This window comes from Shewanella gelidimarina (genome assembly GCF_023283945.1).
Taxonomy (GTDB): domain Bacteria; phylum Pseudomonadota; class Gammaproteobacteria; order Enterobacterales; family Shewanellaceae; genus Shewanella; species Shewanella gelidimarina.
The window spans coordinates 1-115343 of sequence record NZ_JAKIKW010000016.1; the positions used below are offsets into that span (position 1 = coordinate 1).

Annotated in this window: 106 protein-coding genes and 2 tRNA genes; 80 read left to right on the forward strand and 28 right to left on the reverse strand. The window is 43.0% G+C overall.

Going from position 1 to position 115343, the window contains the following annotated elements; all coding sequences use genetic code 11:
• Positions 1 to 35 precede the first annotated feature (35 nt).
• Together L2729_RS13815 and L2729_RS13820 are read left to right on the forward strand one after the other, a co-directional pair.
• Positions 36 to 111 (forward strand) — tRNA-Glu (locus tag L2729_RS13815).
• A 32-nt stretch (positions 112 to 143) separates the two neighbouring features.
• Positions 144 to 219, forward strand: a tRNA-Ala gene (locus L2729_RS13820).
• 334 nt (positions 220 to 553) lie between these two features.
• On the opposite strand, the gene L2729_RS13825 is transcribed toward L2729_RS13820, so the two are convergent.
• Positions 554 to 2383 (reverse strand): ABC transporter ATP-binding protein, encoded by a 1830-nt coding sequence (locus L2729_RS13825; protein WP_248988790.1) that lies wholly within the window; start codon positions 2381 to 2383, stop codon positions 554 to 556.
• A gap of 178 nt (positions 2384 to 2561) precedes the next feature.
• On the opposite strand from L2729_RS13825, the gene L2729_RS13830 reads away from it, so the two are divergent.
• From L2729_RS13830 to sstT, 7 genes are all read left to right on the forward strand, one after another.
• Positions 2562 to 4079 (forward strand): AlkA N-terminal domain-containing protein, encoded by a 1518-nt coding sequence (locus tag L2729_RS13830; RefSeq protein ID WP_248988791.1) that lies wholly within the window; start codon positions 2562 to 2564, stop codon positions 4077 to 4079.
• Positions 4076 to 4606 carry a methylated-DNA--[protein]-cysteine S-methyltransferase gene (locus L2729_RS13835; RefSeq protein WP_248988792.1) on the forward strand — a complete coding sequence of 177 codons (531 nt, stop codon included), beginning with the start codon at positions 4076 to 4078 and terminating at the stop codon, positions 4604 to 4606. Before L2729_RS13830 ends, L2729_RS13835 begins: the two co-directional genes overlap by 4 nt.
• A 125-nt stretch (positions 4607 to 4731) precedes the next feature.
• Positions 4732 to 6054 carry a DEAD/DEAH box helicase gene (locus L2729_RS13840; protein ID WP_248988793.1) on the forward strand — a complete coding sequence of 441 codons (1323 nt, stop codon included), beginning with the start codon at positions 4732 to 4734 and terminating at the stop codon, positions 6052 to 6054.
• A gap of 55 nt (positions 6055 to 6109) precedes the next feature.
• Entirely contained in the window at positions 6110 to 6580 is a 471-nt protein-coding gene (locus tag L2729_RS13845) for a phosphatase domain-containing protein (protein WP_248988794.1), read from the forward strand.
• Positions 6581 to 6762: 182 nt separating this feature from the next.
• On the forward strand, positions 6763 to 8148 hold the full coding sequence (locus L2729_RS13850; RefSeq protein ID WP_248988795.1) for a phospholipase D family protein: 1386 nt from the start codon (positions 6763 to 6765) through the stop codon (positions 8146 to 8148).
• A gap of 90 nt (positions 8149 to 8238) precedes the next feature.
• Entirely contained in the window at positions 8239 to 9141 is a 903-nt protein-coding gene (locus L2729_RS13855) for a chemotaxis protein (protein ID WP_248988796.1), read from the forward strand.
• 189 nt (positions 9142 to 9330) lie between these two features.
• Positions 9331 to 10545: a serine/threonine transporter SstT gene (gene sstT, locus L2729_RS13860; RefSeq protein WP_248988797.1), complete on the forward strand. Its 1215-nt coding sequence runs from the start codon at positions 9331 to 9333 to the stop codon at positions 10543 to 10545.
• 128 nt (positions 10546 to 10673) lie between these two features.
• Here sstT and L2729_RS13865 read toward each other — a convergent pair whose 3' ends face one another.
• Complete coding sequence (locus L2729_RS13865; protein ID WP_248988888.1) at positions 10674 to 12044, reverse strand: Gfo/Idh/MocA family protein; 1371 nt, start codon at positions 12042 to 12044, stop codon at positions 10674 to 10676.
• 381 nt (positions 12045 to 12425) lie between these two features.
• Here L2729_RS13865 and L2729_RS13870 point away from each other — a divergent pair, with 381 nt between their 5' ends.
• Positions 12426 to 12761, forward strand: a complete 336-nt coding sequence (locus tag L2729_RS13870; RefSeq protein WP_308303198.1) for a hypothetical protein — start codon at positions 12426 to 12428, stop codon at positions 12759 to 12761.
• A gap of 110 nt (positions 12762 to 12871) precedes the next feature.
• On the opposite strand, the gene L2729_RS13875 is transcribed toward L2729_RS13870, so the two are convergent.
• Positions 12872 to 13525: a pseudouridine synthase gene (locus L2729_RS13875; RefSeq protein ID WP_248988799.1), complete on the reverse strand. Its 654-nt coding sequence runs from the start codon at positions 13523 to 13525 to the stop codon at positions 12872 to 12874.
• Positions 13526 to 13911: 386 nt separating this feature from the next.
• Positions 13912 to 14505 carry an acyl carrier protein phosphodiesterase gene (locus L2729_RS13880; protein ID WP_248988800.1) on the reverse strand — a complete coding sequence of 198 codons (594 nt, stop codon included), beginning with the start codon at positions 14503 to 14505 and terminating at the stop codon, positions 13912 to 13914.
• A 154-nt stretch (positions 14506 to 14659) separates the two neighbouring features.
• Between L2729_RS13880 and L2729_RS13885 the strand changes: the two genes are divergently transcribed.
• The 11 genes from L2729_RS13885 to L2729_RS13935 all read left to right on the forward strand — a co-directional run bounded on the left by L2729_RS13885 (position 14660) and on the right by L2729_RS13935 (position 23573).
• A complete protein-coding gene (locus tag L2729_RS13885) occupies positions 14660 to 14821 on the forward strand; it encodes a hypothetical protein (RefSeq protein WP_248988801.1) in 162 nt (53 codons plus the stop codon).
• A gap of 141 nt (positions 14822 to 14962) precedes the next feature.
• Positions 14963 to 16000: a tRNA preQ1(34) S-adenosylmethionine ribosyltransferase-isomerase QueA gene (queA, locus tag L2729_RS13890; protein ID WP_248988802.1), complete on the forward strand. Its 1038-nt coding sequence runs from the start codon at positions 14963 to 14965 to the stop codon at positions 15998 to 16000.
• Between the two features lie 183 nt (positions 16001 to 16183).
• Positions 16184 to 17317 (forward strand): tRNA guanosine(34) transglycosylase Tgt, encoded by a 1134-nt coding sequence (gene tgt, locus L2729_RS13895; protein ID WP_248988803.1) that lies wholly within the window; start codon positions 16184 to 16186, stop codon positions 17315 to 17317.
• A gap of 30 nt (positions 17318 to 17347) precedes the next feature.
• Positions 17348 to 17680, forward strand: a complete 333-nt coding sequence (yajC, locus tag L2729_RS13900) for a preprotein translocase subunit YajC (RefSeq protein ID WP_101089060.1) — start codon at positions 17348 to 17350, stop codon at positions 17678 to 17680.
• Between the two features lie 17 nt (positions 17681 to 17697).
• Positions 17698 to 19548 (forward strand): protein translocase subunit SecD, encoded by a 1851-nt coding sequence (secD, locus tag L2729_RS13905; RefSeq protein ID WP_248988804.1) that lies wholly within the window; start codon positions 17698 to 17700, stop codon positions 19546 to 19548.
• Positions 19549 to 19560: 12 nt separating this feature from the next.
• Complete coding sequence (secF, locus tag L2729_RS13910) at positions 19561 to 20508, forward strand: protein translocase subunit SecF (RefSeq protein ID WP_248988805.1); 948 nt, start codon at positions 19561 to 19563, stop codon at positions 20506 to 20508.
• 288 nt (positions 20509 to 20796) lie between these two features.
• A complete protein-coding gene (locus tag L2729_RS13915) occupies positions 20797 to 21114 on the forward strand; it encodes a putative signal transducing protein (protein ID WP_101089057.1) in 318 nt (105 codons plus the stop codon).
• Entirely contained in the window at positions 21114 to 21473 is a 360-nt protein-coding gene (locus L2729_RS13920; protein WP_248988806.1) for a rhodanese-like domain-containing protein, read from the forward strand. Before L2729_RS13915 ends, L2729_RS13920 begins: the two co-directional genes overlap by 1 nt.
• 34 nt (positions 21474 to 21507) lie before the next feature.
• On the forward strand, positions 21508 to 22419 hold the full coding sequence (locus tag L2729_RS13925; RefSeq protein ID WP_248988807.1) for a precorrin-2 dehydrogenase/sirohydrochlorin ferrochelatase family protein: 912 nt from the start codon (positions 21508 to 21510) through the stop codon (positions 22417 to 22419).
• Between the two features lie 126 nt (positions 22420 to 22545).
• Complete coding sequence (locus tag L2729_RS13930) at positions 22546 to 23088, forward strand: YaeQ family protein (protein WP_248988808.1); 543 nt, start codon at positions 22546 to 22548, stop codon at positions 23086 to 23088.
• A 242-nt stretch (positions 23089 to 23330) separates the two neighbouring features.
• A complete protein-coding gene (locus L2729_RS13935; RefSeq protein WP_248988809.1) occupies positions 23331 to 23573 on the forward strand; it encodes a YecH family metal-binding protein in 243 nt (80 codons plus the stop codon).
• Positions 23574 to 23677: 104 nt separating this feature from the next.
• On the opposite strand, the gene L2729_RS13940 is transcribed toward L2729_RS13935, so the two are convergent.
• On the reverse strand, positions 23678 to 24082 hold the full coding sequence (locus L2729_RS13940; protein ID WP_101089052.1) for a phosphate-starvation-inducible protein PsiE: 405 nt from the start codon (positions 24080 to 24082) through the stop codon (positions 23678 to 23680).
• 582 nt (positions 24083 to 24664) lie between these two features.
• Positions 24665 to 25468, reverse strand: a complete 804-nt coding sequence (gene suhB / locus L2729_RS13945; protein WP_101089051.1) for an inositol-1-monophosphatase — start codon at positions 25466 to 25468, stop codon at positions 24665 to 24667.
• 158 nt (positions 25469 to 25626) lie between these two features.
• On the opposite strand from suhB, the gene trmJ reads away from it, so the two are divergent.
• The 13 genes from trmJ (at position 25627) to L2729_RS14010 (ending at position 38248) form a co-directional block, all read left to right on the forward strand.
• Positions 25627 to 26391 carry a tRNA (cytosine(32)/uridine(32)-2'-O)-methyltransferase TrmJ gene (gene trmJ / locus L2729_RS13950; protein WP_102039700.1) on the forward strand — a complete coding sequence of 255 codons (765 nt, stop codon included), beginning with the start codon at positions 25627 to 25629 and terminating at the stop codon, positions 26389 to 26391.
• 15 nt (positions 26392 to 26406) lie between these two features.
• Complete coding sequence (gene cysE, locus L2729_RS13955; RefSeq protein WP_248988810.1) at positions 26407 to 27228, forward strand: serine O-acetyltransferase; 822 nt, start codon at positions 26407 to 26409, stop codon at positions 27226 to 27228.
• Between the two features lie 197 nt (positions 27229 to 27425).
• Positions 27426 to 27887, forward strand: a complete 462-nt coding sequence (gene iscR, locus L2729_RS13960) for a Fe-S cluster assembly transcriptional regulator IscR (protein WP_248988811.1) — start codon at positions 27426 to 27428, stop codon at positions 27885 to 27887.
• 82 nt (positions 27888 to 27969) lie between these two features.
• On the forward strand, positions 27970 to 29184 hold the full coding sequence (locus L2729_RS13965; protein ID WP_248988812.1) for an IscS subfamily cysteine desulfurase: 1215 nt from the start codon (positions 27970 to 27972) through the stop codon (positions 29182 to 29184).
• Positions 29185 to 29224: 40 nt separating this feature from the next.
• Positions 29225 to 29608, forward strand: coding sequence for a Fe-S cluster assembly scaffold IscU (iscU, locus tag L2729_RS13970; protein ID WP_248988813.1), 384 nt, complete (start codon positions 29225 to 29227; stop codon positions 29606 to 29608).
• Positions 29609 to 29622: 14 nt separating this feature from the next.
• Positions 29623 to 29946, forward strand: coding sequence for an iron-sulfur cluster assembly protein IscA (gene iscA, locus L2729_RS13975; RefSeq protein ID WP_101089045.1), 324 nt, complete (start codon positions 29623 to 29625; stop codon positions 29944 to 29946).
• Positions 29947 to 29963: 17 nt separating this feature from the next.
• Positions 29964 to 30488, forward strand: coding sequence for a co-chaperone HscB (hscB, locus tag L2729_RS13980; protein ID WP_101089044.1), 525 nt, complete (start codon positions 29964 to 29966; stop codon positions 30486 to 30488).
• A 72-nt stretch (positions 30489 to 30560) separates the two neighbouring features.
• Positions 30561 to 32423 carry a Fe-S protein assembly chaperone HscA gene (gene hscA / locus L2729_RS13985; RefSeq protein WP_248988814.1) on the forward strand — a complete coding sequence of 621 codons (1863 nt, stop codon included), beginning with the start codon at positions 30561 to 30563 and terminating at the stop codon, positions 32421 to 32423.
• Positions 32424 to 32431: 8 nt separating this feature from the next.
• Positions 32432 to 32770, forward strand: a complete 339-nt coding sequence (gene fdx / locus L2729_RS13990; protein ID WP_248988815.1) for an ISC system 2Fe-2S type ferredoxin — start codon at positions 32432 to 32434, stop codon at positions 32768 to 32770.
• Between the two features lie 426 nt (positions 32771 to 33196).
• Positions 33197 to 33394, forward strand: a complete 198-nt coding sequence (gene iscX / locus L2729_RS13995; protein WP_248988816.1) for a Fe-S cluster assembly protein IscX — start codon at positions 33197 to 33199, stop codon at positions 33392 to 33394.
• A gap of 198 nt (positions 33395 to 33592) precedes the next feature.
• A complete protein-coding gene (locus L2729_RS14000; protein WP_248988817.1) occupies positions 33593 to 33763 on the forward strand; it encodes a hypothetical protein in 171 nt (56 codons plus the stop codon).
• 216 nt (positions 33764 to 33979) lie between these two features.
• Positions 33980 to 34411, forward strand: coding sequence for a nucleoside-diphosphate kinase (gene ndk / locus L2729_RS14005; protein ID WP_101089040.1), 432 nt, complete (start codon positions 33980 to 33982; stop codon positions 34409 to 34411).
• A gap of 1068 nt (positions 34412 to 35479) precedes the next feature.
• A complete protein-coding gene (locus L2729_RS14010; protein WP_248988818.1) occupies positions 35480 to 38248 on the forward strand; it encodes a TonB-dependent receptor plug domain-containing protein in 2769 nt (922 codons plus the stop codon).
• A gap of 99 nt (positions 38249 to 38347) precedes the next feature.
• Here the strand turns inward: L2729_RS14010 and L2729_RS14015 are convergent, their stop codons facing one another.
• Together L2729_RS14015 and dusC are read right to left on the reverse strand one after the other, a co-directional pair.
• Positions 38348 to 38704, reverse strand: coding sequence for a TraR/DksA C4-type zinc finger protein (locus L2729_RS14015; protein ID WP_248988819.1), 357 nt, complete (start codon positions 38702 to 38704; stop codon positions 38348 to 38350).
• A 115-nt stretch (positions 38705 to 38819) separates the two neighbouring features.
• Positions 38820 to 39776, reverse strand: a complete 957-nt coding sequence (dusC, locus tag L2729_RS14020) for a tRNA dihydrouridine(16) synthase DusC (protein ID WP_248988820.1) — start codon at positions 39774 to 39776, stop codon at positions 38820 to 38822.
• 374 nt (positions 39777 to 40150) lie between these two features.
• On the opposite strand from dusC, the gene L2729_RS14025 reads away from it, so the two are divergent.
• The 13 genes from L2729_RS14025 (at position 40151) to L2729_RS14085 (ending at position 54632) form a co-directional block, all read left to right on the forward strand.
• Positions 40151 to 40609, forward strand: a complete 459-nt coding sequence (locus L2729_RS14025; protein WP_248988821.1) for an HvfA family oxazolone/thioamide-modified RiPP metallophore — start codon at positions 40151 to 40153, stop codon at positions 40607 to 40609.
• Positions 40610 to 40708: 99 nt separating this feature from the next.
• On the forward strand, positions 40709 to 41545 hold the full coding sequence (locus L2729_RS14030) for an HvfB family MNIO-type RiPP peptide maturase (RefSeq protein WP_248988822.1): 837 nt from the start codon (positions 40709 to 40711) through the stop codon (positions 41543 to 41545).
• Positions 41545 to 42309 (forward strand): HvfC family RiPP maturation protein, encoded by a 765-nt coding sequence (locus L2729_RS14035; protein ID WP_248988823.1) that lies wholly within the window; start codon positions 41545 to 41547, stop codon positions 42307 to 42309. The genes L2729_RS14030 and L2729_RS14035 overlap by 1 nt, the downstream gene beginning before the upstream one ends.
• A 280-nt stretch (positions 42310 to 42589) precedes the next feature.
• The gene (locus tag L2729_RS14040) at positions 42590 to 42958 is read left to right on the forward strand and encodes a YbaN family protein (RefSeq protein ID WP_248988824.1); all 369 of its coding nucleotides are present in this window, start codon (positions 42590 to 42592) and stop codon (positions 42956 to 42958) included.
• A gap of 251 nt (positions 42959 to 43209) precedes the next feature.
• On the forward strand, positions 43210 to 43761 hold the full coding sequence (apt, locus tag L2729_RS14045; RefSeq protein WP_248988825.1) for an adenine phosphoribosyltransferase: 552 nt from the start codon (positions 43210 to 43212) through the stop codon (positions 43759 to 43761).
• Positions 43762 to 43912: 151 nt separating this feature from the next.
• A complete protein-coding gene (gene dnaX, locus L2729_RS14050) occupies positions 43913 to 46792 on the forward strand; it encodes a DNA polymerase III subunit gamma/tau (RefSeq protein ID WP_248988826.1) in 2880 nt (959 codons plus the stop codon).
• A gap of 100 nt (positions 46793 to 46892) precedes the next feature.
• Complete coding sequence (locus L2729_RS14055) at positions 46893 to 47222, forward strand: YbaB/EbfC family nucleoid-associated protein (protein ID WP_102039696.1); 330 nt, start codon at positions 46893 to 46895, stop codon at positions 47220 to 47222.
• 288 nt (positions 47223 to 47510) lie between these two features.
• Positions 47511 to 48110 (forward strand): recombination mediator RecR, encoded by a 600-nt coding sequence (gene recR / locus L2729_RS14060; RefSeq protein ID WP_101089615.1) that lies wholly within the window; start codon positions 47511 to 47513, stop codon positions 48108 to 48110.
• 173 nt (positions 48111 to 48283) lie between these two features.
• Positions 48284 to 50203, forward strand: a complete 1920-nt coding sequence (gene htpG, locus L2729_RS14065; RefSeq protein ID WP_248988827.1) for a molecular chaperone HtpG — start codon at positions 48284 to 48286, stop codon at positions 50201 to 50203.
• 73 nt (positions 50204 to 50276) lie between these two features.
• On the forward strand, positions 50277 to 51122 hold the full coding sequence (locus tag L2729_RS14070; protein WP_248988828.1) for a tetratricopeptide repeat protein: 846 nt from the start codon (positions 50277 to 50279) through the stop codon (positions 51120 to 51122).
• A 188-nt stretch (positions 51123 to 51310) separates the two neighbouring features.
• Complete coding sequence (gene adk / locus L2729_RS14075; protein ID WP_248988829.1) at positions 51311 to 51955, forward strand: adenylate kinase; 645 nt, start codon at positions 51311 to 51313, stop codon at positions 51953 to 51955.
• Positions 51956 to 52084: 129 nt separating this feature from the next.
• Positions 52085 to 53080: a ferrochelatase gene (gene hemH / locus L2729_RS14080; protein WP_248988830.1), complete on the forward strand. Its 996-nt coding sequence runs from the start codon at positions 52085 to 52087 to the stop codon at positions 53078 to 53080.
• Positions 53081 to 53327: 247 nt separating this feature from the next.
• The gene (locus L2729_RS14085; RefSeq protein ID WP_248988831.1) at positions 53328 to 54632 is read left to right on the forward strand and encodes an inosine/guanosine kinase; all 1305 of its coding nucleotides are present in this window, start codon (positions 53328 to 53330) and stop codon (positions 54630 to 54632) included.
• 264 nt (positions 54633 to 54896) lie between these two features.
• Here L2729_RS14085 and L2729_RS14090 read toward each other — a convergent pair whose 3' ends face one another.
• On the reverse strand, positions 54897 to 56213 hold the full coding sequence (locus L2729_RS14090; protein ID WP_248988832.1) for a dicarboxylate/amino acid:cation symporter: 1317 nt from the start codon (positions 56211 to 56213) through the stop codon (positions 54897 to 54899).
• A 217-nt stretch (positions 56214 to 56430) separates the two neighbouring features.
• Between L2729_RS14090 and L2729_RS14095 the strand changes: the two genes are divergently transcribed.
• The gene (locus L2729_RS14095) at positions 56431 to 58905 is read left to right on the forward strand and encodes an Ig-like domain-containing protein (RefSeq protein WP_248988833.1); all 2475 of its coding nucleotides are present in this window, start codon (positions 56431 to 56433) and stop codon (positions 58903 to 58905) included.
• An 89-nt stretch (positions 58906 to 58994) separates the two neighbouring features.
• On the opposite strand, the gene astB is transcribed toward L2729_RS14095, so the two are convergent.
• Positions 58995 to 60332 (reverse strand): N-succinylarginine dihydrolase, encoded by a 1338-nt coding sequence (gene astB, locus L2729_RS14100; RefSeq protein ID WP_248988834.1) that lies wholly within the window; start codon positions 60330 to 60332, stop codon positions 58995 to 58997.
• Positions 60333 to 60665: 333 nt separating this feature from the next.
• On the opposite strand from astB, the gene topA reads away from it, so the two are divergent.
• The gene (gene topA, locus L2729_RS14105; protein WP_248988835.1) at positions 60666 to 63377 is read left to right on the forward strand and encodes a type I DNA topoisomerase; all 2712 of its coding nucleotides are present in this window, start codon (positions 60666 to 60668) and stop codon (positions 63375 to 63377) included.
• A gap of 127 nt (positions 63378 to 63504) precedes the next feature.
• Here the strand turns inward: topA and L2729_RS14110 are convergent, their stop codons facing one another.
• A complete protein-coding gene (locus L2729_RS14110; RefSeq protein WP_101089625.1) occupies positions 63505 to 64281 on the reverse strand; it encodes a hypothetical protein in 777 nt (258 codons plus the stop codon).
• Positions 64282 to 64506: 225 nt separating this feature from the next.
• Between L2729_RS14110 and cysB the strand changes: the two genes are divergently transcribed.
• Positions 64507 to 65481, forward strand: coding sequence for an HTH-type transcriptional regulator CysB (gene cysB / locus L2729_RS14115; protein ID WP_101089626.1), 975 nt, complete (start codon positions 64507 to 64509; stop codon positions 65479 to 65481).
• A gap of 96 nt (positions 65482 to 65577) precedes the next feature.
• Here the strand turns inward: cysB and L2729_RS14120 are convergent, their stop codons facing one another.
• The gene (locus tag L2729_RS14120; protein ID WP_248988836.1) at positions 65578 to 66954 is read right to left on the reverse strand and encodes an L-serine ammonia-lyase; all 1377 of its coding nucleotides are present in this window, start codon (positions 66952 to 66954) and stop codon (positions 65578 to 65580) included.
• Positions 66955 to 67342: 388 nt separating this feature from the next.
• Here L2729_RS14120 and nagZ point away from each other — a divergent pair, with 388 nt between their 5' ends.
• The 3 genes from nagZ (at position 67343) to L2729_RS14135 (ending at position 69449) form a co-directional block, all read left to right on the forward strand.
• Positions 67343 to 68356, forward strand: coding sequence for a beta-N-acetylhexosaminidase (nagZ, locus tag L2729_RS14125; protein ID WP_248988837.1), 1014 nt, complete (start codon positions 67343 to 67345; stop codon positions 68354 to 68356).
• Between the two features lie 78 nt (positions 68357 to 68434).
• Positions 68435 to 68974, forward strand: coding sequence for an alpha/beta hydrolase YcfP (ycfP, locus tag L2729_RS14130; protein WP_248988838.1), 540 nt, complete (start codon positions 68435 to 68437; stop codon positions 68972 to 68974).
• Positions 68975 to 69173: 199 nt separating this feature from the next.
• Positions 69174 to 69449, forward strand: coding sequence for an acylphosphatase (locus L2729_RS14135; protein WP_248988839.1), 276 nt, complete (start codon positions 69174 to 69176; stop codon positions 69447 to 69449).
• 36 nt (positions 69450 to 69485) lie between these two features.
• Here the strand turns inward: L2729_RS14135 and L2729_RS14140 are convergent, their stop codons facing one another.
• The 3 genes from L2729_RS14140 to L2729_RS14150 form a co-directional block, all read right to left on the reverse strand.
• Entirely contained in the window at positions 69486 to 70493 is a 1008-nt protein-coding gene (locus L2729_RS14140; protein ID WP_248988840.1) for a peptidoglycan binding protein CsiV, read from the reverse strand.
• 2 nt (positions 70494 to 70495) lie between these two features.
• Positions 70496 to 73969, reverse strand: a complete 3474-nt coding sequence (gene mfd, locus L2729_RS14145) for a transcription-repair coupling factor (protein WP_248988841.1) — start codon at positions 73967 to 73969, stop codon at positions 70496 to 70498.
• A 90-nt stretch (positions 73970 to 74059) separates the two neighbouring features.
• Entirely contained in the window at positions 74060 to 74644 is a 585-nt protein-coding gene (locus L2729_RS14150) for a hypothetical protein (RefSeq protein WP_248988842.1), read from the reverse strand.
• Between the two features lie 206 nt (positions 74645 to 74850).
• Here L2729_RS14150 and L2729_RS14155 point away from each other — a divergent pair, with 206 nt between their 5' ends.
• The 8 genes from L2729_RS14155 (at position 74851) to L2729_RS14190 (ending at position 82101) form a co-directional block, all read left to right on the forward strand.
• Positions 74851 to 76074 (forward strand): lipoprotein-releasing ABC transporter permease subunit, encoded by a 1224-nt coding sequence (locus L2729_RS14155; RefSeq protein WP_248988843.1) that lies wholly within the window; start codon positions 74851 to 74853, stop codon positions 76072 to 76074.
• A gap of 10 nt (positions 76075 to 76084) precedes the next feature.
• Positions 76085 to 76783: a lipoprotein-releasing ABC transporter ATP-binding protein LolD gene (gene lolD / locus L2729_RS14160; RefSeq protein WP_248988844.1), complete on the forward strand. Its 699-nt coding sequence runs from the start codon at positions 76085 to 76087 to the stop codon at positions 76781 to 76783.
• A complete protein-coding gene (lolE, locus tag L2729_RS14165; RefSeq protein ID WP_248988845.1) occupies positions 76780 to 78033 on the forward strand; it encodes a lipoprotein-releasing ABC transporter permease subunit LolE in 1254 nt (417 codons plus the stop codon). Before lolD ends, lolE begins: the two co-directional genes overlap by 4 nt.
• Positions 78034 to 78609: 576 nt before the next feature.
• Positions 78610 to 78879 carry a hypothetical protein gene (locus tag L2729_RS14170; protein ID WP_248988846.1) on the forward strand — a complete coding sequence of 90 codons (270 nt, stop codon included), beginning with the start codon at positions 78610 to 78612 and terminating at the stop codon, positions 78877 to 78879.
• Positions 78880 to 78994: 115 nt separating this feature from the next.
• Positions 78995 to 80182, forward strand: a complete 1188-nt coding sequence (locus L2729_RS14175) for a hypothetical protein (RefSeq protein ID WP_248988847.1) — start codon at positions 78995 to 78997, stop codon at positions 80180 to 80182.
• 93 nt (positions 80183 to 80275) lie between these two features.
• Positions 80276 to 80413, forward strand: coding sequence for a hypothetical protein (locus tag L2729_RS14180; RefSeq protein ID WP_248988848.1), 138 nt, complete (start codon positions 80276 to 80278; stop codon positions 80411 to 80413).
• Between the two features lie 362 nt (positions 80414 to 80775).
• Complete coding sequence (locus tag L2729_RS14185; RefSeq protein WP_248988849.1) at positions 80776 to 81693, forward strand: M14 family metallopeptidase; 918 nt, start codon at positions 80776 to 80778, stop codon at positions 81691 to 81693.
• Between the two features lie 9 nt (positions 81694 to 81702).
• Complete coding sequence (locus L2729_RS14190) at positions 81703 to 82101, forward strand: GNAT family N-acetyltransferase (RefSeq protein ID WP_248988850.1); 399 nt, start codon at positions 81703 to 81705, stop codon at positions 82099 to 82101.
• A gap of 12 nt (positions 82102 to 82113) precedes the next feature.
• Here L2729_RS14190 and L2729_RS14195 read toward each other — a convergent pair whose 3' ends face one another.
• On the reverse strand, positions 82114 to 82995 hold the full coding sequence (locus L2729_RS14195) for a LysR family transcriptional regulator (protein ID WP_248988851.1): 882 nt from the start codon (positions 82993 to 82995) through the stop codon (positions 82114 to 82116).
• 172 nt (positions 82996 to 83167) lie between these two features.
• Here L2729_RS14195 and L2729_RS14200 point away from each other — a divergent pair, with 172 nt between their 5' ends.
• Complete coding sequence (locus tag L2729_RS14200) at positions 83168 to 83473, forward strand: monooxygenase (protein WP_248988852.1); 306 nt, start codon at positions 83168 to 83170, stop codon at positions 83471 to 83473.
• An 18-nt stretch (positions 83474 to 83491) separates the two neighbouring features.
• On the forward strand, positions 83492 to 83875 hold the full coding sequence (locus L2729_RS14205) for a hypothetical protein (RefSeq protein WP_248988853.1): 384 nt from the start codon (positions 83492 to 83494) through the stop codon (positions 83873 to 83875).
• A gap of 48 nt (positions 83876 to 83923) precedes the next feature.
• On the opposite strand, the gene L2729_RS14210 is transcribed toward L2729_RS14205, so the two are convergent.
• Both L2729_RS14210 and L2729_RS14215 read right to left on the reverse strand, forming a co-directional pair.
• Positions 83924 to 84481, reverse strand: a complete 558-nt coding sequence (locus L2729_RS14210; RefSeq protein WP_248988854.1) for a VOC family protein — start codon at positions 84479 to 84481, stop codon at positions 83924 to 83926.
• Between the two features lie 78 nt (positions 84482 to 84559).
• Positions 84560 to 85042, reverse strand: a complete 483-nt coding sequence (locus L2729_RS14215) for a L,D-transpeptidase family protein (protein WP_232775184.1) — start codon at positions 85040 to 85042, stop codon at positions 84560 to 84562.
• Positions 85043 to 85272: 230 nt separating this feature from the next.
• On the opposite strand from L2729_RS14215, the gene L2729_RS14220 reads away from it, so the two are divergent.
• The gene (locus tag L2729_RS14220; RefSeq protein ID WP_248988855.1) at positions 85273 to 86106 is read left to right on the forward strand and encodes an ion transporter; all 834 of its coding nucleotides are present in this window, start codon (positions 85273 to 85275) and stop codon (positions 86104 to 86106) included.
• 96 nt (positions 86107 to 86202) lie between these two features.
• Positions 86203 to 87738 (forward strand): MATE family efflux transporter, encoded by a 1536-nt coding sequence (locus L2729_RS14225; RefSeq protein ID WP_248988856.1) that lies wholly within the window; start codon positions 86203 to 86205, stop codon positions 87736 to 87738.
• Positions 87739 to 87758: 20 nt separating this feature from the next.
• Here the strand turns inward: L2729_RS14225 and L2729_RS14230 are convergent, their stop codons facing one another.
• Positions 87759 to 87974, reverse strand: coding sequence for a DUF2986 domain-containing protein (locus L2729_RS14230; RefSeq protein ID WP_248988857.1), 216 nt, complete (start codon positions 87972 to 87974; stop codon positions 87759 to 87761).
• Between the two features lie 530 nt (positions 87975 to 88504).
• Here L2729_RS14230 and yqfB point away from each other — a divergent pair.
• From yqfB to L2729_RS14250, 4 genes are all read left to right on the forward strand, one after another.
• A complete protein-coding gene (yqfB, locus tag L2729_RS14235) occupies positions 88505 to 88810 on the forward strand; it encodes a N(4)-acetylcytidine aminohydrolase (protein WP_248988858.1) in 306 nt (101 codons plus the stop codon).
• Between the two features lie 156 nt (positions 88811 to 88966).
• Positions 88967 to 89578 (forward strand): TetR/AcrR family transcriptional regulator, encoded by a 612-nt coding sequence (locus L2729_RS14240; RefSeq protein WP_248988859.1) that lies wholly within the window; start codon positions 88967 to 88969, stop codon positions 89576 to 89578.
• Positions 89578 to 90918, forward strand: coding sequence for an efflux RND transporter periplasmic adaptor subunit (locus L2729_RS14245; RefSeq protein ID WP_248988860.1), 1341 nt, complete (start codon positions 89578 to 89580; stop codon positions 90916 to 90918). The genes L2729_RS14240 and L2729_RS14245 overlap by 1 nt, the downstream gene beginning before the upstream one ends.
• Positions 90915 to 94025 (forward strand): efflux RND transporter permease subunit, encoded by a 3111-nt coding sequence (locus tag L2729_RS14250; protein ID WP_248988861.1) that lies wholly within the window; start codon positions 90915 to 90917, stop codon positions 94023 to 94025. The genes L2729_RS14245 and L2729_RS14250 overlap by 4 nt, the downstream gene beginning before the upstream one ends.
• Before the next feature lie 44 nt (positions 94026 to 94069).
• Here L2729_RS14250 and L2729_RS14255 read toward each other — a convergent pair whose 3' ends face one another.
• On the reverse strand, positions 94070 to 94495 hold the full coding sequence (locus tag L2729_RS14255) for a hypothetical protein (RefSeq protein ID WP_248988862.1): 426 nt from the start codon (positions 94493 to 94495) through the stop codon (positions 94070 to 94072).
• A gap of 373 nt (positions 94496 to 94868) precedes the next feature.
• Positions 94869 to 95276, reverse strand: coding sequence for a GFA family protein (locus tag L2729_RS14260; protein WP_248988863.1), 408 nt, complete (start codon positions 95274 to 95276; stop codon positions 94869 to 94871).
• A 311-nt stretch (positions 95277 to 95587) separates the two neighbouring features.
• On the opposite strand from L2729_RS14260, the gene L2729_RS14265 reads away from it, so the two are divergent.
• From L2729_RS14265 to L2729_RS14290, 6 genes are all read left to right on the forward strand, one after another.
• Positions 95588 to 96322, forward strand: coding sequence for a DUF1538 domain-containing protein (locus tag L2729_RS14265; protein WP_248988864.1), 735 nt, complete (start codon positions 95588 to 95590; stop codon positions 96320 to 96322).
• On the forward strand, positions 96322 to 97107 hold the full coding sequence (locus L2729_RS14270; protein ID WP_248988865.1) for a DUF1538 domain-containing protein: 786 nt from the start codon (positions 96322 to 96324) through the stop codon (positions 97105 to 97107). Before L2729_RS14265 ends, L2729_RS14270 begins: the two co-directional genes overlap by 1 nt.
• On the forward strand, positions 97097 to 97447 hold the full coding sequence (locus L2729_RS14275; RefSeq protein WP_248988866.1) for a P-II family nitrogen regulator: 351 nt from the start codon (positions 97097 to 97099) through the stop codon (positions 97445 to 97447). Before L2729_RS14270 ends, L2729_RS14275 begins: the two co-directional genes overlap by 11 nt.
• On the forward strand, positions 97444 to 97848 hold the full coding sequence (locus L2729_RS14280) for a CBS domain-containing protein (protein WP_248988867.1): 405 nt from the start codon (positions 97444 to 97446) through the stop codon (positions 97846 to 97848). Before L2729_RS14275 ends, L2729_RS14280 begins: the two co-directional genes overlap by 4 nt.
• A 305-nt stretch (positions 97849 to 98153) precedes the next feature.
• Entirely contained in the window at positions 98154 to 98867 is a 714-nt protein-coding gene (locus L2729_RS14285) for a DUF6090 family protein (RefSeq protein WP_248988868.1), read from the forward strand.
• A gap of 470 nt (positions 98868 to 99337) precedes the next feature.
• Positions 99338 to 99934 carry a DUF6624 domain-containing protein gene (locus tag L2729_RS14290; RefSeq protein WP_248988869.1) on the forward strand — a complete coding sequence of 199 codons (597 nt, stop codon included), beginning with the start codon at positions 99338 to 99340 and terminating at the stop codon, positions 99932 to 99934.
• 171 nt (positions 99935 to 100105) lie between these two features.
• Here L2729_RS14290 and L2729_RS14295 read toward each other — a convergent pair whose 3' ends face one another.
• From L2729_RS14295 to L2729_RS14305, 3 genes are all read right to left on the reverse strand, one after another.
• A complete protein-coding gene (locus L2729_RS14295) occupies positions 100106 to 100462 on the reverse strand; it encodes a glutathione S-transferase N-terminal domain-containing protein (protein ID WP_248988870.1) in 357 nt (118 codons plus the stop codon).
• 79 nt (positions 100463 to 100541) lie between these two features.
• The gene (locus tag L2729_RS14300; RefSeq protein WP_346347762.1) at positions 100542 to 101189 is read right to left on the reverse strand and encodes a Type 1 glutamine amidotransferase-like domain-containing protein; all 648 of its coding nucleotides are present in this window, start codon (positions 101187 to 101189) and stop codon (positions 100542 to 100544) included.
• A 226-nt stretch (positions 101190 to 101415) separates the two neighbouring features.
• Positions 101416 to 104568: a DUF748 domain-containing protein gene (locus tag L2729_RS14305; RefSeq protein WP_248988871.1), complete on the reverse strand. Its 3153-nt coding sequence runs from the start codon at positions 104566 to 104568 to the stop codon at positions 101416 to 101418.
• Between the two features lie 144 nt (positions 104569 to 104712).
• On the opposite strand from L2729_RS14305, the gene L2729_RS14310 reads away from it, so the two are divergent.
• The gene (locus tag L2729_RS14310) at positions 104713 to 105711 is read left to right on the forward strand and encodes a 2Fe-2S iron-sulfur cluster-binding protein (protein WP_248988872.1); all 999 of its coding nucleotides are present in this window, start codon (positions 104713 to 104715) and stop codon (positions 105709 to 105711) included.
• A 17-nt stretch (positions 105712 to 105728) separates the two neighbouring features.
• Here the strand turns inward: L2729_RS14310 and L2729_RS14315 are convergent, their stop codons facing one another.
• Positions 105729 to 106115, reverse strand: a complete 387-nt coding sequence (locus L2729_RS14315; RefSeq protein ID WP_248988873.1) for a VOC family protein — start codon at positions 106113 to 106115, stop codon at positions 105729 to 105731.
• Positions 106116 to 106448: 333 nt separating this feature from the next.
• Here L2729_RS14315 and L2729_RS14320 point away from each other — a divergent pair, with 333 nt between their 5' ends.
• The 3 genes from L2729_RS14320 (at position 106449) to L2729_RS14330 (ending at position 108023) form a co-directional block, all read left to right on the forward strand.
• Complete coding sequence (locus tag L2729_RS14320; protein ID WP_248988874.1) at positions 106449 to 107156, forward strand: DUF445 family protein; 708 nt, start codon at positions 106449 to 106451, stop codon at positions 107154 to 107156.
• A gap of 140 nt (positions 107157 to 107296) precedes the next feature.
• Complete coding sequence (locus L2729_RS14325) at positions 107297 to 107647, forward strand: VOC family protein (RefSeq protein WP_248988875.1); 351 nt, start codon at positions 107297 to 107299, stop codon at positions 107645 to 107647.
• Positions 107648 to 107678: 31 nt separating this feature from the next.
• Positions 107679 to 108023 carry a 5-carboxymethyl-2-hydroxymuconate Delta-isomerase gene (locus L2729_RS14330; protein ID WP_248988876.1) on the forward strand — a complete coding sequence of 115 codons (345 nt, stop codon included), beginning with the start codon at positions 107679 to 107681 and terminating at the stop codon, positions 108021 to 108023.
• Positions 108024 to 108102: 79 nt separating this feature from the next.
• Here L2729_RS14330 and asnB read toward each other — a convergent pair whose 3' ends face one another.
• The 3 genes from asnB to L2729_RS14345 form a co-directional block, all read right to left on the reverse strand.
• The gene (gene asnB / locus L2729_RS14335) at positions 108103 to 109767 is read right to left on the reverse strand and encodes an asparagine synthase B (RefSeq protein WP_248988877.1); all 1665 of its coding nucleotides are present in this window, start codon (positions 109765 to 109767) and stop codon (positions 108103 to 108105) included.
• A 420-nt stretch (positions 109768 to 110187) separates the two neighbouring features.
• On the reverse strand, positions 110188 to 111834 hold the full coding sequence (locus tag L2729_RS14340) for a M28 family metallopeptidase (RefSeq protein ID WP_248988878.1): 1647 nt from the start codon (positions 111832 to 111834) through the stop codon (positions 110188 to 110190).
• A gap of 250 nt (positions 111835 to 112084) precedes the next feature.
• Entirely contained in the window at positions 112085 to 112831 is a 747-nt protein-coding gene (locus L2729_RS14345; protein WP_248988879.1) for an HAD-IIA family hydrolase, read from the reverse strand.
• A 333-nt stretch (positions 112832 to 113164) separates the two neighbouring features.
• On the opposite strand from L2729_RS14345, the gene L2729_RS14350 reads away from it, so the two are divergent.
• Positions 113165 to 115306 carry a TonB-dependent receptor gene (locus L2729_RS14350; RefSeq protein WP_248988880.1) on the forward strand — a complete coding sequence of 714 codons (2142 nt, stop codon included), beginning with the start codon at positions 113165 to 113167 and terminating at the stop codon, positions 115304 to 115306.
• Positions 115307 to 115343: the final 37 nt, after the last annotated feature.

Below are 115343 nucleotides of genomic sequence, written 5' to 3' on the forward strand. Positions count from 1 at the left end.
TCTTCGTTATATTAGAAGTAAAACAATATGTCCGGGTCCCCTTCGTCTAGAGGCCTAGGACACCGCCCTTTCACGGCGGTAACAGGGGTTCGAATCCCCTAGGGGATACCAATATTTACGATTTTATACTGTTTGTATGAAATGGGGCCTTAGCTCAGTTGGGAGAGCGCAACACTGGCAGTGTTGAGGTCAGCGGTTCGATCCCGCTAGGCTCCACCATTTCTATCATTAAGTTGATAAATACTAGAAACCACCTAAAGGTGGTTTTTTTGTGCCTATAAATTGAGAATGAACCTGAATGTATGACAACGATAGAAGTCTCTCAATATACTCTTGCGTCACATCACTATCCTTTATTATTCATTTTAAGATCAATGTCTTGTTATCTCAGATATGTTTAGTGCGCATAGAGTGGGTATGTTCTCTTTCAAGAAAAATAAATTAGGCGTGTAACTTCAAATCCTCATGGCTTATTGCTCATAAAGTAAAGCCACCTCAGACGGTGGCTTTACTTATAGGATGTAAATTGCTGACACTATAACTAGAGAGTTGGTTATTTAACCCCTAAGAAACCACCTGTTTGGTGAGCCCATAGCTGGGCGTAGATCCCATCAGAACGAATAAGTTCTTGATGGCTACCTTGTTCAACAATTTTGCCCTTATCAAGCACTATCAATCTATCCATTGCAGCAATAGTCGATAAGCGGTGTGCAATCGCAATCACCGTTTTCCCTTCCATTAACTGGTATAAACTTTCTTGAATTGCAGCTTCTACTTCTGAATCTAACGCTGATGTCGCTTCATCAAGTAATAAAATTGGCGCATTTTTTAGCAGTACGCGTGCAATCGCGACTCGCTGGCGTTGACCGCCCGATAATTTTACGCCGCGTTCACCAACTTGTGCATCAAGCCCTACGTTGCCTTCAGGATCGCTTAGGCCTTGAATGAACTCATAGGCTTGTGAGTTCTTGATTGCACTGGTTAATTCCTCTTCAGACGCATCAGGGTTGCCGTAAAGAATATTATCCCTAATTGAGCGGTGGAGTAGGGAGGTATCCTGGGTAACCATACCAATATGCGCTCGTAGTGAATCTTGAGTGACTTGGGTTATATCTTGTTTATCAATAAGAATCTTTCCTGCCTCAACATCATGAAAGCGCATTAGCAAGTTCACTAACGTTGATTTACCGGCACCAGAGCGGCCAACTAAGCCCACTTTTTCCCCTGCTTTGATATTGAGTTCTAACTTGTCAATAACAGCAGTGCTTTCACCGTAGTGAAAACTTACGTCATTAAAGTCGATGCTGCCTTTATCAACAGTTAGGTCTGGCGCATTATCAATATCGGTTATTTCAGTTGGTTTTGACAACGTATTAATGCCATCTGCAACAGTGCCGATATTTTCAAAGAGAGAGCTTATTTCCCACATTATCCATTGAGACATACCGTTAAGGCGTAAAGACAAGCTTATGGCAACGGCGATAGCCCCAACAGTAATGGCGCTATCACTCCATAGCCAAATAGAGACCGCAGCAATACTAAACGCCAACATGTAGTTAATTATCTGCACGCTAACATTTATCCAAGTCACTAGGCGCATTTGACGATAAACGGCATGCAGGAAGGTTTTCATGCTGCCTTTTGCGTACTCAGCTTCTTGTTGGGTGTGAGAGAATAATTTGACCGTGGCAATGTTGGTATAACTATCGACAATGCGACCAGTCATGGTTGAGCGAGCATCAGCTTGTTCCGTTGATACTTTTTTAAGTTTAGGTAAAAACTTTATTTGTAAAACAATGTAGACCAACAGCCAAACAAGCATTGGCAACATTAATCTCAAGTCGGCTTTTGCCATCATCACGACCATAGAGGTGAAATACACTAAAATATACACCAGCACATCGAGCAACTTAGTGACGGTTTCTCTTACAGCAAGTGAAGTCTGCATAACTTTAGTGGCAATTCGACCGGCAAAGTCATTTTGATAAAAAGACACACTTTGTTTGAGCAAGTAACGGTGAGCCAGCCAGCGAATGGACATGGGGTAATTACCCAGTAGCCCTTGGTAAACAATTAATGCGTGTAATAAGACAAGTGATGGGATAACGACTAATACCAGAATGGTCATGCCGAGTAACTTCATGCCCTCTTTTTCAAACAGTGTTTCAGGATCACTATTGATTAATATGTCGACCAAATCACCCATAAATCCAAATAAAGACACCTCTAATATTGCCAGCAGTGCCGTTAAAATAGACATAATGATTAACGGAACTTCAAACCCCTTGGTGTAATGACGACAAAAGGCGTATATCCCTTTAGGAGGCTGTTCTGGTTCTTCTGGGGGCAGAGCATTGACCCAGGATTCAAATCTCTTAAACATGTAATGTCTCAGTTGTTATTGATGGTTTGTAAAAATGTTGCTTAGTCGGGTTAGCATACTCGGAATTGAAGATGTAAGGGCAAGAAAACAGAATTTATATTCAGTTCCGTTTTCCGCTAGTGGTAAAGGCTTTGTTTGGGTAATATTCATTTATCGCTAAGACAAATACGGAAGAACAATGGTCAATCACGATTGTACTATCGCCAGTGATGTTTGCCGAAAAGCGAGGCTTGCACGAGATGCTCGATTTGATGGTCAGTTTTTTACTGGTGTGCTGACCACCGGCATATACTGCCGTAGTATTTGCCCCGCAGTGAGTCCAAAAGAGGAGAATGTGCGTTATTTTGATTCTCCATTAAAAGCGGCAAATGCAGGTCTCAGGCCTTGTTTACGCTGCCGTCCCGACAGTGCACCGGGCTCATTTGCGTGGAAAGGTGTCGCGACAACATTAGAAAGAGCAGTTTCTTTGATTAATATGGGAGCGCTTACCGGAGCGGATGCAATAAGTATTGAGCAGCTGTCAGAACGTTTGGGGGTAAGTAGTCGCTATTTACGCAAGCTTTTTACCGAAGGGGTCGGCACTTCCGTTAAACAATATGCGCAGTACAGACAGCTGATGTTTGCTAAACAGTTATTGCATCAAACAGAGCTAAGTATCACTCAAGTGGGGCTTGCCGCTGGTTTTAATAGTATTCGTCGCTTTAACGAGGTTTTTAAACAAACATTGAAATTAACGCCATCCACATTTAGAAAGCAGGTTATATCTGCAGATGCGAATTCGTCTACAGCAAATAGTCATTTGGCGGTTCCCCGTTCTATAGAGCCGATAAAACTGAGCGTCGAGTTGTATTATCGTCCGCCATTTGCATGGCAACAACAGCATGATTTTTATCAAGTTAGGGCTGTCTGTAAAATGGAGTGGCTGGAGGGCAATCATCATTACGGCCGCAGCTTTACCACTAATGGGGTGAGTGGTTACTTCGATGCCGAGCATAATAAAGCGCGTAATAGTTTTAACGTTGATATTGTACTTGAAAATGAACAAGGCCTTGTAGAACTTAACGCTATCATCGCTAATATTAAAAGGGTTTTAGATCTTGATGCCAATATGCAGGCGATAGAGCAAGTACTGTATTTGTTAGCGCCATTGCAACAAAAAATGATCCCTGGATTGCGATTACCGAGTACTTGGTCAACCTTCGAAGCCGGATGTCGGGCAGTTCTTGGACAGCAGGTTAGCATTATTCAAGCCTCAAAGTTGTTGAATCAGTTAGTACTTGCCTACGGTGAAAAGCGCATGATTAGTGATAAAGAGGTTATTTTATTTCCCACCGCGGAGGTGATAGCTAACGCGAGTTTGGATGAGTTAAAGATGCCTGGTGCAAGGAAATTAGCACTTAATGCATTAGGCGGGTTTGTAAATCAAAACCCCAATGCTGATATTAACGATTGGATATCTATTAAAGGAATTGGTCCTTGGACCGTTGCTTATGCACAAATGCGCGGAGCGAGTAACCCAGACGTCTTATTGTGTGGTGACTTGGTTGTTAAGAAACGAGTGTTAACTCTGTATCAACAGCATAGCGAAACATCTGTACCGACTGCAATCGATTACGGCGTACTGACAAAAGATATCGCCAATACCGTAAGCCCGTGGGGTAGTTATTTAACCTTTCAATTGTGGAATTTATCATGAAAAATGTTGCACCATTAGCAAAACTCAATTTTGATACTCGCGTGGGTGTTATCTCGCTCTGTGCCAATGCATCAGGCATTTCTCATCTAAATTTTATTCCGCAAGCAGCTGATGATTGGAAGACAAGAGAGTTGACGTTTGACGCCACAACAGAGCTCCAATCATTAACGACTGCAAAGTCACACCTAAACCAAGCAAAGCGTGAACTGCTTGAATATTTAGCAGGGGAACGGCAGCAATTTAGTGTGGCTCTGGCACCACAAGGGACTGACTTTCAAAAGCAAGTTTGGCAAGCTTTAAGTCAACTTCGCTATGGTGAAACATGCAGTTACGCGGATATAGCAACCCAAATAGCTCGACCTAAAGCGGTGAGAGCGGTCGGCACCGCTAATGGCGCTAATCCCATCGCCATTATAGTGCCTTGCCATCGGGTGATAGGCAAAAATGGTAAATTAACGGGCTATGCCTATGGTATTGCACTTAAGCAAAAGTTGTTACAAATGGAAGGGATCAGTCTATTTAAATAATGTTTAAGACCCATATTGACCAAAAGTCAGTGCTCGTTAACGGTATTTACCATCAAATAAAAGCTTTTGAAGCGATATTAGCGTAGAATAACGCCCTTATTTTTGATTAGGCAACGCCCGTAAATATGACTCAGCCAGATCCAGTAACGACAGCCGCTTCAACCTCAGTGGATACTACAGCGAATCACCGTTCTTTTACGGAGTTAGGGTTGATCCCCGAGCTATTAGAAACGCTTAAAGCATTGGATTATCAGTCTCCAACGGCTATTCAGCAAAGCACTATTCCAGCCGTTATCGCGGGTCGAGATGTGTTAGGTGGCGCGATCACAGGTTCTGGAAAAACGGCCGCGTTTGCATTGCCGATTATTCAACTGCTCGCTAAGTCATCAAAGCAAAGTAAGCAAGGCAATGTTGTTTCTAGTTTGGTGTTGGTTCCGACTCGAGAATTGGCGCAGCAAGTCGCTGACAGTTTTATGCGATATGCCCAAAATATTAAGCCTAATCTAAAAGTACTTGCGGTTTTCGGTGGTGTTTCAACTAATACCCAAATGCTGAGTTTACGCGGCGGTGCAGACATTCTTGTAGCGACGCCTGGGCGCCTACTCGACTTGATCTCAAGCAATGCGGTTAAGCTCGATAAAGTGAGCACGCTTGTCCTCGATGAAGCTGATCGAATGCTGAGCCTAGGCTTTACTGAAGAGTTAACGGCGTTACTTGAAAAACTGCCAGCTAAAAAGCAAACGTTACTGTTTTCAGCGACCTTTCCTGAAGAAGTGACGTCACTGACCCAATCATTACTTAATAACCCTGTAGATGTTCAACTGCAAAGCCAAGAAGAAAACACCTTGGTTCAGCGTGTTATCACGGTTAATCGTAACCGTAAAACGCCTTTGTTAGTTCAACTGATTAAAGAGAATGATTGGCAACAAATCTTAATCTTTGCCAGTGCAAAGTATACCTGCGATCGTTTAGCACATAAGCTCGATAATGCAGGGATCAAGGCCGAAATCTTCCACAGTGATAAAGCCCAAGGCACAAGAACTCGAGTACTCGATGGTTTTAAACGAGGTGAGATCCGGGTGCTTATTGCGACAGACATTGCAGCGCGCGGTATTGATATTGAAAAACTGCCTATTGTGATTAACTATGAGCTCCCACGTAGCCCTGCCGATTACATGCACCGTATTGGTCGAAGTGGCCGTGCTGGCGAAGCGGGTATAGCACTATCATTGATTTCTCACGATGAATACCAGCATTTCGCAGTGATTGAGAAAAAGAACAAGTTAAGGCTTGAACGTGAACAACATCTCGGTTTTGAAGCCGATGAAGAGGCTCCTGAAGATTGTCCATCACGTGTAGAGAAACCGATGGCAAAACCAGCGGGTAGCGGTAAGAAACATCGCAATAAAATGCCTCAGGCAAACACAGAACTTTGGTCAAAAAAGTAAGTCGCCATTGTAAATTTCACTTCGTTTAACACTAATAATGTATTTAGGAAAAAGTATGCAGCACCTATTTTGGTTAGTAGAAGGACAAATTGCAGGACGCAGCGGTCCCAATAAAGACGCTTGGGACTTATCTGAATTGAAAGAAGAGGGCATCGATGCCATTCTTTCAGTTAATAATGGCGAGTCATGTGAAGATACTGATTTTGCTTCGATTAACATCGAATACCAGTGCATTCCCTTTTCGCGTAATGCGCCGCCAGAAGCTGGGGATCTTGAGTTCTGTGTCGAACAAGTGCCAAAAGCACTGGCTTACATCAGAGAATGCGAAGCACAAAATAAAACAGTTCTTATCCATTGCCGCTCAGGTAAAGATAGAACAGGCCTGATTATGGCCTATTACTTAATGGACAACGGCGCAGCACCATTGCACGCCGTGAGCCAGATAAGAGCCATACGTGATATTGCATTTAGTGCCGATGGTTGGGATCAATTTGCATTTGATGTGCTTTATGCGTTACAAGAATAGATACTAGTTAACGACTGAAGTTATTTAATGAAAGCAATCGGATTGCTTAAAAGCTTATCAATCAAATCAATGTTTATCTGGACAGCCATCATGCTATTGGCTGCCAGACATCCCCTCTATACCCTGATAAAACATCTACATTTAAGCTTTCTAAACAAACTCAATCAGTACTTTCCCAATATGTGGCAGCCGATCTTCAAGCTAATCCTAATTTGACGGGCGTGGTGCCATTGAGTGATGGTGTAGATGCTTTAATCGCAAGGTTAGTATTGGTTAATGCTGCAACGACGAGTATCGATCTGCAATACTATATTTACCGTGCTGATGAGTCAGGGAGGTTGTTGTTGTGGCATCTAATGGATGCAGCTGAACGCGGTGTCAGAGTGAGAATACTGCTCGATGATATGGCGACTAAGGATGCAGATAACACGCTACTGTTATTGGCAATGCACAACAATATTGATGTTCGGTTATACAATCCCTCATTTGAACGATATTTTAGAAATCTCGCATTTATCGGCAGTTTTTCTCGTTTAAATCATCGTATGCATAATAAGTCCCTAACCGTTGATAATACAATTACCGTAGTGGGTGGCCGCAATATTGGCAATGAGTATTTTTCTAACCATAGCGATGTCGATTTTGGTGATTTTGACTTGATGACCATTGGCGAAGCCGTTGATGAAGTATCGGACCAATTTGATTTGTATTGGAATGCGCCTTTAACGGTTGAAATCAATGCGCTTGCTGAGCGTAAAGTGACTGAGCAGGAGTTAGCGCAGGCAATGACGGTGGTTGATAATGCTAAAGCCGAGTATCAAGATAATCCGTACGTAAAACGTTTGTTAAGCAGCCAGTTATTACAGAAGATGGAAAACCACTCATTACCTTGGTATTGGGGGCAGGCAACACTAATTTATGATCAACCGGATAAACAAAACCATCAATTAGACTCTGATAATATTTTGGCCGATTTAGGGGCGTTTCTATCACAAGCGAGTCAAGAGGTCCTTATTGTATCACCGTATTTCGTGCCCACTCGAGCAGGCGCTAATAACTTAATTGCAGCGGTCGAAAAGGGCATTAAGGTTACCATACTAACCAATAGCCTTGCGGCAACGGATGTGTTGGCAGTACACGCTGGGTATCGGACTTACCGGCAGCGGTTATTAGAATCTGGGGTGAGAATATTTGAAGTTAAGGCCAACCTAGAGCTGAAACGAAGCAGTAGTTGGACGGGAAGCTCAAAGAGTAGTCTGCATGCCAAAACGTTTATTATCGATAGAGACTCTCTATTTGTTGGCTCTTTTAATTTTGACCCTCGCTCTGCATGGCTGAATACTGAAATGGGCCTCATTATTCGCAATCGTGAGCTTGCAAGTGAGGTGGTTAATGGCATAGAGGAAAGCTTAGCTGCAAATACTTATCGACTGTCAATTAGAGATGAAGAAATCGTCTGGCATGATGATTCGAAACAGCGAGAAATATATACCGAACCCGATGCTGGCCTTTGGCGTAAGTTTTTAGTCGATTGCATCGCATTGCTACCCATTGAGTCACAGCTTTAATTGAGAGTTTAATATGATTGGGGTAAAGTTTACCCGGGGTAATCTGGGATCCGCCAGCAAGATGGATTTATTAAAAGAGACGGCAGTATAATGAAAAGTAAGGCAAAGCAAGCTCAAGGGTTATTATTGTTTCAGCTGTCATATACTCAGTTGTTTGCGCTGGGAACATTAAAGGTGCGTGAGTTGGTGCCTTACAGTCCATTGAGTGTCATACCTCACTCTCATCCCACTATTTTAGGTGCCGCAACAATACGTGGCACCACTATTCCTGTTGTTGATATGGCTGCTGCAGTGGGTTATCGGCCTATATCGGAACAGGAGCGTAAAGATTGCTACATTATCATTACGGACTGCCAACGTATGGTGATCGGTTTCCTGGTTCGAGCTATCGATAAAATCATCGAATGTAACTGGCGAGATATAGAAGCGCCTCCGAATAATTTAGGCAAAAATGCCTTTTTGACGGGTGTGACACGTATTGACGATAAGTTAGTGCAATTACTAGACGTAGAGCTATTACTGTCAAAAGTCTTTCCAGCAAGTCCAGAAACCACAAGAGCGATATTGACGGATGTACAGCGAGAGCGTCTCAAGCCTTTACACATTTTGCTTGTTGATGACTCGATGGTGGCACGTAAACAGTTGTCTGACGCACTTGATAGCATCAATATCCCTTATCAGGTTACCGCCGATGGTCAACATGCTCTCTCGATTATGCAGCAAGCTGAAAAAAGTGGTCAGGCGATTGATATTCTGGTTAGCGATATTGAAATGCCTGGCCTAGATGGTTATGAATTGGCATTTGAGGTTAAGAATAATCCGGCGATTGCCGATGCTTATATTATCTTACATACGTCGTTATCGAGTGAGATCAGTGTGAGTCAGGCTCATCAAGTGGGTGCTGATGAAGCGCTCACGAAATTCGATGCCCATGAGCTTATTGACGCGATGTTACGCGGCGCCAATAAAGTACAAGTCATCGCTAATGTTTAGTAGCTTGTTAGTAAGATGCTATCTCTGAGTAATATCCAAGGCTAAATGTCTACCAAAGGTAGACAACTATGGTCACATCCGATACAAACAGTGTGGAAGGAAGATTAATTTTATTTAAGGCTTACCATTTTGCTGAGAACCCTTAAATCAAATTGATACATACTAAAAATTATAATGATAGGTTAAGTAATGAATCAAAAAACATCACTGTTTGGCAAGTTGGCAAACAGCAATCTCGTGCTACAAATTCTAGCCGGTATTATTGCCGGTGTCGTGCTCGCGACAGTATCAAAAAGTGGCGCAGAAAGTGTCGCTTTTCTTGGTGAACTTTTCGTTGGAGCGCTAAAGGCAATCGCGCCTATCCTAGTGTTCATTCTCGTTGCAGCTTCTATCGCGAATCAAAAAAAGAACGCCAAAACAAATATGCGTCCTATTGTGGTGCTTTATCTGTTTGGTACCTTTTGTGCGGCGTTAACAGCGGTACTGATGAGCTTTGCATTCCCTACCACATTGGTATTAGTTACCGGTGCTGAAGGTGCGACTCCACCTGAAGGGATCGGTGAAGTGATCAATACTTTGCTCTTTAAATTGGTCGATAACCCAGTTAACGCGCTAATGACCGGTAACTATATTGGTATTCTTGCTTGGGGCGTCGGACTCGGTTTAGCCTTGCATCACGCGAGTGATTCAACCAAACAGGTCTTTGCCGATGTAAGCCATGGCGTTTCACAAATGGTACGCTTCATTATCCGCTTAGCCCCTATTGGTATATTCGGTTTGGTGTCAGCAACATTTGCAGCAACGGGCTTTGAAGCGATCGCAGGTTATGCACAACTACTTGCAGTATTACTCGGTGCGATGGCAATCATGGCGTTAGTGGTTAACCCTGCGATTGTTTACTACAAGATCCGCCGTAATCCATATCCGTTGGTATTCACTTGCTTGCGTGAAAGTGGCGTGACAGCGTTCTTTACTCGCTCAAGTGCTGCGAATATTCCAGTTAATATGGCGTTGTGTGACAAGCTTAAGCTACATGAGGATACCTATTCAGTATCGATTCCTTTAGGTGCGACGATTAACATGGGCGGTGCGGCGATAACGATTACCATCTTAACGCTTGCCGCTGTGCATACCATGGGTGTTCAAGTTGATATCTTAACCGCCATATTACTCAGCGTTGTTGCCGCGGTCTCTGCTTGTGGGGCATCTGGAGTTGCGGGTGGTTCATTGCTACTTATTCCACTGGCATGCAGCTTATTTGGGATCTCCAATGACGTTGCGATGCAGGTTGTAGCAGTCGGCTTTATCATTGGTGTGATTCAAGATTCTGCTGAAACTGGTTTGAACAGTTCTACTGACGTTCTATTTACTGCCGCCGCATGTGAAGCCGCGGAAAGAAAATAGGGCTAATACGGTGAGTATTATACCGCTGGGTTAAATCACAGTGTAAAAAAAGCCCCGTGACTTAGTTACGGGGCTTTTTTATGTATTGCATTTATTATTCTATAAGTGAATAAGTTGATGGTATAGCTTTATGCGCCAATGATCCCCAATGGCTTACCCGTTTTCCAGCCACCACGAGTGAAATCTGGGAAGTTAACCGAGTTACTGCGGTTGTTGACTGATGCTTCACTGAGAACATTGACCATAGACCATGCTGCACCATCGTATACATCCTGATCGAGTGCTTCTCCGTTTCTGAGGCAATAAACCATTCTCCAAAGCATTAAAAAGTCCATACCACCATGGCCGCCATTTTTTTCAGCCTCTTGGCCCATTCGCTGCCAAAGGGGGTGGTCGTATTTGTCATACCACGGAGCCATGTCCCTATCCCATTGATGGAAGTTACCATTGCCATTTTTTTCAATCGCAATACGATTTGGGAATCCAGCGAACACACCGTTAGTGCCTTGAATTAAATTATGACGACTGTAAGGCCTCGGGGTTGTCGTATCATGCTGTACCATAATGGTACGGCCTTTGGCAGTTTTAATAAGACTGGTGTTAATGTCGCCGTTGATATAATTAAGCTGATTGCGTTCATGATCTTCAGGAAACTCTCGTTGAGCGTACAATGCTCGGCCTAACGCTGGAGAACTCATTGAGGTCAAGTAGTCGAAACGGTCACCGCGGTTAATGTTCATATACTGCGATACCGGGCCTAAGCCGTGGGTCGGATATAGATTGCCATTTCTTTTAGTATGCCAGTAGGTACGCCATGAGCCTGTTTTTTGGTTTATCTCTTTCATTTGCCAGCGCAGTTCATGGATATAAGCTGCCTCACCATGCAGGAGCTCGCCAAATACTCCCTGACGAACCATATTGAGCACCATTAACTCATCACGGCCGTAGTTTACATTTTCCATCATCATGCAGTTCTTCTGGGTCTTTTCCGCGGTGTTGACGATTTGCCAGCACTCTTCGACGGTAAGAGCGAGTGGTACTTCTACAAAGGCATGTTTCCCGCTTTCCATAGTATCGATGGCCATAGGGGCATGCCATTCCCATGGCGTAGAAATGATCACCATGTCGATATCTTTGCGGCTTAGTAGTTCTAGGTAAGCTCGTTCACTGCCAGTGTGGCGCGCTGGTGCCTTGAAGCCTTGCTGCTTTACAAACTCGATGGACTTGTCTAACACCAAAGGATTGGTATCGCATATTGCTACTATTTCAACGCCTTCTAAGCGGCAAAAGTGTTGTACATGTCCTGAACCGCGCTGCCCAACACCAATAAAACCGACTCTTACCGTTTCCATTTTTGGAACAACTAACCCCATAACACTGCTCCCTAGCGAGGGAGGGCGAGGAACTGAATTCTCTGTTGCTGAAAAAGATGATGTCGCAAAGCTTGCTGCAGCAAGACTCGCTGTTTTTAAAAAGTGTCTGCGATTAAGTTTCATTATCGGTCCTATAAATGGAGCGTAATAGCGTTAGCTGACTCGAAACCCTATTTTAGCTTTTGTATTCAAACAAAGTTATATCAACTTATTGCGTTGATGGCTAAAAAAAGTGGTTACGGTTTGTTGTACTTGCCTTTTTATTCAGGTTTACTAAAGTTATGCATATAAAGTGACTTATATCGCGTTTTTATTTTTAATGTGCGATACAATTTGATTGTAGAGATAATGGGTATTTTTGTTGAAAACATTGTTTCAACGATTGATTTTAATAACAATTATTTTACAAGTTAACCGTTTGGGGTAGTGAAGTCGATGGCTGTTGTGAGTAATGGAACAAAAAAAGTTATTCAAATTGAGAATAGAGCAAAACTCAAGGAGATAGAAATGTCGGTAGTCGAAAAGCGTAGGCGTTTATTTTGGCAAGATACGGATCTTGAGACCAGAGAGGTGATTGGACGTTGGGTTGATGAGAGACCACTGCTAGGTGATAACATCACTGTTTATAAGCTAGCGGATACTTATTATCTAGAGACTTGGTACAACGATGGTTGCCACAGCTTAGATGAGATGATCTCAAAAGAGTCGGCTGATGGTGTGAAGCTAGAGGATAAGGGCGGTAACATTTTCGGTGAGTATTTTATGCTCACGGCAAGTAATGAGCTAATGTTCTGTAATTCCAGCTTGTGTTATTACACGGCGACTAAGGCTGAAGCAGCATAAGCACTGACTATAAATACTTTATTTAAGAGTGTTGTATAAGTGCCAGTGAATTGATTGTTGGATAAAATAGGGGGGCAAGTGCCCCTTAATTATTGGATAGCATTTGAAGCTTAAAAAGAACAATAACTGCGAAATAAAGTCTTTTTACCTGTGTAGGGGTGGGTAAAACTGAGCTCTTGAGCATGCAATTTTAATCTGGGTGCGGCCTCAATTACCTGCTTATTTCCATAAAAATCATCACCTAAAATGGTGTTACCCATCGCAAGCATATGAACGCGAAGTTGATGTGTGCGGCCTGTCACGGGTTTTAGCATTAACAAAGTACTATTGGCTCTCACTTCAAGAGTTTGATAATGGGTGATTGCGACCTTGCCATTTTCACTCACTTGCTGCTTGGGTGGATTGGTTTTATCAGCCGCTAACGACAGTTCTATCACTCCTTCAGCATCGTTGAGATGTCCGCTTACTTCGGCAATATAGGTTTTCTTGGTCTTCCGGTCTTGAAACTGGGTTTTTAGGTTTGATTCTGCCTTTTTATTTCGAGCAAACACCATGATGCCAGACGTTGCACAATCTAAACGGTGCACCAATATTGCATCGTTGAATCGTTGTTGAATTCGAGTAAGAGCACAGTCATAGGTATTCTTTGCTATCCCAGGATTAGAAAGTAATCCTGACGGTTTATTAATGATAATGATGTCTCGATCGACATAACGGATATCTAACCAAGGGATATTAGGTGGCTGATAGGTAAATATTTGCATGAATTCTCCTGTTGCGAGGCAATTCTAGCAAAATAATGCTCTGCGACAAGTGACAATTGTCTTCTAGGCCTTTTCTAAGCGGGATAATATCAATAATCGGGGATTGGGTTATTGTGTTTGAACGAAAAGTAGACAGTTATGGCGCTGGAATCCACAGCATTAATAATTTTCTATTATTAACGCTAAAAGCTCACCACCTCTTATGTCATGTAAATCTTGTATGGGGCTGATCTATCCAGTGACTCAATGGGTTCCCTAATTTGGCTAAGCCAGATCCCCAAAGGAGGAAGCGTTGGAGTCATACAATAAGTATTCAAATGAGAAAGTATTCTAGGCGTAGAAAATGATGATGTTCAGTCACTCATCATATTCACTGGCGTTTCTGCTTATAGATATTCGGGTGGGGTATTACGAGTCCAAAGACGGCTGTATGCCATGAGCTGAGGATAAAACGTACGAAATGCGATCTCTATTTCTATATCGAACTTCTCAGCCCAATCTTGAGCGCCTTTAAATATTTCAGGTTTTGAAACGCGTTGTGCAACCGATGCGAGGGTTTGGTTAAGCCCTTTTCGGCTTTGATAACCGACCAACCAATTTTCTTGGCGCATTTTTGGAGCCATACTTTGCAACTGTTCAGGTAATTGCTCACAAGCATCAATTTGATTGTACGCATGAGTTGAAAACTCACTCAAACTTAGGTGGTGGTATTCTTCCCAATACTTTGCCAGCATGTGGTCAAAGCAAATATCAACGATAATGGGGGCCGCGCGAGTCAATGATTTTGGAAATTTTCCGTGCAGCTCTTTGGTGAGTTCGTGGGTATCTGTCAGTTTATCTATTTGTCGGTGTAGCCAAATACCCTGTTGTAGATGTTTCGGAAAACGTTCGATATTGCCTTTAGCAAAATCACCAGCAAGATTCGCTGCTAAAGAGGTTTGGCTAACATCCGCCAGGTGCAAGTGTGCAAGAAAGTTCATATTTTATACTTGGTGATATGAGTACTTTCACGGTAACATGCAGCGCGATGCGAAGGAAATTCTTTATTACAATTATTGTAGTGAAGCGTTAGCTTCATGGATGTGCATCGTTTTGAAGCAATTTTCCCATATATTAACGGTTTGAGGATCAAGGATGATGTGGAACTGGTTATCAAAAAAGCTTGCTGGTACAGAGAAGCCCCTTCGCAGAAAAGTAGAAGTCGATATTCCCTACGAGCAACATCGATATCGTATTGAAGATCTCGCTATTGAAACGCAAGAGTCTCCGGAAGACAGCGATCACAGTAAAATGTGACATAAACTAACGCCAACCGCTCTAGAGTGGCTTTTACTGGTTGTTTAAATCAATAGTGGGACTTTATTGTGCCATTATTGTTGATCTTATTTTGCTCTAGTCATAGACTAGCGGCCGATTTAAAGACAGTAGAGACTTTCCATGCGCGTTGCAGACTTTTCTTTTGAACTTCCTGATGAGCTTATAGCTCGTTATCCCACTCCTGAGCGCACAGCTTCTAGATTATTATCGTTAGACGGTAATAGTGGTGCATTAGCGGATCTGCAATTTACTGCGATTCTTGAACAAGTTCAGCCGGGTGATTTGATGGTATTTAATAATACCCGCGTGATACCTGCGCGCTTATTTGGTAAAAAACAGTCCGGTGGTAAGTTAGAGATCTTAGTCGAGCGCATGCTTGATGATAAGCGAATTCTAGCGCATGTTCGTAGCTCTAAGTCCCCTAAGGTAGATGCTATTATCTGCTTAGATGGCGGTTATGAAATGAAAATGTGTGCTCGTCATGACACGCTATTTGAATTAGAACTGCAGTCTGATAAAACGATACTTGAGGTGTTAGAAGAGGTCGGCCATATGCCATTGCCACCTTATATCGACAGACCGGACGAAGATGCCGATAAAGAACGTTATCAAACCGTTTATAACCAAACTCCAGGCGCCGTCGCTGCGCCAACCGCTGGACTGCATTTTGATGATGCAATGCTGGCAGCACTAAAAGAGAAAGGCGTTAACACCGCTTTTGTTACCTTGCACGTGGGCGCAGGCACATTCCAGCCGGTACGCGTTGACGAGATCCTTGACCATAAAATGCATTCAGAGTGGGCCGAAGTATCTCAAGAGGTGGTTGATCTCATTGCAACCACTAAAGCAAATGGCTGCCGAGTGATTGCCGTGGGTACCACATCAGTACGCTCTTTAGAAAGTGCAGCTAAAGCTTCTTTAGCAGAGCTTGAACCATTTAAGGGTGACACCGATATCTTTATTTACCCTGGATATCAGTTCCAAATAGTCGATGCGATGCTGACTAATTTTCATCTACCCGAATCGACATTGATTATGTTACTGAGTGCTTTCGCTGGCTTTGATGAAGTAAAAAACGCCTATCAGCACGCGATTGCTCAAAAATACCGCTTCTTTAGCTATGGTGACGCCATGTTTGTGACTAAAAAAGCGAACTAATACTAAAATATGCTTTAAAATACCCACCCATACAAATGAGGTGGGTATTTTTTTGTCCTCATTTTGGTGCTTATTTTGAGGGTAAGGGTTGATACTGATTTGTTTGCCCTTATCTCTAGTCTTAATCTACAACTCGATAGTCGAGTTAACTCAGGTCAGACTGTTTATCTGGCGAGGTGAATAATGAAATTTGAATTAGATACAACCCAAGGTCGCGCACGTCGCGGTCGTTTAGTGTTTGAACGCGGTACCGTTGAAACACCGGCGTTTATGCCAGTCGGCACCTACGGCACAGTAAAAGGGATGACGCCTGAAGAAGTGCGTGAAACTGGCGCTGATATTCTGCTAGGTAATACTTTTCACTTATGGCTTCGCCCAGGTGAAGAGATCATGCGTAAGCATGGTGACCTGCATGACTTTATGAACTGGCAGCGTCCAATTTTGACTGACTCAGGTGGATTCCAAGTATTTAGCCTGGGCGACATCCGTAAGATCACCGAGGCGGGTGTACATTTCCGTTCACCTATTAATGGTGAAAAGATTTTCTTAGATCCAGAAAAATCAATGCAGATCCAAGATTCGTTAGGCAGCGATGTCGTGATGATTTTTGATGAGTGCACGCCATACCCAGCAACAGAAGACGAAGCACGTAAATCGATGCAGATGTCTCTACGTTGGGCTCAGCGTTCACGTGATGAATTCGACAAACTTGAAAACCCGAACTCTTTGTTCGGCATTATTCAAGGTGGTGTTTATGAAGACCTGCGCGATGAAAGCCTAAATGGCCTAGTCGACATTGGTTTTGATGGATACGCGGTCGGTGGTTTAGCAGTTGGCGAACCTAAGGAAGACATGCACCGCATTCTTGAGCATGTTTGTCCAAAGATACCAGCTGATAAACCACGCTACTTGATGGGGGTCGGTAAACCAGAGGATTTAGTTGAAGGCGTACGTCGTGGCGTAGATATGTTTGATTGTGTTATGCCTACACGAAATGCTCGAAACGGTCATTTGTTTACCAGTGAAGGTGTTATCAAGATCCGTAATGCACGTCATCGTGATGACACTGCACCACTCGATGATAAGTGTGATTGTTATACCTGTAAGAACTATTCACGGGCATACCTTTACCACTTAGATCGTTGTAATGAGATTCTAGGTGCTCGATTAAACACCATGCATAACCTTCGTTATTATCAAAGATTGATGGAAGGTTTGCGTGGTGCGATTGAGACAGGTACATTAGACGACTTTGTTACAGAGTTCTATACCAGCCTAGGCCGGGAAGTACCTGAAGTTCCTGAATTAACCGATTAATTTTTACTCAGACAATAAGAAGAGACAACTATGTTTATTTCAAATGCGTATGCAGCAGATTCACCTATAGGCGGCGCTGGCGGCACTATGGAACTTATTTTCATGTTGGTCATTTTTGGCCTGATTTTCTACTTTATGATTTTCCGTCCACAGTCTAAGCGCGTAAAAGAGCACAAGAACCTAATGGGCTCTTTGAGCAAAGGCGATGAAGTGCTGACTAGCGGTGGCATTTTGGGCAAGATAGCCAAAATCAGTGATGAGAATGACTACGTATTGTTGGCTATCAACGAGACTAGCGAAATCACTATTAAAAAGGATTACATTGCGGCTGTATTGCCAAAAGGCTCTATTAAGTCACTTTAAGCCAAGAGGGCTATGGCGTGTTAAATAAATACCCAATGTGGAAAAACCTAATGGTGATGATTATCATCGCCGTAGGTGCATTCTATGCGATACCAAACCTTTTCGGTGAGGACCATGCTGTACAGGTGGTTGCAACCCGAGGGGCTGAGGTGACAGCGTCGACTCAGTCGGCAGTAAATGATGTATTAGTAAGTAAAGGCATCGCTGTTAAGCGTTCTGAGCTTGAAAACGGTCAATTATTGGTTCGTGTTAATAATGGTGAAGATCAATTATTAGCGAAAGAGGCGATTTCTGATGCACTTGGCGACAAGTTCACTGTAGCGCTTAACTTAGCGGCAGCAACACCAGAATGGTTAGAGTCTATGGGCGGTTCGCCTATGAAACTGGGTCTCGATCTACGTGGTGGTGTTCACTTCTTAATGGAAGTTGACATGGGTGAAGCCGTTCGCAAGATGACTGAAGCCAAAGTTGCTGACTACAGAACTGATTTACGAGCTGAGAAAATTCGCTATGCGGGTATTCGTAATGGCGCCAAAGGTATCGAGATTAAGTTTCGTGATGCTGAGACCCTAGCGAATGCAGAAAGCTTCCTTAAGTCTCGCAGTAACGACATGGTCTTTACTGACCGCTCTACAGGAGATAACTATTTCCTTATTGCTAATCCAAGTGACGTTTATTTAAAACAGATCAAGGAAGATGCGTTACAACAAAACATTACAACCTTACGTAATCGTGTCAACGAGCTTGGTGTGGCTGAGCCTGTTGTACAGCGCCAAGGTGCTGAACGTATTATTGTTGAACTGCCTGGTGTTCAAGACACGGCTCGCGCAAAAGAGATTTTGAGTGCGACTGCGTCAATTGAATTTCACATGGTTGATCAGAGTGCAGACGCTCAAGCGGTAGCGAGTGGTCGTGTACCTGCGGGTTCTGAAGTTTATCAGCGCCGTCAAGGTGGTCCTGTTGTACTTAAAAAAGCGGTTATGCTAACGGGTGATCATATCCAAGGTGCACAACCAAGCTACGATGAGTACAGCCGCCCGCAAGTGTCTATTAACCTAGATTCTAAAGGTGGTTCTATATTCTCAAATGTGACTAAAGACAACATAGGTAAGCCTATGGCAACTTTATTCATTGAGTATAAAGATACTGGTGATAAGAACGCTGACGGCAGCGTGAAAATGAAGAAGATTGAAGAAGTTATTTCAGTCGCCACGATTCAAGCTCGTCTTGGTCGTAACTTTGTCATCACCGGCCTTGAACATGCTGAATCACAAAACTTAGCGCTGTTACTTCGTGCAGGTGCGTTGATTGCGCCGGTTTATATCGTTGAAGAACGTACCATTGGCCCAAGCTTAGGTGCTGAAAATATCCAAAACGGTATTCAAGCAATGATCTGGGGTATGGCGGTTGTTCTTGTCTTCATGATGGTTTATTACCGTGGCTTTGGTCTCATCGCAAACCTTGCGTTAACAGCTAACCTAGTGATGGTTGTTGGTGTGATGTCGATGATCCCCGGCGCTGTATTAACGCTTCCTGGTATTGCCGGTATGGTATTAACAGTGGGTATGGCGGTTGACGGTAACGTACTTATTTACGAGCGTATTCGTGAAGAACTGCGTAACGGTCGAAGCGTTCAGCAAGCGATTCATGAAGGTTATGGCAATGCATTTTCAACAATTGCCGATGCTAACATTACTACCTTTATGACGGCACTTATCTTATTTGCTGTCGGCACGGGTGCTGTAAAAGGCTTCGCGGTTACCTTAATGATTGGTATCGCTACTTCTATGTTTACCGCTATTGTCGGAACTCGTTCAATTGTGAACGCGATCTGGGGTGGTAAGCGCGTGAAGAAACTGTCTATCTAAGAGGAAGTTGAAATGTTTCAGATTTTAAATATCAAAGGCTCTGTCAACTTTCTGCGTCATGCTATACCTATTAGTATCCTTTCAGTGATATTAGTGCTGGGCTCGTTAGGGTCTTTAGCGACAAAGGGTATTAATTGGGGCTTAGATTTTACGGGTGGTACCGTTGTTGAACTCGAATTTTCGAATTCAGCAAATTTGACAGTGATTCGTAATGGACTCACAACAGATGAAACCGATGGTGCAGTAGTACAAAACTTTGGTTCGAGCCGCGACATTCTTATTCGTCTTCCAGTTAAAGAAGGCATAAAGAGTGATGTGCAGGTTGCTCAGGTCATGGACGCTGTTACTCTGCTTGACCCTGCTGTAATCCAAAAACGAGTTGAGTTTGTTGGACCACAAGTCGGTAAAGAGTTAGCTGAACAAGGTGGGTTAGCGGTTTTAGTCGCATTGATATGTATTCTAATATACGTATCTTTCCGCTTTGAATGGCGTTTAGCCTTAGGTTCTGTAACGGCATTAGCCCATGACGTTATCATTACCCTTGGCGTATTCTCCTTATTTCAACTTGAATTCGACCTCACTGTTTTGGCAGGTGTGCTAACCGTTGTTGGTTACTCGCTCAACGATACGATTGTTGTATTTGACCGTATACGTGAAAACTTCCTCAAGATGCGTAAAAGCAGCCCTGAAGAAGTGGTGAATACGTCGATTACTCAGACAATGAGTCGTACGATTATTACAACAGCGACGACATTAGTCGTGGTTATTGCCTTGTTCTTAAAAGGCGGCACCATGATCCACGGCTTCGCTACGGCTTTGCTAATGGGTATTTTTGTCGGTACTTTTTCTTCAATCTACGTCGCGAGTTTCTTAGCGATTAAACTTGGGATCAATCGTGAACACATGATGCCAGTTGAGATTGAAAAAGAGGGTGCAGATCAAGATAAACTAATGTCCTAGTCATTAGGTTGATTTTTAAAAGCCACCTTTTAGGTGGCTTTTTTGTTTAATTTACTAGGATATTGTCTAATAGTAGGGGATTTGACTAAGATTGTTTTATCAGTGTGGTATTTTGTATTGAGCGATAAAACAGCGCTCGACAGTACTGATGTTTTAGCAGTAGCATGTAAGCCTATTTTAGCGCGTGAAAAATAGGAACGGCGGGTGAATAATGTTTTATACCCGTTTATTAGTTGATGTATTGGCTTATCAAATATTGCCAATAGCGCAATAGCAGTAGGAAATAACATGGATGATAAAATGCGATTACTTGCAGCTGGAAACTTGTTAGAAGCGCATACTTGGAAAGGTATGCTTGAATCTATTGGTATTCCGGTGGAGCTTAAAGGTGAAGCGCTATTAGGTGGCGTGGGTGAATTGCCTACAGGGATACAGAATGTTGAGCTTTGGGTGTCACAGAGCCATTATCAGAGTGCCAAAAAACAGATGGAATCGTTGAATGCGGATCGTCCACAGTGGAAATGTGTTAATTGCCATGAAGTTAATGAGTCAAGTTTTGAGCTGTGTTGGAATTGCAGCGCTGAAAGAAGTGAGCAGTACAATTAATGAAACATAATCCTGCATTTCTGGCCCTTGTTGAAAGTATTCTCCCACATATTACTGAAATCACTATTGAACAATACCTGACGGATAAAGACTGGACCTTACTTGATGTGAGAGAAGATCATGAGTGGAATATTAATCATCTTCCCGCTGCGCACCACTTGTGCAAAGGCATTATTGAAAGAGATATCGAGACACGCTTTCCTGATAAGAGTACTCCTCTAACGCTATATTGTGGTGGTGGTTACCGCTCGGCAATGGCCGCCTTTAATTTACAAGTTATGGGTTATTCCAAAGTTGTCTCACTATCAGGTGGTTATAAAGCATGGCTTGAGAGACAATTGCCGCTTACTGAAGGTTAGTTCTATTCGTTAGCTGTAGAGGTCGATTCGCTTAATGCAATATTTCCCGTTGTTTGTTGATACCCAATCCTTGAGAGTATTAATCGTAGGTGGTGGCGATGTTGCCAGTCGCAAACTCGACTTGCTCTGTCGTACTGAAGCCGAGGTGCATGTCATTGCGAAAGAGGCGAGCGTTGAAGTCATTGCTTATCAACAAAAAGGGCGTATTACGCTAGAGCTGCGTGCCGTAAATGAACACGATATCAGATCGTGGGATTTAGTTTATTTGGCAACGGCAGATAAAGCACTCAATGAGAGGTTAGCGACTATCGCTAAGCAGGGTAATATATGGGTTAATGTGGTTGATAACCCAAGCTTTTGCAGTTTTATAACGCCTTCTATTGTAGACAGAGGTCGATTACAAATAGCGATAAGCACAGCCGGCGCCGCGCCTGTTTATGCACGGGAGCTTAGAGCCAGACTAGAATCCTGGTTACCGCAATCGATTACGCCACTTTTTGATTTTATTGCAGAACGTCGACAAGACGTGCAAGCAAAGTTACCGATATTTAAACAAAGAAGATTGTTTTGGGAGCGTTTTTTTAAGCTCAATCAATCTCGATTTGATAAACAAACAACGGCTCATTATCAAGCCTGTTTTACTCTGCAAGATGGACAAGGGGAGCTGTTACTACTCGATGAAAAAATCGAGGCCGAGCTTCTGCCTATCGCCGCGATGCCTTACCTGCAAAAATTAGATATTGTCTTTAGCGAACAATCAATGCCTCATACACTCAATGAGTTACTGAGGCGAGATGCTGCACGTGACAGCAACTGGAGTGATTACAGCTTGCAGCAAGCACTCAGTGCGGGTGAGCACTGCTTAGTGTATGCAGATGTTGCCGAGATTGATCGATTAGTCGCACTGTTTCCGCAAGCCAAGCGCGTAAAAGTAGGGGCAATCTAAGTTAACTCGAGTTTAGAGTAAGTGGGTACTGTATTTTGTTATCAAGGATTATAGTACCTTAATGTTTAGCCCTTTTTAGGGGGGATTTAAGGTACACTTAGCGCAAATACCCAGTCGAAAAAACTCATGGCCTTAAAAGCAACAGTATTCAAAGTCTCTCTCCAAATCGCCGATATGGATCGTGCTTACTACAGCGATCATCAATTAATGCTGGCTCAGCATCCCTCTGAAACCGACGACCGTATGATGGTAAGGTTGCTCGCTTTCGCAATGAATGCCAGCGAATCTTTAGCTTTCAGCAAGGGTATGAACGTTGACGATGAACCAGAGCTTTGGGATAAAACCTTATCAGGTGAAATTGATCTCTGGATCGAGTTTGGTCAAAGTGATGAGAAATGGATCCGTAAAGCCTGTGGCCGTGCTAAAGCTGTGCAGCTAATTACCTATGCTGGTCGTAGTGTACCCATTTGGTGGAAACAGAACGAAGCCGCGCTAGCACGCTACAATAACCTAACGGTGACCAATATCCCAGAAGACGCTGTTAAAGCGATGGGACAAATGGTGGGTAAGAATATGGCTCTGCAAATTAACATTTGTGAAGGTCAGATTTGGATTTCAGATGCAAATGACAGTGTTTTGGTCGAGCCTGAAATACTAAAGGGTGAATAACCCATCAGTATAGCGACGCTATAGTCATTTTAAGAAGCCAGTCATATGACTGGCTTCTTTGTTTTATAACATAAAAAAGTTAATGATAAACGGTGTATCCGACATCGACCATGGACAATGTTGTTTTGCTTTATCTCAAGATTAAGTGTCTCAAAGTTAAACGTTGCTGCTTAGATCAAAGTTTAACGGTTGGAATTGCAGTATAAAGTGTCTATTAAATACAGCTTAAATTTTGAGGGTATATGTCAGATTCAATACACGGTCACAAGGTTATGGAGCTCATGCTTGAGCATGAACAGCCTTTATCACGAGAAGCTTTAAAAGCGTTAATGCAGGGGACATTTGGTGCCGATGCTCGTTACCATACTTGTTCTGCTGAAGAGATGAATGCCGAAGCCCTGATTGACTTTTTAGAGAAGAAAGGTAAGTTTATTCACTCTGAGGCTGGCATTGCGACAGCAGCCGATCGTATTTGCAATCATTAAAATAATGAAGCATTAGACGTAGGGCTCAATTAGCACGATCTAAATAAAAAATGCTCAAAGTGTTAACTTTGAGCATTTTTGTATTCATCGCACTTAAGTTGTGACTAATCATCTTCCTTAGGGCGGGGATACGGTAATTTCAATTGCCCCCAGCGGATAACAATAACAGTGGCTGCTAAAATTAACGTTGAGAATGAGATCGAAGCAATACGCCAGTCGTCCATAGCTTTCATATCTAAAATTAGATAACGCGCTAACGCAACAATAGCAATGTAAAGCGGCATTCTAATCGGCAATTTTCCCGACTCGGCATAATGCGAAACCATTGCTAATACTTCTAGGTAAATAAACAGCAGCAATAAGTCAGCTAAAGCGACTTCACCCGCGTTAAATATATGCACTATCTCTTGTCCAATCGCCACAATAGTGGCGATGGCAATAATCATTAATACTAAATGTTCAACGGCTTTGATACTTGTAATACCGTATTTTCGATACATTTTATCCATGTTGTCCCCTAATGCAGTCGTTTCATAAAGAGTACCAGTAAATCGTATAAATGCGACATCGACGATGTGATGCTTTTCACAGTTGCGAGTTTTATATAGAAAAATCAGCATTTTGAAATGAAACGTTTATGAATGAAAGGTAAAGACATGACTGTGTCGTGTATGTTTTTAGGCAACGTATGTAATACCAGTTGCATTAAAAGTCTGACCATTCAGCGGGAATTCAAAGCCCTGTAGGCGAGGTGGGGGGTGAAGCTAATCGTTATTCTAGGCTCTGGCATCTTCGGTAACAGCTCTATGCGTTACTCTCGATAATTGCTCCTGCATTATTCTATCTTCTGCATCTGACCTTCATGTAGGGAGTAAATGTCATATGTTGTATGGAACAAAATAGACCATTCTGTCGTCAATGCGCCTTGAATTGAGAAGCTTGAGCGCTTCTGAATTGACTACATACTTAATGCAATTGATATCAGCACTGGCATCAATGGATAAACATTTTAAGCGAGATACTGAGGTATAAAAAAACCGCCTAATGAGGCGGTTTTTAAAATATCCAAATAATTTATACTCTGCTGATCATTAACGCTTAAGCGCTTCGCTCAATAATGGGCGGAATGACTTAACAAGAGCAGTTGTTGTTTTTGGGTTACCTGCAACGATATTTCCTGATGTGAGGTAGTTATGGTTGCCAGTAAAGTCAGTGACTGTGCCGCCAGCTTCACGAACAATCAAATCACCTGCTGCAATGTCCCAAGGCTTAAGACCGATTTCAAAGAAACCATCAACACGGCCAGCTGCAAGGTAAGCTAGATCTAACGCGGCAGAACCTGCACGACGTAAATCAGCACATTGTGTAAATGTTAAAGCGAAAAGCTTCATGTACGTTTCAGTGTGCTGTTTTGCCTTGAAAGGGAATCCAGTAGCAATGATATTGTCACTCAGATCGTTTCTTGGCTTAACGCGAATTCGGAAGTCGTTTAACTTGGCAAATTTTCCGCGTACAGCAGAGAAAAGCTCATCACGAATAGGGTCATACACAACAGCAACTTCTGTTTTACCTTTAAACTGCATCGCGACAGATACAGCAAAGTGAGGGATACCTCTGACAAAGTTATTAGTGCCATCCAGTGGGTCTATGATCCAAACGTAATCTTTATTAGCGCCTTTGTTCTCACCTGTTTCTTCACCAATGATAGTGTGATCAGGGTAAGCCTTACGGATCTGGTAGGTAATTGCAGCTTCAGCTTCTTTATCCACGTTAGTGACGTAGTCATTAGCCCCTTTTGAAGTAACCTCAATACGGTCTAGTTCGCCATAAGCACGTGTAATTATTTGGCCGGCAGCGCGAGCGGCGCGCACGGCAATGGTATGCATTGGAAGCATTGCAAATCCCCTGGATGTAAAAGAACAGATATAAATTATCGGAGCCGAATTATACGTGTTTTTTCGATGATATCAAATGCTGATTTTTGTATAAGTAAAAATAGCAGGCTTGTGTTAAAATATTTTCAAGTGTCCTCTCATTTAAATTAAGTAATTTCATGCTCAGCAATATTCGCGTCGTTCTTGTCGGTACATCCCACCCAGGGAATATAGGTTCAACAGCCCGTGCTATGAAAACCATGGGGTTATCCACTTTATATCTAGCAGAACCTAGGGTTACACCTGATGGCCATTCAGTGGCGTTAGCCGCAGGTGCTTCAGATATTTTAAAACATGCTATTACAGTAGGCTCTGTTGAAGAGGCTATTGCAGATTGTAGCCTAGTTATCGCTACCAGTGCCCGAAGCCGCACACTTGATTGGCCAATGCTAGAGCCAAGAGAGGCGGGTGAAAAACTTGTTGCATCAGCACTCACCGGTCCAGTCGCTATCGTATTTGGACGTGAAAACAACGGCCTTTCTAATGAAGAGTTGCAGGGCTGCGATTATCACGTTGCGATACCCGCCAACCCTGAATACACCTCGCTTAACTTAGCGCAGGCTGTTCAAATCATCTGTTATGAAGCTCGTGTAGCGCATTTAGCGCAGGTTCAAAAAGAGTTTGAAAGTAATAAGCCTGACGGATTTGTTGAGCCTGAAAACGAATATCCATTTTCAAAAGAGCGTGAAAACTTTTATGAACATATGGAGAACACGCTTTTATCGACCCATTTTATCGTGAAACAACATCCAGGTCAGGTAATGACAAAGCTACGTAGGCTATTCAGTCGCGCTAGAATCGAACGTCAAGAGATGAATATCTTGCGGGGGATTTTAACGTCGGTAGACAAAGTTGTCGCTAAGAATGAAACCAACGATAAGTAAAAGGAAGTAGTTAGCATGGGTGTTATCGCGAGACTTAAAGATGATATAGCGTCTATCTACCATAGAGACCCCGCCGCGAACGGAACAATTGAAATACTGTTCAATTATCCAGGCATGCAAGCAATATGGATCCACAGGATCAGTCATAAGCTTTGGGTGCGAAAATGGCGTTTGTTAGCGCGATGTCTATCTACATTCTCACGTTGGTTAACCGGTGTTGAGATCCACCCCGGTGCCACCATTGGCGACCGGTTCTTTATCGACCATGGTATGGGTGTTGTCATTGGTGAAACGGCCGAAATTGGTAATGATTGTACCTTGTATCACGGCGTGACACTCGGTGGTACAACATGGCAGTCTGGCAAGCGGCACCCAACGCTTGGCAATAATGTCGTTATTGGCGCAGGGGCAAAAATCCTTGGACCGATTACGATGAATGATGGCGCACGTGTGGGTTCTAATTCGGTTGTTGTTAAAGATGTACCGATAGACACCACCGTGGTTGGCATCCCTGGGCGTGCAGTTGCTAGCCCGTCAGAGCAATCTACAGAGCAAACCAATCGGCGCACTGAAATGGCGAAGAAGTATGGTTTTGATGCTTACGCTGTTGCACCTGATAACCCTGATCCAGTCGCCAACGCAATTGGCCAAATGCTGGACCATATGACTTTGATGGATTCAAAAGTACAAGAAGTTTGCCAAGCTGTACAAAGTTTGGGCGGTAGTGTTTGCACGGAGAAGCTACCTGAACTTGAAGTTGATGAGTTTAGTGAAGCTGAATCAGCAGCAGCACAAAAACGCCAGAAGTCATTAGATGAGTTTGATCCCATTATCTAGACTTATGTGCGCCATTTTTACTAAATACCATTGAATCTTGCCTAATAAAAAGGTTAAATACCCCAGCAAAATGACGGGGTATTTAATCCCTGCCATGCTCTTTATAATACTTGACCAATTCACTAGGTTTTTATACTTGACTAAATTACTCAGGTATGATGAAATTACCCTATGCTTTTTTGGGAGACGTACTAGCAATGAAACTTACATCAAAAGGTCGGTATGCTGTCACTGCAATGCTAGATGTTGCAATGCATTCTACCGATGGTCCAGTACCATTAGCCGACATTTCAGAGCGCCAAGGGATCTCTCTATCTTACCTAGAACAACTTTTCGCAAAACTTAGAAAAAATGGGCTTGTATCTAGCGTCAGAGGCCCAGGTGGCGGATATCGCTTAGGTACAGACGCAGGCGAAATTTCTGTAGGCATGGTTGTACGAGCTGTTGATGAATCTGTTGATGCTACTCGTTGCCAAGGAAAGGGTAATTGCCAAAGCGGAACCCGATGCTTGACTCATTCTTTATGGGGCGATTTGAGCTCACAGATTTCAGATTTTTTAAACGGCATTTCATTGGCCGGATTGATGCGAAAAAGAGATGTGCAATTTATCTCAGTTAAACAAGACAAATTGCAGCAGGAACAGAGAATCAGCGTTTAGCGGTCTCTGTTATTAACATAAAATAATTATTTGTACGTTGTAAGTGGTAGCACTATGGCTACCACAAAGTACGGAGTGTGTGATGAAGCTACCTATCTACTTAGATTATGCTGCGACGACGCCGGTTGATCCTCGCGTGGCAGAGAAAATGATGCAGTGCATGACTATGGACGGCATTTTTGGTAATCCAGCGTCTCGTTCTCACCGTTACGGTTGGCAAGCTGAAGAAGCTGTTGATATTGCTCGTAACCAGATTGCAGACCTGATCAATGCCGACCCGCGTGAAATCGTATTTACGTCTGGTGCAACAGAGTCTGACAACCTAGCGATTAAAGGTGTTGCTCACTTCTACCATAAGAAGGGTAAGCACATCATCACCAGTAAAACAGAACATAAAGCCGTGTTAGATACGTGCCGTCAACTTGAGCGTGAAGGTTATGAGGTTACTTATCTTCAGCCAGAGCCTAGCGGCCTTATTCCAATTGCTATGATCGAAGCGGCAATGCGTGAAGACACGTTACTTGTCAGCATTATGCAGGTCAATAATGAGATTGGTGTGATCCAAGACATCGATGCAATTGGTGAACTTTGTCGTTCACGTAAAATTGTATTCCATGTTGATGCAGCACAAAGTGTTGGCAAAATTCCAGTAGATGTGCGAAAGACAAAAGTTGATCTGATGTCTATTTCTGCTCACAAGATGTATGGCCCTAAAGGTATCGGCGCATTATATGTAAGCCGTAAGCCTCGCATTCGTTTAGAAGCGGCTATGCACGGTGGTGGTCATGAACGTGGTATGCGCAGTGGCACATTAGCTACGCACCAGATTGTTGGTTTCGGTGAAGCGGCTGCTATCGCAAAAACTGACATGGAATCAGATAACGAGCGCATTCGTCGTCTACGCGATAAGTTGTGGAATGGTATAAATCACATTGAAGAGACTTATATCAATGGCGATATGAACCAAAGATATTGCGGTAGTTTAAATGTCAGCTTTAACTTCGTCGAAGGTGAGTCTTTGATGATGGCGCTTAAAGATCTTGCTGTTTCTTCAGGCTCTGCGTGTACTTCTGCTAGCTTAGAGCCTAGCTACGTGCTTCGTGCTCTTGGTTTAAATGACGAAATGGCTCATAGCTCGATTCGATTCTCATTGGGTCGCTTTACGACTGATGAAGAGATTGATCATGCAATAGAAACAATTAAAGAATCTATTGGTAACTTAAGGGAAATGTCTCCGCTTTGGGAAATGTTCCAAGACGGTATTGACCTGGACTCAGTTCAGTGGGCACACCACTAACCTTAACGACATTAACGAATAGATAAACTGGAGTAGTATCATGGCTTATAGCGAAAAAGTAATCGATCATTATGAGAATCCACGCAACGTTGGTTCGTTTGATAAAAACGACACCTCAGTTGTCACTGGAATGGTCGGCGCACCTGCCTGTGGCGATGTAATGAAGCTACAACTGCGCATTAATGATAATGGTATTATCGAAGATGCTAAGTTTAAGACATACGGTTGCGGCAGCGCGATTGCGTCTAGTTCATTAGTCACTGAATGGGTAAAAGGCAAAACAGTTGAAGAAGCCGGTGCAATTAAAAACACCGACATTGCTGAAGAGCTTGCGTTACCACCTGTTAAAATCCATTGTTCGATTTTGGCTGAAGATGCCATTAAAGCTGCTCTGGATGAGTATAAAACAAAGCAATTGAAGTAATACCTGGAGTTAAGATGGCAATTAGTATCACTCCCGCAGCGGCAGACCGAGTTAAGAGCTTTCTGGTTAGCCGCGGCAAAGGTCTAGGCTTACGTTTAGGGCTAAAAACATCAGGCTGTTCTGGTATGGCTTACATACTGGAGTTTGTTGATGATTTGAATGATGACGATGAACTATATGATATCGATGGTGTAAAGATCATCATTGATGCTAAGAGTTTTATCTATCTTCAAGGGATTGAGTTGGACTTCATTAAAGAAGGCCTTAACGAAGGTTTCCAATTTAACAACCCTAATGCGAAAGGTGAATGTGGTTGCGGTGAAAGTTTTACCGTATAAGCTTTGAAAGTTAAACTATGAATTATTTTGAGCTGTTTAGTTTATCTCCTTCCTATGATGTCGACACCGCCATCCTTGCAGAGCGCTATCGCGATCTGCAAAGGGCGGTTCATCCCGACAAATTTGCTAACGCAAGTGAACAAGATAAACGCTTGTCAGTACAACGTACTGCACAAATCAATGATGCCTTTCAAACATTGAAAAACCCAATCCAACGCGCTGAGCACTTATTGGCCCTTAAAGGGCTAGAGTTAAGTCACGAGTCTACTACGCTTAAAGATACTCAATTTTTAATGCAGCAGATCGAATGGCGAGAATCTCTTGAAGAGATTGGCGATAGTGATGATCCTGAAGCGGAAATAGAAGGGCTTTATGCTTCTTTTGATGCGTTTGCAAAGCCGATCACAGCAGCGCTAAAAGTGCTACTGCTGAGTGATTTGGAATCTGATCATTTGCAGGCAGCGGACCAAATTCGTAAACTTAAGTTTATGGCAAAATTACAAGACGAGTTGGCAAGAGTGGAAGATGCGCTCTTAGATTAGCCCACTGGTTTTTATTTTATAATTCTGTTGGCTCAATAACCTTGAGCCAACATTTTTTTAAGTTGGATATATATGGCACTTTTGCAGATAGCAGAGCCTGGACTGACCGCAGCTCCCCACCAACACCGTCTCGCAGTGGGCATTGATTTAGGCACAACCAACTCTCTTGTCGCCGCCGTTCGAAGCGGCGTGGCTGGCACCCTAGCAGATGAGAGCAATCTTCATTCATTGCCGTCAGTTGTTCGATATACCCAAGATGCAGTCTTTGTTGGACGTGAAGCTGAAGCGTTTTCAGCTCAAGACCCACAAAACACCATTGTGTCGGTTAAGCGTTTCATGGGCCGTAGCCTAGAAGATATTCAATCTGGTAGCCAAACGTTCCCTTATGCTTTTGAAGCGAGTGAGCATGGGCTGCCTATCTTTGTAACACCTCAGGGCAAAGTTAACCCTGTACAAGTTTCTGCAGAGATCTTAAAACCGCTGATACAGCGTGCTGAAGCGACACTCGGTGGTACCTTAGAAGGCGTGGTTATTACTGTGCCGGCCTATTTTGATGATGCACAGCGTCAAGGGACTAAAGATGCAGCTTCATTAATTGGTGTTAAAGTGCTGCGCTTATTAAATGAACCGACAGCAGCGGCAATCGCTTATGGATTGGACTCAGGTAAAGAGGGAATCATTGCTGTTTATGATCTCGGTGGCGGCACATTTGATATCTCTATTCTTCGGCTGAATAAAGGGGTTTTTGAGGTATTAGCAACGGGGGGAGATTCTGCACTCGGTGGTGATGATTTCGACCACATGCTACAAGATTTTTTTCAGCAGCAATGGTCATTGCAAAAGATAAGTGCCAGTTTAAGCCGCAAGCTACTAATAGAAGCTCGTCGCGTTAAAGAAGCATTAACGAATAGCGATACCACGATTGCAAGCGTTGTCGATGACAGTGGATGTGAGCTGTCGTTAACGGTTTCTCGTGCGACGTTTGACAGCATGATCAGCAAATTGGTTAAGAAAACCGTTTCAAGTTGTCGTCGTGCGTTACGCGATGCTGATGTGAGCAAGGAAGACGTGTTGGAAGCGGTCATGGTAGGTGGTTCAACTCGAGTGCCGTTGGTTCGAGAAGAAGTGGCTAATTTCTTCGGGAAAAGTCCTTTGACATCAATTGACCCTGACCGTGTTGTTGCGATTGGCGCCGGGATCCAAGCTGATATTTTAGTGGGTAATAAGCCTGAATCAGATTTGCTGCTATTAGATGTTATTCCGCTATCATTAGGTGTTGAAACCATGGGCGGATTGGTTGAAAAGGTGGTGTCTCGTAATACCACTATTCCAGTGGCTCGTGCTCAAGAATTTACAACGTTTAAAGATGGTCAAACTGCCATGGCATTTCATGTTGTGCAAGGTGAACGAGAACTCGTTGCTGATTGTCGCTCATTGGCTAAATTTACGCTTAACGGGATCCCGCCATTAGCCGCAGGGGCTGCTCATATTCGTGTGACATTCCAAGTTGATGCGGATGGATTGCTTAGTGTTACGGCAATGGAGAAGTCAACAGGCGTTAAAACGAGCATTCAGGTTAAGCCGTCATTTGGTTTATCGGATACTGAAATCGGCGCGATGCTACGAGATTCAATGGCAAATGCGGAAGAAGATATTACCCGCCGTATGTTAGCTGAAAAACAGGTCGAAGCCGCGAGAGTATTAGAATCACTTAATGCCGCGCTAAGCAAAGATAGTCAATTGCTCACCGCTGACGAACTAGTTTCAATTCAGCACTTTATGGCTTCGTTAGCGCAGCTAGCGAGTGAACAAGACACAGATGCTATCGAAAAAGCAATCGAAGCATTAGATACCGTAACGCAGGATTTTGCTGCTAAGCGTATGGATAATTCAATCAAACTGGCACTTAAAGGCCAGTCAGTTGACAATATATAGGTCCCAATATGCCACAAATAGTATTTTTACCGCATGAAGAATTATGCCCAGATGGTGCAGTTGTAGAAGCCAATGAAGGTGAAACAGTATTAGACGTTGCTTTGCGTAACGGTATTTACATAGAACACGCTTGTGAGAAGTCTTGTGCTTGTACAACCTGTCATGTTGTTATCCGTGAAGGTTTTGATGAACTTGAGCAAAGTGACGAACTGGAAGATGACATGCTTGATAAAGCATGGGGCTTAGAACCTGAAAGCCGTCTTTCGTGCCAGTCTAAAGTCCCGGCATCTGATTTGGTTGTTGATATTCCAAAGTACACTATTAACATGGTGAGTGAAAGTCAGTAGGCTGTCACTACGATATAAAAACCAGTAGCTTGTCTACTGGTTTTTTTTGCAAAAAGTTTAGGGGCTTTTGATCTTTCACGGTTGTTTTTGCCGCCGTTTATTGGCTATTTTGACAAGGCGGAGGCTATGTCGTTTAGTCATTCTCCACAAAGAGCCTACAACACAGTAAAAATAGCCAAGAAGCGCGGCCCTTCGGGTTCGTTTCAATACTTTTATTCTTTTATGACTAGAATGCGTTACGAGCTTTTCGCTTAGACTGCTAAATCATCGCTCAAGCCTTGTACTAAAATCATTATTCTTTACGGGAAAGAGTCGAACAAAAATTAAGCTCGAAAGATCAACAGCCCCTAGCATTAATGCCGCAATTACCTTCGCTATAATGAGTTTGGTTTATACTTAGATCATGTTGAATCGTTGGAGTTTGATATGGTACTTAAATGGATTGATTCGCAAGACATCGCATTAGAGCTACTGGAGAATTATCCAGATGTTAACCCTGAATCTATTCGATTTACCGATCTATGTGATTGGGTGATAAAGCTTGAAACATTTGAAGACGATCCGGACCATTGTAATGAACGTATTTTAGAAGCAATTCAAGCTCACTGGATTGATGAAAAGTGAGACTAATTGTCATTACTTATTCAAGCTGTTGTGATCTAAATCATGTAAGTTGACATCTAATAAGTGAAATAAACGTAGGATTGATCAACATCAAGTTCACCTTCCGTGTTTGATTTTAGGCTTACATCACTGTTATGACTTTACTGCGCAAAGTGGTAAAAGTGATATGTTACAGCCATTCATCAAAGGAACGTCAATATGAGCAAGTTTCTAATACTAACCTTATCATTACTCACTCCAACCTTAGCATTTGCACATGAAGGTCATGGCGGCGTTGGGCTATTTCATCACTTTATGAATATGGCACCCGCACTGGCATTGTTAGTCGTGATTGCCGCAGGCATTATGTGGGTGAAAAAGCACAAGTAAATACGACTAATAGCGGCTTAGCTCGTTACTTGAATGATTAAATCAGAAGCTAATTTTTAAGGCATTCACTCATGAACTGTGATCTGATTGGCTTTTATGCATTTCTAAATACGACTTATCTCTATTTGATAGCACTATAAGGGTAGGCAATTAGGTATTAATTTCGTATAATCCGCGCGAAATTAAAAACCCGTTTATTTAAGAAGGAAGCTTTTCATGGCTATCGAACGTACTTTTTCTATCATTAAGCCTGATGCTGTTGCAAAAAACCACATTGGCGCTATCTACAACCGTTTTGAAACTGCTGGCCTGAAAATCATCGCTTCTAAAATGGTTCACCTAAGCCAGGAACAAGCTGAAGGCTTTTACGCTGAGCACAGCGAACGTCCTTTCTTCGGTGCACTAGTTGCATTCATGACTTCTGGTCCTATCATGGTTCAGACACTTGAAGGCGAAAATGCAGTTCTTGCACACCGTGAAATCTTAGGTGCTACTAACCCAGCTGATGCTGCGGAAGGTACTATCCGTGCAGATTTCGCTGAAAGCATTGATGAGAACGCAGCACACGGTTCTGATTCAGTTGCATCTGCTGAGCGTGAAGTAGCATACTTCTTCAGCACTGAAGAGCTTTGCCCACGTACTCGTTAATTTGAGACGTAGCTAAGATTTAAGAAAAGGAGCCTTATGGCTCCTTTTTTATGTGTTGCTCAATAGTGTGAGCTGAAATACTACCTTTCAATGACTGGTCTAGCACATTATTCACGGTGACTCCTCATCCTTAGAGATCGTGGCGGCAAAATCAACCAATCAACCAATCAACCAATCAACCAATCAACCAATCAGCTATACAACCACTTAACCCTCTAGCGATTCATATATTACTCTGCTTTGGTTTCTACTCGCTAAACAGTATCTCTATCGTTCCCCTGTCAAACACGTATAGCATCAAAAGGCCTGTCCTTCCCCCCTTTACCTATGCATGTGGTTGAGGGGCTTATGTATCCAAAATTAGAATAGGAAATAGTAAGGTATCAATGGATAAGGGGGCTTTATCACTCACTGAGCAGTCAGTTTTGTTGAAGTAAGAGTATATGTGCTATTTCATATATTACCAAAGTGGAGCAAAAGCAGCTTGAGACTTAACATTAGTAACACTTGATTTATTGGTTGTTAATATAAAACAGAGGGTATAAATATTACTGGCTTCACTGATACGTTATAAAGCCTTATGTTGCGAAGATGTGTAGTTTGTATTTTTAGTGTTTATTTAATGTGTTTCATTTGTATTTAAGGTGTAGCGGTTGTTGTTTGGTTTAATATTTGTTGTTTTACGTTTAAATACGTACAAATGTGCTGTATCTAACTGTCTTTCTAGTATTTTTCTGTTTGTGTGTTTTACGATTGCAATATTATTGTTAATTTTTGGTTGCCACATGGCTTTTGGTGACACTATTTTGTAACAAGTGTTCTCATGTTAATCCCTGTTATTTATTATTCTTTTAAATTGTTGATTTAAATGGGTTTTATGTTATTAATTTTTCCTTTGTTTTTTGTGATTTGTATCAATTTATATCATCTAGGTTATGTGTATGTAATAACTGTTGACACTATTGGTTATATTTAACAGTATAAGGGTTGAGAAATAACTTCTTATTAATAATAAAATAAAAAATATAACTATTTTCACACTTAGTGTTGAAATTTGAAGGGAAATATATGAACTCAATGACCTTAACTGCAAGTGCAATACGTAAAAGCTTTATTGCAATTGCTGCTAGTAGTGTTGCCTTATCTGGATTTGCTTTAGCAGAAGATGCTGCAGAAGGAAATACAGCAGAAGAGAAAGTAGAACGAATTCAAGTTACCGGTTCACGTATTAAACGTGCCGATTTGGAAACATCTAGCCCAGTCACGGTTATTGACGCCTCAGCAATTCTTGCATCTGGCGCAACTTCTATTGATGACATACTGCAGCAAATGACGTCAACGGGCGGTGCGATGGTGAACGCGGCCGTTAACAACGGTTCAGGTGGTGATGCAAGTATCAACCTACGTGGCCTAGGTTCAAATCGTACTTTGGTGTTGGTCAATGGCCGTCGTATGATTGCGTCAGGAACGGGTGCAGCATCAACGGTCGATTTGAACACCATTCCAGTATCGATGATCCAACGCGTTGAAGTGCTAAAAGATGGCGCTTCAGCCATTTATGGAACGGATGCCATCGCTGGTGTTGTTAACGTGATTTTGAAGCGTGATTTTGATGGCTTTGAAATGAACGTGCAGACAGGTATGTCAGGTCATGGAGATGCAGATGAATCAAGCATTGATTTTACAATAGGCAACACGTTCGATAAAGGTAACGTTGTCATCAATGCTCAGTACACTAAACGTGGTGAAGCTAGCCAGGCAGATCGTGATTTTTCTAATTGTCCAATCGCTGAAACAGGCGCTTCTGGAGATAAGAGTCTTTATTGTGGTGGTAGTTCATACGCACAAGGTGGGCATGTCTGGGGTGACATGAACTTTGGTATTACTCCTACAGGTCCTGAAGACGAGTATGCTATTGGTGATTCTGGTGAGTATGGTGAGTATGTCGATAACGGCGAAGGTAAAGCCAAATTTCAATACTTTGATGGCAAATCTGAAGCTGATTTAAGTGGTCGTGGTGGTGAATACCATGATTTTGAAAATGATGATAAGTATAACTATGCTAAAGACAGCTACTTATATACTCCTATGGAGCGTTTGAACCTGTCTTTCTCTGGTACTTACGAGCTATCTGATACGATCACGTTCTTCTCTGAGGCGATGTACTCTAAGCGTTGGTCTGAACAACAAATGGCTCCACAGCCAATTTGGAATAATTCTGCTTGGGAATATAAGCCTAAAGCAGATGGCGGTTTCATGACCGATGACCTTCTTCCTTGGGTAAAATCAGGTGAAGAATTAAGCTATGGTCGTCGTATGGTTGAGTCAGGTTCTCGTGATTTTTCACAAGTTGTTGATACCATTCGCCTTGTAGTTGGTCTCGAAGGTGAGTTCAGTAATGGTTGGACATGGGATGCTTCTTACAACAAAGGTAAGAACGATTCTGTAGACACTCTAGCTAACTTACATAACATCGGTTCAATCAATGACGCTGTTTTAGAAGGTGATTTTGACCCATTCCTTCAGTCTTCTTGGGAAGGCGAAAGCATTGCTCCATTTATTTACACTGAAGTAAATAGCGGTGGCAGTGAGTTAGATATTGCTTCAGCAACAATTTCTGGTGATATTGTTGATTTACCTGCGGGTACTATGGGCTTTGCAGCGGGTTACGAATACCGTAAAGAATCAGCACATTACACGCCAGATTCACTAACTGCTCAAGGTTTAGCGAACGATCCACGTGTTGAAGCTACAGCTGGTTCTTTTGATGTGAATGAAGTTTATGCAGAAATTGCGATTCCATTACTAAGCGATTTACCATTGGCACAGCAAGTAGATTTAAGTGCAGCAATGCGTTATTTCGACTACAGCACATTTGGTTCTGATAATACTTGGAAAGTGGGTTTAACTTGGCGTGTATTTGATGACCTAATGATCCGTGGTGGTCAATCTACTGCATTCCGTGCACCAACAGTAGATGAGTTGTTTGGCGGTAAGTCTCCATCATTTGATCAAATTGTTCACCCTGCCACTGATCAAACTCAAGCAGAAGTGACCGTTGGTGGTAACCCAAATCTAACCCCTGAAGAAGCTGATATCACAACTGTTGGTTTAGTTTACTCGCCAAGTTTTGTTGACGGTTTATCATTTACTCTTGATTACTATGATATTGCTATCTCAAACACAATTACTTCAGTTGATTCAAACTACATTGCTAATCAGTGTTTAGATGCAAACGGTAGCACGATCAATACAGGTACCGCTTTATGTCAAGCGTCTAATATCTCAATCGATGCTACAGGCCGTATTAAGTTTGATAATGGTTTACAAAACATTGGTGAAACTAACACTGCTGGTTACGATATCAATGTTGCTTACGCTTTCGAAGGTTTTGGTTTAGATTGGAAAGCAGGTTTAGATACTTCTATTTTAGACACTTATGAAGAATTTGACCAAGACGGTAACGCTGTTGATTATAAAGGTTACATTACCGGTGGTGTAGGTGCTTACGCTGAGTTCAAAACGAACTTTAACTTAAAAGCGTCAGGCGATGATTGGTCTGCAACATACGAAGCGCGTTATATCGACGGAATGGATTCATTTGCTTGTAAAGATGATACCGCAGGTTGTTATGCTCCTTCAGTTGACTCAATTGTTTATCATGATCTATCAGCAACGTATGATGTAACAAATACAGTTCGTCTATCGGGCGGCGTTAACAACATTCTAGATGAAGAGCCACCGTACTACACTGGTAACAACGATTCAAATACCGATCCGTACACTTATGATGTACTAGGTCGTTACTTCTTCGTAAGAGCAAGTGTTAAGTTCTAAAATAGTTATTTAATTAAGATTTAAACATTAAAAAACCTCCTTAATTGGAGGTTTTTTTGTAGGAGCCAACGAATGCTCTAAGAAGTAAATGGACTAGAGTTAGTGGTTTAGTCTTAACTCTTGACGATGCTCGCGCTTATGTTGGCTAGTACAGCTTAAACATCTCTGTTCAAGTGGATTAGCGACTAACAGTTCTGCTTCGATTTCTGATTCACAATCAGAGCACACGCCATACAAACCAATGTCCAGTTGGCAACAAGCTGCATCGAGTTGCATCAACTTAAAAAATAATGGGTTATCGCATAAGTGAGCTTGAGTCATTATTTCAATGAGCTCACAACGGGAATAATTATGCTTGTCCATTAGCTTGGCTTGGATATCTGGGTGCACACCAATCTTCTGCCTTAACTCCGATTCTATATCGGATAACATTTGTTTGATTTGGTTGGTACTCACAGTTTTGCCTACAATTATTGACTTCACGGTTTATCAGTCTAAACATGTCACGATTGTAGGTAATGACGAAGATCAAATCAGAGAGCATTATTACTAATAATAACCAATTATTCTGTTAATCAGCCTGCTGATGGTACAGATTGGCATTTGCTGTTTGCAGAACATTGATGATTTCTTCAGCCGTTTTGTAGATCCGTAGCTCGCGAAACAAGGTATCTGCTTCGGGATATTGACGATTGAGATAGTTAAACCATTGTTTAATTCTGGCTGGGTAATAGGTACTTTTACGTCCGGCGAGTTCTCGGTTGGTGTACTCCAGCATCAGTGCCAGTGATTGTTGCCACGTATAAGGTGTTTCACCTTTAATACTTGCCGCGAGATTTGGCAACGAAATGGCCCCGCGTCCTACCATGATGGTGTCACACCCGGTCACTTGCATGCAGCGTTGTGCATCTTGTGCATTCCAAATTTCGCCGTTAGCAATAACCGGAATAGGCAGTTTGGCATTGATGTCGGTAATGTATTCCCAATAAGCAGGTGGCTTATAGCCATCAACTTTACTTCTGGCGTGCACCGCAATCTCACTGGCGCCCGCTTCGTAAATGGCCTGTGCATTCTCCATATAAAGAGATTTATCGTTAAAACCGAGACGGATTTTTGCGGTCACAGGATGCTCATCAGAGACTGCATCTCGCATGGCCTTGACGACATTATACAACTGCTCAGGATATTGCAGCATGATTGCACCACCGTTACTGCGGTTAACCATTTTTGCTGGGCAACCAAAATTAACGTCGACCCCTTTAGATCCTAGCTCTATTGCTCTAGCCGCATTTTCCGCCATCCAACCAGGCTCTTGTCCCAGTAACTGGACCCTTACCGGCGTGCCTGAAGCCGTTTTACCGTCAGTTTTTAGCTCAGGACAGAGACGGTAAAATACTTTTTCTGGTAATAACTGATCAACGACACGTACAAATTCCGTCACCATTAAATCGTAGGGATTGATTGCTGAAAGGATTTCACGCATTAAATCATCAACCACGCCTTCCATAGGCGCCAAAATTATTCGCACAGAACAGTCCACTCATCAGTTTTAAAAGGCGCTGCATTCTACATCATGCACCGTACTGCACCAAATTAAAGCGGGTATAGAGTGATCTTTCATCGTTAATCTTCAGTATTGTTATTTGATTGTTGTTTTATTGGTCAGTCTCTATTTGTTGCTTGATAAGCGCTATTTACCACAAATCACTAAGGTAAACATCGCTATAACAGGCACTAATAGATGTAAACAACATTTGCACTATCAGCTTTTATGCGTCATAAATGTGATAGTTGTAGAATAAATGAAATTTATTTGTAGGTGCACAGGTCTCTTTAAGCAAGCCAGCAAAATACATTGTTGGTAACCGAAATACTGTAGATTAAATCAAGAAGGAAGATATTATGAAACTCGTTAATAAGACTGCTATTACTGTTGCCGTTGGTGCTGTTGTTCTTGGAAGTTCTTTGGCTGCATCTGTTCAAGCAAGCCCATTTGGTTATAGTGAGATGCAAGCCGGTTACCAGCTAGTCGAAGGCGAAGGTAAGTGTGGCGAAGGCAAATGCGGCGCAGACAAGAAAAAAGCCAAAGAAGGTAAGTGTGGCGAAGACAAAATGAAGGCCAAAGAAGGTAAGTGTGGCGAAGACAAAATGAAGGCCAAAGAAGGTAAGTGTGGCGAAGGTAAGTGCGGCGGCGACAAAATGAAAGCCAAAGAAGGTAAGTGCGGCGGCGACAAAATGAAAGCCAAAGAAGGTAAGTGCGGCGAAGGTAAATGTGGCGGCGATAAAATGAAAGCCAAAGAAGGCAAGTGTGGCGGCGATAAGAAAGCTGAGAAAGAAGGTAAGTGTGGTGGTTCAAAGTAAGCTATCCACTTGAGTTAAACAGGGTCAGCGCTTGCTGGCCCTATTTGTATTTACTTAAGCTGTTTGGGTATATAAATCATAAATTAGTGGGCGTGTAGTATGATAAATAAAGGACAGGTGGGTCTCGGTCTTAGGCGAGAAATGTTGGATGAATTTTGCCAAGGTGTTCCCAAGGCCATTGATTTTTTTGAGGTAGCACCGGAAAACTGGATGACACTCGGCGGAAAGTTTGGTCGTCAGTTTAGGGCACTAACAGAAAAACATGAGTTTTACTGTCATGGTTTATCGCTATCTATTGGTAGCCCAGCGCCGCTCGATGTTCAATTTGTCAAAAACGTCAAAGACTTTCTAGACTTGCATCAGATAAAAAGCTATTCAGAGCATTTAAGTTATTGTTCTGGTACTGGACATATGTACGATTTGATGCCAATCCCTTTTACGGGCGAAGCCGTTCGTCATGTGGCTGCGCGTGTTAAGCAAGTTGAGGATATTATTGAACGTCCTTTAATATTGGAGAACGTATCATTTTACGCTGCTCCTGGCGCTGAAATGTCTGAACTGGAGTTTGTTACAGCCGTAATGGAAGAAGCTGACTGTAAGATGCTGCTCGACGTTAACAATATCTATGTGAACTCGATTAACCATCAATATGATGCGCTTGAATACTTAAAAGCGATGCCGACCGATAGAATCGAATATTTACATATTGCGGGTCACTATGAAGAGGCAGAAGACTTAGTGGTTGATACACACGGCGCTGACATTGTTGATCCGGTATGGAAGCTATTAGAAGCATGCCATCAGTACCATGGTGTTTTTCCGACATTGCTTGAACGAGATTTTAATATTCCAGCAACCAATGAGTTGCTGTTAGAAATTAATCAGATCCATGATTATCAAAACCGTCATATCGCCAGTTTAAAAAGGAGCGCTTGATGAGTTTTATTGAAACACAACAAAACTTCATGGATTACATTAAAGATCCATCGAATCCTCTACCAGAGGGGATTGAAGAGCGGCGAATGAAGATTTATCGCGAACTGTTTTTTAACAATATTGATGGCTTTGTGTCTAACGCCTTTCCGGTATTAAAAAGTTTATATAGCGAACAAGACTGGCAACAACGAGTGCAACAGTTCTTCGTTAGTCATGATTGTCACACGCCTATCTTTATTGAGATTTCCCAAGAATTTCTGCTGTTTTTGCAAACCGAATACACAGCAACAGAGATTGACCCTCCTTTTATGCTGGAACTGGCACATTATGAATGGCTAGAGCTAGTTGTGGCCGTTGCACAAGAGGTTCCGCAGCAAAAGATAATCGACATGGCGGTAATCGATGCTGACGTTATTTCAGCGATGTCGCTAAGTGTGTCGTCGACATCGCAAATAGCTCAGTATACATACGATGTACAACACATTAGCGAAGATTACCGTCCAAAAGAGCCGACAGAGGAACCGCAGTTTTTTTGTATATATTCTGACTTTGAAGATGAAGTGAGCTTTTTACAGCTCAATCCGCTAACAGCCCAGGTTTTAGCTTATATGTCGCAATTTGACTCAGTGCAATGTGCAGATTTAATTGAATGGTTATCAGTGACTTTTACCGATATAGAGCCTGCGGTATTACAACAAGGCTGTGTAGACCTGTTAATGCAATTGAGTGCTAAAGGCATCATTAGAGAATTTATTGAGGAATAGTCTTTCTATCAGCACGGCTAAACCCTATAATGGCGCCAAAAATTGATCTAGATCAATAATTGTCGTTAGCAACAGTTGTAGGGGAAGTCATGAGTCAGCCGTTTAAAGACCCATTTAACATTGTTTATTTTATTGGTTTTATCCTGGTAATGTTGTTGCCGACATTACCCGCAAGCCTATCTTGGTTGAAGGTAATGGGGCTTATTTAAGCTCTGTTTCATTCTAGCTCAGGTATACTAGCCACTCTTTTGAGTGGCTTTTTGTTTTTTGGGCGGTACTGATGGCGTTAAAGCGTGGTTTCTTTCTTCTGGCTGGTCTTTGTAGTCTGGCATTAGGTTTATTGGGTATTTTATTGCCTATACTGCCAACGGTGCCTTTTATCTTATTGGCTGCTTATTGTTTTGCTCGCTCAAGTGACAGACTATATCAATGGTTGATGGCACACCCGTGGTTTGCTGATGCGCTACAAAATTGGCAGGCAGAAGGCGGTATGCGTAAAGGACTAAAGAAGAAGGCCTATATTGTAAGTAGCCTAAGTTTTATTGTCAGTATCACGATAGTCCCGCTTATTTGGGTCAAAGTGATGCTAGCCTGCATTGGAACTGGACTCATTGTTTACTTGAGAAGCATTCCTGAGATCGATGAATAAGCCTTTGACTGTATTAGTGCATAGTACTGAATATAAAAGCGAATTTTACCTATTGCCAACAGCTCTTTGGAACAGTGAACAATAGTCGTGGTATTTTGCATGGGGTGAGTCAGCAGTTCTGGCGATCCATTGTTGCAACTATGCATAAAGCGGCTTAAGCTTTACGCCGATTTTCACACTTCGATGACATTTGCTATGGCGATAGTCGCTAGCAACATGTCAGCAAATTCAACTCAATAAAGTAAAGAATTATGGTAATGAATACTGACAGCTTAGCAATTATAAAGAACAGCATTAAAACCATCCCAAACTACCCTAAAGAGGGGATTTTGTTTAGAGATGTGACTAGCTTATTAGAAGATCCACAAGCGTATAAATTAACTATTGGTCTTTTAGTGGAACACTACAAGGAACAAGGCTTTACTAAAGTCGTTGGCACTGAAGCTCGTGGTTTCCTATTTGGTGCACCTTTGGCGTTAGAGTTAGGTATTGGCTTCGTTCCAGTACGTAAGCCGGGTAAATTACCAAGAAAGACTATTTCTGAAAGCTATGAGCTTGAGTATGGTCATGACGTTCTTGAAATTCATGTCGATGCTATTACTAGTGAAGACAAAGTCTTGGTTGTTGATGATTTACTGGCGACGGGCGGCACCATTGAAGCAACCGTTAAGTTAATCCGTAATCTAGGCGGCCAGGTTAATCATGCTGCATTTGTGATCTCATTACCGGATCTTGGTGGTGAAAAGCGTCTCGCAACAATGGATCTCGAATTACTCAGCTTATGTGAATTCGAAGGCGAATAATCAGGCTGAAATGTCTGTTTAAGGTGAATTAATCACCGCCAAACCGCTCCTTGAACGCTTGATATAGCATGTCAAACCTTTGCATGCTATTGTTCAAATTAGTCGAGGAGCGTGCTCCCGTAATCATATTCATGACACGTTGGGGAGTTCCATGTCATATCAGGTGTTAGCCAGAAAATGGCGCCCTGCCAAATTTGAGCAAATGGTTGGCCAGTCTCATGTTTTACATGCATTAACCAATGCGCTCACTCAGCAAAGATTGCATCATGCCTATTTGTTTTCCGGCACTCGAGGAGTGGGTAAAACCAGTCTTGCACGTCTTTTCGCTAAAGGCTTAAATTGTGAACAAGGCGTTACTGCTACGCCATGTGGCGAATGTTCTGCTTGCGTAGAAATCGCAGAAGGGCGTTTTGTTGATCTCATTGAGGTAGATGCTGCCTCACGCACAAAAGTTGATGACACCCGCGAACTGCTCGATAACGTGCAGTATCGTCCGAGTCGTGGCCGCTATAAAGTGTACCTTATCGATGAAGTGCATATGCTGTCTCGCAGTAGCTTTAATGCTCTGCTAAAAACGCTTGAAGAGCCACCTGAACATGTTAAGTTCCTGCTTGCAACGACGGATCCGCAGCGTTTACCTGTCACCGTGTTGTCACGCTGTTTACAGTTTAATCTCAAGAGTTTGACTCAAGATGAAATTGCCAATCAGTTAGCCAATGTCTTGACGCAAGAAACCCTTAATTTCGAAACATCTGCGTTAACTCTGCTGGCAAAAGCGGCCAACGGCAGTATGCGTGATGCGTTAAGCCTTACCGATCAAGCGATTGCTTTTGGTGCCGGACAAGTCAAACTTGAACTTGTACAAACCATGCTCGGCAGTATTGATGACAAACAGGTCCTAGTCTTACTGGAAGCATTAGCCAAAGCCGATATCATGGCATTGATGCAAGTCAGTGCTAGCGTATTGTCATTTGGTGCTGAGCCGGACGAGGTACTGCGGAGTTTATTAGAGCTACTGCATCAAATTACCTTAACTCAATTTGCGCCTGCTGCAGCGCAAATGTCGTTATATAGCGAACAAATCAAGGCCTTTGCAGAGCAATTATCGCCTGAGCAAGTGCAGTTATATTATCAATTGCTGCTGACAGGTCGTAAAGACTTGCCTCATGCACCTGATCCCAAGTCAGGGCTTGAAATGGCATTATTGCGCGCTGTGACCTTTGTACCAGAGCAACCTGTGACCAAATGGGTGACTGACACGCCTGCAAAACTTTCAATCCCTGCGTTAACTTCAGAGTCAATTACTGGCTCAAAACAGCAAGAAGCAGGGGCAGAGCAAGCAGAGACTAAAGCCACGTCGCTAAATATGGCTGCCGAAAAAAAAACACTTATAGACGCGAGTGATGAAGTCACCATTCCTGTTAGTGTCAAGACTCCAGAGACTCCAGAGACTCCAGAGACTCAAGAACCTAAGCCTCAAGCTGATATTCCTCAAGCCGCGACACCAGTATTGAATAGCCTTGAGAGCATGAACAGTGAAATGGCTGTCATACTCAGCCAAGCTCAGAGTCAAGGGTATTCAAAATCTAGTGAGTCAGATCTCAAAGCGCCGCTCACTAAACCGCAGCAAAGCCCTTTAGTTGAAGAGGGTACTGCAACTTCAAATGAAACAATCGAAGTCGCCAATACTGCCGTTATAGTTCCGAGTATTGAATCTGTTCCGGTACCGGTACCGAGTAAAACAAATGATTTAGTGATCGATTCGACTATTACTGCAAGTCATAGCGCCAATAAAAGTGTTGCTGAAACGGCTAGCGCCGAGATCGCCACAACAGAGGTCACAGAGGCAGTTCAAGCTGGCTATGAAGGCGAAGACGATCTATCTGCTTATGCACAATATGCTGGCGCACAGGATATTGACTTCGACGGCAACGATTTTGACTTTGATACTTCCAACTCTGCTCCTTTGCCACAAGACACGTTATCTTCAGTTGTGCCCCAAGAGCGACTTGCTTCTGAACAAAGTACGCTCGTGGCTCAAAATGAAACAGAAAAGTCAGATAGCACAGTAACAAGTACTGATTTAAGCGATGATATTTTAGATGCTGTATTAGCAGCAAGAGATTCTCTGTTGGATGGATTAGGTGATGATGAGCCTAAGGAGAGTTCCACAAAAAAGTCCGTTAATGAGCGCAAGCCTTTTGCACCGCCAGTTCGCAAGCCTAAGCGAGAAGATAAAGACGCTGAGGGGTCATCTATTGATGACGATATCGAGCCATTGCAGCAAAGCAAAGCTTTAGCGCCAGTGGATAACAGCAGCAATATTATCGACCGGCCGCCATGGGAAGAGCCACATGAGCAGGATCCCACACCGCGATTTAAAGATGAAAGCGCTGTTCATGCAGCAGAGTCGCCAGCCAATGTCGCAGTTGCAGCTGTTGCAGTACCAAGTCAACAGAAGAACGAAACCGCTCAGGTTAGTCATAAATCCACTGCTATGCAGCTTGATTCAACTTCAGTTCAGGATGTTGCGTTAAACTTACCCGCGCTGCCAAGTGGCGAGTTAAGCGGCAATGATATTGATTTGAAGTGGTACCGATTTATGGCTGAGCTTGAAGTAGGCGGACGTGTTAGACAGCTCGCAGTTAACTCTGTTTGCCATCAGTTTGAACAACCGTTGTCGTTGTTATTGAAACCCGATCAAAAGCATCTTGCAGCCGATGTTGCCATTAAGCAGTTTGAAGAAGCCATGAGCCTAGCGCTTGGTGAGCCAAGTGAAGTACGTGTGTCAGTGGGGATCGACAGTACTCGAGAGACCCCTCTTGAAGTGCGGCGTCGTTTTCATAAAGAGATCCTTGCACAAGCTCATCATGGCTTAATGACTGACGCGAATGTACATTGGTTAGCACAGAATATGGGCGCACAGTTAACACCTGATACGTTATCTTATGCACCAGAATTACTGGTTAAAAAAGGAAAGTCGATAGAATTGGTCGACATGTCGAACTTTAAGCGGTTACCTGGGTCATAATTTTACAATTGAAATTTCAGCTTTCATTGCTAATCAGTCTATATTTAGTAAGATTAGCCCACTTTATTTGTTGTGATAAATAATAGAAGAGAATTAGAGTATGTTTGGAAAAGGCGGTATGGGCAACTTGATGAAGCAAGCCCAACAGATGCAAGACAAGATGGCTAAAGTGCAGGAAGAGATCGCACGTATGGAAGTGACAGGCGAAGCCGGCGCTGGCCTTGTTAAAGTCACCATGACGGGCTCTCACAGTGTGCGTAAAGTCGATATTGACGCAAGCTTGCTTGAAGACGATAAAGAGATGCTTGAAGATCTTATCGCAGCAGCATGCAACGACGCAGCTCGCCGTGTTGAAGAGAATCAAAAAGATCGCATGGCTGAAGTCACTGGCGGCATGCAGTTGCCACCAGGCATGAAGATGCCTTTCTAAGACCGCACATACGTGCTGGATTTGCGTTTAGCGTTTACAGTATGATGTCGCCGTTTATTGTTTTTAAGAGCCCAAGGTAACTTGGGCTTTTTTGTGCGCAAAGCGCCTGCTTTGGTCACTTTATCGTATCTGTCTCGCTGTAATTTAGCGTTATCATTGATTAATCTATGTTAACATTCGCGGTTCATTTGATTAAGAATGATGTAAGTTTCTGGCTTATATCTGCTCTTGAAAAATCAATACTTATTATTTTTAGGCAAGAGTTTGCCTCGCTATGCGGAACGTTAAATGAAATTTAGTCCACTTGTCGATGAGTTGATCCAGTCACTTAAATGCCTACCGGGAGTGGGGCCTAAATCTGCACAGCGCATGGCCTTCCAGCTATTAGAACGCGATCGTAAGGCGGGAGCTAAGCTTGCCGACTCGTTGGGTAGAGCTATGTCTGACGTTGGCCATTGCCAATCATGTCGTACGTTTACAGAAGAAACCTACTGCCCTATTTGTGTCAGTACTAAACGTGGCCATTCGAGTATCATTTGTGTTGTAGAAACGCCTGCTGATGCACTCGCGATAGAAGCGGGTGGTCATTTCACGGGACGTTATTTTGTATTGCTGGGACATTTATCTCCGCTCGACGGCGTAGGTCCCGATGAGTTGGGGCTATCACTGTTAGAAACCCATTTGGCTTCGGGTGAGGTCAGTGAACTTATTTTAGCAACCAACCCTACGGTCGAAGGCGACGCCACCGCACACTATATTGCCGACATGGCTAAAAGCCATGCGTTGGCCGTGAGCCGTATTGCTCACGGTGTGCCCGTTGGTGGTGAACTTGAATACGTTGACAGCACAACGCTAGCATTATCTTTCAGTGGGCGTTTGCCTATTTAGGAACGCGAGATTTAACGTTAGTGTCATAACAAAGCTCAGTTAATGGTGACTCATTTACTGGGCTTTTTTTGTGCAATTAGAATCAATGCGACCCTTCCCCCTTGAAAAGCGATTTTATAACCCCATTTCTAGTAACAAGCAGTACTTAAATCGAATTTTAAAGGGAACATTTCATGTCACAACAAGAGACTCATGGCTTTCAAACTGAAGTCAAACAACTACTACATTTGATGATCCACTCTTTGTACTCAAACAAAGAAATTTTCTTGCGCGAATTAGTCTCGAATGCTGCTGATGCGGCAGATAAGTTGCGCTATCAAGCGTTAACGGATAATGACCTTTACGAAGGTGAAGGCGAGCTACGCGTTCGCATTAGTGCCGATAAAGAGAAAGGCACGATAACCATTGCTGACAATGGTATTGGTATGACCCGTGATGGTGTGATTGAGCACTTAGGAACGATCGCTAAATCAGGTACCGCTGACTTTTTTAAGAACATGTCAGGTGATGATTCAAAAGATTCTCAGTTGATTGGTCAATTTGGTGTTGGTTTCTACTCTGCCTTTATTGTGGCTGACAAAGTGACAGTGCGTACTCGTGCAGCGGGCCATAGCATTGATGAAGGTGTGCTTTGGGAATCAGCGGGTGAAGGTGACTTCACCGTTGACACTATTACTAAGCAGAGCCGCGGTACTGAGATCACGCTTCATCTACGTGATGATGAAAAAGAGTTTGCTGATGACTATCGTCTGCGCTCAATTGTGACCAAATACTCAGACCATATCTCTGTTGCCGTTGAGATGTTTGAAGACGGTACACCTGCAATTGAAACCACAGAAGAGGGCGGTGAAGCTGTTCCTGCTACTGATGGCAGCTGGAAGCCGATGAACAAGGCGACCGCATTATGGACACGTAATAAAAGTGACGTGTCTGATGAAGAGTATAATGAATTCTATAAGCATATTTCACACGATTACGCTGACCCACTGATTTGGAGCCATAACCGCGTTGAAGGTAAGCAGGAATACACCAGCTTGCTTTATATCCCGGCTAAAGCCCCCTTCGACATGTGGAACCGCGATCGTAAGCATGGGCTAAAACTATTTGTACAGCGTGTATTCGTCATGGATGATGCTGAGCAGTTTATGCCGAGTTACCTGCGTTTTGCTCAAGGTCTGATTGATTCAAATGATCTGCCACTCAACGTATCGCGTGAAATCTTACAAGATAATAAAGTGACCACATCACTGCGCACAGCGGTAACCAAGCGCGTGCTTAGCATGCTTGAAAAGCTGGCTAAAAATGATGCAGAACAATACCTATCTTTCTGGGCTGAGTTTGGTCAGGTGCTTAAAGAAGGACCTGCTGAAGATTTTGCTAATAAAGAACGTATTGCAGGTTTGTTGCGCTTTGCATCAACTCACACTGGCGAGGCTACGCCAAATGTATCACTTGCTGATTACATTGAGCGTATGCAGGAAGGTCAAACTAAGATCTACTACATCGTTGCTGATAGTCATGAAGCAGCTGCCAATAGCCCACATCTAGAACTACTGCGTAAAAAAGGCATTGAAGTACTGTTAATGTCTGAGCGTATCGATGAGTGGTTGATTAACCATCTTACTGAGTTTGATGGTAAGCAGATGCACTCTGTCACGCGTGGCGATCTTGAGCTAGGTGAACTGGAAGATGCTGGTGAAAAAGAAGCACAAGAGAAACTTGAAACTGCATCAGAAGGCTTAGTTAAACGCGTTAAAGACAGTTTAGGTGATAAAGTGTCAGCCGTTAAAGTGACGACTCGTTTAACGGATACACCTGCTTGTGTTGTTGCTGGTGAAGGCGAAATGTCGACACAAATGATCAAGCTAATGCAAGCTGCTGGTCAAGCCGTTCCTGAGTCTAAGCCAACATTTGAGCTAAACCCTGAGCACCCTCTAGTAGCCCGTCTTAACGACGAGCAAGATGAAGCGTCATTCGCGCAGTGGACTGATCTTTTACTACAGCAGGCATTATTGTCTGAAAAAGGCAGCTTGGCTGACCCATCAGCGTTTATTAAGCTGATGAACCAGATGTTATTGGCAAACGTTAAGTAGTAAACAGCTATAATAATAGAGGCAGTTAATCTGCCTCTTTTTTTATGGATCTTTTAAAGGCTAAAGGAAAGTTATGGAAAATATTCTAGAACTGACTAAAGAAAACATTCAGCAAATCGTCGATGCCTCAATGGAACAGGTGATTGTATTAGCATTTTGGGCCGATAAAAGCCCAGAGAGTTTAACCTTGATGCAAACACTTGAGAGCCTTTCGCTGCAGCAGAACGGCCGATTTGTGTTAGCAAAAGTAAACTGTGAAGCTGAAATGGAGATAGCCAATTATTTCCAGATCCAAAATTTGCCAACGACCTTAGTTTTACACGAAGGTAAACCTATTGATGGTTTTGCTGGCGTACAAAATGCGGCGCAAATTACCGAAATGCTAGATAAGCATCTGCCTGCCGCTTGGCAGTTAAAGCTTAACCAAGCCAGAGTGTTTTTATCTGAACAAAATGCCATTGGTGCACTGCCGTTATTGAAAGAGGCTTACGCCGAGCAGCCTATTGCTGAGATAGCGCTTGCTTTGACTGACGTGTATTTGTCTCTGGGTGCATTAGAAGATGGACAGAACTTGCTCTGTGGAATTGCCCTGGAAGATCAAGACAGTTATTACCAGAGTTTAAAGGCCAAGTTAGCCCTGGCGCTTGATGCGGCTGATACTCCAGAGATCAGAAAGTTACAAATTGATTTAGAGCAATCGCCAAACAATTTTGTGGTTATGATTGAGCTTGCCAAAGCACTGCACCAAGCTCAACGTAATGATGAAGCACTTGCCTTGTTATTTGCGCCTTTGCAGAAAGATATGGCTGCCCTAGACGGTAAAGTGAAAGGAGTATTCCTAGAGATTTTAACCGCGTTAGGTCAAGGTAATAGTGTCGCTAATCAGTATCGTCGTAAACTTTACACCTTACTTTACTGATAAAGGTCAATATCTCGACGAATTTGCCTCAAGTGAGGCTAAAGTCGAAGGGAAATCGCTTCAAAATAGCGGCTATTTATGCGAAGATCGCCGCCCTAAACATAATAATACCAATCGCGAGACCAAACTTTAGACTTTTGTCTGTATTAGAGGTTGGTATAACAATGCGAAATAAGAGGAAGATTGAGATGCGCATTATGCTATTAGGTGCCCCAGGTGCCGGTAAAGGTACCCAAGCCCAATTCATCATGGAAAAGTACGGTATTCCTCAAATTTCAACGGGTGATATGCTGCGCGCCGCAGTAAAAGCGGGCACTCCACTTGGCTTAGAAGCTAAAAAAGTGATGGATGCCGGTCAATTGGTATCTGACGAGTTAATTATTGGTCTTGTGAAAGAGCGTGTTGCACAAGATGATTGCGCTGATGGATTCCTATTAGATGGTTTCCCACGCACCATTCCTCAAGCTGATGCGATGGCTGCGGGTGGTATTGCTATCGATCATGTTGTTGAAATTGATGTGCCGGACGAAGAGATCGTTAAGCGCATGAGCGGCCGTCGAGTTCACCCAGGTTCTGGCCGTGTTTATCACATTGTCTTTAATCAACCAAAGGTTGAAGGTAAAGATGATGTTACTGGAGATGATCTCGCCATTCGTCCAGATGATGAAGAAACAACAGTACGTAAGCGTCTTGATATTTACCATGAGCAAACTAAGCCATTGGTTGAGTATTACGGTGCGGTTGCGGCTAAAGGTGACGCGACTTATAACAAATTCGATGGCACCCAGACAGTGACAAAAGTTAGCCAAGAAATTGTTGCAATACTTGGCTAAATAGACACAAAATTGTAATGTGTTTATGAGCTAGTTCTCATATTTGAAAAAGCCCACGTAAGTGGGCTTTTTTTATGGTTTTTCCAATGATAGCCTGACGCAGAATATCTTGGTTAAAAGAGAACAAATGTGAGCGACACAACCTCCCCATTTGGTGTTTTGTTAGTTAATCTTGGCACGCCAGACTCTCCAACGGCGCCAGATGTTAAAAAATTCTTAAAACAGTTCCTGAGTGATCCTCGTGTTGTTGATATCTCACCTTGGATCTGGAAACCTATTCTTAATGGCATCATCTTAAATACCCGTCCTGCAAAAGTCGCCAAACTCTATGAGTCCATCTGGTGGGAGGAAGGGTCGCCTTTAATGGTTATTAGCCAACGCCAGCGTGATAAATTAGCACAATCTCTGCACGCTACTTTGGGTTTTGAAGTGCCTGTTGAGTTAGGCATGAGTTACGGTAATCCGTCATTAGACTCCGGGCTTAATAAATTAAAAGCGCAGGGCGTTAAGAAGATTTTTGTACTACCACTCTACGCGCAATATTCCTGTTCTACCGTTGCACCAGTGTTTGATGCTATCGCGGACCTGCATAAAACCAAGCGTGATTTCCCAGAGCTTAGGATCAATAAAGACTATTTTGATCACCCTACCTATATTGCAGCGCTTGCTGATTCAGTCAAACAACACTGGCAAAGTAAGGGGCGCGGTGAGGTATTACTCATGTCTTTTCACGGCGTGCCAGTGCGTTATGTCACGGAAGGCGATCCTTATCAAATGCAGTGCCAAAAAACAGCTGAACTGGTGGCGGAGTCGTTGGCGTTATCGCCTGAACAATGGCGGATCTGTTTCCAGTCTCAGTTTGGTAAAGAGCAGTGGTTAACGCCTGCTACCGATAAACTGTTAGAAGCACTTCCAACCGAAGGGATAAAATCAGTCGATATAATGTGTCCAGCTTTTTCTTCTGATTGTCTTGAAACACTGGAAGAGATCTCTGAAGAGGGCAAAGCCTCATTCCGATCGGCAGGCGGCGAGCGCTATGAGTTTATTGCTTGTTTAAATGACTCTAAGCAGCATATCAGCTTGTTAACGCAAATTGTTGAGCAACAAACCTTAGGTTGGTGCTAAATTTAAATGCTTAGTAGTGATTTCAGCTAGCGAATGAGGCTGGGTATGGTAGAATTCCCCACTTTTTTTTCTTTACCTTGATTAAGCCTTTTGCATAATCGTTTTAAGGTGGTGAGCTGCGTTAGCACTACAGGTTGCTAGAATTGAAAGCCACAAGTCGTTAGTTTTTTGCCAAGAACAATGAATTGTGATTCCTTAGCCGTTTTAATTATCTTTTGCATGGATGCCGAATGAAAGAGAACTCAATATGAAGTTTCCAGGTCAGCGTAAGTCTAAACATTATTTTCCTGTCAAAAAACGTGATCCGCTATTAGCACAGTTGATCCAACAGCCTCAACCTATCTCGACTTACGTGTCTGGTATCGACCAAACACTGGTAGATATTGAAGCCAAAGTGGAAGATGAGTTACTAAGTCGCTATGAATTACCTAAGGGTAATTCGACTTTGATAGATGATGACAAGGCACATGCTTTGTATACGGAATTAAAAGAGCGTGAGCTGGTCAGCGATGAATTTGCCGGTGGCACCATCGGTAATACAGTGCACAATTACTCAATTCTTGCTGATGACCGCTCAGTGTTATTTGGGGTGATGAGTCAGAACATAGAAATTGGCAGTTACGCCTATCGCTACCTCTGCAACACTTCATCAAAGGTTGATTTAAACCAGTTGCAGCCAGTCGCGGGTCCTATTGGTCGTTGCTTCACACTTATTTCAGAGTGCGGTGAACGAACGTTTGCGATTAGCAAAGGCTCAATGGACAAACTGACACCAGAATATATCGATAGAGATATTGTACAGGGTGGTTCTGCGCTGATTTTGACCGCCTACCTCATGCGGGCAAGCGGCGAAGATAAGATAACCGATGCCGCAATGAAAGCGATTGAATACGCCAAAGGTGCAGACGTTCCCGTGGTATTAACGTTAGGCACTCGTTTCTTAATCGAGGAAGATCCACAGTGGTGGCAGCGTTTCATTCAAGAGCATGTCACCATTCTGGCCATGAATGAAGATGAAGGCGAAGCGCTAACGGGATTTAAAGACCCCTTACAAGCGAGTGAAGCGGCATTAGACTGGTGTGACATGGTGTTGACTACAGCTGGGCCTTTAGGGCTTTATACTGCGGGATATACTGAAGACTCTGAAAAACGTGAAACTACCCATACGTTACTGCCAGGCGCAATCCCTGAGTTTAACCGCTATGAGTTTTCTCGCCCTAAACTTAAAGCGGATTGTGAGTCACCGCTTAAAGTGTATGCGCACATATCTCCGTATATGGGCGGTCCAGAAAAAATTCGTAATACTAACGGTGCAGGAGATGGTGCATTAGCGGCATTACTGCATGATTTAGCTTCAAATCGATTCCATAAGATGAACGTACCGGGTTCAAGCAAGCATAAGCGTGATGGTCTGTGTTATTCGTCATTCTCGCAGATTTGTAAATATGCTAACCGTGTCGCTTATGAAGTGTTAGCGCAACATAGCCCTAGATTATCTCGTGGTTTACCTGAACGTGAAGACAGCTTAGAAGAGTCATACTGGGAAAGGTAACTTGGTTTATATTCTGGGAACAACATCCAGACTGAACTTAAAATAAGACCATTTAAAAGCCACCGTTTAGTCCTTCTGAACGATGGCTTTTTTATTGTCGGCGATTCAATAAGTTAGCGAAATATGAAAAGACGCTAAGCATGGCTTAAGGGTTTTGCCGTTGATGAAGTTATACCATGACGAGAGAATGACAGTCATCACCTAGAGAACAAACAAAAAAGGCGCCTATATAGGCGCCTTTGTTACACAGATTGTAGGCTTGGCTTACTTCTCTTCAGCGTGAACCTGAGCGTTAAAACCGGGTGCCACTTTACCTGCTTGAGTATCGTTGAAAATATCTTCATCAAACTCATTTTCAGATTTAGCGATCACAACCGTTGCCACAGTATCACCGGTGACGTTAACGGCTGTACGCACCATATCAAGTAATCTATCGACACCGATAATCAATGCGATACCTTCTACCGGTAGACCGACTTGGTTCAATACCATTGCTAGCATGATAAGTCCGACCCCTGGCACGCCAGCCGTACCAATCGAGGCTAATGTTGCTGTTATCACCACCATGGCGTAATCAGTAATGGTTAAATCAATACCGTAAACTTGCGCAATAAATACTGTTGCCACCCCTTGCATAATCGCGGTGCCATCCATGTTGATGGTAGCCCCTAGCGGTAGCGTGAATGACGCTATTTTATTATCGACGCCCATGCGGTGTTCAGCGGTTTCAATCGTCACTGGAAGGGTAGCGTTAGAACTTGCGGTGCTGAAGGCAAACAACTGTACATCGCGAATTTTTCGAATAAAGGTAAAAGGGTTGAGTCCTGAGAATAACTTTAACAATGTTGGGTAGACGATAAACGCATGAATGAGCAATACGCCAAGTACAACAAAGAAGTATTGCACCACGCTGCCAAAGGTCTTCATATCCAGCGTCAATGCCAGTTTAGCCATCAATGCAAATACACCGTACGGCGCAAGCTGCATGATTAAGGTAACAACACGCATGATGACTTCATTAAGGTCGGTAAACAACGCTGCAACGCGTTTACCGCGCTCACCAATATGTGAGATAGCAAAACCAAAGATAACCGCAAATATGATGATTTGCAGCATATTACCTTCGCTCATCGCTTGCAGTGGGTTAGTCGGCACAATATTAATAATAACGTCAGCCAAGCTTGGCGCTTGTTTGACATCAAAATGCATGCTCTCCGTCACCATTGTTGCGTGACCAGGATGAATGGCAATGGCGATAAGGATTGCCATTGACAGTGCGATAGCGGTAGTGAACAGATAAAACGCGAGGGTCTTTCCGCCAAGACGACCTAATTTGGAAGGTTCACTTAAAGAACACGTTCCACAGACCAATGATACAAAGACCAAGGGCACCACTAACATTTTCAAACTTGAGATGAATATGGTACCGATGACATTTAAAAAGCCTTCAGTGATGTAATCTTTGATGAATTCACTTTCAGGGAAAAGGTTACGAAGAATTAACCCGAGAATAATACCTGACGTCATACCGAGTAAAATTTTACTCGTCAGGCCAAATTTTTTTGTTTTCGTAGCAGACATAGTGCTTCCTGTATAATTTTTATGCTTTCAATTTGCAGATTAAAGCCTAGCAAGAAAGTGCCACAGTTGAAATGGGGTAAAAGTTAAAGTTTCTGATGTTATTTATCAATTTGCCCTCATAAGTAGTAGATAAGTTACTTAGAAATTGTGTAATGTTGACGGCTAGGTAATCAGATAATTACCGGATATCATAATCTGAGTAACAGGGAGCCTGACAATGAAGTCAGCTTATAGTATTTTTATTGCGTTAATATGGTCGTTTTTTCTCGTTGGTTGTGGGGGCGGAGGAAGTATATCTTCTGATCCTGACAAACCAAATCCAGAGCCAACTGACGTCATTACCGTCGCGTTGGCAATATCAAATAACGAAATCAATGCTGAAACACCAGCAACGATTACCGCTACAGTGACAGGAAGTGTGAGTGGCTTAAAAGCCAATACATTAGTCACGTTTACTTTAAATAACTCTTCATTAGGAACTTTTAATCCCTCCATAGGAACAGCCTTAACTAATTCTTCAGGAATAGCGACTATTGAGTTAGCTACTGCAGATGTTAAAGGTGCTGGAAATGTTACGGCTAGTGTTGATGGCATGGATGGAACGGCTCCAGTTGTAGGCTTCAATATGGCAGGAAATGGTGGCGAAACTGGTGGTGGAGCAACTTTAGTGGTCGCTTTAACTAATGCTGTTGGTGAGTCTATCGACTCTATAACAACAACAGCCCCTGGCAAGTTAACTGCGACGGTCACAGGAATTAATAAACCGTCAATAGTGACTTTCACTACAACAATTGGCGATATACCGATTAAAACTGCAGTTACAGACAATAGTGGCAAAGCAACGATTGATATTTATGCTGGGAGCTCACTTGGTGCAGGTGAAGTCACTGCGTCACTGTCTACTGGTGAAGAGGGTAAGACTGTCGTTGTAGTAGGCGCAACAAATGTGGTCATGGGAAGCGGTAATCCATTTGTTAAAGGTAAGGCTAATGTCAGCGTTGAACAGCTTACTGCTGGTGGAACCGCGACTATCTCTGTGATGATTCAAGATTCAGATGGCAATATATTTACTCAACCCGTTGATGTGAACTTCTCGTCAACTTGTTCAAAAAAAGCCACGCCAGAAGCTGAAATCAGTTCTCCAGTTCCTTCAGTTAACGGTGTTGCAACGACAACGTATTTGGCTAAAGGCTGTAAAGGCGATGATGCAATAAATGTTAGTGCTAATGCTGGTGGTTTAAATCTTACAGCAACGGGCACTATTAATGTGTTATCAGCAGATGTTGGCAGTATTGTATTTGTCTCTGCTACGCCGCAAAATATTAGCATTTTGGGAACCGGTGGCGATGAGTCATCTGTTGTTCTGTTTAAAGTGCTAGACACTAACAGTAACCCGGTTAGCAACCAATCTGTTTCATTTGCGCTAAATACAGATGTGGGTGGGATTTCGCTCGATCCAATAACGGCGACGACTAATAGCCAAGGTATTGCACAAACAGTTGTACGTACAGGTACTGTCGCGACCTCTGTGCGAGTCACTGCAACGGTAGACGGTTCTGTTCCGGTGATATCGAGTCAATCTAAGCAGCTGATTATCTCAACAGGTATTCCTGATCAAGATAGTTTTTCATTATCTGCATCAGTGCTGAATGCTGAAGGTTGGGATATCGATGGTACCGAAGTTACCGTTACAGCTCGACTTGCAGATGCATTCAATAACCCAGCTCCAGACGGCACCACGGTTTCATTTACGACTGAAGGTGGTGCGATTGAAGATGCATGTCAAACCACTAAAGGTTCATGTAGCGTGGTGTGGACAAGTCAACAAGCGCGTCCAAATGGTGAAAAACTGATTAATGGTGCGGGCCTACTTTATCGTAATCCGATAGCAAACCTAGTTTATGACGCCACACTTGGTGTTTACGGTAACTTTTATGGTCAGAAATATGGTGGCCGAGCTACCATTACCGCAACCGCTATTGGTGAGGAGTCATTCCCTGATCTGAACGGTAATGGTCGTTTTGACGCTGATGAAGTCACTGCTTTCTTATCGCAAACAGATGTTAGCGGCATGCCATTTGATTTAGATGATGCTTTTAATGATTATAATGAAGATGGCTTATTTAACCCTCAAGAGACCGGAGGCCAATCTGGTGGAGAGTTAGAAGAGTTAGTTGATTTTAACTCTAACCGTGTCTTTGATAAGAAAGATAGCAAGTATAACGGTGTATTATGTGCCGATCCTGTACATAGTGCTTGTGCCGACGGCATCAATGACTCTAAGTCTTTGTATGTTAGAGGAAGCTTAGTGATTGTGATGTCAGGTAGTACCGCTTTTGCAACTGACAGCGCCAATGTACTGATTGTTGATAGTGAAAGTGGCCCTGATGGTAATTACGATCAGAGTATTGATATTGTCGGAAAGGCCACTGGAACCGCGACCTTTACTATATCTGATCTGCATAATCAGCAGATGCCAGCGGGCAGTATTGTTCGATTTATTGCCAGTGCTGGCTCAGTTGTTAGCAGCAACGAATATACGTGGCCAAGCTCTAACTACAATGCTGGTCGACAGTTTAGTGTGACCGTTAAAGGCGAAGATGAGCCAAACTCTGGAACATTTATCGTTGAAGTTGAAACTCCAGGGAAAACGGCAACTCAAGTATTATCACTGCCAATTAATATTAAGTAATTAATAAATGAAATCAAAAAAGCCCCTTTAAGGGGCTTTTTTATTGGCTATGACTCACTCATTGTTAGTGAATAACTTGCTGAGGAATATTACTTCTGGAACTGATAGACGCTACCTAGCTTCATGATCTGTGTGAGTTCATCAAGAGCGGTGCGCGATTCCATCAGCAACTGCGGGTCAGCTAAATCAGCCACTGATAAGCGGTCACGGTAATTATTATCAACCCATAAGTTTAGTCGTGTAAACAACGCATCGTTCATCAGGGTATTTTGATTAACCGCAGCCACTTCATTTTGATTCATCGCCACGCGTAGTCGCAGACATGCTGGCCCGCCGCCATTTTGCATGCTTTGCTTCACATCAAAGTAATGGACCTGTTTTATCGGTGTTCCTAACGTGACCAACTCGCTTAAATAGGCATGTACAGCCGGGTTTTCTTGGCAGTTAGTCGGCGCAATGATGGCCATTTCACCCGACGGTAATGTCACCACTTGGGTATTGAACAGGTAACTTCTTACTGCATCTTGGATCGCGACTTTTGCCGTTGGTACTTCGACAAAATGTAATGGCGATTCGCCAAATTTTTGTTTTATCTCTTCAAATTTAGCTTGTGTATTTAAAAATGCTTGCTCATGATAAAAAAGAACGTTTTGATTACCGACGGCAATGACGTCGTTATGAAACACACCTTGGTCGATGACATCTGGATTTTGCTGCATGTATACAGTGCCGTCATCATCTAATTGATGCAGACGAGCAATGGCTTGGGACGCTTCTAATGTTTGACGTGCTGGAAACTTTTGGGGTTTCGGCGCAGAAGGATTCGTCGCTTCTTGACCGTAAACGAACAGTTCAATACCGGCATGACCATATTCACTGCAAAGACGAGTATGGTTGGCTGCACCTTCATCACCAAAACTGGCGTGTTCAGGTAAATGTTGGTGGTGCTTGAAATAACGGCTATCGTTAAATGTAGCTTGAAGAATATGACCTGTAGTCACAGGTTCAATGCTGCGATGAAGTTTATCGACTAAGTTTGCTGGAGTGAAATGCAATTTACCGTCGTGAGTATCGGCGCTCGGTGATACTGTTGCGGCGTTTGCAGTCCACATGCTTGAGGCGCTGCAGCATGCGCGTAACAACGCAGGGGCGTCTTTGGCAGCTTTATTTAATACTTCAGCATCTGAGCCGGTAAAACCGATTCTACGCAGTGTGTGAAGGTCTGGGCGCTCTTGAGGGGCAAGCATACCTTGTACTAAACCTAAGTCTGCAAGCGCTTTGGCTTTTTTGATCCCTTGTTTGGCAGCATCTTTAGGGCTAGATGTCGCGGCGGCGTTGTTTAAAGAGGCAACGTTGCCGAATGATAAACCCGCGTAATTATGTGTTGGGCCAACAAGTCCGTCGAAATTGGCTTCAAAATGCTTCATTCTTTATCCTTTAGGGTAGCTCAGGTGCTATTTCTATTCCTGAGTTGTAATTATTGAGCTCAGTATACTTAAGCTCAAAGCCTAAACAAGCTGGGTATAATTTATAAAAATGGTGAATTTGCATCAAAATTCACAACTAATACTTACTTGATGACTAATAATGAAATATTAGTTTTTAAATAAGCACTAATTTTTTTCACATTTATTTCAAAAACGCATGAAAATGGTACTCCAGTTCAAATAAAAGAGGGATTAGCTTGAAAGTTTTTACACAACCCTCTATATATGGGGAAAATTTTCAGAGTTTTGAAACTTGTTGGCGCAAAGTAATCTATGGGTAAATCGTTAGTAATCGTCGAATCACCGGCCAAAGCCAAGACTATTAATAAATATCTAGGCAAAGATTTCATCGTTAAGTCGAGTGTTGGTCACATCCGTGATCTTCCTACATCGTCGAGTCAAGACGCTAAGGTGATTAGTAAAACACCAGCTGAAGTCAAGAAGATGTCTCCAGAGGAGAAGGCTGAATATAAGAGTTTAAAAGCTAAGCAAGCTTTAGTCGCACGCATGGGAGTAGACCCCGACAACAGTTGGAAAGCGATATATCAAACGCTTCCAGGCAAAGAGAAAGTCGTAAAAGAGTTACAAGCACTCGCAGAATCTGCTGACCACATCTATCTCGCAACCGATTTGGATAGAGAGGGGGAGGCTATTGCATGGCATCTCCAACAAGTGATTGGTGGAGACGAGTCACGCTATCAACGCGTTGTGTTCAACGAAATCACTAAATCAGCGATTCAAGACGCATTTAGTCAACCGTCGGTACTTGACACCAATATGGTCAATGCGCAGCAAGCGCGTCGATTCTTGGACCGTGTTGTGGGCTTTATGGCTTCACCGCTGCTTTGGAAAAAAGTGGCGCGTGGTTTATCTGCGGGTCGAGTTCAGTCTGTTGCTGTTCGTTTGGTCGTTGAACGTGAGAGTGAGATTAAAGCGTTTGTGCCTGAAGAGTTTTGGGATGTTCATGCTGAGTTAAACACTTTAGCCGATGACATGCTTAAAATGCAGGTTGTTAAGTATCAGGACAAAGCCTTTAACCCGGTGACTCAAGCTGAAGCTGACACTGCAGTAAGTGCATTGTCGCAGTCTAGTTTTGTTGTCGCAGCACGTGAAGACCGTGCAACGCAAAGCAAGCCGTCAGCACCTTATATCACCTCCACGCTGCAGCAAGCTGCAAGTACGCGTTTAGGTTATGGTGTTAAAAAGACCATGATGATGGCGCAGCGCTTATACGAAGCGGGCCATATTACTTATATGCGTACCGATTCAACCAACTTAAGCCAAGAAGCACTAGACAATGTGCGTGAGATGATTGGTAAAGATTTTGGTGACAAGTATTTGCCTGAAGCTCCAATTCGTTATGGTAGCAAAGAGGGCGCACAAGAGGCTCACGAAGCGATTCGTCCGTCTAATGTGAAAGTAACAGCTGCATCTTTGAGTGATATGGAGCGTGATGCTCAGCGTTTGTATGAGCTGATTTGGCGTCAATTCGTGTCATGTCAAATGACACCTGCAAAGTATGATGCCAGTCGTCTTACGGTAAAAGCGGGTGACTACGAGCTAAAAGCCACTGGACGTACATTACGTTTTGACGGTTGGACGCGAGTTCAAATCGCCGTTAAGAAAAAGAACGAAGAAGACAATACACTGCCTGTTGTTGCTAAAGGCGACAAGGTCAAGCTCAAAGAGCTTCTTCCTAAGCAGCACTTTACTAAGCCAGCGGCACGTTATAGTGAAGCTTCATTAGTTAAAGAGCTGGAAAAAAGGGGTATTGGTCGTCCGTCTACTTACGCAACGATTATTTCGACCATTCAAGATAGAGGCTACGTTAAGGTTGATAACCGTCGTTTCTATGCTGAGAAAATGGGTGAAATTGTCAGTGACAGACTTGTCGGCAGCTTCCAAGATTTAATGAGTTATGATTTCACCGCAAGCATGGAGCAGACGTTAGATGATGTTGCTCAAGGCAAGCTGGATTGGAAGAAAGTACTCGATGGTTTTTATAAGGACTTTACCAAGCAGTTAGAGCACGCTGAATTACCACCTGAAGAGGGCGGTATGCGCCCTAATGAGATGGTACTGACGGATATTAAGTGTCCTACCTGTGAGCGTCCAATGGGAATTCGCACCGGTACAACAGGTGTATTCCTAGGGTGTTCAGGTTATGCATTGCCACCTAAAGAGCGTTGTAAGACGACCTTAAACTTAACGCCTGGCGAAGAAGCGGTAAGTGAAAGCGGTGAAGATGCAGAAACTGAAGCATTACGAGCGAAACATCGCTGCGGTATATGCGGCACTGCAATGGATAGCTACCTCATTGATGAAACCCGTAAATTACACATTTGTGGTAATAACCCAACGTGTGAAGGTTTTGAAATCGAAGAGGGACAGTTTAAGATTAAGGGCTATGAAGGACCACTTATTGAGTGCGATCGCTGTCAAAGTGATATGGAACTTAAAAATGGTCGTTTTGGTAAGTATTTTGGTTGCACTAATTCTGAATGTAAGAATACGCGTAAATTGCTAAAAAGCGGTGAAGCAGCGCCACCAAAAGAAGACCCAATTCACTTGCCAGATCTTAAATGTACTAAGTCTGATGCCTATTTTGTATTACGTGATGGCGCCGCAGGCATTTTCCTTGCTGCTAGCACTTTCCCTAAGTCGCGTGAAACACGTGGTCCATTAGTGGAAGAGTTGGTTAAGTACCGAGAGCTGTTATGGCCTAAGTATGCTTTCCTTGCTGATGCACCGGTTGCTGATGATGATGGTAATTTAGCGTCAGTGCGTTTTAGCCGAAAGACAAAAGAGCAATATGTTGCGACTGATGTTGATGGTAAGGCGACGGGCTGGAATGCCAAGTTTATTGACGGTAAGTGGGTTGCTGAAGCTAAGGCAAAGCCGAAGCCAAAAGCCAAAGCTAAGCCTAAAGCTAAAGCCAAGCCAAAGGCTAAAGCAAAACCTAAAGCAGAACCCGAAGCAGAATAATGCATTAGGTTTACAAGCTTAATAAAAAGCCCCGAATATATCGGGGCTTTTTAATGCCTGTATTTTAGTACTGATGGCTTAAACTTTGTTTAAACCAATGGTCATTTTTCGCTTATTGTACCAATGACTACCATTTCCGCTTTGGCTGGAACAGCACGTCAATATCATCTTCATCTGCTTTAGGTTTGGCAACTTGTGGCTGGGCTAATTTCTGTGCCCCCATAATCTCGTCTAACATTGTTTTAGCTTCATCGACTTTTTTTGCAATAAAAGGATCATTGGGCGTTTGTGCTTTAATGGTATGCAAGGTCGACAAAGCTTTGGTGACCATCTGCTTAGCGGATCCGTACTGTTTCATAAAACAAGCGGCTCTTCCTCTTGCAAGCATTGAGTCAACGTTAATTCTAAGTTGAAGATTGTCTATCGTCTGCTCTTCTTGGCTAAAGATAGCCGGCTCTACTCTTCCCTTATTATGCTCAGATCTGAGTATGGCTTTCATTTTCTTAAGCGTCTGAACTAACGTGAGCACCTGTCTATCATTATCAGGTAGCCTAAACAGCTCAATGGCAGGGGTAGACTTAGGAGCATTGTTGAGTACTTCTATCTGGCTGCGCAAATCATATAGTCGGCGTTCATAATCATTTTTTTGCGCAGGGGATAATGAGGCGGCAATATTGAGTGCTTCTTCTATTCTTTTATAGAGCACGAGTATTATATTACTGGAACAAGGAATAAGCCCGGTGTTAGAAAGCACATCTTCTGTTTCATCAATGATCGCCCTCTGTCGAGCAAGCTCTGTGCGTCTTTCAGCTTCCACACGTGCTTTTTGTTGTTGAATGATGCTAATGCCGATAATAAGAAGCAGTAAAACACCGATCAAGACAAAGACTGAAACGATAATCATAGAGGGTCCAAATATTTTACAGTGCTTTTAATGCTACTATAAATCAACATTCTAGGATAGTCACTTCATCATGGTTTGGCTATTATCAGTTCGCAGGAGTTGACTATTGTGCTATATTCCATTTGATTTAATTATTCCGTTGTACTATAACGAATAAATATACTTAAATGTGTCATTGCTTATCTATTCATGGATCTGTAAGCCTACCAAAGAGAAGGACTAAAGATGAAGTTGCAGCAACTTAGATATATTGCAGAGGTGGTTAATCATAACCTCAATGTTTCTGCAACCGCGGAAAACCTCTATACTTCTCAGCCTGGTATTAGTAAGCAAGTGCGTATGCTTGAAGATGAACTGGGTATTCAAATTTTTGGCCGTAGTGGTAAGCATTTAACCCATGTCACGCCTGCTGGTCTACAGGTGATTAGCATCGCTAATGACATTTTGGGTAAAGTAGAAAGCATTAAGAAAGTGGCTGAGGAATACACTAAGCCTGATCAAGGTGAATTGAATATTGCCACCACAGATACTCAAGCCCGTTATGCTTTACCGCATATTATTCAAGGGTTTATTGACCGGTACCCTAAGGTTAACCTGCATATGCATCAAGGCACACCATCACAGATCAGTGAATTGGCTGCCCGTGGTGATGCAGATTTTGCCATTGCCACTGAAGCGATGCACCTTTATAGCGATCTTATTATGTTGCCGTGTTATCACTGGAACCGCTCAATAGTGGTAACCCGTGATCACCCGTTAGCCTCTAGAAGCCATATCAGCATTGAAGATCTCGGTCGTTTCCCATTAGTCACTTATGTATTTGGTTTTGATCGTGCCTCTGAGATTGAAAAGTCGTTTAACCGTGCAGGTCTTGAGCCACGTGTTGTCTTTAGTGCAACCAGTGCCGATGTGCTTAAAACCTATGTTAGATTAGGTTTAGGTGTTGGTGTGATTGCTTCAATGGCAATAGACGAGCACATGGATAAAGATTTAGTCGCTATTGATGCGAGCCACCTGTTTGCTCACAGTACCACCAAGATTGGCTTCAGGAAGGGTAATTTTTTAAGAACTTACATGTACGACTTTATTGAGCATTTTGCACCTCATTTAACTCGTACGGTTGTTGAAAAAGCTGTCGGCTTGCGAGATGCACAGCAGATTGAAGCGATGTTTGAAGATATGCAACTGCCGGTCAGGTAGTTAGACTCAATGACAAACAGCCATTGAGTATACAGCGTTCAATAGCTCATAAAAAAACCTCGCAATAGCGAGGTTTTTTTTATGGAAGAGCGTGAATTAACACTCTACGATATTAACAGCCAAGCCACCTTTAGCGGTTTCTTTATACTTGCTACGCATATCTTTACCTGTATCCATCATAGTCTTGATGACTTTATCTAGAGACACTTTGTGGTTACCATCTCCGCGCATTGCCATGCGTGAAGCGTTAATGGCTTTCACTGCGCCCATTGCGTTACGTTCAATGCAGGGGACTTGTACTAAGCCACCGACAGGATCGCACGTTAAGCCCAAATTATGCTCCATGCCGATTTCAGCGGCATTTTCAACATGCTCTATGGTACCGCCCATGATCTCGGTTAACGCAGCAGCGGCCATTGAACAAGCCACACCGACTTCGCCTTGACAACCGACTTCAGCACCTGAGATTGATGCGTTCTTTTTGTAAAGAATCCCAATAGCAGCTGCAGTGAGCAGGTAACGACAACAAACGTCCATATCCACTTCTTGCACGAACATATCGTAATAGCTAAGGACGGCTGGAATGATGCCTGCTGCGCCGTTTGTGGGGGCGGTGACAACACGATCGCCAGCCGCATTTTGCTCATTGACTGAAAGCGCAAATAAGTCTACCCAGTCCATTGCAGTAAAAGGATCTACCACGCTTTTACCTTCCGCTTTTAAGCGACGATAAAGCGATGGTGCACGGCGTCTTAGCTTTAATCCACCGGGTAAAATACCCTCTTTTTGATAACCACGTTCAACACAGGACTTCATGGTTTGCCAAATTTCCCACAGCTGTTTCTGTATGGCGTCAGAGTCATTAATGCTAAGCTCATTGGCCATCATTAATGATGAAATGCTAAAGCCGTTTTCGGTACAGAGTTCAAGAAGTTGTTGAGCCGACTCAAAATCATAAGGTGCTGATTTGATGGGCGTAGCTGGAGAGGCATCTTGGGCTTTGATTTCATCTTCATCCAAAATAAAGCCACCACCAACAGAGTAGTAGGTACGCTCATAGATGCATTTACCGTCAGTATAAGCATAAAGGGTCATGGCATTAGCATGAGCGGGTAGGCTTTTACGTCGATGGTAGGTGACACCGTTTGCACGAGAAAATTTCACTTCACGGCCATCACTCAACAATAACTTTTCATCATTGCTAACATTTTCTAAAATAGCGTCAATCTTATCGGTATCAACGGTATCAGGTGCTTCTCCCATCAAACCGAGTATAACGGCTTTACCGGTGCCATGACCTTTACCTGTTTGACCTAATGAACCGAACAGCTCTGAACGTAACTCATCAATCGTTTCAAAAAGACCTTGTGTGGTCAGATCTTTAATAAATATGTTACCCGCTTTCATCGGGCCTACAGTATGTGAACTTGATGGGCCAATGCCTATCTTAAACATGTCGAATACACTAATCATGCTAAACCTTTATTACTCTAGTTGTTATTGTTATAACCAATATTACTAAGATCATTACCGCGTGGTTAATTGAACATATGGTTGTATATGTCGATTAATCAGCGTAAAAAACTTATGCTTAATGTTAATCTTAGTTGCTTGAATTAATTGGTGTAAAAAGTATCCCATACTTTTTCTTTTTATATAGCATTAGTTTTTTTTAATTTAGTTATAAAGCATTAGATAAACTAATTTTAGTATTGCATGTATAATTTGTAGGATCATGCTCAGCTTGATTTTTATAGAGCAATTATAACAATGACTTATAGGTTTTTGTGTATGCCTTTGTTGTATTGTTTTGCTCATTTTCTTGCATGGATTCTACCCTTGAAAAATTTTTAGAGGTCATATGAGTTATTTGATGTTAGATGTTGAGTCAACATTTTTAAGTGATGATGAAGCAAAACAACTATCCCACCCAATGATTGGTGGCCTTATCTTGTTTAGCCGTAACTACACTGATCGCAATCAATTGATACAGCTCATTCAATCTATAAGAGCTGTTCGTGCTGATATTTTAATTGCGGTCGATCAAGAGGGCGGTCGAGTACAACGCTTTAGAGACGAGTTCACCATTTTACCTGCAATGGGCGATATATTACCCGCGGCTAAGGGCGATCTCAGACTGGCAAGCGCTTGGGCTACAGAGCTTGGTTTTTTAATGGCAATAGAGCTACTCGCTATCGATATCGATTTGAGCTTTGCCCCTGTGCTTGATCTCAATGGTGTTAGCCAAGTCATCGGCAAGCGTAGTTTTAGTGATAATAAAGCAGAGGTTGAATTACTCGCAAATGCATTTATTGCTGGAATGGAACAAGCTGGAATGGCAAGTGTGGGTAAGCATTTCCCAGGGCATGGCAGTGTCGAGGCTGATTCGCACATCGCCAAACCGGTAGACTTGAGATCAAAAGAGGCAATTTTTGCTAATGACATGCAGCCGTTTAAACAGCTGATAGCGAAGGACCGACTGCAAGGGATCATGCCAGCACATGTTATTTATCCTAATGTTGATGCAAACCCCGCTGGCTTCTCTACGTTTTGGCTGCAAGATGTGCTGCGTAAAGAACTTGGGTTTAACGGCGTGATCTTCTCTGATGACCTAGGGATGAAAGGAGCCGCTGTTGCTGGAGGCTATTGTGCGCGGGCGCAGGCTGCCATTGATGCAGGTTGCAACATGATATTGGTCTGTAACGACAGCGTCGGCGCTACCGAAGTACTCCATGGCGTTAATTGGCCTAAACAAGAGCAAGAGATCACTGCTAACCTGTTAAAACCTAATTTGGTGGCTGTGGCGAATGCACTGCAAGATCATGAGCGTTGGGAAAAAGCGAAGGCAATTGCAGTTGAAATTATTGGAAATTGATGTAGCGCAATGAACTCAGCAGCCTAGCTTGTTAGGTTAGCTATTATCCATATACCCGCATAAACAATGGAGCCATATATGATCCTGTATTTACATGGGTTTGATGCAACCAGCCCCGGCAACCACGATAAAATGCGTCAACTGCAATTTATTGACGAAGATGTGCGTTTGGTTAGTTACAGTACGCAGCACCCTAGAAATGACATGCAGTATTTGTTGAATGAAGTCAGTAAACAGATTATCGCCTCAGAGGATACATCACCGCTAATCATAGGTGTGGGTTTAGGGGCTTTTTGGGCGGAAAGGATCGGCTTTTTAAACAAGATTAAGGCGGTGTTAATTAATCCGAATCTTGCACCACAGCACAATATGGTGAGCAAAATAGACCGGCCTGAAGAGTACACTGATATTGCTAATAAATGTGTTATTGATTTTCGTGATCTTAACCGTGAAAAAGCACTTTGTATTTTGGCGCGAAATGATGAAGTTAATGATAATGATGCTACTGCTAATCAATTACAGGATTATTACGACATCGTATGGGATGAGGAGCAGAGCCACAAGTTTACTTCGCTTGCTGCTCAGTTAAATAGGATCAAGGCCTTTAAAGAAGGTTAAGCCATTTTATGGATAGGCGATTGTAATCCACTAAAGTCATTTGAGTTTAGTGGATTTAAGTGTCTGCACAACTTTGCTCAATGGTGAACTATAGGCTAAGTTGTTAAAAGCAGCCTAAGCCTTGCGCTGGGTGAAACAGTGGTTAGCAGCAAACATTATTCTCTCTACATAGACTGATATTACGGAGTGGGTGTTAATTATGAAGCGCGTCATTATTAAGATCACTGGAAAGGTTCAAGGTGTCTCTTTTCGTCAAAAGACATTGCTTCAAGCGACGACACTGGGTCTAACCGGGTATGTGAGTAATATTGCTGATGGTTCAGTTCAAGTGCTTGCACAAGGTAGCTACCCAGCAGTCGATAAGTTGATTTATTGGTGTCAAAGCGGCGCACCGATGGCAAAAGTCGATAGGGTTTATGTTGAAGATGACGAGGCAGATGATATCTACCTCGACTTTTCTATTGTTCAGTTATAGCGAGCGATACCCAACGAGTTGAGGGATATATTTGCCTTAAAAGCGGTTTGCTTCACTGGTGCTACTGATACGATTAGTCATATCAATCTCAGTTTGTGCGGTAGGTTGTTCCATTTTTCGGATCTGAATGATCATTCCCATCTTCGGGTGGTCAAAGTAATGCACTTCGTCGCTTCTAACGCGTCTATTTTGTTTCATAGGAATCGAATACAAAAAGGGAGTTGTTACAGATCCAGTTTCTGCTGTTAGGTTATCACTGCTAAAACTTTCTGGGTCGTGATAAGTCAAGGTAACCGTTTTCTCACCCTCCTGACGTAGATTAAACGCAGTTTCTATGAACAGATAATGTTCAAGATAGATGTTAAGAGTCCCATCTAGCTTCCATACTGGTTTTTTGGTGTCAGCTAATAAACCACTACTCATAAAATCAAACTGTGGCAGTTCATCGTTTAAATTACTGAGCTGCAGTGGTTGTCCATTTTGCTCATAATCTTTGGAGTAATCATTTCCTGAATATAGCTTAACAGGGATAGCTTTGTTTCTTGGAAGCATGGATTGCTGCCATGTCATATGCAGCAGGCTTTTATTGCCTTTCTCTCGTTTTAATGTCGCGATAATGTCTTTAAATTGGCTTTGGCTTTTTGCTAATAGAACAGCTCCATCGCCTAAATAAGCGGTCGCGGGTTTAGGTGCTGCAATCAACATCGGGATGTCCGCTACCGATTTAACTTGGTTATTCGAGTTGAGCTGCTCATTACAATTTAGGCTATCAGTTGCCCAATCCGTAGAGGTACAGCCATTAAGTCCCATATTAACTGCGGTTAAATCAGTACTCACCATCGGGGTAATAAAATCGACGGTTTTGCGTTGACGTGACTTAATGACTTCATCTGGCCATTGCTCAGTCGTAGGCGCGTTGTGCTCATATAGGTAGATCTCGACTTCAAACCAGCGCTCTTCTTGGGCAAAGGCTGTTGTCGACAGACTAGAAATAACGCTAGCAGCGAGGGCGATTATTAACTTATTTGTTGATAGTCTAAACACGATTATTCTCCAATGCGATGTTGAGACAACTGTTCAAGTAACAGTTTTATGAGTGCTAGCCTATCTTTGGCTGATTCTGATGGCATGCTGAATTTTAGCTTATTGGGGCCATCCATTCGATATATTTGCGGCTGGTTCTGCAATAAACCAATAATAAAGGTGGGATCCACTTTATTATTGTCGCCAAATTCTATGCTACCACCTTTTGCATGCATTTCGATCTTTCGAAGACCCAGTTGCGTAGCAAGGTGCTTATAGAGTGTTAGCGCCATTAGGTTTTTAGTGGGTTCGGGCAACATACCGAAACGGTCAATAAACTCAACTTTTAATTCATCGACGGCTTTCTCTGTTTTACAGTTAGCGATGCGTTTGTATAGCGAAAGACGCATATTAACATCACTGACATAATCTTCAGGTAGCAGGGCAGGGATCCGCAACTCAATTTCACTTTGTTGACGTAGCATCTGATCGAGCGAAGGTTCTTTACCGTCTTTAAGCATCTTAACGGCCTCTTCAAGCATCTCCATATAAAGGGTGAAACCTATCTTAGAGATATGGCCACTTTGTTCGTCACCGAGCAATTCGCCTGCGCCACGGATCTCTAAATCTTGGGTTGCCAACATAAAGCCAGCACCAAGATCTTCGAGTGCGCCAATCGCTTCTAATCGCTTACGCGCATCTTTAGTCATGCTTTTAGGATGTGGTGTCATCAAATAGGCATATGCTTGGTGATGCGAGCGACCAACACGGCCTCGCAACTGATGCAGCTGCGCTAAACCAAACTTATCGGCCCGTTCAATCACAATCGTATTTGCTGATGGAACATCAATACCCGTTTCAATAATGGTGGTACAGACGAGTACATTAAAGCGCTGGTGATAAAAGTCAGACATCACTCGTTCAAGTTCGCGTTCACGCATCTGTCCGTGCGCAGTAACAACACGTGCTTCGGGTAGCAGCTCACTTATTTCTGCAGCCCTTTTTTCAATCGTTTCCACGCTATTATGTAAGAAATAGACTTGGCCACCACGTAAAATCTCACGAAGGAGCGCTTCTCTAATCGTAGCTTCATCATATTCACGGATAAAGGTTTTTACGGCTAAACGCTTGGCGGGTGGTGTGGCGATAATCGACAAGTCACGCATGCCTGACATCGCCATGTTTAATGTGCGTGGGATCGGCGTGGCGGTTAGGGTAAGGATATCGACATTGGCACGCAGTGCCTTAATCTTCTCTTTTTGTCGCACGCCAAAACGGTGTTCTTCGTCAATAACCAGTAAGCCTAAGTTCTCGAACTTAGCCTCTGACTGCAACAGCTTGTGAGTACCGATCACAATATCCACTTTGCCGTTGGTTAAGTCTTTCATGACCTGGGTTTGTTCTTTGGCTGTTTTGAAACGTGACATAACCTCTATCTTAAAAGGCCAATCAGCAAAACGGTCTTGGAAATTTTCGAAATGTTGCTGTGCAAGTAACGTCGTTGGGACTAGAATTGCCACTTGTTTACCGTCATTAACAGCCACAAATGCGGCGCGCATCGCCACTTCCGTTTTACCAAACCCCACATCACCACAGACTAATCTATCCATTGCCATGGGTGTACGCATATCTTCTATAACGGCTGATATCGCGGTTTCTTGATCGACGGTTTCTTCAAACGGGAAGCTACCGGCAAATTGTGCGTACTCTACCTGGTCAATATGACAAGCCTCACCAGGCCTTGATTGCCTGCGGGCATAAACATCTAGTAATTCAGCCGCAACGTCACGAATTTTCTCAATGGCTTTGCGTTTCGCTTTAGCCCAGGTTTCGTTGCCTAACTTATTGAGGTTTGCCTCTTCATCGGGGCCAACACTGTAGCGACTGATGAGGTGTAAAGAGGAGACGGGAACATAAAGTTTGTCACCGCCGGAATACTCAAGCACGAGATATTCGGCAACAAGCCCACCGGTATCAAGTGTTTCTAGGCCTTGATAACGTGCGACACCATGATCTAGATGGACTATTGGTTGGCCCACTTTTAGCTCTGCAAGGTTTTTAACCAGTGCATCGCTACTGATCTGGCGTTGTTTGTCTCGGCGGCGGCGCTGCGATATACGTTGACCAAACAGCTCCGTTTCGCAAATTAGACTGAATTTTCCACCGGTCTTTTTCTCAATGATACAACCTTGAGACAGCGGTGAAACAATCAGCCCTAATTTGGTTTTACTGGCAGCAAATTCGTTAAAGTGGCTAAATAACGTAGGCTTTAGTTTTATCTTACCGAGCAGTTCTAAAAGGGCTTCACGGCGACCTTCTGATTCTGCACTGAATAACATTCTCTCGCCTAAGGCGGCATACTCTTCAAGGAGTAAAAGAGGTTGTTTCAGTTTATGATTTGCAGCTAGATCAGGTAGTTTTAATGCTTTTGCTTCAATTGCGGTACCGGTAAAAGGCGCTGTTTTTAACTGAAATCTTGGGAATCCTTTAAAGGCGCTAAAAATCTGCTCTGTTAAAAGGTAAAGCTCTTGCGGGCTTAATAAAGGCCGCAGTGGATCCACGCGTCTATCTTCATAGCGAGTTTCAACTTCATGAAGGTGAGCTTGGGTGGCTGTTTCAATATCTCCGACAGTGATTAATTGCGTTTTTTCTGGCAAATAATCGAACAGACTCGCAGTGTCATCAAAAAATAGTGGCAGGTAATTTTCTATTCCTGCGGGCATGGTCTTTTTACTGACCATTTGATAAATAGAGCCGGGTTCTTTGACGAGAACCTCAAATCGTCGACGATAACGCTGTCTAAATCCTTCAATGGCAGCATTGTCAGTTGGAAACTCTTTTGCGGGCAGCAGTCGAATAGAGGGTAGTTCGTGGCTAGAACGTTGGGTTTCTGGATCAAAATGTCGAATAGATTCCACTTCGTCATCAAATAGCTCAATACGAAATGGCTGATTTGATCCCATAGGGAAAATATCGATAATCGAACCACGAACCGCAAACTCACCGTGCTCGTATACTTGCTCAACACTATGGTAACCAGTATTGATTAATTGCTCTCTAACATCATGCAGTTGGTAGTTATCGCCTTTCTCCAAAATAAGCACATTACCGCTCAAAAAGGATTTAGGGGGCAGCTTGACCATTAACGTGGTGATTGGCACGATAACGACGCTTTGCTGCGCTTGAGGGATCCTCGAAAGCGCTTCAAGACGTTGTGAGACTAAATCTTGATGGGGAGAGAAGCTGTCATAGGGGAGGGTTTCCCTGTCTGGAAATAGCCATATCGAAATCGCTTCTTCACTGAGCAAATAACTGAGTTCAGATTCTAGCGCAATGGCGCTCGGCGTATCAGCGGTAACAACAAGTGTCACGTTCTGATGTTGCTTAGCAATATTAGCGATCGTAAGCGCTTGAGCAGCGCCACCAAGAGTACACAGCGTTTGTGCTAATTTAGCACTCTTGACTGCTGGTGGAGTCAATACGGAAAAAGCATTCATTAAGGGCGAGGAAACGAGTCCAATAACAGCAAAGTTGCTTGGTATTGTAGTGGCTTGCCGTCGCTCTGGCCAGTTAAAACTGGTTTTAGATTACAGGGCTATCTTTCGTAATTTTAGTTGTTTCTGTTGTAGGCTTAAGCTGGCTTTTACCAGCTGTTCGACATCAGCGTCTTGAATGACACTAAAAGCTAATTCAATGCTAAAGGACTGCGGCGTTTCTTCTGCTTCATTGGTCGGCAATGAACAGCTTTGCACTGTCGCGAAACAGATCAGGGCGACTAGCTCCTCTTTGATATTCAAGCTAACCTTAAACTGGCTACCAACCGTTATCGCTTCATTGGTGGTCAACCTAATTGAGCTACCCCCAAAATGACTGCCGATATAGTAGTCGCCTTCATACTCCTCTTTACCGATAACGTGCTGTAAAACCATATCAATTTTTCTAGATTGTAATTTCAAGAATTCAACAACGGTTTTGGCATCATCATCAAGGTGTCGCAACTGCAACAGGCAGTCAGACTCAAGTACTTTAATATCACTGATAAGTTGTAGGCTCGGAGGCAGCATAAAACTCAGCTGTTCCACCGACGGAAGAGGTTGGCCGCTGTCCCAAGCTTGTAAATAAACATCAAAAGCATGATTAATACTAAAATAGGCGGTAGAGTCATTTAACAATGGTTTTGCCTCTTGTCTTTAGGGGGCTAATACCCCTATTATCATGCGCATCTTTATGATTTAGCAAGGTTAGAGGCATAATTACCTCTCCTTCTGTATTTCTAGAGTATCGCTGAGCAGTATTGATTGACATGAGAGAGGTTATTATCTTTTTATTATCAATCGTATTGGCGTCAGAATTGAGTTGACTTTATTTGGGTTTTTTAATGAATTTTTCATTATCATTTTATATTGGTTACCGCTATTGGCGAGCAAGAAAGGCCAATGCTTTTGCATCTTTTATTACCATTTTCTCTGTTTCAGGTATTTTGCTTGGAGTGGCTGCACTTATTGTTGTTAGCTCTGTAATGAATGGTCTTGAAGGGCAGCTTAAAAAGCGCATTTTAGGCGCAGTGCCGCAACTAACAATTCATTCTCCAGTTCCGTTAGAACACTGGCAGCAAGATGTGACTAAGTTGTCAGCCTTAAAAGGGGTGCAGGGCGCTGCGCCGAGTGTGTCGACACAAGCGATGCTGCAATCACCCTCTAATATTGGCGCCGCACAAATCTACGGCGTATACCCAGAGCAGGAAAAAAACCTGCTTAGCCTTACGCGCAATACCTATGCAGGTAACTTCGACGCACTGATCCCCGGCAAGTATCAAATTATATTGGGCGCTGAGCTGGCACGTAAACTTGATGTGGTTGTCGGTAATAAAATTCGAGTGCTGAGCGGTGATGGCGTGGTCTATACGCCATTAGGTCCAGTGCCAAGCCAGCGAAAGTTCACCGTGGCGGGTGTATTTGAAATGGGATCTCAAGTTGATGCTAGCGTCGCATATATCCATCATGACGATGCACAGCGCTTAATGCGCCAAAAAGCCGGTGAAGTAAAACAGTTACGTGTTTATCTTGATGATCCCTTCAATGCTGCAAAAATTGCCCCGAGCGTGGTGGATTATTTTTCCCACACAGTGACCACCACTGATTGGCATGACACTTATGGTCACCTGTTTGGCGCTGTTAAAATGGAAAAGAACATGATGTCATTAATGCTTAGCCTTATTATTGCGGTCGCCGCGTTTAATATCGTCTCTGCGCTAGTGATGATGGTTGTGGATAAAACCACTGATGTTGCCGTGTTAAAAACCCAGGGCTTATCGACGGCTAATGTGATGGGGATTTTTATGATCCAAGGATCGCTTAATGCCATCATCGGCTTGGTTACTGGGGTAGCAACGGGGGCGCTATTAACCATTAATTTAAATGAAATCACTAATGCGTTAGGGATCTCTATTCTTGGCGCAGGCCAAAATTTGCCAGTACAGCTCGACTTTAATCAATTGAGCTCGATAGTCATAGGCACTCTTGTCATTACCCTATTAGCCACCATTTACCCGGCGCTAAGAGCCGCGAATGTTCAGCCAGCGAGTGCCCTTAGACATGAATAGTGAGTTAACAATGAATTTAGAATTATTGCTAAAAGTGAGCAATGTGAGCAAGCGTTACAACGATGGTTCAGTCGAAACCCAAGTGCTGCATAGCGTTGATTTAGAGGTCTACAAGGGTGAGCAACTTGCGATAGTTGGCAGCTCTGGATCAGGTAAGAGTACACTGCTGCATATTATGGGCACATTAGATCGCCCAACCAGTGGCAATGTGACGATGCTCGGTGAAGATCTCTACCAACTGTCGAACAAGCGCCAAGCTCAAGTGCGCAATAATAATATTGGTTTTATCTATCAGTTCCATCATCTGTTACCTGAATTTAGTGCATTGGAAAATGTATCAATGCCAGCATTAATACAAGGTAAAAAACGCAAAGAGGTGGAAGGTAAAGCGACGGCTTTACTTGAGCGTGTGGGGTTAGGCCATCGTCTCGCACACACTCCAGCGGAGATGTCAGGCGGGGAACGGCAGCGCGTCGCTATCGCTAGAGCGTTGATCAACGATCCAAAATTGGTGCTTGCTGATGAACCTACCGGTAACCTTGACGCTAACAGTGGTGAGGCAGTCTACGAATTGATCACTGAACTCGCCGCCCAATTAGGCACGGCATTTGTGGTAGTCACTCATGATCAACAACTTGCTGCGAGAATGGATAGACAGTTACACATGAAAGATGGCTACTTGGTGAATGCTGAGGAGCTCACTGGATGAAAAGCTTGTTAGCGATGAGGATAGGGTGGCGCTTTTATTTAGCCCGTCAGTCAAACCGTTTTATCAACTTTATCTCTTTTGCCTCTACTGCGGGTATTGCACTCGGAGTCGCGGTACTGATTATCGTATTATCGGCGATGAATGGCTTTGAGAAGGAGTTAGAGGAGCGACTTTTAGGGGTCGTTTCTCATGGTGAATTAGTCGGTGTGAATGAGCCAATACAGGATTGGCAGGCCGTTGTGGCGGATGCTGATAAGATCCCTGGCATTGTTGCAGCGGCTCCTTTTGTACGGATGCAAGGTCTGGTGCAAAAGCCGGGTGGTTTTCAAGGGGTAACGGTTCAGGGGATAGATATAGAGCAAGAAGCGAAAGTATCAAATATTCGTCACTTTATGTCTGAGCAGAGCTGGCAAAGTTTACAAGAAGCTAAGCACAATAATATCGTGCTTGGTAAAGGGCTGGCGAATAACCTCGGGATTGAGATTGGTCAATCTATTAGCTTATATATGCCTAACAATAATAACTCGTCTCAAAATAAAATAGCCGCCGCTAAAAGTCACCGCTTTGTGGTCTCTGGTATTTTTGAACTTGGGGGCGAGCTAGATACAACCACCGCATATGTGCCTATGGATTATGCGGCTAAGTTGTTAAAGTTAGAACAAGGTGTTTCAGGTGTGCGTATTAAGGTCAAAAATGTTTTCGATGCGCCGATGTTGATCCGTGACCTCGGTTATAGCCAAAAGCAATATGTTTATATTTCGGACTGGACTCGAACTCAAGGACATTTATATCAAGATATACAATTGGTTAGAATGGTGATGTATCTTGTGTTGGCTTTAGTTATTGCTGTGGCATGTTTTAATATCGTGTCGACACTTGTGATGGCGGTGCGAGATAAGCAGTCTGAAATTGCTATCTTGTTAACCATGGGCATGAAAAAGACCTCGGTGATGCTGATATTTATCGTGCAGGGCGCACTCAATGGCATTTTGGGCTGCATCATAGGATCTATTGTAGGGGTGACAATTGCGCTCAACCTCAGCGATATTGCCAAAGGGATAGAATCGGTATTAGGTATTCAACTGTTGTCGGCTGATGTGTACTTTATTGATTTTCTACCGTCACAATTAGTGGTTAACGATGTGATTACGGTCGTGTCTCTCGCTTTCGTGATGAGCCTTATCGCAACGCTTTATCCCGCGTGGAAAGCCAGCCAAACACTGCCAGCAAGTGCATTAGCAGGCCGCTAGAGGGACTGTTTTTAACAACTCACTCAGGCGTTTTATCGTTCTTTGGTATTAGAGTGGTCGCGAGTGCGATCACTGCCTCTCTTCGGTAAACCTTACCCTACATTTAGTGTTAGCTAAATTCCCATACTCGATGGGGCTGCAGTGTGTTTTTTTGTCCTCATTTATTCCGCTGTAGACGTACTTAACTCGCGTTAACTCAACCTTTTTTATCATCGTTATTACCGTCTAATTATCCTTATAAAGTGCTATTTTTTTGTTGGAATTGCTGTGCTAGTTTTTAGTACTACCATTTCAAAGATCGTTTGATGCCTTTAAGGCAGGGCATGGAAGCCTTGATTTGGTTAATTGTAAAAGCATGGAGCAATGAACGCAAAACCAGATTTAGAACAATTAGACATGAGCGTGCAACAGCTATCGTCAGTTTTAGCAAATTTAGAGAGGCAGTGTCTTTTAGGAGATATAAGGATCATCAGCTAGCTAAACGGAAGATTGCCCTGTCGCTAAATGCAGCCAAGCTATACCTTCAACTCGTCAGTGGGCGGTTAATCATCCGACAGCGATTATAATATTCCGTTATTGGCGCCGGATGGTGGCGAGCAAAAACCGGATGTTCTTGAACCGTTAAGCCCATTGGCCGATCTCGTCGGCACCTGGGTTAGCCAACGATTTAGTGGCTTTAACGTGATGCCTATTCCTCAAGTCACAGCACTAAATGGTTTTATTTTAAAGATCTTTAATTATTATGAAGTTATTACTTTTAGCGCAATCTCTGACAAAGTTGCAAACCGAGGAGGTCAGTACGAGCGTAACCCATATACCTGTTCTATGGGCAAAGAGTGTTTTTAGCTATCGACATGTTCATGAAGCTCGATAATATTAATTTATCTATTTAAATAAATTGAACTTTATCTTTTATTATATAGAGTAGGTACTTATTCGATGTAACAATGGACTGTGCATAATGATAATAAAACTCCCAAAAACAAGCCTGTTTTGTATGATTTTATTGGCCTCAGTAACGAATATCCAAGCTGCTGAATTAGCTATTATCTCCGATTACAACCCCAACTGTATTGTTGACATATTAGTGCCTATAACACTCACAGTGAATACACCAAAGTACCAAGATTTAGGACCGGTTGAGGAAAGTACAGCTTTTGCACTTGTACTTCAACAATTACGTAAAGAAGCGACTGCACAAGGTGCTGACATAGTATTATTAACCAATGTCAAAAATAAAAAGATCACAATAGCAAAAAGAAAAACAAGTAAATCTAGCTTAATAGTACACATTGAAGCGCAGTTATACACCGTATGTGAAGCCGACAAATCTTTTAGTAATGAGCGAACCGCTTATACGGCTGATGGTTACGAACTACAAACAATGAGCTACCAATATACAATGACCCCCAATTTTATAACGCCAACAGAACCGATAATAGTTGCCAATAATATCGTTTTACCAGCAGCTAATATCTCTTTTGCAACGGGTGTATATGACATAAAATTGGGAGCGAGCACAGCCCAAACAGCCGAAAAGTTGGGTCCTCCAAGTATAACTCTCACACTTTCAAACCACGAACAGATATGGGGCTACGGACGTAACCTTTGGTTTACTTATTCGGCTGATAGGTTGAAATCTGTTAGCTCAGAGCTTTCGTTATTAAATAGTGCAGGTCAAAATAGTATCGGCTACAGAGATGGTTTTGATGACATTGAATGGCAACTAGAGGGGATCATCGCTGCGCACAAGAGTCCAATTGAGCAAGTAAGAGATTCGCTCTCGCAGTACGATATTAAAGAGAGTTCAGATCAAATGGTTATTACTCAAAAGCAACAACGTCTTGTATTACGATTTGAGGACTTTCACCCTACAGCAAAAGACAAGCCAGTGACTTTACTCACTAACTTCACGTTAACGAATAATGAGTACGAGGCGAAAAAGCAAACACTTCCTCAATTGACATCGGAACAAGAGCAATGGCTGTATAAGCACTTGCAACCTAATAATGCAGAGCTGATGACGCTACCAAACTTGCTTAAGCAGATCCCGCAAACTAATAAAATAAATATTGCGAGTGATGATAAGCAGTGGTGGCTAGTCGGTAATCATGCACTTTTACAATTTGATGATATTGAGCTTAGTTAAGCTCATATTAGTGAACCGTTTTTTACAGACAGTAAAAGCGAGTCATTTTTATTGTCTGTAAAATCGCTACAACTGCCTCAGGATAAACAAGGTATGTTAGCTTTATATGAAGACGCTATCGATAACAATGATGCAATTGATATCTCGCGGGAACACTTTAACCTCATCGCAAAATTTGAGTCAGAGAAAGATGATGCGGTCATTTATGATCTGTTTTTTACTTACTATTGATCTTAATTGAATTCAATAGTCAATCCCGTATTCCGCGGTTCAGTTACAACATCAGTTAACAGAAAAGCGCCTTGCAATGACGCTTTTTCATTAATACGTTGAGTTAAAAATGCGTGTTACTCAACTAAAGACTCAGCTTTGTAATACCAATTAAGCTGTGCATAATTAACGTCGTGGTGCTTCTCCAATGGCCTGCAAACGAGCACTCTTGTGCACAATTATTTTGCAATCACATAAATGCCTTGAATAAATTAAATGATGATTGAAATTCAACGGGCTGATGTTTATGCTTCGCAGCTCTCAATACGATATAAAGATCTTATAAAAATTAATCTATTGTCGCGCAAATAAAAGGAACATTAATGAACTCTCCACAACGCTACCCTATAGGTTCAACCGGACAGAAATGGAGCGATGCTGATAAGTCAGCTTGGCTTGCTATGCAGTCTGTAAAGCGCTCATATCAAGAGCAAGTGCTGACTAAAGTGCTGGCGCTAGGAGAACAATTTACCTTGGAGCAATATGGTGCGCTGTCGTGTGATGAGGCTAAATATCCTTTATATGCGCTAAAGAGTCATAACTGGCTGCCGACAAAACCAATTATTTTGGTCACCGGCGGCGTACATGGTTACGAGACGAGCGGCGTGCAAGGGGCTATTCGTTTTATGGAGACAAAAGCGCAAGCTTACGCTGAACATTTTAATATCGTACTTATTCCCTGTGTTAGCCCTTGGGGTTACGAGACTATTAACCGCTGGAACCCAAGTGCTATCGATCCTAATCGCTCCTTTTACCAAGGTAGCCCAGCAGAAGAGTCTGCCGCATTGCTGGCTTACTTAGCACCCATTAATGACGATATTTTTGCTCATATCGATTTGCATGAAACGACCGATACTGATAATAGCGAGTTTAGACCAGCGTTAGCCGCACGAGATGCTGTGGTGCATGATAACTGGAATATCCCTGATGGATTCTATCTCGTCGGTGACACCATTAACCCACAATTCGCTTTTCAAAAGGCGATGATAGCTGAAGTAGAGCAAGTGACTCATATTGCTCCTGCTGATGACAGTGGCAAGTTGATTGGTGTTGAACTGGCTCAGTTTGGTGTGATTAATTATGCCACCAAGGCATTGGGGCTGTGTGCTGGCTTAAGCGGTGCAAAATATGTATCAACGACGGAAGTATACCCAGATAGTCCGCTGGTGGATGACGAGAACTGTGTCATAGCTCAGGTTGCGGCGATCACGGGTGGCTTGGATTATCTGCTGAGTTTATAGAGAAGCAAAATGGAACATCAACTAATAGAAAAAGTGGTAAACGCTGCAGACTTTGTGCGCTTAAGGGAGGTCGCTGGACTGTCGCCTCGCTCATATGATGCGGCAAAGCAGGGCTTACCTAATAGCCTTTTTGGAGTGCAAATTCGTGTAGGCGAACAAACAATTGCCATGGGACGAGTGGTTGGTGATGGGGCTTTGAACTTTGAAATTGTTGATGTCGCGGTTGACCCTTACTATCAAGGTAATGGTTTTGGACGACTCATCATGCAGAGCATTATGGATTATCTCGATAGAGCCGCTTTTAAAGGGGCGTATATTACCTTAATGGCAGATGTGCCCGAGCTTTATAGCAAGTTTGGTTTTCAATTAAGTCGGCCAGCCAGTGAAGGCATGTACATAATCAAATAGCGGTTAACGGGTTTATCGTCCGTTTACTTCGCTGAGTAACAATCGATATAATTCTTGAGCGGCGGGGCCTGTTTTAGCACCTTTAGGCAAAGTCAGGTGCAAGGGGACTTGGTATTGATTTGAATGCTCAACCTTAAGGATCTTGATATCACTATCATTATGTTTTTCGATTATGTGTAGAGGTAAACGGCAATAGCCTAAGCCTTGCTTTGTTGCTTGCCACGCATGATCAAAATTATCAACGGTAATGCGTTGGTTCGACTTTAGCCAGCCGACATCTTGCTTAGCGTGATGACCTAAGTCTCGGATCACAATCTGCCTAGTGGCACTGAGATCCGCTAAACAGGGGTTAAGCTTCTCGGCTAACGGGTGGCCTTTGGCCACAACGGGCAACATGCTAGTTATCCCAAATATTTCTGACGGGTGATTGGTTATGGGCAAAGTGATAATAGAAATATCGGCACTTTCGTTAGTGACCATCTCTTGTGTTTTTGACAACGAAGTTTCTACCACTTGAATTGATGTGGTGTGGTTTTGTTTAAAGAATTCAGTCATCGGTGCGTATAACCATCGGCGATCACAAAGGTGATCGATAGCAACGGTTAATTCTGACTCGGTCCCTTGGGCGAGTTGAGTACTTATCTCCTCAAGCGCTTTGGCTTGTTCAAGCATAGATTGCGCTCTTCGCAGCAATGATTTTCCATCATCAGTGAGTATAGCTCTGCGTCCCTCTACTTTGATTAACGGCACTCCCAATTGGTCTTCTAGTTTTCTCACCGAATAAATTAGCGTGGTATGGCTTTTATTCAATGTCGCCGCAGCCGCTTGAATGCTACCCGCTTTATCAATTTCAAATAATGTTAACCACTGATCTAAGGTTGTCTTTAATCTCATCTGTCTAATTTATCCACATTAACTGGCAGTATTATGAACTTTTATGTCCAATTTTTATAGGTATTATGACATCTATCGTAAGACGGAGAGCTGTAAAGCTTCATTCATCTGAACTTAGAGCTATTACATCGCTCGCCAATTTGACCATTAACTCATTATTTGGAGATAAATTATGAACACACTATTACAAGTTGATTTTGATTATACAGGACCCTTTGGTGTTGAAATGGCAGCAATGCTGACAGATCTTGCTGAGTCTATTAACAATGAAGCCGGCATGATCTGGAAAATTTGGACTGAAAACCAGCAAGATAAACTTGGTGGTGGGATCTATTTGTTCGAAGATGAAACCACAGCCCATGCTTATCTAGAAATGCATTCAGCTCGCTTAAACAAGATGGGTATTGAAAATATTAGAGGACTGGTATTCGCTGTAAATCCATTACTTTCAAACATAAATAAAGGACCTATCGCTTAGGCAATTAACAGAGAGCAGATGATGAATAACCGAACATTTTTAACCGTAAACGGCACTATTTATGTGATATTTGCATTGGCTTTATTTTTTATTCCTGCTTTGATGTGGCCGATGTACGGCGTTGAAATAAATGATCGATATGCTTATTTTTTGTCTCAACACACGAGTATATTCCTAGGCGGTATAGCGGTGATTTGCTTAATGCTAAGAGATATAGAAGTAGGCCAAACCGCTAATAAGTTATTTAAGGCACTGTTTATAACTAACCTGCTCGGGGTGATGATCACTGTCTATGCTGGAGTCTCGGGTATCTTTGTTGGTCTCGGTTGGAGCGACCCTGCGTTCTTTACATTGATGGCTATTTTGAGTTATTTACAGCTGACGAAACAAAAGCCACTCTAAGAAAGTAACCTAAAAACAGCAATCTAAAAGGTTGCTGTTTTTATAATGCTAGGCTTCAGACGCTATCACCGCTTTTATTCCGTGGGGGTGAACCTTTACGCACAGACCATTTTTCTTAAAGGCGATAGTCGGGTTAGCAAGTCGCTCTTTATCGCCCTTTGGCGAACTCTGTTTAACCTTAATATCGGTTGTGCCGGCAATGATAGGCGCAAGTGTTGGCACGGCGCTAACGAGCTGTTGGCTTAACGACTCACAATCAATGGCATTGCACTTAAATACCAGCTCGACATGTTCCCAACCTTGTTGTGGGTATGTTTTTTCACCAGGGTAAGGCAGTTCAACACAATGGATCTTAGTATCATTTAGCATGAGTGGTGCATCAAGCTCAATAATCAAGATGGGCCTGCCATTGATCATGTTGTCAGAGATGATATTACCGTGTTTTGCAAATTGGCTTCGTAGCTCATTGGCAGCGACTGTGGTATTGACGCGTAAAGCGCTGTGATCGCATTCTAGATTAAGGGTGTCTAGTCCCAGTTCACCGATAAAGGCGGTAATTGATTGGCTGAAGCTGGGCCAACTTTGGCTTAATTGCTCGTATGTCATAACAAAGGTTTCCTGATAAACGTCAGACTGAGTCGATGAAAGATAATTATTCAGCCTTGTAGGCTTAACAAATAACGGCTAAGGCCAGATTTCGATTGGAGTGCCCGCGTCAATCGCACGCCATAACTCATCCATTTCAGCGTTGGTCACCGCGATGCAGCCATCGGTCCAATTGTAATTTTGTGCCTCTTTTGGACTCAGGTTTGAATGGGGGTTCTCACCATGGATCATTATCTGTCCTCCTGGCTGAATTCCTAAAGCATCGGCGCGTAATTTGTCTTCATCATTAGGGTAGGAGATATGAATTGAACGATAGTAGGCACTGTCTGACTTTTTATAATCGAGTAAATAACGGCCTTCAGGAGTGCGTTGATCGCCTTCGGTCAGTTTATGTCCGACAGGGTTATCGCCCATCGCTATTCGATAGGATTTGAAAATTTTGCCCTGGCTTAATAATGATAAGCTTGCTGTTGATTTGGTGACGACGACTAAATCGGCTTTGTCGCTAGCGAATGAGAGGCTTGGAATTAGACTACATAACAGCAGTGTTACTTTGAGCATGGAAAAACAAATAAAACGCATGTACAACCCTGAGCATAACGCCCTTAGCTTGTGAATATATGACTTATGTTACCTCAAAAACCTTGATTGTTGATGTATACGGATAAGATTATTTTTGAGCTCTTGCGGTTTGCGTGTCACACTATTCGTATCATCTATTTTAATGCCTTGATAATTCGGTTTAAGTCGAATGAGTTTAAAGCACTGTATAGCAAGGAACAGCGGTCAAAATGGTAAATGAAACGGATTCAGAAAGCTTATTAAAGCTTAAACTTCGTCGAATAATTTTTGGAACTGATACTCCCGCAGGCCGCTTTTTCGATATCAGTTTAATGGTCTGTATTATCCTTAGCGTGATGTTGGTTTTTCTTGATACCGTTGCACATATCCATCAAAAATATGGCGAGATAATTACTGTCTTAGAGTGGGGCTTCACCCTCATTTTTACAGTGGAATATTTACTGCGTTTATATTGTTCAGCCAGTCCGCTAAGTTACGCTAAAAGCTTTTATGGGGTAGTGGACCTGTTATCCATACTGCCGACTTATTTAGCGTTAATATTCCCAGGTGCCAATTTCACCATGGTGATAAGAGTCTTAAGACTATTTAGAATATTTAGAGTATTCAAGCTTTTACGGTATTTAAGTGAAGGTAATATACTGTTACGAGCAATGATACAATCGAGCCGTAAAGTCTTTCTGTTTTTCTTCTCGGTCAGTTTAATCGTCGTGGTGTTAAGTTCAATCATGTATGTTGTTGAAGGCCCCAATAATGGCTTTACTTCAATTCCAAAATCTATCTACTGGACCATCGTCACCATTACCACTGTTGGCTATGGCGACATTACCCCCGGCACTAACTTAGGGCAGGCAATTGCCGCATTTACGATGCTGTTGGGTTACTCCATTATTGCTATTCCTACGGGTATTCTCACCGCGGAGATCTCTCAAGAGATAGGGAGAAGTAAAGATTTACGCCGTTGCAGTAATTGTTTGAAAGTGGGCCACGAAAACAGTGCATTGTATTGTGATAAGTGTGGTAGCGAACTTGAAACGGATATTTAGCGTTGTTTGAGTGAAGCGAGTTCAGCCAATACTCATAAATTAAAGCTGCCCCGACATTAAAGGTGCATCAAAATTAGCCACAGGCTAAGAGGTTTTATGGCAGTAGCCAAGTTTGTACAAGGATCGATTCTGCGGCATATTTTGACGATGAGTTCAACGGCTGCCGTTGGTATATCTGCGCTGTTTGTGGTCGATTTGTTGGATATGTTTTTCTTGAGTTTATTGGGTGAACAAGAGCTTGCCGCCGCCGTGGGCTATGCAGGCACCATTTCATTTTTTACGACCTCTATTGGTATCGGGTTATCCATTGCTCTGGGCGCGCTAGTGTCACGCTCTATTGGCGCTAAAGAGATGAAAAAGGCCAAGCGTTTGTTACTGAATAGCGCTGTGGTCACTTTGTTAATCAGCATCGTCGTGGCTATCAGTGTCTTTCTTTGTATTCCCGAGCTGCTGAGCCTTGTGGGCGCAACCGGTAAAACCGCGGAACTAGCAGCAGATTACCTCTATATATTAGTGCCTTCATTACCGTTGATTTGCTTGGCAATGGCGCTAGGTAGCGCCTTAAGAGCCGTTGGTGATGCAAAATTGTCGATGATATCAACTTTAGTCGGCGGTGGCGTCAACGCGATCTTCGACCCTATTTTTATCTTTATGTTTGCGATGGGAATAGAAGGCGCCGCAGTGGCTTCTGTTTTAGCCCGCTTGGCGGTACTTATAGTGGCAGCAAGAGGGGTAATGGTTAAGCATAATTTATTTGGTCGCTTTAATAAGGATCATTTTATTGCTGACTTAAAGCCAATTTTTGCGATAGCGGGACCTGCAATGCTCACCAACGTTGCAACACCGATTGGTAATGCTGTTGTGACACGTGCGATTGCTGATTTTGGTGATAGTTATGTTGCGGGTTGGGCGGTATTAGGCAGGTTAATTCCGGTTTCATTTGGGATGATTTTTGCCTTATCGGGCGCCGTGGGACCGATTGTAGGACAAAATTATGGTGCTCAGGAGTTTGGACGGGTGAAGGAGTCATTGACCCGTGCGATTCAGTTTTGTAGCGCCTATGTAGTGGTGGTCTCAGTATTGCTATTTGTAAGCCGTAATCAAATCGTCAACGTGTTCGACATGAAAGGTGATGCCGCGGAGTTGATTTTATTCTTTTGTAGTTATATTGCGATATTTTTCATTTTTTCGGGGGTGTTGTTTGTCGCAAACGCTTCATTTAATAACTTAGGTAAAGCTAAGTATTCGACGTTATTTAATGTCGGTAAAGCAACGATAGGGACTATCCCATTTGTGTATTTCGGGGCTAAGTGGGGCGGAGTTTACGGAGTACTTGTGGGCCAAGCTATAGGTTCCATTATCTTTGGAGTACTTGGTGTGTTAATGGCTTATCGTTTAGTGGATAAGGTCAGAGGTCTTACCGAAGGACAGACTAAAACGAGTGGCGTGCCGCAGACTGCTAGAGCTGAAGTGGTAAGTGAGTTTGATGAGGAATTAAGTTTAAGCAGCCAAAGTCCGTTGTCTTCTTCATGTGCAAATATGGCAATGGTGACAGAAGAGCAGGATTGTGAAGCGAGTAATGAAATTGCTGAGCTTATTGGTGTGAAAGGCAAGGGGCCATCAACCAAGTAAGCTCAATAACACAAACCTAATTAGCTGGCTGGTGTGGCATCAGCTTCACTAGTATCGATAGATACTTCAGTCGCTGTAGCGCTCTGTGCCGCTAACTCTTCAGCTTCAAGCTTAGCTAAATTCTCAGCACGTTCAGCCTTAGATACGTATTTTTTGATCGTAGGAGGAGTGTGCTTATTTAAACGAGCCTTGGCACGCTTCGCCGTCATTTTGATCATTTTCTGTTTTTTGTTCATGTGTTCTCTACGATACGTCAATCTAAGACAAGCTTAGCGCATTGTGCGCCAAGCTTGAAATCGGAAGCGGATTTTACCCTAAAGCTGACCGCTACGCCACAGTACCGACCCCAATTCCTTAAGTATGTCGTTAATTTGTAGATATTCAAACAGACAAATATGTGCTGATGTTGATTTTAAGATGGCTAGCGAATACAGTTTGGGGCATTTTTAAGCGGATAAAAGGCCGCTATACTGGTCTACAACTCACTCTTCATTAGCGGCGATGACATACGAGCTTCGCCTTGATATCACAACGTATTTCGGCACTATGCAACAGTTGCGGGCGTCGTGTTAATAGCGTAATCGCCAAACAAACTCTAAATGCACAATTTTGCATGTCTAGAAGTGACAGAGTTCAAGACATCAACTTGGAGTAATTGTTATTCTCGGCTTGGGCATACGGTTCCGCTCTAGCTTCTGCATTTAATCTCCAGGGTAGGACGAGATCACTAGCCTTAAATTAACCGACACATTTGAGTAGAGATAAAATGCAAACGATCACTTTTTTCCAACGTTTTGAGAATGATATTCTGGCAGGTCGTAAGACAATCACTTTAAGAGATAAAAGTGAATCTCACTTTGAAGCTGGCGAAACGGTCAATGTGGCCAATTTAGAAACCGCAACCTGTTACGGTCAGCTACACATTCTAAGCGTCGCTTGGGTTAAGTTTGACGACTTAAACTCGTTGCATGCCCAGCAGGAGAATATGACTCTAGTAGAGTTAAAGACTTTAATCAGAGAGATCTATCCAGAAATCCAAGCGCTTTATCAAATTAACTTTAAATTGCTATAGCCATAACTTGAACCATTTCAATCTGTTTAAACTCATTTCAGTGGGTCCAATGTTTATTCACAAGCAGGGTTTTTGAATAACGATAAATCATGCAATATCAACATCGAGCAAGTAGACTTAGCGTTATTCAAGTGAATAACGCTAAGTAGACCCTTCATGACCGATCAAAAAAGCGAATCTGCTACCCAAGTACGAGACAGCCTTATCCGCGCTGCGCGTATCTGCTTTATTGCTTCAGATTATGACAAAGTGAGTATTCGCAAAATCGCTGAAGAAGCTGGGGTCAATATGGCGATGATCCGCTACTATTTCGGTAATAAACTTGGCCTATTTGAAGCTATGATTGCCGAATTTATCTCGCCAGTGTTACAACGTAGCAAAACGATTAACCAGGGTGATAACCCACTAAAGATGTCAGATATTTTAGACAATTTTTATCAAACGATGACAGAGACTCCCGATTTTCCCCGTTTTCTGTTTAGGCTCATGAGTTCAGAACATTCACATGAAGCCAAAGGAGTCATTTTTAAGCTGTTCACGCCATTAGCCAATCTAACGCCAATGCCGAAGCCGCTGTTAGACAAGTGCAGTGATACCGATCCTATGTTGGTTAAGATGTCGATGATGAGCTTAATGATCTTCCCCTTTGTGATCCCACTATCAATGGCCGAGCTGCACGGATTTGAATTAGATGACGATTTTTATCAAAGATTAGCAAAACACAATATTAAGTTACTCGAGAAAGGTTTATTTGGAGAGCAAGACTGATGGATGTAATTAAGGGTAAACGTTGGTACTTTTTCCCCGCTGTCGCCGTAGGTGTCGTAACGTTATTTTCAGTGATTATGTTTAAGGGCCATCCCCCTCTAGAGGAGCAGTCGGAGCAAAGTAAGTTGGTAGACGTTATTGCGCTGCACAAAAGTTCTGTTGTCGCTCAAGTCGACGCTTTTGGTCGTGTAGCACCAAAGGTGCAATGGCAACTGTTGCCTGAAGTCGGCGGTAAAATTATTTACAAGCATCCAGATTTAGCCGTCGGAAAAATGATCCCCGAAGGGACTTTGCTATTATCGATAGATCCGCTCGATTATCAAATTCGTTTAGCGCAAGCACAAGCCGATAGAAAAGCATTAGAGGGTCAACTGATCGGTAAAGGGTTACAGCTTGAAAATCTTAAGTTGTCACTTGAAATTGAAACCAATCGCTATGATCTGGTCAAATCCGATCTTAAACGTAAAGAGACGTTAAGAAAGCAAAATTTGATCTCTCAATCTGAACTTGATGGTGAGCGCCAGAATGTGCTGGTTCAAAAGCAAAAAATTCAAGATTTAAACAACAACCTTAACCTAATGCCAAACGAAACTGATGTGCTACAAGCGCAATTGTTACAAGCCGTTGCGCGAGAAGATGAGTCACAAAGCCAGCTCGATAAAACGGAAATTCGCCAGCCATTCGAAGGCCGAGTTTCCGAGGTCAATGTGGAAAACAACCAAGTTGTTTCGCCACAACAAGTACTGGCAAGGATCAATGGAACGGAGATCATGGAAGTTGAGGCGCAGTTATCGCTCGCCGATCTAATGACATTAATGAAAACCGTCGATAAGCCAACATCTTTGAATAAGGAGTTACCCAATGCTGAAACGCTTGGGTTAACCGCCGAAATCACCCTTAAAAGTGCTGCTTATGTCTTTAAATGGCCAGCAAAAATAAGTCGTATTGGCGAAACTGTTGACCCAACATTGGCCACGGTCAGTGTAGTTTTACAAGTTAAACAGCAATATCGCGAACTCAAAATTGGCCAATCACCGCCGTTAGTTCACGGCATGTTTGTTAGCGCACGTATTAAAGGCAGTGCAAAAGACTACTGGATGGTGTCTGAGCGGGCTTTACATGGTGATAAGTTGTATTTAATGGATAGCGAGAACCGCTTGCAAATAATTGACGTACAGGTGTTATTTCGTCAAGAAGGACATGCTGCGGTGCAAGGCGATCTTAATGACAATATGCAGCTGGTATTGACCGATATTATCCCCGCAGTAACCGGTATGGCGCTGCGCAGTCATAACAGCAATGCTGAGGTTTCAAACACAAACGAGGAGCCTGCGCTGTGATTGCCTTTTTTGTGCGTCATCCTACAGCAACTCATCTATTGATGTTGGCGCTTATTATTTTGGGTATAAAGGCATTACCTGAGCTAAAGCGTGAAACGTTCCCTGAGTTTTCGCCTAACTACATCAGTGCACGAGTAGTGTTACCAGGCGCGTCACCCCAAGACGTTGAAGAAAACCTTTGTTTACGCATGGAAGATGCGATCGACAGTCTCGGCAGCATTGTTGAAACTAAATGTGACGCTTTGGAAGGCGTTGCACAGATGACTATCAAGCTCGATGACAATGCCGATTTAGGGCGTAATCTGGTCGATGTTCAAACAAAAATCGCATCAATTAAAGACTTCCCAGCAGAGATAGAACCCCCCATCGTTGAAGAGCTTAACTTTAATGAGCCGATCATCGATATTGCATTGTCGGCATCAACCAGCAAACCAGAGTTGAAAGACTATGCAGAGGATTTTAAGCGGCGTTTAAAGCTTGATACCAGCATTCGCCAAGTTGAGATTGCTGGCTTTTCGCAACATCAACTATTAGTCGAGATCTCGCTTGATGCACTCAAGCGCTTAGGCATGAGTGTTGCCGATGTCGCTGCTCAAATTGAACAGCAAAATGTGCAGCTACCCAGTGGGACGTTAGAGACCGCAAGTAAGAACATCTTGATAAGGTTCGACCAACGAGAAGTTGAAGCGGATAAGCTGGCCAATATCGTGATCCGTTCTAATGCCGAGGGCGGCGTGGTGCGCTTACGAGATGTCGCCAAACTGACCGACAGATTTGAATTAGATGAAGATCATGTTCGTTTTGATGGCGAACCTGCGGCCATTCTTACGGTGTTTAAGAACAAATCACAAGACTCTCTGCGCTTAAAAGAGGAAGTGATGGGCTTCTTAGAGGCCGAAAAATTACGCACTCCCAGTGGCGTTAATATCAGTACCTCTAATGACTTAAGCTCCTTACTGTGGGACCGCCTTACTATGCTAACTAAAAATGGTTGGCAAGGGGTGTTACTGGTCTTTTTATGTATGTGGTTATTTTTCAGCTTTCGCTATTCATTTTGGGTCGCAATGGGCTTACCTGTGGCATTTATGGGTAGTCTGTTCTTTATGGCGCAAGTGGGGTTGACGATCAATATCATGACCTTGGTGGCTTTTTTAATGGCGATCGGGATTATGATGGATGATGCCATTGTTATTGCTGAATCGGTTGCATCGCATATCGAACGTGGTTTAGATAAAACAGAAGCGGTGATCAAAGGCGTTAAGCGAGTACTGCCGGGGGTTGTTTCATCATTTTTAACCACGGTATTTATCTTTTCTAGCATCGCCTTTATGGAAGGTGATATGGGTAAAGTGCTCAGAGTGGTGCCGCAAACACTCTTGCTTATTTTGACCGTGAGTTTGGTTGAAGCATTCTTGATTTTACCGAACCATTTAGCCCATGCAGCTAAAGGAAAAGATCGTAAAACCAGTCGATTTAAAACCGAGTTTAACCGCCGATTCGAGCATTTTAGAACCGTCAATTTAGTCGCCGCTGTGGAGTGGGTTATTGCTTGGCGCTATGCCTTTATGGGCGCGGTTATTAGTTTGTTGCTGATATCAGTATCGTTAGCTGCGGGTGGAATGGTTAAGTTTATTGCCTTTCCTGAGCTTGATGGCGATGTGGTGGAGGCGCGAATAATTTTGCCGCCGGGTTCTACATTAGCGCAAACAGACTTCGTGGTTGCCAAGATTGTTAGCGCAGCACAGGTGTTGAATGAAAAATATAGCAAAAATGAAGATGGTCAGCCGTTAATACAGCATATTACGGAACGGTTTAACTTCAATAGTGATGCCAACGAGAGTGGCGCGCATGTGGCGACGGTTAAGATCGACCTGCTCAGCGCCGAGGTGCGGCAAACACGGATAAACACCTTTATCCGTGAATGGGAGCAAGGCGTAGGCGAATTAGCTGATCCCATTGCCATTGTGTATAAACAGCCGAAAATGGGACCTGCGGGCCGCGCAATAGATATACGTCTGCGTGGTGATGATTTACAGCAGCTTAAATCTGCGTCAATTGATGTGCAGCAATACATTAGTGGTTTTAACGGTGTATCGGGTGTCATGGACAGTATGCGTCCTGGTAAGTCTGAAATCTTAATGACCTTAAAGCCAGGAGCAGAGGCATTTGGTGTCAACGGCATGATGTTAGCGAGCCAATTGAGGGGCGCTTATTTTCATCAAACAGCAGATTACATTCAAGTGGGTCCAGAGAGTATTCAAATTGATGTGCAACTCGATAAAGGGGACGCTGCAAAACTTGAAAATCTGGCTAACTTTCCTATTACTCTCAATACGTCTGGCGAACAGGTGCCGCTGTCAGCCGTGGCAGATTTCACTTGGCAACGTAACTACGTCAAAATTTCACGTTTAGACGGTATGCGCTTTGTTACCATCACTGGCGAAGTGGATACTCATTTAGCCAATGGGGGAGAAATTAACACCGCATTTAAAGAGGAACTATTACCCAAGCTATTAACGCGTTACCCAGGAGTGCGGGTCAGTTTTGAAGGTGAAGTCAAAGAAAGTTCCACGACTCGAAACTCAATGGTGTCCGGCTTTATTCTGGGGCTATTGGGGGTATTTGCTATCTTGAGTTTGCAGTTTAAGAGTTACCTTGAGCCGTTAGTGGTGATGGCGGTAATACCGTTAGGCCTTATCGGTGTTTTCTGGGGACATTTACTGCTGGGGTTTTCCATGAGTATGCCTTCGATAATGGGATTTATTGCGTTGTCTGGGGTGGTGGTTAATGACTCGATATTGCTAGTGCAATATATTCGTTTTCATGTGGATGAAGGGCAATCTGTGCATGAGGCGGTAGTGAGTGCCAGTAAGGAGCGCTTTAGAGCCGTGTTTATTACATCACTGACCACTGCTGCAGGTATGTTACCGCTGCTACTTGAAACGAGTATTCAGGCGCAAGTATTGCAGCCATTAGTCATCTCAATGGTGTTTGGTATTTTTGCTTCGACCGCGCTGGTGCTATTTATGGTACCTGCTTGTTACGCAATATTAGAAGACTTTGGCAAAGTGAGTTTTAGCGCTAAAGGTAATGAGCTAAGGGCATAATACGGATAACAAGGGTCTCTTTTGAGGCCCTTGTTATCGCTATTTTAAGAATCAAATCTGGCGATATCCTTCTCAGTGGCCCCTTCTTTGCACTCGCCTCGAATACTGCCACGGTCATACTGAATGGAGCGGCTGATCTCGATATAACCTTCTCTGCAATATCCGGTCATCTCAATTGTCTGGCCAAGACCATGTTCAATTTTCTGCGTCCAAGCCGTTAAATCAGGTCCTTGATAACGTTTTTTAGCGCGTTTCTTTTGTGATGCTCGCTGCTCATGGGGCAGAGGAACTTGCTGAGCATTATTATCTTTAACTAGCTTAGCGCGATAGGTGAATAGTTTTAAGCCATTACTTTTGATATCTGTTTTAAATGAATCAGTGAGTTGACCTGCGAACTCTTCTGGCACTATTTCGCTAGTAAAGCTGCAGGCTGAAAGTAATAAAATTAACAGTAGAGGGTATTTTTTCATTATTGTTTTTATGTTAATAATTGGTTTCTATTGATCAGCATAACGTATATTTAAGTAAGTTAGCAGGGGCTTTAGCTGTTTTTACATTAGGCTACTTTTGTATTAGAGGGCTTGGAGGCGGTATTTACTGATGACGGAGTATCTTATTACACTTGTCAGCAGTATTAGTTGTCACGTTTGCAATCAATATTTGGTGGCTTATCAACGTCAGTGTCAGTGCCCACATCGAGGTACAATTTCAAGAGTTGGTGATGCTTCTAGTGATGCACTATATTCATTATATACCAACCCCATTGGCTGTTTGATTGAAGTCACTGATGACTGGAAAAATGTATTTGTGCATGCAATAACGGTCTTTAGTGAGGGGGCTCGTTTAGCTTCTCGATTGAGGATATTTAACGCAAGTGTCATTTAAGGCTAACCACTGTAACTGACTATTAGTGTGAATATGGTAGCTGGGCTGGACAGCATTTGGCTCATCCAGTGATACGATAGACAATGTTAGATAGCTGGGATGACGAGTATCTCTAAAGGTTAATTGCGAACCACAATGATGGCAAAAACCACGCCTTACAAACTCTGATGAGTTAAATTCGGTTACCGAACCCACTAACCAGCATACTTCATCGATATTAAAATCCATCCACGCACCTAACACCGACCCAGTGCTTTTTTGACATTGACGACAGTGGCAAAAATCAGCTGAAAATGGAGCTGCCGTTATCTGATATCTTATTGCGCCGCAAAGGCAACCGCCGAGTTGTAAACCCTCAATTGTCATCAACCTAGCCCTATAATTCATTTTTCTAAGCGTGAGTGAATTAACCTTATCCTTATTTATTACCTTTGTCATATACAGGGGGAATCAACGCGATTGAGTGTATGGTCAATAGTGATAAATGTTGCGAATAATAGTCACTTTCATCTGTTAACACGGGTTTAATACCCCTAGCGTACTTTTGTGGATATGTAATCCACTAAGAGGTAGTTAACACCATGACCTGGCTCACATATATCAACAATAATGTTAATCATTTGTTGTGATTTATATTGGTTTTGGCAGACTGAAGTTGTAGCCCCAAAGGAGTGAGTATGGCTTCAATTATTCAGTTATTAAAAGCGATGCTAAATAGCTTTAAAGATCTTATCCCTATCATTCTAGTGGTCAGTTTTTTTGAGATATTTGTATTGCATCAAGCGCCAGATAATCTGTTTTCTATTCTAATCGGTCTTATTTTCATCATCGTAGGTTTAACTTTCTTTGTGTTTGGCCTTGAAATGGGGCTGTTTCCGATAGGGGAGTCTCTAGCGCAATCATTGGCGAGAAAGGGCAGCGTATTTTGGCTGGTCGTGTTCTCATTTTCGCTAGGGTTTGGTACCACACTGGCCGAACCCGCATTAACCGCGGTCGCTAATGAAGCGGCTGAGGTTGCCGCAGAGGCAGGCGCCATCGTTAAGAGTGAAGCTTCAATGGACAGTTATGCTCTGGGGCTTAGACTCACCGTCGCCTTATCGGTAGGGCTTGCAATCCTATTAGGCGTGGTGCGAATTTTAAAAGGCTGGCCAATCCATTACATTATTATTGCTGGCTATATCTTGGTGATGGTGCTGACCTCATTTGCACCAGAGAGCATTATTGGCATCGCCTATGATTCTGGCGGCGTGACCACCTCAACTATCACAGTACCTTTAGTTACCGCGCTCGGCGTTGGATTAGCCAGTGTCATTAAAGGTCGAAACCCCATGTTAGATGGCTTTGGCTTAATCGCTTTCGCCAGTTTAATGCCGATGATATTTGTACTTATTTACGGAATGGTGGTGCTGTAATGGAGATGCTATTAAAGGTACTTAACACCTTGATGTTAACTGCGCGTGATGTCGTGCCCATCGCAATTATTCTATTTGGCTTCCAGCTAGGGGTGTTAAAACGTCCAATTGCCAACTGGCGCAAAGTCGCCGCGGGTTTCGTTTACGTTATTTTAGGCTTGAGTTTCTTCTTAGTCGGTTTAGAACTGGCGCTATTTCCCATCGGCGAGACTATGGCTGAGCAACTGACCTCACCCGCGTTTATCCATGCGGACGACCCCTCTATTACCATCAACGCATGGCAAGATTACTACTGGGTTTATATCTTTGCTGCTGCCATTGGTTTTAGTACCACGATTGCTGAGCCCTCGCTAATTGCGGTGGCCATTAAAGCCAATGAAGTCTCTGGCGGCACTATCAGTATTCAGGGGTTACGGATCTCCGTAGCCATTGGCGTTGCCTTTGGGATCAGCCTAGGTTGCTTTCGAATTGTGGTTGGCGATCCCATTCACTACTACATTTTAGGAGGCTATATTATTGTGGTGATCCAGACTTTTTACGCTCCAAAAATGATTGTGCCACTGGCGTATGACTCTGGCGGCGTAACAACCTCCACCGTTACCGTGCCTTTGGTGGCTGCACTGGGATTAGGGCTGGCGACCAACGTCGATGGTCGTAACCCGCTGATTGATGGTTTTGGCTTAATCGCTTTTGCCAGCTTATTTCCGATAATCAGCGTGATGGCTTATGCCCAACTGGTTGAATACAAAAACAGAGCTCAAAAGGAGCGAAATAATGCGCTTTAAACTCATTATTGTCTTTATAGACGATGCTTGTACCGACGACATACTTGATGCTGCGAGAAGCAAAGGCGCTACCGGTGCTACTGTGATTAATCATGCTCGTGGCGAAGGGCTCAAGAAGCAAAAAACCTTTATGGGCTTGTCACTCGATATTCAGCGCGATGTGGTTTTGTTGCTGGTGGAAGAGCACCTTAGCCGAGCGATTTTAGAAACAGTCAATAAAGTGGGCGGATTCGATAGCGATTCAGGAAAAGGCATCGCGATTCAAATCGATGTTGAAGATGCTGTTGGTGTTGCGCATCAAGTACAAAAGTTGAGTCATGATATTGAGGATCAGATATGAATAAGTCAACCCTAGTCAGAAACCATGATGTGATGTGCCAAGATTATGCCATGGTAGACGGGCTACAAACCGTTGCAGAGGCCATTGAGCAAGCCGTTTCACATAAAGTGAATGTGTTGTTCGTTAATAAGCGCCACGATGACGACGAATATGGCATGGTGCTGATGAGTGATATAGCCAAAAAAGTATTAGCACTAGATAAAGCCCCTGAGCGAGTCAATATCTACGAAATCATGGTTAAGCCGGTACTGGCAGTGGATGGAAAAATGGATGTTCGCTATTGCGCGCGCTTGTTTGACCGCTTCGGCATTACCAAAGCGCCAGTGGTCGAGCAGGGTAAAATCGTCGGTCTGGTGAGTTACCACGACATCGTGCTTAAAGGAATGATTAACAAAGGATAGTGATGGTGGTTATCGTGTTGGCATGTAGCCTTTAAAAGGCTGCATATTGCCGTGCGAAAGCTATGCTTATCAATGATTGTTCAAGCTTGCAGGCGCCCCCTATTTTTAATAAACAAGCACGCTTTTTTTCTCCGACGAAATTGTGCTTTTTATCGGTTCGTTGTGGGGGGAATTGATTTATAACAATTGCTTAGTGGTAGCCGCTTGAGTTGCGCTAATGGAACTGGCAAGAACATTATCGTGCTGCCATTGAAACAGCGGTTAGCTGCATTCGAATATAGCGACAATAAATATAGGGGTTAATAGTGTTTTTACAGTTAAAGAGAATACGCCATAACCTTCTAAGTGATGGCAAAATTGGAAAATACATTTTCTATGCTATTGGCGAAATATTTTTAGTGGTTGTTGGTATTCTTATTGCGCTGCAGGTCAATAATCATAATATTGAGAAGAAAGCAGACTTAGTTGAATTCCAATATTACCAAACGATGCAAACCCAATTAATCGAAGACCAAGAGCTTCTCAGTGCTGAGATATATGGCATAACAGAGCGTATAAACGACTATGTTGTTGGGGTTGAATTGATCGTTGATGCCGATCGCGAACAACTAAATAAATTAGCCGCTAAAGTGTATCGGCTACTTGAATATGGGGACTTTAGGCGAAAAAGCAGTGTGTACCAAACATTGATTTACAGCGGTGAAATAATCCATATTAAAAACAGAGGTATTGTAAGCAGTTTACAAGAACTCGAACGTACCTACCAAATCGTTGAGCGGCTTGAAGTAACACAGGCAAATCTTGTTATGACTCATACCGCTCCGCTTATCAACGAACTTCTAGATTTCGAATCTGGAGAATTGGTTTTTCCAGATTTGGTTTTTACTCATAGTTTTAAAAATAGATTCTCTCTCGCTATTCGTCTTGCGAGTGAAAAAAAGCAGGAACTTGAGCATGCTCTAACGGTGATTGAGCATACACTCAAAGCGATTGATGCTGAGTTAAGGGTAAAATTATAAAAATGTATGACCGTTAAAAGCTAGGTTCATATCGAACAGATAGGATAGACAGTGCCACTGCGTCCTATCTCAAGTATTGAACAAGCTCGAGATAGAAAGAATTTGTACCTTTAAATCGCTGAATGTAACCATAGATACCCATCATTCCACTGAATTTTGGCATGTTTTACATGGCCAGTCGGAGCGTTGCAGGAGGTAAGCCGCTATTGTGAGCATTTAGATAAACGACCACGGCATTTCCCCTACAGTTGCCAGTACCTGTAAGCAGATTAAGCACCTCAAAATCCAATATTATCAACTCAATCATTCGTTATTAAACGTTATCAATAGAGAGGGGGCTGAAAGCTTCTCAACTAAAGAGTTGATGTACGCTGACCGTTGATTTCACGTTAAAAGCGAAGTATGTTGTTGATTATCAATGGCTGGCTAAGATTTACGTTACCACGATTATGACAGGGAGTGTTCAGTGTATGCGTTATCTATTTATTATATTGTTAATACCTTTTTATTCTTTTGCAGAAATAAATTCTTCACTTCAGAGTGAATTGATTAGAATGGGTGTTGCAGACCAAAATATTCGAAATGAAGTTGGAAAAGCTGGGTGGACAAATGCACCGAAAGAATTATTAGAAAAACTACTACAAATTGATGAAAGCAACACCATTAGACTAAAAGCTATCGTAAAAGAGTATTCATGGGTAACTAAGGATCTAGTTGGGACTGAAGGACTGGGAGCTGCCTTTTTGATCATACAACATTCACCTGATGTTACGTTTAAAGAACAAATGCTACCTCATTTAAAAAAGTCATATTTAAATGATGAGGGCATTACAGGGCAACAAGTTGCACTTTTAACTGACAGAGTATTAATTTCACAGGGGAACAAGCAAATCTATGGTACTCAAGCTGATATTAGTGACGGTAAAGTTGTTTTTAGTCCCATCGAAGATGAAGCTAATGTAGATAAGCGACGTGCAGACATGAAAATGCCACCATTAGATTTATACTTGAAACTGATGGAGGAGATGTATGGAATAAAAGATCATCCTGAAATTGATCTTAATTAATGTGAATATAATAAGCTTGGAGTAACCATAGACACGCATCATTAATGGTACGTGAAAAGCGAAGTATGTTGCTGATGAGCAATGGCAATGGAATAACTTTTGAGTTTATGGCCAAAAAAAAGTAGCATAAATGCTACCTTTCTAGTCAGTTTTTGCTAAACGCTTTGGCGCTTAAGCAAACTTCTTATCTAAAAATCCGATAATGGCTGACGACTCATACATCCAAGTTGATTGTCCTGCTTCTTCAATTTTCATACATGGCACTTGAAGTTTGCCGCCTTCAGAAAGCAAGGTGCTCTTATGGGGCTCTTGCTTAGCATCGAGTGTGATGATGTTAAGACCTTGACGACGTAATGAACGACGTACCTTCACACAGAAAGGACAAGCTTTGTATTCATAGATGGTCATACTCTTAGTAACGTCATCTACTTTTTGCTGTTCAGCGATAGGACGCTTAAGCTTTTTTGGAGTGAAAATAAAGTTAAAAAACAAAATGATCCGGCCTAGCACCCAACGAATAACAAACATTTACTGCCCTTAATGTGTTTTGATTCGCGAGGATTTTACCCCATGCGATGCTGGGTTAACAGCCTTGATTAGAAATCGTTTATTTAGCGTCAAAATCAATTAACCTTGGTGCGCCATATATTGCTATTTTCTTGTCTGCTAGCAACAGCGCGTCATTGTCACCACACAAGTAAACAGCATGTGTAAGTGATTTAAGCTGTTGGTTAAAAGTGCCCCGGCTCAATTGAATGCTTTCGAAATGCGGCACAAATTGGAAGGGGACGAGGTTTAATGCATTTAGCTCTTCTTGTGGGCCTTTAACTTCATCACCGCAAAGTGCTGCGCTGGCGATTGATGGCGTTAACAAAATTGCGCCCGCACTTACGCCCACGATAGCACCGCCATTCACTGCAAATGTGTTAAGAGGTTCAATGAGCTGTCGCTGCTTTATCGCCTGTAGGAATCGCTGCGTATCGCCGCCTGAAAGATGGATCACGTCACAAGTTAATAATGCATCAAGCGCTTGCTGGGAAAACTCGGATTCAAGTTCCAAATAAACATCCATCTCAGCGTTAAGGGCTGAGTAGATTTGTTGGGTTTGTCTGTAATATTCCTGCTTTGGATCAGGCGCTGAAGCGATATAACCAATTTTCGGCGTAGTAACCTCTAGCCTTGAGAGTAACTTACTGATGGCTAGCTGTGCATTGGGCGCCGTGGGCTGGCTGATAAGGGCGAGATTGATGATAATTAGTCCATTAAAGTGCTATTCAAATAAAGTGCGATTAAAAATCACTGTATTATTCACATACCGAGTTAAACACTACCTTAGCGAATGAGGTTAAGAAAGGATTATCCATGTTAATGGGTCTATTAAGCCGAGGTTTAGTGGTGTGTTAACGAAATAAACGCAATAAAAAGGCACCTAAATTAAGGTGCCTTATATCGTGCGGGATGTGCTTAAATCTGCAGCCGCTTTAGTTCGCCGTTAATGTCAGTAACGCTTGGCTGGCGCCGGTATTTAAATCGACTTTGCTATCGAGTAAAAAGACCCTTTCTGGTGCAACGGTTTTATTGTCTGCTAAGAAGTTCTTAACCGCACTGGCTCGCTGCTGTGCCAAGTCACCTAATGCATCATTAGAGATCCGCTGGCCGCCGAGGCTGAAATTATATAACGCAATATGCCAACGGGTCGCTAACTCCTCAGCGGTAAGGGCATTATCTCCTTGATGATCGGTTTCAATCGCGATTTTTACATCAATGGCCGGAGTGGCAATTTCTGTTTCATAAAGTAATTTTAGTGCATCAGATAATGCGCCAGATGTCGGATAGGTACTGGCAGTTAAGTCCGCTGGCATCTGTTCTACTTCTATCTGAGCTAGCTGCGCTAGCTTTTGTCGCAATTGCACTTCAGCCAGTGCGCGGTTGTCTTCAGCCACATTAACGGCGCCTTCGACATTTAGTTTTAGCATAGGTCTATCTGCTAAGCCTTTGGCAAGAAGCCCTAAGGTCTCCTTGGCCTTGTCGTCCAGATTAGCGGTACCGGCGGGGAAGTTCACTTTATCAAGTTCATCATCCTCGCCACCTAATAAGCCAGCAAGAAGCGAGAAGGGCGCGGTAACGGCTTTAGTGATGACGTTAGTAAATGCGGTCATCACAATACTGCCAATGCTGAAACTCGGCTCGTCTAAATCCCCAGATACTTGCAAACCTAAATCAATAACGCCATGCCTATCTTGTAATAGGGCGATAGCAAGTGTGACTGGCAAGGTGGTAGCCAGTCCACTGTCACTCGGTTTTCCGAGTTGAAGTTGATCGACCACTAAGTGGTTATCACCCTTTAGTTGGTTGTTTTCGAGTCGGTAATTAAGATCTAACGATAATTGGCCTTTATCAATATAGTAACCAGCGTAAGTGCCCGAATAAGGGTTTACAGAGGTAAGCTCTACATGTTTGAAACTGAGCGCTAAATCTAAGAAGGGTTGCTCGAGTAATGGATTGATATCGCCTTTTAACGTAACGGGGGCATAGCGGTCAATTTTGCCTTTTATGTCAACCGATGCAGTCTGTTTACTCGATGATGATAGCTGAGTGATTTGCCCATCAAGTTGTTCAATACTGGCGGCAAAATTAGGCGTGAGTGAATTATCGGCGAAGAAGGTAGAGCCGTCATCAAAGCTGATTTTATTGATGCTAATGGCCATGGCAGTAGAGGTGTCTTTACCATTTTTACTCGCTAACGGCGCTGATGCTGGTTGTTTTGTCGGTGAGGCTTCTGCCGCATCGCTTGCAACCTCTGGGTTGCTATTGCTTACCATTAACTCGCCAAAGTTGGTGCTTTTATCTTCAGCGATAATGATACGGCCATAGGGCTGCTTTAGTGCTATATGATCAATTTCAATGCTATTGGCGGCTTTATCGAAGCCAAATTGATTTATATCGACACTTTTCCATTTTAGCAGTGTCTTTTTTTGCACGGTATCTTTAACGAGCAGGTCGTTAATGTTGATCGCACCATTATAGCTAAGTTGCTCGGCAGCATTGTTTAGCTCTAACGTCCCTTGGGTAGAAAGTTGGCCCTTTTTTACATCAATATTGAGATAGGGACTGAGATAGTTCTGAAATTGGCTTAAGCCTAATTTTGACAGTGCTAACTGATTAACCGATTTCTGCTGCTTAATATCGATGCTGCCATTGGATGATAATGACCCTTGCTGATTAATATTGAGCGAGAGTTGATAGTCTATGGGCGTTGATAGGTCGGCATTAATTTTGTCGGTGAGTAGCTTAATGTCGCTTATCTGCCACAGTGTTCCTTGGGTGACTATTTTCTCGTTAAGATTGACTTGGTAATTCTCTAGCTCAATAGCATTTAACACCGCAGTCCAAGGCAAACTTGCTTTGGTGTTATCAATAGGATTGTTAGACGCTGATTTTTGCTGGGTCGCCGCTGATATTTCCGCTAGCTTTGGCTGTAATAGCCTTTGTAGGTTACTGCCTTTTTGGTCCAACGTCGTGTTAACCACCAAGCCTTGAGAACGCAGTCGTTCGGCTGTGACTGTTTGCGCATGTAAATCAAGGTTAATACCTTCAACTGAAAAAGTCGGTAAGCTTGCAATAATGGCATCACTGTTTTTCAAGGTGATATCTTCGAGCTTTACCACTCCATTGTTTGTTGTCACTTGGAAGTAGTCGCTCTTTTCCTCGAGGCGGTATTGACTATCGACACTGAGTTTACCGCTTGTTAGATTGGCAATAAATTGCTTTTCAACAAATGACCAAAACTGCGGCAGTTGGATATTGGTTAATTGGATATCACCCACAATGGACAGCGGTTCTAATTGAACCACACCCTGCGTTGTAATCTCCCCGCCTTTATTACCGACAAGATGGATTGCATAATGATTACTTTCCTCACCCTCTTTGGTCTGCATTGACGCTGACAGCGCATTTTGAGAATCAAAGGACTGAATATGCAGATTCACTTGGGGGTAGAGCAGTTTTCCTTGAGTGATGTTGTCGATAAAACGCAAGTCAGCATCAACGATAGTCAAATTCGCAACCATAAAGTGGGGTAAGCCGGTTGATGGTGCCGACGGCTCTTCAGGCATTGATGCGCTATTTTGAGCTAGAGTATCGAGGATGTCGCTGAAGTTGAAGGTCAGATCGTTATCAGCTTCGAGCCTTTCAACATGAATCGAAGGTGCTAGTAGTGTGACATCTGCAATGCTAAAAGCAGTATTGAAAATGGAATGCCAAAAACGAAATTCAAAAGCAAGCTTTTCAAAACCAACAAATTCATTACTGTTTAGGTTAGTCTTAGCCTCTTGTATTTGAAATTGGTCGATAGCCACTTTTAAGGTAAACGGGTTTATGCGGACATCGCTTAATGTCACGCTGCGCTGGAGCATATTTGATAATTGCTTCGGCACCTGCTTAACGGCAATATAGGGTATCAACAAGCCTAAAATGGCGGTAAAAATAAGATACAGCGTCAGCGCAAGCGCAAGCAGGCGTTGGTAGCGGGGGAGTTGGCGGTATTTATCTCTAAATCCAGTAAGTGTTTTTGAGGCAATAGACATACTGACCTTTACTTCTCTATGATGAATGAGCACTCGTTTCTGCTGCATGGAAGCTAGTGCTAGGCTTGCGATAATTTGTCGCAAAACGATTACAAAGCAGAAATGGGCTTGTATAATTTTAGCTACATTATTATGGAAGTGCGCTTGAGATCATAATATTTTTTGTTATTAATTGAGAAAAAACCTTCCCCAATGACTACTTTCTTTTTAGATGGCCAAGCTTTTGATTCAGATGAAGATGAATCTGTACTCGAGACCCTCATTCGCAGTGGTAACTCGATAAACTACTCCTGCAAAAAAGGGGCTTGTAAAACGTGCTTGGTACAGCATGTGGGGGGAGAACTGTCCCCAGGTTCGCAGCGTGGCTTAAGTGCTCGCCTCAAAGCCAATCATTACCTCTGTACTTGTCAGTGCCAACCCACAGAAGGACTCAAACTCAAAACGGTGATTGAGCAAGACTTGTTTGTGTCTGCGCAATTGGTTGAGCGCATTTTTATGACCGAAAGTGTAATGAAAGTAGTGATTAAATTGTCTGAAAACCTTGATTGTTATGCTGGGCAATATATCAATCTCAGGCGATTTGATGGACTGACACGCAGTTACGCCATTGCTAAGGTGTTTGACGACAATGTCATCGAGCTGCATATTACCCGAAAATATAACGGTCAATTTAGCGGTTGGCTATTTAGTACCGCCAGTATCGGTGAGCAACTCCTCATTCAAGGGCCTTTAGGTCAATGTATCTATAAAGCAACATATCAGCAGGATAAGCTTATCTTAATCGGCCATGGTGCGGGTATCGGCGCCGTGATGGGCATTGTTGAGCAGGCACTAGACATGTCGCATCAAGCTGATATCTATCTCTATCATGGCGCTCGCACAGCAGAGGAACTTTACCTGCATAAAAAATGCTTATCTTTGATGTTGGCGCACAAGAATGTCTACTATCGCGCCTGTATTACCGCTGCGGCCCCGGTTGATTTGGTTGAGAAACGTTGCCTGCAAATACAACCTTTTGAGCTTGCTGCCAAGGAACACCCCATTAATCGTCATAACAGAGTGTTTCTTTGCGGGGAACCTGAAGCCGTAGTTAAAGCGCAGCAGCAAGCATTTTTAGATGGATTTGAATACGCAAAAATTCACGTATTACCATTTGAATATAAAGATTTACGCACGGTTAAACGAGGTTGATTTGAATCTGGTGTTGATCATTTATCGGCATCAATGTAGCTAATCGCGGCGATAATGGCCCCTTGTGGGTCTTTTAACCAACAAAAACGTCCAATACCAATAATATCTTCTGGGCCAAATAAAATATTTGCGCCGAGTTCATGGGCTTTGTCAGCGACTTCATCGACATTTTTCACTGTGATATATCCTGTCCAATTACTTGGCATTGCCGGTGCTGGGCTTTGCGCTATACCGCCGATATCAACGCCATTATTGATAATGATATGGTAAGGCGCATCGGCAACAACAATGGTCTTAAATTGCCAACCAAAGACCTGACTATAAAATACCATTGCTTCTTCACTGCTGCTGGCGGTTAATTCATGCCAACTCAATGAGCCTGAACTGTTTGATGTGGGGATCATCAGTGTTCCTCGATAGGTATTGCTGAAATAAGTGTAGCTTCAACATTGCCGTAAGGGGTAAATAAACCGAGGTGACGGCTATTTCACTGCGGTTGACAGTCCCTATCAGCCTCCTAAGAGATTGAAGCTCACTGTCATTGAGCGATATCGGCAATCTTATCCTCTAAAGAGACTGATGATTGAAGCAAGTCAATCCAAGACCATGTTATCCAACAATGGCTTACTCTGTGTTGTCTGCCGCGATTTGCACTAAGCAACATATTATTGTGTTGCTTAGTGTCTTTAACGGGAGGTAACATAGCCCGTTTTCAATCATGCTCATGGGGAATTAGCTTGAATAAAAGTGTTGTTACCAATTTAATCGCTGCGATAGCGGTGCTCGCCGGCTACCTTCTAGCTTCGCCTATTTTATTGACGGTAGGGCTGTTTGCATTGTCAGGTGCGGTGACTAACTGGCTTGCTGTTTATATGCTTTTTGAGAAAGTGCCTGGCCTTTATGGTTCTGGCGTGGTGCCTTCGCGTTTTGAAGAGTTTAAAGAGGGTATCTCTCATCTAATGATGAAGCAGTTTTTTACCGAAGAAAATATTGAACGATTTTTGTCACAGCAAGGCGATGCTGAGAAGCATATCAATTTGGCACCCGTCATTGAAAAACTCGATCTTTCGCCTGCATTTGACGCACTGGTTAGCACTATTTCACAGTCTTCATTCGGGGGGATGTTATCGATGTTTGGCGGGACCGAGGCAATACAACCACTGCGTGAGCCATTTATTGAAAAAATGAAAGCGTCGCTGAGTGATATATCGCAATCAGATCAGTTTTATGAATTATTAAAAGCTGAGCTAGAGCAGAGCAACATGATTGATGACATGCGCGTTAAAGTCGAAGAGATTGTCACGCAGCGTTTAAATGAGTTAACACCTGAACTAGTCAAAGAAATTGTACAAGATATGATTAAGAAGCACCTAGGTTGGCTTGTTGTTTGGGGCGGCATTTTCGGTGGTTTAATCGGCTTAGCTGCAGCGCTGCTTCAAAGTTGATTTAACTTGGGTTGATGGCAAGTCATAGATTATGAAAGGGAGCTTAGGCTCCCTTTTTTGTCGCCTGTTTTCTATAGGCTTGAGGCTGAACGTGATATGGTTTTAGTCATAATAAGTTTTTTCGTTACAGGGAGCAACTGATGAGCCAGCATAATACGATTAACTATTTGGAAATGCCCGTGAATAATATTCAGGCAACAAAAGATTTTTTTAGCCAAGTGTTTGCTTGGGAGTTTGTTGATTACGGACCTGAATATAGCTGTTTTTTGAACGCAGGGATCACCGGTGGGTTTTACCTTTCGAAGCAAAGTTTCACCTTAACTAAAGGCTCACCGTTAGTGGTGCTCTATTCAAATGATCTAGGTCTATCAATGCAAAATGTGACTGCGGCCGGTGGACAAGTGAGTAAGGATATTTTTTCATTCCCAGGCGGGCACCGGTTTCACTTTCTTGATCCTAATGGTAATGAATTTGCTGTATGGTCTGAATAGTAAAGCAAACTTAAAATAAGAAGGGCTGAACATGCCACATTGTGTTATCGAGTACGCTAAACCGTTAAAGCACGTCATATCAGTAGAAGCATTGGTAGAAGCGATACATCAGGCTCTGATTGATTCAGATTTATTTGAACCGCAAGCGGTTAAAACTCGCGCTCATGCTATGGACCATTTTCGGGTCGGCGAAGATGAAGCCAATACTTTTGTTCATGTTCATATGGCCATTATGCCAGGACGCACTGATGAGCAAAAAGCGCAACTTCTGGAGCGGGTATTTGAGTCTATTTCACTGATAACCAACGTGGTTAGCAGCGTTACCATGGAAATCGTCGACATTAACAAACAGCATTATTTAAAAGTGATTAACTAAATCACTTTTAGCTTTTTATTAAGCAAATAAAAGCCACTCAATCGAGTGGCTTTTTACTGAGACAATTATCCGTTACTGCTTAGTAAGCACTGTCGTGGACAGATTGCACCGCTCGTCCTGATGGGTCGATGATGCCTTGTAGACTTTCATCCCACGCCAATGCTTCTGGGGTCGAGCATGCTACCGACTTTCCACCGGGTACGGTTTCAGCTGCGCTGGCAAGCGGGAATAACTCTTCAAAGAAGGTGCGATAGAAGTAGGCTTCTTTCGTTTCAGGTGTGTTGTATGGGAACCTAAATTTTGCATTGGCCAGCTGCAGATCATCAACTTTAACGGCTGCATGCTCTTTTAGGCCGTCTATCCATGAGTAACCAACGCCATCACTGAACTGTTCCTTTTGGCGCCAAGTCACCTCTTTTGGTAACTTATGCTCAAACGCCTTACGTAAAATGTGCTTTTCAATCTTGCCATCTTTTGACATTTTAGCTTCTGGGTTAATACGCATTGCTACGTCCATAAATTCTTTGTCCAAGAAGGGGACACGGGCTTCTAATCCCCATGCCGCCATGGCTTTGTTTGCGCGTAAGCAATCAAACAGGTGTAACTTATCGAGCTTACGCACTAATTCTTCATGGAAGGCTTGTGCATTGGGGGCTTTATGGAAGTACAGGTAGCCACCAAATAGCTCATCAGCACCTTCTCCAGATAACACCATTTTAATGCCCATGGCTTTAATCTTACGCGCCATTAGGTACATAGGTGTTGCGGAACGAATAGTGGTCACATCATAGGTTTCAAGATGATAAATCACATCTTTAATAGCATCGATGCCATCTTGGAAAGTAAAGGTGATTTCATGGTGAATCGTGCCAATGGCATCCGCTACTTTTTTTGCAGCAATCAGATCAGGAGCGCCCGCAAGGCCGACGGCAAAAGAGTGTAACTGTGGCCACCATGCGCTGGTTTCACCATCATCTTCAATGCGTCGTTTAGCAAATGTCTGGGTAATAGCTGAAATGACCGATGAGTCTAATCCACCAGAAAGGAGCACGCCGTATGGGACGTCTGACATCAATTGACGTTTAACGGCAGCTTCGAGTGCGTCTCGCACCTCTTCACTGCTGGCTGGGTTGCTTTGAACTGCGGCAAAATCACGCCAATCACGCTGGTAGTATTGAGTCAGCTCACCTATTCCACTTGATAGATAGTGACCAGGTGTAAAGGTTTCAACTGTTTTACATACAGGCATCAGCGCTTTCATTTCTGAAGCGATATAAAAGTTGCCTTCGCTATCTCGACCGGTATACAGCGGAATAATGCCCATATGGTCGCGACCAATTAAATAAGTATCTTTAGCTTTGTCGTATAAAACGAAGGCAAAAATGCCGTTGAGCTTATCTAAAAACTCAGTACCGTATTCCTGATATAAAGCCAGAATGACTTCACAGTCAGAGTTTGTTTGGTAACTATACTTATCGCCAAGTTCTGCTTTAAGCTCTTTGTGGTTATAGATCTCACCATTTACTGCCAGAACAATACTTTCATCTTGGCTTAGTAATGGCTGCGCGCCATGTTCAATATCGACAATGGCTAAACGTTCATGGGCCAGAATAGCTTTATCACTGCTGTGAATTCCAGACCAGTCGGGTCCACGATGGCGTAACAGTTTTGACATTTCAAGTGCAACTTGGCGCAGTGGCACTGCGTCAGATTGAATATCTAAAATAGCGAAAATTGAACACATAGGTCACTCCAAAAAATGTCAGTCTTAATCTCAATTGAGTATTACTCTGCCATTGAAAATGAATAAGCACAAATTAGTTTTTGATGTTTTATCGATAAAGCAGCTATTATAACGATATAATTCTTAGTTTTTTAATTGATAAAATATATAATTAATAATAATACCCTCTATATGTTGTCGAATGTGTATTTTAACTTGTATGATTTGGCTTCTACTCAATATATGATAATACACAGCAGATAATGACAATAATTAGCGTGCTTCGGTTAATTAAGTGACGTCTGACGTAAAATCGCGATTAACAGGGCTTAATGAGCACAGCGAATGAATCAAGGAGAGCAAGGGAATGCATAAAAAAACGCTCGAAAGCGGATAGCTCTCGAGCGTTAATAACCATATTAATCGTGACTCAGGCTGTGATTAGTTCTGCTCTGCTTTTGCCGGTCTGAGTGAGTGAAACTCTGTGCCGCTAAAATAGCCCGGCCAGTCGCTGTTATTACCCAATACTGTTGCTGCATCGTAGTAGATGGCTAAATCTTCTAACGCGCCACTTAAGTCCCAGTCTTCGCGGTACTCGTCACAGAGATTGTGATAACAGCCTTTCATCTTTTGCTTCATCATTGTTTTGTACTGTGCGGTGGCCTCATCAATGGGTTCGCTACCGCCGCCAGCGAAGACTGCGGGTACGCCTTGCTTTGCAAAACTGAAATGATCAGAACGGAAGAATCCACCCGATTCAGGGTGCTTTTCACTGGTTGCACTGCGGTTTTGCGCTGTAACCGCCGTAATCAGATAATTCTCTAACTCCGACTTACCTTTACCGACGATGGTGTAATCTGCAGTGCGACCATAAATGTTGGTGCTGTCTAAGTTAAACACGGCAACGGTTTTATCCAATGGGTATACCGGGTTTGATGCATAATAACGAGAACCGAGTAAGCCTTGCTCTTCCCCTGTTGTTGCCACAAAGGTGACTGAACGGGCAAGTGGGTTACCATTCTTAGCTTGCTTGGCAAATTGACGTGCAATCTCTAATATGCCGGCTGTGCCAGAGGCATTGTCGAGTGCACCGTTGTAGATCTGATCGCCATCTTTTCTTGGGTCAAGGCCGAGATGATCCCAGTGAGCGGTGAATAGGATCTGCTCATCTGCACGGCTTTTGCCTGCAAGGGTAGCAACCACATTATAGCTGTTGGCGTATTCTGCTTTATTTTCGAACGCGATAGAAGCCGTTTGGTTAAGCGGTATGTTAATGGCACTGCTCGCGGCGCGATCTGACACAGTGCTAAGAGAAAGACCGGCTTTTTCGAATAACTGAGTGGCGACATCAAGCGTCATCCAACCTTCAACTTCAATCCACTTATCTTGCTCTTCTTGAGTGCGAACAAGATCTTGCTGTGCACCAGTCCAACTGTTTTCAACAACTGACCAAGGGTAAGAGGCTGGCTCGGTATCATGAATGATAATGGCACCTAGAGCACCTTGGCGGCTGGCTTCTTCGTACTTGTAGGTCCAGCGACCGTAGTAAGTCATCGCTTTACCGTTGAACTTTCCAGATGTTGGTAGAGCAAATCCTGGGTCATTAACTAAAATCACCGCAATTTTGCCCGTCATGTCAAGATCTTGGTAATCGTTCCATTGATACTCCGGAGCGTTGATCCCATAACCAACAAAGACTAGCGGCGCATTCGCAATATCAACCTTACTGATATCATGACGGCTGCCTACAACCACATCTTGACGATGTTGCAATTGCATATCACCGAAACGGATAGACTGCTGCTCAGATGCGGTATAGGTCACCATTGGCACTGCTTGAAGGTAATCTTTGCCATTGGGTTTAGCTAAGCCCATTTCAGCAAACGCCTTGCTAAGGTAGTCGAGTGTTAGCTGTTCGCCTTTGGTGGTTGGCGCGCGTCCTTCAAATTCATCTGAAGCGAGCACTTTTATATCTTGGCGGAAACGAGATTCATCAAAGGAGACTTTTTCTGGGGTGACAACGTCTGTCGTATGTTGGCTGCACGCGCTGAGTAAGGCGAGTGCACAGACTGGGAGTATAGTGCGCATTAATAGGTCCTATTATTGTTGTTTTAGACTTTTGTATTGTAATTGATAGTTCATTGAGAACTTTAGGTGACAATAATGGCGGAAACTAGCCCATGATGACAAGAGGGCGAGGGCTTGAAAGTGTTACTTAATATTGCATTTTGGTTATTAATATCGCCAAGTAAATAACCATCGTCATGTTTGATAGCATTGAACTTGGCGATATAGGGTTAACTCAGTTTTTTCCGCTAACGTTATCCGGAGTTTTAGTTTAAACCACGTCAATATCACCAGCGCAGCTAAAGACATGATTTGGCCTAAAGGGTTCTTTCTCTATATCTTCCAAAGAGCTCACGCCACTGGTGACTAATATGGTTTCGAGTCCAGCTTGAAAACCCGCGAGTATATCTGTACGCATATTATCGCCGATGATAATGGTGTCTTCAGAATGGCCATCAATATGGTTGAGCGCTGAGCGGATAATCCATGAGCTTGGCTTACCGACATAAAAGGGCATCTTGCCGGTAATACGTTCTATTGGTGCGCAAAGGGCACCACATGCAGGGCTAAAAGCGGGGCCATGAGTGTCTGGGTTAGTAGCAATAAATCGCGCCCCAGCGCTGATGAATTTGGCGGCTTTATGGATCATCTCCCAGTTATATGAGCGCGTCTCGCCCACGATGACAAAATCAGGGTTGATATCGGTGATGGTAAAGCCGGCTTTATATAGCTCATGAGTCAGCGCACCTTCGCCAATCACAAAGGCTTTAGTGCCTGTTTGATGTTTGAGAAAATCAGCAGTCGCCATCGCCGAGGTGTAAAAGCACGCTTCGGGAATGTTAATGCCTGCTGCCCCTAATCTGTTTTGTAAGTCCTTGCCAGTTTGGACAGGGTAGTTTGTCAACACAACCAGAGGATTACCTTGTTCTAATACTCGATGAATAAAGGTATCACTGCCGGGGATTAATTTATTGTCATGCAGTAACACACCATCGATATCGCAAATAATATTCTTCATCGGTCTCTCTTAGAGTCTAAGGACATGCATTTGGAGTGTTGTTTATATAATGCCAAATCAGCTGAGAAAACAATGATTTTTATCTTAGAGACTGCATTTTGTAACGCGGGTTATGCCGTCCTTCATCGTTACTTGAATCAAATCGACTAAATTTAGTGACTCACACTAAGGAAGCGTAATCCAATTGAAGGATTAGGTTCGTTGTAATGTATCAATTTTAGCCAAGGTAGGACGATGCAAGTGCAGGGTAGGTGTGTAAAGGTTGTGTAAGTAAGTTGCTTTTCTTGTCTAAATGTAAATAATAGTCGTTCTCATTTACATATGGAAAGACAAGTGAAATTAAGTATTTTAGGATTGGCGGTATTGAGTGCTTTGGCTGTGACTTCGACTCAAGCAAAGGAAACTACACTACCGACAGCGGAAGATGATGGCATAGAGCATATTCTGGTAACAGCTTCTCCATTTGCGCAAAAGTTAAGTGATACTCCCAATTCAGTTTTTATCGTCTCAGAGGAGGAGCTCGATCTTCAACGTGTCGTTGCGCGCAACCTTTCTGAAATGATCTCTAATCTGGTTCCTGGTTTTTCGCCGAGTACTGAAACGATGTCGACCTTTGGTCAAAACTTTCGTGGCGGTAAAGCGATAGTGATGATTGATGGTGTGTTGATTTCAACGACGTTACGCGCCGGTGGGCGTGATCTACAGTCAATCTCAGTCGATGTCATCCAAAGCATTGAGGTGATCAAGGGTGCAAGTGCCATGTATGGCAACGGTGAAGCCGGGGCCATCATTAATGTGATTACTAAGAAGCCTACTGTTAATTTTGAAATGCAGACGCGCGTTGGCGTCGAAGCTTTTTCGGATGAATTGTCTGATGCAGGCTACAGTGTGTCACAGAGCTTTTCGGGTACCACTGACTTTGATTTAGGTTATTTGCTGAATTTGTCTGGTAAAGACCGCGGCAATTTGTATGACTCAGATGGTAACCAATTACCTGGTGCACCTAATAGCCAAGGTGGCATGGGCGATGCTGATGAATATGATGTGCTATTCAAATTAGAGCAAGAGATGGATAACGGTCGTTTTGCACTGCTCGCACATCACTACAATATAGAGAATAAACTGCACTATAAGCGCACCGTTAATGATGAAAATGGCTTAGTTGAAATTGACAAAAGCGCGCCATATACCGGCTCTAATCCTAAAACCAAGCTCAGCACGATTCAGCTTACCTACGACAATGACGATGTCCTTAACCAGCAATTAAGTCTGTCTACTTACTACAGCAAAGTGAATGTCGGCTATGAGTCGGACTCTGAAATTGTATCTAAGCGCAGTGGATTTAAAGCCGCGATGCAGTGGACCATCAATGACACTAGCCGTCTGGCTTATGGTGTTGAATATGGACGAGATAATACTGAACAAGGCAGAATGCGAGATGTAATCGTGGGTCAAGATGTAGGTGGAAACCTTGAAACACAGTCGCAGTATATCTGCTCTGTATGTGATTTAACTGAAACCAAGTTAAGCCCATTTGCGCAATACTGGAATCAGCTCACAGACGATCTCACCTTACAAATTGGTTTGCGGTATGAAAATTTTGAAATAGAGGTACCAGATTACCAGCGTTATAAAAGAGGGGTATTGTCAGAGAAACAAGGTGATACGTTAAAATATGATAAACCACTGGTCAATCTAGGCTTGGTATATCGCATCGCTGATAACACCGATCTCTTTGCGAGTTTCTCGCAGGGTTATTCTCATGCAGATATGCGTATGCTCAGAGATATGCCGGTTGATAGTGTTAGTGAGTTTGCAGATGATATTCCGGCAACTCAAACCAATTACTATGAAACAGGTTTGCGCTACGGTGCTGATGCGCTGCAAGCGAGCCTGTCTTTCTTCTACTCAGACATTACAGATGGTTATGCCTACGACTACAACGTTGATGCTGAGCTTGTTAAGCGCGTGGCTGCGGTTATTGTTGCAGATGAAGAGATCTGGGGCTTTGAAGCGACGCTGGACTATCAGATTAGCCAAGCCGTTAAGTTAGGCACTAGTGTGTCTATGTCTGAAGGAAAACGTACTAACAGTGAAACAGGCGTTGATTATTGGATGAATGGCACCAGAATCACTCCGATTAAAGCATCTATTTATGGCGACTATCGCTTTAACGATATGGCATCGCTGCGTTTACAGGCTAACTACGTCGGCAATAGGGATAAGAACAGCCCTGAGAGCGATGCAGGTTATAGCTATTACGAGTCGCCTTATGATGGCTACACCTTAGTCGATTTGGTCACTACATTTGATACTGACTACGGGCGTTTAACCTTGGGTATTGATAACTTACTTAATGAAGATTATCAGCCGTTAGTCTCACAAATGAACAAAGAAGTTGTTTGGGAGCAATATCGTAATCAATTCTCTGGCTACGGTCGTCGTTTGGCACTGGAATACAGTATCAACTATTAGAAGGTGACTATAGCGAAATAACTAAGATAATTTTCGA

What these genes read in the sequence shown, in the direction of transcription:
- L2729_RS14280 (WP_248988867.1), top strand. Translation starts at nt 97,444, where the DNA reads ATGAATAAGTCAACCCTAGTCAGAAACCATGATGTGATGTGCCAAGAT.
- L2729_RS14175 (WP_248988847.1), top strand. Translation starts at nt 78,995, where the DNA reads ATGATAATAAAACTCCCAAAAACAAGCCTGTTTTGTATGATTTTATTG.
- L2729_RS14275 (WP_248988866.1), top strand. Translation starts at nt 97,097, where the DNA reads ATGCGCTTTAAACTCATTATTGTCTTTATAGACGATGCTTGTACCGAC.
- L2729_RS14205 (WP_248988853.1), top strand. Translation starts at nt 83,492, where the DNA reads ATGATGAATAACCGAACATTTTTAACCGTAAACGGCACTATTTATGTG.
- L2729_RS14225 (WP_248988856.1), top strand. Translation starts at nt 86,203, where the DNA reads ATGGCAGTAGCCAAGTTTGTACAAGGATCGATTCTGCGGCATATTTTG.
- L2729_RS14220 (WP_248988855.1), top strand. Translation starts at nt 85,273, where the DNA reads ATGGTAAATGAAACGGATTCAGAAAGCTTATTAAAGCTTAAACTTCGT.
- L2729_RS14110 (WP_101089625.1), bottom strand. Translation starts at nt 64,281, where the DNA reads ATGATTATCGTTTCAGTCTTTGTCTTGATCGGTGTTTTACTGCTTCTT.
- L2729_RS14265 (WP_248988864.1), top strand. Translation starts at nt 95,588, where the DNA reads ATGGCTTCAATTATTCAGTTATTAAAAGCGATGCTAAATAGCTTTAAA.
- L2729_RS14040 (WP_248988824.1), top strand. Translation starts at nt 42,590, where the DNA reads ATGGCGTTAAAGCGTGGTTTCTTTCTTCTGGCTGGTCTTTGTAGTCTG.
- astB (WP_248988834.1), bottom strand. Translation starts at nt 60,332, where the DNA reads ATGAAGCATTTTGAAGCCAATTTCGACGGACTTGTTGGCCCAACACAT.
- L2729_RS14270 (WP_248988865.1), top strand. Translation starts at nt 96,322, where the DNA reads ATGGAGATGCTATTAAAGGTACTTAACACCTTGATGTTAACTGCGCGT.
- L2729_RS14305 (WP_248988871.1), bottom strand. Translation starts at nt 104,568, where the DNA reads ATGCAGCAGAAACGAGTGCTCATTCATCATAGAGAAGTAAAGGTCAGT.
- topA (WP_248988835.1), top strand. Translation starts at nt 60,666, where the DNA reads ATGGGTAAATCGTTAGTAATCGTCGAATCACCGGCCAAAGCCAAGACT.
- L2729_RS14310 (WP_248988872.1), top strand. Translation starts at nt 104,713, where the DNA reads ATGACTACTTTCTTTTTAGATGGCCAAGCTTTTGATTCAGATGAAGAT.
- L2729_RS14120 (WP_248988836.1), bottom strand. Translation starts at nt 66,954, where the DNA reads ATGATTAGTGTATTCGACATGTTTAAGATAGGCATTGGCCCATCAAGT.
- secF (WP_248988805.1), top strand. Translation starts at nt 19,561, where the DNA reads ATGTTTCAGATTTTAAATATCAAAGGCTCTGTCAACTTTCTGCGTCAT.
- L2729_RS13965 (WP_248988812.1), top strand. Translation starts at nt 27,970, where the DNA reads ATGAAGCTACCTATCTACTTAGATTATGCTGCGACGACGCCGGTTGAT.
- cysE (WP_248988810.1), top strand. Translation starts at nt 26,407, where the DNA reads ATGGGTGTTATCGCGAGACTTAAAGATGATATAGCGTCTATCTACCAT.
- L2729_RS14025 (WP_248988821.1), top strand. Translation starts at nt 40,151, where the DNA reads ATGAAACTCGTTAATAAGACTGCTATTACTGTTGCCGTTGGTGCTGTT.
- L2729_RS14240 (WP_248988859.1), top strand. Translation starts at nt 88,967, where the DNA reads ATGACCGATCAAAAAAGCGAATCTGCTACCCAAGTACGAGACAGCCTT.
- lolE (WP_248988845.1), top strand. Translation starts at nt 76,780, where the DNA reads ATGAAAAGCTTGTTAGCGATGAGGATAGGGTGGCGCTTTTATTTAGCC.
- L2729_RS14010 (WP_248988818.1), top strand. Translation starts at nt 35,480, where the DNA reads ATGAACTCAATGACCTTAACTGCAAGTGCAATACGTAAAAGCTTTATT.
- L2729_RS13915 (WP_101089057.1), top strand. Translation starts at nt 20,797, where the DNA reads ATGGATGATAAAATGCGATTACTTGCAGCTGGAAACTTGTTAGAAGCG.
- L2729_RS14245 (WP_248988860.1), top strand. Translation starts at nt 89,578, where the DNA reads ATGGATGTAATTAAGGGTAAACGTTGGTACTTTTTCCCCGCTGTCGCC.
- iscX (WP_248988816.1), top strand. Translation starts at nt 33,197, where the DNA reads ATGGTACTTAAATGGATTGATTCGCAAGACATCGCATTAGAGCTACTG.
- ndk (WP_101089040.1), top strand. Translation starts at nt 33,980, where the DNA reads ATGGCTATCGAACGTACTTTTTCTATCATTAAGCCTGATGCTGTTGCA.
- L2729_RS13885 (WP_248988801.1), top strand. Translation starts at nt 14,660, where the DNA reads ATGATGTGGAACTGGTTATCAAAAAAGCTTGCTGGTACAGAGAAGCCC.
- fdx (WP_248988815.1), top strand. Translation starts at nt 32,432, where the DNA reads ATGCCACAAATAGTATTTTTACCGCATGAAGAATTATGCCCAGATGGT.
- L2729_RS13835 (WP_248988792.1), top strand. Translation starts at nt 4,076, where the DNA reads ATGAAAAATGTTGCACCATTAGCAAAACTCAATTTTGATACTCGCGTG.
- iscR (WP_248988811.1), top strand. Translation starts at nt 27,426, where the DNA reads ATGAAACTTACATCAAAAGGTCGGTATGCTGTCACTGCAATGCTAGAT.
- L2729_RS13935 (WP_248988809.1), top strand. Translation starts at nt 23,331, where the DNA reads ATGTCAGATTCAATACACGGTCACAAGGTTATGGAGCTCATGCTTGAG.
- nagZ (WP_248988837.1), top strand. Translation starts at nt 67,343, where the DNA reads ATGAGTTATTTGATGTTAGATGTTGAGTCAACATTTTTAAGTGATGAT.
- yqfB (WP_248988858.1), top strand. Translation starts at nt 88,505, where the DNA reads ATGCAAACGATCACTTTTTTCCAACGTTTTGAGAATGATATTCTGGCA.
- hscB (WP_101089044.1), top strand. Translation starts at nt 29,964, where the DNA reads ATGAATTATTTTGAGCTGTTTAGTTTATCTCCTTCCTATGATGTCGAC.
- iscU (WP_248988813.1), top strand. Translation starts at nt 29,225, where the DNA reads ATGGCTTATAGCGAAAAAGTAATCGATCATTATGAGAATCCACGCAAC.
- yajC (WP_101089060.1), top strand. Translation starts at nt 17,348, where the DNA reads ATGTTTATTTCAAATGCGTATGCAGCAGATTCACCTATAGGCGGCGCT.
- L2729_RS14195 (WP_248988851.1), bottom strand. Translation starts at nt 82,995, where the DNA reads ATGAGATTAAAGACAACCTTAGATCAGTGGTTAACATTATTTGAAATT.
- L2729_RS14210 (WP_248988854.1), bottom strand. Translation starts at nt 84,481, where the DNA reads ATGACATACGAGCAATTAAGCCAAAGTTGGCCCAGCTTCAGCCAATCA.
- recR (WP_101089615.1), top strand. Translation starts at nt 47,511, where the DNA reads ATGAAATTTAGTCCACTTGTCGATGAGTTGATCCAGTCACTTAAATGC.
- L2729_RS14030 (WP_248988822.1), top strand. Translation starts at nt 40,709, where the DNA reads ATGATAAATAAAGGACAGGTGGGTCTCGGTCTTAGGCGAGAAATGTTG.
- L2729_RS14330 (WP_248988876.1), top strand. Translation starts at nt 107,679, where the DNA reads ATGCCACATTGTGTTATCGAGTACGCTAAACCGTTAAAGCACGTCATA.
- ycfP (WP_248988838.1), top strand. Translation starts at nt 68,435, where the DNA reads ATGATCCTGTATTTACATGGGTTTGATGCAACCAGCCCCGGCAACCAC.
- L2729_RS14255 (WP_248988862.1), bottom strand. Translation starts at nt 94,495, where the DNA reads ATGAAAAAATACCCTCTACTGTTAATTTTATTACTTTCAGCCTGCAGC.
- L2729_RS14135 (WP_248988839.1), top strand. Translation starts at nt 69,174, where the DNA reads ATGAAGCGCGTCATTATTAAGATCACTGGAAAGGTTCAAGGTGTCTCT.
- L2729_RS14230 (WP_248988857.1), bottom strand. Translation starts at nt 87,974, where the DNA reads ATGAACAAAAAACAGAAAATGATCAAAATGACGGCGAAGCGTGCCAAG.
- L2729_RS14095 (WP_248988833.1), top strand. Translation starts at nt 56,431, where the DNA reads ATGAAGTCAGCTTATAGTATTTTTATTGCGTTAATATGGTCGTTTTTT.
- L2729_RS14035 (WP_248988823.1), top strand. Translation starts at nt 41,545, where the DNA reads ATGAGTTTTATTGAAACACAACAAAACTTCATGGATTACATTAAAGAT.
- L2729_RS14190 (WP_248988850.1), top strand. Translation starts at nt 81,703, where the DNA reads ATGGAACATCAACTAATAGAAAAAGTGGTAAACGCTGCAGACTTTGTG.
- L2729_RS14155 (WP_248988843.1), top strand. Translation starts at nt 74,851, where the DNA reads ATGAATTTTTCATTATCATTTTATATTGGTTACCGCTATTGGCGAGCA.
- L2729_RS14325 (WP_248988875.1), top strand. Translation starts at nt 107,297, where the DNA reads ATGAGCCAGCATAATACGATTAACTATTTGGAAATGCCCGTGAATAAT.
- L2729_RS14295 (WP_248988870.1), bottom strand. Translation starts at nt 100,462, where the DNA reads ATGTTTGTTATTCGTTGGGTGCTAGGCCGGATCATTTTGTTTTTTAAC.
- L2729_RS14085 (WP_248988831.1), top strand. Translation starts at nt 53,328, where the DNA reads ATGAAGTTTCCAGGTCAGCGTAAGTCTAAACATTATTTTCCTGTCAAA.
- L2729_RS13855 (WP_248988796.1), top strand. Translation starts at nt 8,239, where the DNA reads ATGAAAAGTAAGGCAAAGCAAGCTCAAGGGTTATTATTGTTTCAGCTG.
- htpG (WP_248988827.1), top strand. Translation starts at nt 48,284, where the DNA reads ATGTCACAACAAGAGACTCATGGCTTTCAAACTGAAGTCAAACAACTA.
- hscA (WP_248988814.1), top strand. Translation starts at nt 30,561, where the DNA reads ATGGCACTTTTGCAGATAGCAGAGCCTGGACTGACCGCAGCTCCCCAC.
- L2729_RS13830 (WP_248988791.1), top strand. Translation starts at nt 2,562, where the DNA reads ATGGTCAATCACGATTGTACTATCGCCAGTGATGTTTGCCGAAAAGCG.
- L2729_RS14070 (WP_248988828.1), top strand. Translation starts at nt 50,277, where the DNA reads ATGGAAAATATTCTAGAACTGACTAAAGAAAACATTCAGCAAATCGTC.
- L2729_RS14215 (WP_232775184.1), bottom strand. Translation starts at nt 85,042, where the DNA reads ATGCTCAAAGTAACACTGCTGTTATGTAGTCTAATTCCAAGCCTCTCA.
- L2729_RS14345 (WP_248988879.1), bottom strand. Translation starts at nt 112,831, where the DNA reads ATGAAGAATATTATTTGCGATATCGATGGTGTGTTACTGCATGACAAT.
- L2729_RS14185 (WP_248988849.1), top strand. Translation starts at nt 80,776, where the DNA reads ATGAACTCTCCACAACGCTACCCTATAGGTTCAACCGGACAGAAATGG.
- tgt (WP_248988803.1), top strand. Translation starts at nt 16,184, where the DNA reads ATGAAATTTGAATTAGATACAACCCAAGGTCGCGCACGTCGCGGTCGT.
- L2729_RS13840 (WP_248988793.1), top strand. Translation starts at nt 4,732, where the DNA reads ATGACTCAGCCAGATCCAGTAACGACAGCCGCTTCAACCTCAGTGGAT.
- trmJ (WP_102039700.1), top strand. Translation starts at nt 25,627, where the DNA reads ATGCTCAGCAATATTCGCGTCGTTCTTGTCGGTACATCCCACCCAGGG.
- L2729_RS14090 (WP_248988832.1), bottom strand. Translation starts at nt 56,213, where the DNA reads ATGTCTGCTACGAAAACAAAAAAATTTGGCCTGACGAGTAAAATTTTA.
- L2729_RS14290 (WP_248988869.1), top strand. Translation starts at nt 99,338, where the DNA reads ATGCGTTATCTATTTATTATATTGTTAATACCTTTTTATTCTTTTGCA.
- iscA (WP_101089045.1), top strand. Translation starts at nt 29,623, where the DNA reads ATGGCAATTAGTATCACTCCCGCAGCGGCAGACCGAGTTAAGAGCTTT.
- L2729_RS14000 (WP_248988817.1), top strand. Translation starts at nt 33,593, where the DNA reads ATGAGCAAGTTTCTAATACTAACCTTATCATTACTCACTCCAACCTTA.
- L2729_RS13925 (WP_248988807.1), top strand. Translation starts at nt 21,508, where the DNA reads ATGCAATATTTCCCGTTGTTTGTTGATACCCAATCCTTGAGAGTATTA.
- L2729_RS13920 (WP_248988806.1), top strand. Translation starts at nt 21,114, where the DNA reads ATGAAACATAATCCTGCATTTCTGGCCCTTGTTGAAAGTATTCTCCCA.
- L2729_RS13930 (WP_248988808.1), top strand. Translation starts at nt 22,546, where the DNA reads ATGGCCTTAAAAGCAACAGTATTCAAAGTCTCTCTCCAAATCGCCGAT.
- L2729_RS14315 (WP_248988873.1), bottom strand. Translation starts at nt 106,115, where the DNA reads ATGATCCCCACATCAAACAGTTCAGGCTCATTGAGTTGGCATGAATTA.
- L2729_RS14260 (WP_248988863.1), bottom strand. Translation starts at nt 95,276, where the DNA reads ATGACAATTGAGGGTTTACAACTCGGCGGTTGCCTTTGCGGCGCAATA.
- asnB (WP_248988877.1), bottom strand. Translation starts at nt 109,767, where the DNA reads ATGTGTTCAATTTTCGCTATTTTAGATATTCAATCTGACGCAGTGCCA.
- adk (WP_248988829.1), top strand. Translation starts at nt 51,311, where the DNA reads ATGCGCATTATGCTATTAGGTGCCCCAGGTGCCGGTAAAGGTACCCAA.
- dnaX (WP_248988826.1), top strand. Translation starts at nt 43,913, where the DNA reads ATGTCATATCAGGTGTTAGCCAGAAAATGGCGCCCTGCCAAATTTGAG.
- mfd (WP_248988841.1), bottom strand. Translation starts at nt 73,969, where the DNA reads ATGAATGCTTTTTCCGTATTGACTCCACCAGCAGTCAAGAGTGCTAAA.
- apt (WP_248988825.1), top strand. Translation starts at nt 43,210, where the DNA reads ATGGTAATGAATACTGACAGCTTAGCAATTATAAAGAACAGCATTAAA.
- L2729_RS13845 (WP_248988794.1), top strand. Translation starts at nt 6,110, where the DNA reads ATGCAGCACCTATTTTGGTTAGTAGAAGGACAAATTGCAGGACGCAGC.
- cysB (WP_101089626.1), top strand. Translation starts at nt 64,507, where the DNA reads ATGAAGTTGCAGCAACTTAGATATATTGCAGAGGTGGTTAATCATAAC.
- lolD (WP_248988844.1), top strand. Translation starts at nt 76,085, where the DNA reads ATGAATTTAGAATTATTGCTAAAAGTGAGCAATGTGAGCAAGCGTTAC.
- L2729_RS13875 (WP_248988799.1), bottom strand. Translation starts at nt 13,525, where the DNA reads ATGCAAATATTTACCTATCAGCCACCTAATATCCCTTGGTTAGATATC.
- queA (WP_248988802.1), top strand. Translation starts at nt 14,963, where the DNA reads ATGCGCGTTGCAGACTTTTCTTTTGAACTTCCTGATGAGCTTATAGCT.
- L2729_RS13940 (WP_101089052.1), bottom strand. Translation starts at nt 24,082, where the DNA reads ATGGATAAAATGTATCGAAAATACGGTATTACAAGTATCAAAGCCGTT.
- sstT (WP_248988797.1), top strand. Translation starts at nt 9,331, where the DNA reads ATGAATCAAAAAACATCACTGTTTGGCAAGTTGGCAAACAGCAATCTC.
- L2729_RS14055 (WP_102039696.1), top strand. Translation starts at nt 46,893, where the DNA reads ATGTTTGGAAAAGGCGGTATGGGCAACTTGATGAAGCAAGCCCAACAG.
- L2729_RS13870 (WP_308303198.1), top strand. Translation starts at nt 12,426, where the DNA reads ATGTCGGTAGTCGAAAAGCGTAGGCGTTTATTTTGGCAAGATACGGAT.
- L2729_RS13825 (WP_248988790.1), bottom strand. Translation starts at nt 2,383, where the DNA reads ATGTTTAAGAGATTTGAATCCTGGGTCAATGCTCTGCCCCCAGAAGAA.
- suhB (WP_101089051.1), bottom strand. Translation starts at nt 25,468, where the DNA reads ATGCTTCCAATGCATACCATTGCCGTGCGCGCCGCTCGCGCTGCCGGC.
- L2729_RS14180 (WP_248988848.1), top strand. Translation starts at nt 80,276, where the DNA reads ATGTTAGCTTTATATGAAGACGCTATCGATAACAATGATGCAATTGAT.
- L2729_RS13880 (WP_248988800.1), bottom strand. Translation starts at nt 14,505, where the DNA reads ATGAACTTTCTTGCACACTTGCACCTGGCGGATGTTAGCCAAACCTCT.
- L2729_RS14340 (WP_248988878.1), bottom strand. Translation starts at nt 111,834, where the DNA reads ATGCGCACTATACTCCCAGTCTGTGCACTCGCCTTACTCAGCGCGTGC.
- L2729_RS14200 (WP_248988852.1), top strand. Translation starts at nt 83,168, where the DNA reads ATGAACACACTATTACAAGTTGATTTTGATTATACAGGACCCTTTGGT.